This is a genomic window from Micromonospora sp. IBHARD003, from assembly GCF_056106285.1.
In genome coordinates, this window is the sequence record NZ_JBWBBX010000001.1 from 4,530,159 (window position 1) to 4,644,926 (window position 114,768).

Below are 114,768 nucleotides of genomic sequence, written 5' to 3' on the forward strand. Positions count from 1 at the left end.
GCTCCCGACGAAGCGGCGCAGGCCGCCTCTCCCTCCGCGGAGGAGGGGGCGGCCCAGGCCGGGGACGCAGCACAGAACGCCGCGCAGGCGGCACAGCCGGCCGGGGCAGCGGGCGGGACGGCTCAGCTGGACCAGGTCCGTACCGCGCTCAACGAGCGCACCCTGGACCTCCAGCGGCTTCAGGCCGAATACCAGAACTACCGCCGCAGGGTGGAGCGGGACCGGATCACGGTCAAGGAGATCGCCGTCGCGCAGCTCCTGACCGAGCTTCTTCCCGTGCTCGACGACATCGGGCGCGCCCGTGACCACGGCGAGCTGGTCGGCGGCTTCAAGTCGGTGGCCGAATCGCTGGAGACGGTCGCCGCCAAGATGGGGCTGCAGCAGTTCGGCAAGGAGGGCGAGCCCTTCGACCCGACGATCCACGAGGCCCTGATGCACTCGTACGCACCGGACGTCACGGAGACGACCTGTGTGGCGATCCTGCAGCCGGGTTACCGGATCGGGGAGCGGACCATCCGTCCCGCACGGGTCGCGGTGGCCGAGCCCCAGCCGGGTGCGGCGCCCGCGGCGCCGAAGGAGGAGCAGTCGGCCGACGAGGAGAGCGGTGGCCCGGACGAGGGCTGACGTGATCGGTCGCGTACCGGGTTACGCACGGGGATTCGTCCGAGAGGAGGGACGTCGATGAGCACGAAGGACTTCGTGGAGAAGGACTACTACAAGGTTCTCGGCGTCCCCAAGGACGCCACCGAGGCGGAGATCAAGAAGGCGTACCGGAAGCTCGCCCGCGAGTTCCACCCGGACGCCAACAAGGGCGACACCAAGGCCGAGGAGCGCTTCAAGGAGATCTCCGAGGCCAATGACGTGCTCGGCGACGCCAAGCGGCGCAAGGAGTACGACGAGGCGCGCGCCCTCTTCGGCAACGGTGGCTTCCGGGCCGGCGGTCCCGGCGCCGGTGGCAACTTCAACTTCGACCTGGGCGACCTCTTCGGAGGCGCCCAGGGCGGAGGGGGCAACGCCGCGGGCGGTTTCGGCGGCGGTCTCGGCGATGTCTTCGGCGGACTCTTCAACCGCGGCGCGGGGACGGGTACGCGGACGCAGCCGCGCCGCGGCCAGGACATCGAGTCCGAGGTGACGCTCAGCTTCACCGAGGCGGTGGACGGGGCCACGGTCCCGCTGCGAATGTCCAGCCAGCAGCCCTGCAAGGCCTGTTCGGGCACCGGCGACAAGAACGGCACTCCGCGGGTGTGCCCGACCTGCGTCGGTACGGGGCAGGTCTCGCGCGGCGGCAGCGGCTCGTTCTCGCTGACCGACCCCTGCGTGGACTGCAAGGGCCGCGGCCTCATCGCCGAGAACCCGTGCGAGATCTGCCACGGCAGCGGTCGTGCCAAGTCCTCGCGCACCATGCAGGTCCGTATCCCGGCGGGCGTCCTGGACGGGCAGCGGATCCGGCTGCGCGGCAAGGGCGCACCGGGCGAGCGCGGTGGACCGGCCGGTGACCTGTACGTCGTCGTCCATGTCGACTCCCACCCGGTCTTCGGCCGCAAGGGCGACAACCTCACCATCACCGTGCCGGTCACCTTCACCGAGGCGGCGCTCGGCGGCGAGGTGAAGGTGCCGACGCTCGGCGGACCCCCGGTCACGCTGAAACTCCCCGCCGGTACGCCGGGCGGCCGTACGATGCGGGCCCGCGGAAAGGGCGCCGTGCGCAAGGACGGCACCCGCGGCGATCTGCTGGTCACCGTGGAGGTCGCGGTGCCGGCGGAGCTCGGTGACGAGGCCCGTGAGGCACTCGAGGCCTACCGGAAGGCGACTGCGGGTGAGGATCCGCGGGCAGAACTGTTCCAGGCTGCGAAGGGAGCGTGACCTCATGGAGAGGGACGGCCGACGCCGTAATCCATACCAGCTGACGGACGAGACACCGGTGTACGTCATCTCGGTGGCGGCCCAGCTCTCCGGACTGCACCCGCAGACCCTTCGGCAGTACGACCGCCTCGGCCTGGTCTCCCCGGACCGCACGGCGGGCCGGGGCCGGCGCTACTCGGCGCGGGACATCGAACTGCTCCGCCAGGTCCAGTCGCTGTCCCAGGACGAGGGCATCAACCTCGCCGGCATCAAGCGCATCATCGAGCTGGAGAACCAGGTCGCGGCCCTCCAGGCCCGGGTCGCCGAGCTGTCGGCGGCGGTCGAGGGCGCGGCGGCGGCGATGCAGCAGCGCGAGGCGCAGGTGCATGCGTCGTACCGGCGCGACCTGGTGCCGTATCAGGACGTACAGCAGGCGAGCGCGCTGGTGGTGTGGCGGCCCAAGCAGCCGAAGCGGGACACCTGACGGCTGACCGAGCGGCATACGGGAGGGGCCGGGGAGAGCCACAGTGCTCTCCCCGGCCCCTTCGTTCGTTCGGTTACCGCGCCGGTGCGGTGACCGCCCAGTCGCCCGCCGGCAGGGATTCGGTGCCGTCCGCCGCCACGGCGGTCACCCAGTAGTACGACGTGGTGCCGCGCTTCGCGCCGGTGTCGAGGTAGTCCTCGGCAGTGCCCGCGAGTTCGGCGATCTTCTCGTACGCGGCGGTGGCGGGGTTGTCGTCGGGTCGCTCTCGGTCGTGGGGAGCGTGGGGGGAGCGCCAGGGGGCTTGGGGGAGCGCCGCGTGATGATCGCACACCGGTGCGAACGTTGTCAGGTGTGCTCGACCTGCCCGATGCGACTTGCTGCCGCCGTCGTCGTCGCTGTCGTCGGCGGTGTGGCGGGTGCGGTGGGTGTTCTGTGTCCGTTCGGTCCGTTCGGTCCGTTCGGGTCGGGGTGCTCGGTCGGCGCGGTCTGCTCCAGGATCCCCGAGCGGGCGATGAGGAAGCCGAGTTGCGCTCGCGAACCACTGCCGAGGGCGGAGGCGAGCTTGGCGATATGGGCACGGCAGGTGCGGACGTTCATGCCGAGGCGGCGGGCGATGGCTTCGTCGACATGGCCCTCGACGAGGAGTTTGGCGATGGAGCGCTGCACACCGCTGATGCCGTCCAGTTCAGGGGCGTACGAGACGACCTGGTCGTCCCAGGGCACCCCGTGGAGCCAGAACTGGTCGAAGACGCCGACGAGATAGTGCACCAGGCCCTCGTGGCGCAGCTCCAGGGCGACCCGGCGGTCGCTGCGTGCCGGGATGAAGGCGACCTTCCGGTCGACGATGATGAGCCGGTCGATGATCTCCTCGAGGGTGCGGACCTCCGCGCCGTACGGGGCGACCCGCTCGACGTAGGCCATCGTGGAAGGGTTGTGGCGCGCGGTGTGCTGATAGAGCGTCCGCATCCGGACACCCCGGTCGATGAGCGTCTCGACACGCCGCAGCCCGTCCTGCAGAGTGGCGGGCCTTCTTCCGCTGCCGGGCTGCACGGTCAGCAACTCGTCGGTGCACTCGGCGATGACACGGTCCAGCGTGGCGTTGATCACGCCCAGACCCTCGAGCACCGTGATGGCGTGCGTGCCGGACGGATCGTGCGGGCTCAGCGTCATGAATGGCTCGAACGCGTCCGTCAGCGACATCGTGAGTCGTCTTCGCTCCTGGATCTCCCGCTCGATGGGGTGTATCAGCTGGTGCAGGGCAATGGACGGTGGAACCGGACGGAGCCATTCGCCGTCGTCAGGGTCCGGGCGCAGCATGGCCAGTTCGATGAGGCAAGGCGCCTCTGTCACCTCGGATCGGGCTATGCGGCCATTGCGCAGAGCGGACGCATAGAGGTATTTCCCCGCCTCGCACAGCTCGTCGTGACTGTGCTTGTCTCCCGAATCGCCCCTTTTCGCATGCATATGCACCCCCCTCAGGGTCCTGAATTACAGGAACATGATGCCTGCACACGCTGGTGGAAGCGTTCGGAGTGAGCCATCGTCTTAGGCGCGGGGGAGGAGGTTGTGATCAAAAGAGGTGGAGATCGGCGATGACCAGGATGGTTCGTGCACTTTGCGCTATAGCCGTTGCGGCCGCTCTCGGTGGCCTCGCGGTGAGCGGTGAGCCCACGTGGGAGTCCGCCCCCGCGTCGGTGACCGCGGCACCGGGTGAGCCCACCTGGGAGGCGGCACCCGCTTCGGTGCTCGCGATGCCGGGTGAACCCACCTGGGAGATGGCTCCGAAGGGTGAGCCCACATGGGAGTCGGCGCCCGAGTCGGTGACCGCGGACCCGGGTGAACCCACCTGGGAGAGCGCACCGGCGGACGTCCAGGCATGAGTGTTCCTCCGGATGACCGCGTCTTCCGACGTGAGATGGCGACCGCGTACCGATCCGGGTGGCACTTCATCGACCTCGTCACGGCCATTCCCGGCCGTGGGGACTCGGTGATGGTCACGCTCTTCGGTGAGCCGATCGTGGTCGCCCGCGGCGACGACGAGGATGTCCGTGCCTACCGCTGCCTGCGGAGGCCCCGTGGGGCCCCGCAACCCGTTCGCTGTGCCATCCGGTACGGCATGATCTTCGTCAATCTCGATCAGCGCGATCACCAGCTGGTCGAATCGCAGACCACCGCCACCCCCCGCAGTGCCTGAGCGGTTCCCCCGTCGTTCAAGATCGCTCAGGCGCTACCCCCACACAGCGGCGCCATCGTGGACCTGAAACACGATGGCGCCGCTGTGCTTTTCCCTTGAGCGCCTGCGGGCGCGCCCGAGGTGCGGTGGCGGGTGAGCCTCCGTAAGGCTCCCCGGCAGGTCCTGCGACCCTTCCCGGGCTGTCCTGCGGCCCGCCCCCGGCAGTCCTGCGCTCCTCCCCGGCCTCCCCGGCCTTCCCGGCCTTTCCTGGCCGGCACCGCCCCTCCCCCTCCTGGCCCTTCCTGGCCCTCTGGTCCCTCCGGCTCCGTTCCGGCCCTTCCTTCATGCGCACGGCGTCTGGTGCGCCTCCTGTCCGAGCCTCCGGCCCCTGTTCCGACCCCTGTCGCGCCGGGCCGAAGATCTTTCCCGGCTGCCTTGAGCGGAATCGACTCAACTTTGTGTACGTTAGATGAGTCATGGGCTTGGGATGCCGGAAACACCGGAGCCGAGACCGGATCCGAGGAGGAGAACCGCACGTGGACGCCGAGCTGACCAACAGGAGCCGGGATGCGCTCAACGCCGCTTCCAGCCGCGCCGTGTCCGAGGGCCACGCCGATCTGACCGCCGCGCACCTCCTGCTCGCCCTGCTCGCGGGCCAGGACAACGAGAACATCACCGACCTGCTGGCCGCCGTCGACGCCGACCAGGCGGCCGTACGGGCCGGAGCGGAGCGCGTGCTCGCCGATCTGCCGAGCGTGACCGGGTCCACCGTCGCGCCCCCGCAGCCCAACCGCGATCTGCTCGCGGTGATCGCCGACGCCGACCACCGCGCGAAGGAGCTCGGCGACGACTACCTGTCCACCGAGCACCTGCTCATCGGCATCGCGGACAAGGGCGGCCGCAGCGCCGATGTGCTGAAGGAGCAGGGGGCCACGGCGAAGAAGCTGCTGGCCGCGTTCCAGGAGACGCGGGGATCACGGCGTGTGACGACCGCCGACCCCGAGGGTCAGTACAAGGCGCTGGAGAAGTTCGGCACCGACTTCACGGCGGCGGCGCGGGAAGGCAAGCTCGACCCCGTCATCGGCCGTGACCACGAGATCCGCAGGGTCGTGCAGGTGCTCTCGCGCCGTACCAAGAACAATCCGGTGCTGATCGGCGAGCCCGGCGTCGGCAAGACCGCCGTCGTCGAGGGGCTGGCGCAGCGGATCGTGAAGGGCGACGTGCCCGAGTCGCTGCGGAACAAGCGGCTGGTGGCCCTCGACCTGGGCGCGATGGTTGCGGGTGCGAAGTATCGCGGCGAGTTCGAGGAGCGGCTGAAGACCGTACTCTCCGAGATCAAGGAGAGCGACGGCCAGATCATCACGTTCATCGACGAGCTGCACACGGTCGTGGGCGCGGGCGCCGGCGGTGACTCCGCGATGGACGCGGGCAACATGCTCAAGCCGATGCTCGCGCGCGGCGAGCTGCGCATGGTCGGCGCGACGACGCTCGACGAGTACCGCGAGCGGATCGAGAAGGACCCGGCCCTTGAGCGCCGCTTCCAGCAGGTGCTGGTCGCCGAGCCGACGGTCGAGGACACCATCGCGATCCTGCGCGGGCTCAAGGGGCGTTACGAGGCGCACCACAAGGTGCAGATCGCGGACAGCGCCCTGGTCGCCGCCGCGACCCTCTCCGACCGGTACATCACCTCGCGCTTCCTGCCGGACAAGGCCATCGACCTGGTCGACGAGTCCGCCTCCCGGCTGCGGATGGAGATCGACTCCTCGCCGGTCGAGATCGACGAGCTGCAGCGCTCCGTCGACCGGCTGCGGATGGAGGAGCTCGCTCTGAAGAACGAGACCGACGAGGCGAGCAAGCAGCGGCTGGAGAAGCTGCGCCGCGACCTCGCCGACCGCGAGGAGGAGCTGCGCGGCCTCACCGCACGCTGGGAGAAGGAGAAGGAGTCCCTCAACCGCGTCGGCGAGCTGAAGGAGAAGCTCGACGAGCTGCGCGGGCAGGCGGAGCGCGCCCAGCGCGACGGCGACTTCGACACCGCGTCGAAGCTGCTCTACGGGGAGATCCCGGCGCTCGAGCGGGAGCTGGCGGCGGCCACCGAGGCGGAGGCCCAGGTGGAGGCCGCGAAGGACACCATGGTCAAGGAGGAGGTCGGTCCCGACGACATCGCCGACGTGGTCGCCGCCTGGACCGGTATCCCGGCGGGCCGGCTGCTCGAGGGCGAGACCCAGAAGCTGCTGCGTATGGAGGACGAGCTGGGCAGGCGCCTGATCGGCCAGACCGAGGCCGTACGGGCGGTGTCGGACGCGGTGCGCCGCTCCCGGGCGGGCATCTCCGACCCCGACCGCCCCACCGGGTCCTTCCTGTTCCTCGGCCCGACGGGCGTCGGCAAGACCGAGCTGGCGAAGGCCCTGGCGGACTTCCTCTTCGACGACGAGCGGGCCATGGTCCGGATCGACATGTCCGAGTACAGCGAGAAGCACTCCGTCGCGCGGCTGGTCGGTGCGCCTCCCGGCTACGTCGGCTACGAGGAGGGCGGCCAGCTGACCGAGGCGGTGCGCCGGCGGCCGTACAGCGTGGTCCTGCTCGACGAGGTGGAGAAGGCGCACCCCGAGGTCTTCGACATCCTGCTGCAGGTCCTCGACGACGGCCGGCTCACCGACGGCCAGGGCCGCACGGTCGACTTCCGCAACACCATCCTGATCCTGACCTCCAATCTGGGCAGCCAGTTCCTGATGGAGCCGCTGACCACCGAGGAGGAGAAGAAGCAGCAGGTCCTGGAGGTCGTCCGGGCCTCCTTCAAGCCGGAGTTCCTCAACCGTCTGGACGATCTGGTGGTCTTCTCGGCGCTGTCGAAGGACGAGCTGGCCCGTATCGCCGAGCTCCAGATCGACCGCCTGGCCCGGCGTCTCGCCGAGCGCAGGCTGACGCTGGACGTCACCCCGGCCGCGCTGGAGTGGCTCGCGGACGAGGGCAACGACCCCGCGTACGGGGCCCGGCCGCTGCGCCGGCTGGTCCAGACGGCGATCGGCGACCGCCTCGCCAAGGAGATCCTCTCGGGAGAGATCACGGACGGCGACACCGTGCGCGTCGACCGCTTCGAGGACGGTCTGATCGTGGGGCCCGTGCGGTGACGGGCATGACGGCGATCGTGGGGCCCGTACGGTGACGGGCATAACGGGCCGCGGCCGCAGCGGTCGAGTGCCGCGCGGGCCCCGGGAACGGCCCGATCAGGACACGTATGGATCAAGCCCCTGTGGGGGTTGCCAGCCCCCGCCCGGGATGGGGGAGGATGGCCGCATCCGTACGAAGGGAATTACCCCGTGAGCATCGACCCGTCCTCGATTCCGAATTTCGGGGGCCAGCCCCAGCCTCAGGCCGGACCGCCGCCGGGCCCCGTGGTGCCCGACCAGGATCTGGTCAAGCAGCTTCTCGACCAGATGGAACTGAAGTACGTCGTCGACGACGAGGGTGACCTCGCGGCGCCGTGGGAGGAGTTCCGCACCTACTTCATGTTCCGCGGCGAGGAGGAGCAGCAGGTCTTCTCGGTGCGCACGTTCTACGACCGGCCGCACGACATCGGGGACCGGGCGCAGATCCTCGACTTGATCGACGACTGGAACCGCCGCACCCTGTGGCCGAAGGTGTACACGCACTCCCACGAGGAGGAGGGCGAAGAGGCGTCGCTCCGTCTCATCGGTGAGGCGCAGATGCTGATCGGCACCGGCGTCAGCCTGGAGCACTTCGTGTCGTCGACGGTCAGCTGGGTACGGGCCTCGATCGAGTTCGACAAGTGGCTCGCCGAGCAGCTCGGCCTCGAGCCCGCGGCCGGCGAAGAGGACGAGAAGCCGGCCGAGGACTGAGGCCGAGTCACGTGGGCACGCCGGTGACGGCTGCCCCGTCGCTTCACAGCGCCATGGGGGCCAGCGTCAGCAGATAGGCCCCGTAGCCGAAGGACGTCACGGCAAGGGCGGCGATCACCGTGATCGCCGCCCTTGGCCGTGCCCGTGTCAGGGCCATGGCCAGCGGCAGCAGCAAAGGGAACCCGGGCAGCAGGAACCGCGGCTTGGATTCGAAGAACCCCGATCCGCCGACCGTGATCAGCACCAGCACCCCGGTGTAGACGACGAGCGGCAGCGCGGGGCGCTCCAGCAGGAGCAGCACCAGGAGCAGTACGCCCGCGCAGGTGATGACGAGCGCTATCGGGAAGCCGAGGAACGCCGGGGTGGTCACCATCGACCGCACCACCCGCAGGGAGCCGGCTCCCAGATCGAACCGTGAGGTCCACCCGCTCTGCACGGCGAAGTAGCCGCCGAGCGGATCGCCCGTGCGCACCCCGACCCAGAGCAGATAGCCGAACCAGCCGGCCGGTGCCAGTGCGGCCGCGGTCCACAGCCGCCACCGGTCGCCGCCCGCTTCCGCCCCCCTTCTGTGGACGAAGAGCTCGTACGCCGCCACCGCGCACACCGCCGCCGCCACCGCGATGCCGTTGGGCCGGGTGAGTCCTGCCAGGGCCGCCAGCGAGCCCGCCCACAGCCTCCGGCCGGTCACCAGGGCGTACAGGGACCAGGCTGCCAGCGCGGTCAGCAGGGGTTCGGTGTAGGCCATGGACAGCACGATCGAGTGCGGCAGCAGCCCCCACAGCAGGACGACCACGATGGCGGACCGCCGGTCGTGGAGCCGCTCGACGAGGGCGTAGATACCCCAGGCGGCCGCGGCGGCGGCGGCCCAGGACAGCATCAGGCCCGCCGTGCCCCCGGTCACCGGCAGAACGGTGGTCACGCCCCGCACCAGACCGGGATAGAGCGGGAAGAACGCCAGGTCGGACTGGACCACGCCGTCCGGCCAGTGCAGGGTCCGCCCATAGCCGTGGGCGGCGATGCGGGTGTACCAGTCGGAGTCCCACGAGGTGGCGAGCAGTGCCCTCGGGGACTTGCCGATGTGCCACGCCCAGGCGGCCATCAGTCCCATGCCGATCAGCCGGGCCGCCGCGAACAGCCCGAGCGCGGGGGCGGCCCGCTGCAGGGCCGCGCGCCAGCGGGGAGCGGGCCGGGCGCCGACTGACGCCTTGTCGATCGTCTCGGCGGACAGGGGACACCTCCGTGCGCGCGTGATCGGTCGGTCACCCCGACCTTCAGCGGCGTGCGCGGACGGCGCGAGCGCTGCGCGGCCATCCGGGTGGCTGCCGGTGACGGCACTCTTTTTGACGATGTGTCCGGTGGCGGCGGGCCGCGGCCCCCCTGCCGGTGGCTTGGCCGGTTCTGCACAAGCGTCCGCCCACAGCGCCCCGGCATACGCCTAGGGTGGGGTGCCCGGACCTCTGCCGGATGTCGGACGCACACAGGAAAGTGGGACCGCATGGAGACGAGGGGTACACAGCTGCAGGAGCCGGCGGGCCCGGCGCACTGGAGTCCTGCCGCGCGTGTGCAGGGCATGGGGACCTCGGTCTTCACCGAGATGACGGAGCTGGCGAGGCGCACCGGCGCGGTGAACCTGGGGCAGGGCGTCCCGGAGCTCGAGAGCCCGGCCGGCCTGCTCAAGGACGTGGCCGACGCGGTGCTGTCGGGCCGCAACCAGTATCCGCCCGCCGCAGGTTTCCCGGCGCTGCGCGAGGCCGTCGCCGCCCATCAGCGCCGGCGGTACGGCCTCGACTACAGCGCCGACGGCGAGGTCCTGGTGACCACGGGCGCGACGGAGGCACTGGCCGCCGCCCTGCTGGCGCTGTGCGACCCGGGCGACGAGATCATCGCCTTCGACCCCTGCTACGACGCCTATGCGGCCGACGCGCGGCTCGCCGGTGCCCGGCTCGTCGGCGTACCGCTGGCCCTGGACGGGGACGGTTTCGCCCTCGACGCGGACGCCCTGCGCGCCGCCGTGACGGACCGGACGCGGGTGCTGCTGCTGAACAGCCCGCACAATCCGACGGGCAAGGTGTTCACGGACGACGAGCTGGCCGCGATCGCCGAGGTCTGCCGTGAGCGTTCGCTGACCGTCGTCACGGACGAGGTGTACGAGCACCTGGTCTATGCCGACGGCGTCCGGCATCTGCCGATCGCGACGCTGCCCGGGATGCGCGAGCGGACCCTGATCGTCTCCTCGGCGGGAAAGACCTTCAACGTGACCGGGTGGAAGGTGGGCTGGATCTGCGGTCCGGCACCGCTCGTCGCCGCCGTGAACTGCGCCAAGCAGTTCCTGACGTACGCGTCGGGCACCCCCTACCAGGAAGCCATCGCGAAGGCACTCGGCTCGGTGGAGACATGGGCGGCGGGGCTGAGGGAGACCCTCCGCAGACACCGCGATCTGCTCGCCGACGGGCTGACCCGCGCCGGGCTCCGCCCGCTGCGGGCGGAAGCCGGTTACTTCGTGCAGGCGGACGTACGGCCGTGGGGCCATACGGACGGTGTGCGCTTCTGCCGTGAACTCCCCGGGCGTGCCGGCGTGGTGGCCATTCCCACCTCGGCCTTCCTGCTGAGCGCGGACGCCCCGGCCTGGCTGGTGCGCTTCTCGGTCTGCAAGAGCGAGGCGTCGATCCGCGAGGCCGTCGAGCGGTTGGCCGGGGCCGCGGAGGCAGGGCCCGTAGCTGCTGCCGTCCGGCGGTAGGCAGGTCCAGGGCGTTCGTTCCAGCTCCAGGGGCCCGGGTCCTCCCGGGCCCCTTTCCCTGTCGCCGCTCCCGGTCCCCGTCGAGATGCGCACTCCCGGGGGTCCCGACCAGGCGCCGGGCGAGGATGCCGGCCTTGCGCTTCGCAGCATCCGCTGGGAGGAGCCGACCCCGGGGGTCCGCGCAGTACGCGGCTCCCGGCGGCAGTCTCCCGGCCACCTTGCAGGGCACGCTGATGGAGCAGGCCCAGTCCACAGCAGCCTCCCTGACCTTCTTGTCTCGTCACACCCTTACGCCCGGGCGGACGTAGTTGGGCCTTGGGAGAAGTTCAAGCTCAAGCAACGGAGCGACGGCGAGACGGCGGTCCTCTGGAGCGATGCGAACGGGAAGTACGTGTGGGTGGACTACGCCAACGGCTACACCCTGAAAGCTTCTCGCGGACTCGTCGGTACCGACAAGCATGCAGTCTTCGCCATCAGCAATCAGTAAGGGGTAAGTGAGCAGCCAGGGCTGAAGGGCGTGAGGCCGGGAAAGCAATCCCGGCCTCACGTTTCGTTTCCAAGGTCGTGAAGGTTGCGGCGCAGCCGCCGGGGCCTTCAAGGGCGGGTGTACGCCCACCTGATGCCCGGCAGCCGCGAGCCCACCGACGGCCCAGTGAGGTGCGGACGGTCCCTGAACTGCCCTTCTGTGCAGCTCAGGGGCCATTTCGCTGCGCGGACCCTCAGAACTTGCTCAAGTCTGCTTTGGGCCGCGCATACCGGGGGCATCCCCCTCTCACGCACAGCGCAGTGCGGCTGAACGAAAGGCCAGTGCACCAAGAGAGTGCAGATCGTGAACGGGGAGGGTGAGGACGATGGCAGTGTTCGTCATCATCGGCGTGGTCATTCTGCTGGTTGTCGTAGCGCGCGGGGCTTCGTCCTCGGGGTCCCACCGCGGGAGGAAGCGCGGGTCGGGCGGTAGCTCGGGCTCCTGGTGGGCCGGGGGCGGTGGCGGGGGTTCGTCCTGTGGCGGGAGTTCGTCATGCGGCTCGTCGTCGTCGTGCGGCGGAGGCGGAGGCGGCTGCGGCGGGGGAGGGAGCTGACACGGGGCATGACCCCCGGGGTTGGGCCCTGTCCGTTACAGGGCCTCACCCGAGGAGGTCGGGCAGCGCGTCATCCGGTGACGACGCCCGGGTACGGGACGAACTCGGCCCGGGCGTCGTCACGTTGACGCACCGGGCACATATCCGGCGTCTCGCATCCGCCCGGGATGGATTTCTGTTGAACAGTTGAACCGTGAGGCACTCGGGGGGATGGAAACCGCCCCGGGTTGGGTAAAAGGCCTGTGACCGGCGCGCACTTCATGGTTCCCTCGCTGTTGAGAACATCCAGCCCTCGGACCCTCATGTGGAGCCGAGCCTGCGGTCCCCTTCCCCTGTGCTTCCCCCCGGGGCGCCCCGGACCGCCGTCAACCCGTTACACGTGTTTGCGGAGCCGACCCATGCTCACGACCCTGAAAACGTCCTACACCGATACCCGCGCGGCCGATCTGGCCTGGGCGCTGGGTCGGGAGCCGCTGCCCGCACTCGCCGAGCTCGATCTCGAACTGGCGGGCACGAAACTGCAGTTGAGGTTACTGGGCGCGTCTCATCAGGTGCTTCTCGAGGAAGAGCAGGGCGTCTGCTCGGAGACCGTGGCCTGTATCCCGGGCAGCAGCACCCCGCTGCCGCTGGGCGTGGCCGAGCGGATCGGCGCGTGGGAGTACGAGTTCGCGGCCCATGTCGAGACCTTGTCGAAGGGCTCGTTCGCAGGGCGCGCACAGGAGTTGCTCGCGCTGGTCGCGGACCATCCGAACGGGCTCGCGGGTACGTTCCCCGGCTCGCCGCACGCGTTCACGGCGATGGTGGCGCAGTGCTTCGAGGGCCAGGTGCGCTGGCGGACCTGGCACGCGTACCCGCAGGAGGGCCAACTGGTGGTGACCCGCACACGGGTGGGCGCACGTGTGCCCGCGACGCTCTGACTTCACACACCAGCGTGGCATTTTGCGGCAATTGCACCCGTGTGGGTGACGTGATGCGACAGTCATGTGACGTAGCGTTACGGCATGATCGACCCGCCAGCGCCCGCCCCCTCCGAGTGCGGGGCGCGACCGCTCCAGGACGGGGCACGGCTTCCCGCCCGTTCGGGCACGGGCCGGTTCCCCGTCCTCCTCGTGGTCTTCGTCTGCGCCGCCTGCGGGCTGGTATACGAGCTCGAACTCGTCGCGCTCGCCTCGTATGTGAGCGGTGATCCGGTCACCCAGGCGTCGGTGGTCCTCTCCGTCATGGTCTTCGCGATGGGCCTCGGCTCACTGCTCGCCAAGCGGATGCGCTGTCACGCGGCCGTCGGCTTCGGTCTGGTGGAGGCGGCGCTCGCGCTCATCGGGGGCAGCTCGGCGCTGGTGCTGTACGCGGCGTTCGCCTGGCTCGGCGAGGCGCGGCCGGCGGTGGTCGCGTTCTCGCTGGCGATCGGGGTGCTGATCGGAGCGGAGATCCCGCTGCTGATGTCACTGATCCAGCGGGCGTCCCGGCGGTCCGGCCGCGAGCAGGATGCCGCGGGCACCGTCGCGGATCTGTTCGCCGCCGACTACGTGGGCGCGCTGGTGGGCGGGCTCGCCTTTCCGTTTCTGCTGCTGCCCTGGCTCGGGCAGCTCACGGGTGCGCTGCTGACCGGCGCGGTGAACGTCGTGGCGGGCGGGGCGCTGGTGCTGTGGCTGTTCCGGCGGGATCTCACGGCGCGGGCACGGTGGTGGCTGCTCGTGGCCAATGTGACGGTGCTGGTGGTGCTCGCCGTGGCGACGGCTCTGGCAGGGGACTTCGAGGCGGCCGCCCGCCGCGCGTTCTACGGGGAGCCGGTGCGGGTGGCCGTGCGCACGGACGTCCAGGAGGTCGTGCTGACGGGGGCGAGGCAAGGGCCGCTGGAGCTCTTCCTGGACGGGCGTCTGCGGGTGAGCGGCCGGGACGCGGGGCTGTACCGGAGGGCGCTGGTGCAGGGGGCGATGCGCGGACCGCAGGCGCGGGTGCTGGTCCTCGGGGGCGGTGACGGGCTCGCGGCCCGCGAGGTGCTGCGCCGCCCGGGCGTGCGCTCGGTGACGCTCGTCGAGCGGGACCCCGGAATGGTCCGGCTGGCCCGTACGGACCCGGCGCTGACGGCGCTGAACGGACATGTGTACCGGGATCCGCGGCTGCGGGTGGTGTGCGCGGACGCCTTCGACTGGCTCCGGACGGCGCGGGGTGAGTACGACGTGGTGGTCTCGGACCTCCCCGACCCGGTGACGACGCCCGGGCCGAAGCTGTATTCGCAGGAGTTCTACGGCCTTGCGGCGGGTGTGCTCACGAAGGGCGGGCGGCTCGTGGTCGACGCCGGGCCGGTCGCCCCCCGGCCCCGGACGTACTGGACGGTGGAGACGACGATGCGCTCGGCGGGGCTGGTGACGATGCCCTACCGGGTGCCGGGGCTGGCGGACCACGGATTCGTGCTGGCGGCGCGGAACAGCGCGCCGCGGCCCGCGCTCGGCCCGGGGGCGGTGGCCCTGGCCGGCGACCGGCTGGCGGGTCTGCACCCGTCGACGCTGCTGCACCCGCGCTATGCGGGGTGAGCGTGCCGGTACCGCCGTGCGGGGCGCTGAAGTGCGCGGACGTGCCGCTGGGCGGGGTGCTGAAGTGCGCGGCCGTGCCGCTGGGTGCGTGTCCTGAGCATGCCGCCATCGCGCCGGCGGTGGCCCTGGCGCGTGCCGGTTCTGGGCCGGATGCGTCCCCGGAGGGTGCCGGTTCCGTGCAGAAACGGCGACCTGCGGGCCAGGGCTGAGTAGGCTCGGCTTTCATGGAGCATGAGGCGTTCGTTCCGGTGCCGGCAGAGACCCTCCGGCAGATGCTGGCCGACCCCGCGCGCGTCGCGCGCTGCGTCCCCGGTCTGCAACGTGACGCGGATGCTTCGGCGGGCCCCCTCACCGGCCGTCTGAAGGTCCGGGTGGGGAGCCATACGATCACCTACCGCGGCAGTCTGCGGATCACCGCGCAGGACGACGACTTCGCGATCGAGGGGGAGGGCACGGAAGCCCGTGGCCCGGGCGCCGTGAAGCTCACGCTGGCCCTGCGGCTCACCCCCGCGGAAGGCGGCACGACCCTCGCCTTCACCGGTACGTCCCATGCGGAGGGCCGACTGGCCGACCTGCCCGCGGAAGCGACCTCCCACGCGGCCGCCCGTCTCCTGGACCGCTTTGCGTCGTCGCTGGCCGCCGTGGTCGCGGAGCCGTCGGACGGGACGGCCGCCGCACTCGATGCCCACGGGGAAGAGCCGGCCGCGGACACGGACGACGCCGTGAGTACAGACGACGGGGAGGGCACCGAGCAGCCCGCCGCGACAGACGCCGACGCCGAGGCCGCCGACGAAAGCACGGCCGCCGACGAAGGCGCGGACGCCGACGCCGACGCCCAGGGCGTGGCCGGTGCGGACGCCGACGCCGGCGCGGAGGGTGCCGACGGTGTGGACGGCACATCCGTCTTCGACGTCGACGTGCCTCCCTCTGCCCTGGACCCCATGACGGAAGACGACGTCGACACCGGCGACGAACCCCCCGCCGAGGCGGCCCATGCGCGCCGGACCATGATCGGGCGCAGTGCGGAGGAGGTCGACCACGCTCCGCCGCGCGGCCGGTACGCACCCGTGCCCCCGCCCCAGACCGCGGCCGCGGGAGGACCCCTGCGCTGGATCGCGCCCGCAGCCGCGATCGCCATTGCTTCCGCGGTAGTTGTCGGACGTGCCCTGCGGCGCAGGAGGTAGTCCGCCAGTAGGGTCGGGGCGTGAGTAGCGAAGAGCGCGTCCGGCTCACCGCCGGCGATGTCGAGCTGACCGTGGCTCCCACCAACGGCTGCCGGATCAACAGTCTGCGGATCGCGGGGACCGAACTCCTACGGCAGGGTGAGCACTACGGCTGCTTCCCCATGGTCCCCTGGTGCGGCAGGACCGGGGACGGCCGGTTCCTCAACGGCGGCGTGACCCATCAACTGCCCCTCAACGACCCACCGCACGCCATCCACGGCACCGGCCGTGACACGGCTTGGCGTCTCGCCCCCGGCTCGGGCCCCACCGGTGCCGCGTTCACCTACGACCTCGCCGAACCCTGGCCGTACACCGGACGCGTCACCCAGACCTTCGAGCTGACCGAGGACTCACTCACGCTCCAGCTCGGCGTCGAGACCTACGACGTGTCGTTCCCGGCCCAGGCCGGCTGGCACCCCTGGTTCCTGCGCAATCCCTTCCCCGGTGGCAAGGAAGCCCAGCTGGCGTTCACGCCCGACTGGCAGGAGGAGCGGGGAGACGATCACCTTCCCACCGGCCGGCGTATCGGCCCCACGCCCGGCCCCTGGGACGACTGCTTCGGTATGCCCGACGGCGTCGATGTCACCGTCACCTGGCCGGAACAGCTGGAGCTGACGGTGAAGAGCCGGGCCGAGTGGGTCGTGATCTACGACGAGCAGCCCGAGGCCGTCTGTGTCGAGCCCCAGTCCGGGCCGCCGAACGGGCTCAACACCCACCCCCGTCTGGTCACCCCCATCGACCCCCTCGAAATGACCGCGACCTGGAGCTGGCGGAGGCTCGGGTAGGCAGCGGCTTCCGGGTCCCCGACAGGACCTAAGCTCGTGACCATGACTGACGTACGCGCTGAGCTGCTCCAGCAGATCAAGGACAAGGCCGTGGTGCACGGCAAGGTGACCCTCTCCTCGGGTCGTGAGGCCGACTACTACATCGATCTGCGCCGGATCACGCTGGACGGCGAGGCGGCGCCCCTGGTCGGTCAGGTGATGCTCGATCTGACCAAGGAGCTCGACTACGACTGCGTCGGCGGACTGACGCTCGGCGCGGACCCGGTCGCGACCTCGATGCTGCACGCCTCCGCCGCACGCGGTGAGCGTCTGGACGCCTTCGTCGTACGGAAGGCCCAGAAGGCGCACGGGATGCAGCGCCGTATCGAGGGCGCCGACGTCAAGGGCCGTCGCTGCCTGGTCGTCGAGGACACCTCCACGACCGGCGGTTCGCCGCTCACCGCGGTCGAGGCGGTCCGTGAGGCGGGCGGTGAGGTCGTCGCCGTGGCCACCATCGTGGACCGGGGTGCCGCCGGGGCCATCGCCGAGGCCGGTCTGTCCTATCTGACCGGTTACCGGCTCTCCGACCTCGGGCTGGACTGAAGCGGAACCCGCAATTCGACCCGGTCCGCTATTTCTGAGCTGCGGCTTTGTCGATGGGACGGGACGTTTCACGTGAAACGTCCTGTCCCATTGGGCGGGCGCCCCATGGGCGTCTGTAAGGATAGGTGCGACGATGACGTCGCACCCCAGGTCAGGGCCAAGCAACGCACACCGCACATCACAAGGAGCGGACAGATGCCCATCGCAACCCCCGAGGTCTACAACGAGATGCTCGACCGGGCGAAGGCAGGCAAGTTCGCCTACCCGGCCATCAACGTCACCTCGTCCCAGACCCTCCACGCTGCCCTGCGCGGCTTCGCGGAGGCCGAGAGCGACGGCATCGTTCAGATTTCCACCGGCGGTGCGGAGTTCCTGGGCGGTCAGTACACGAAGGACATGGTGACCGGCGCCGTCGCTCTGGCCGAGTTCGCGCACATCGTCGCCGCGAAGTACGACGTCAACATCGCTCTGCACACCGACCACTGCCCCAAGGACAAGCTGGACGGCTATGTCCGTCCGCTGCTCGCCATCTCCGAGGAGCGCGTCGCCGCGGGCAAGAACCCGCTGTTCCAGTCGCACATGTGGGACGGCTCCGCCGAGACCCTCGCCGACAACCTGGCCATCGCCCAGGAGCTGCTGCCCCGCGCCGCCGCCGCCAAGATCATCCTCGAGGTGGAGATCACCCCGACCGGCGGTGAGGAGGACGGTGTCACCCACGAGATCAACGACGAGCTCTACACCACCGTCGACGACGCCATCCGCACCGTCGAGGCGCTCGGCCTGGGCGAGAAGGGCCGCTACCTGCTGGCCGCGTCCTTCGGCAATGTCCACGGTGTCTACAAGCCGGGCAATGTCGTCCTCCGTCCCGAGCTGCTCAAGGACCTGCAGGCCGGCGTCGCGAGCAAGTTCGGCAAGGCCGCCGAGCCGGGCCCGTTCGACTTCGTCTTCCACGGTGGATCCGGCTCCACGGCCGAGGAGATCGCCACCGCGCTGGAGAACGGCGTCGTGAAGATGAACCTCGACACCGACACCCAGTACGCCTTCACCCGCCCCGTCGCGGACCACATGTTCAAGAACTACGACGGTGTGCTGAAGGTCGACGGCGAGGTCGGCTCGAAGAAGACCTACGACCCGCGCACCTGGGGCAAGCTGGCCGAGGCCGGCATGGCCGCGCGTGTCGTGGAGGCCTGTGGCGCGCTGCGTTCCACGGGCACGAAGCTCAAGTAAGCAGCTCGGGTACCTCACGCAGATCACTCGAGACGCGAGGCCCGGCACCGCTCGTACGGTGCCGGGCCTTCGTCTTGTCCGGAGGGAAAAGGTCATGCCGATGACGACGTACGACTTCGACAAGCCCGTCGACCGCCGTGGCACCGCCTGTGTGCAGTGGGACGGTGTCGCCGACCGCTTCGGAGTGGACGGGCTGCTGCCGTTCACCATCTCCGACATGGACTTCCCGTCACCGCCGCCGGTGCTGGACGCATTGCGGGAGCGGCTCGCGCACGGGGTCTTCGGATACACCGACTGGCGTCTGAGCGAGTTCCGCGAGGCGATATGCGGCTGGTACGCGAGCCGCTTCGGCACCGCGATCGATCCGGAGCGCATCGTGTACGGGCCGTCCGTGCTGAACCAGCTGTCCCAGTTGCTGAGGATGTGGACGGAGCCCGGTGACGGGGTGGCCGTGCACACTCCGACGTACGACGGCTTCCGCAAGGCGGTGACCGGGCTGGGCCGGGAGCTGCGCGGGGTGCCGCTGGGGGATGCCGCCGCGCTGGAGCGTGAGCTCGCGCGGCCGGACACGAAGATCCTGATCCTGTGCTCGCCGCACAATCCGACGGGGCGGGTGTGGACGGAGGCCGAGCTCGAGGAGACGGCCCGGCTGGCACAGGCCCATGACGTCGCCGTGATCAGCGACGAGATCCACGCCGACTTCGTCCACGACGGTCACCGGCATCTGCCGTGGACACGGTTCGCCCGGGACGGCGGGCGCTGGGCGCTGATCACCTCCGCGTCGAAGGCGTTCAACTTCCCGGCCCTCAACGGTTCCTACGGGATCATCGGTGATCCCGGGGAGCGTGAGGTGTTCAACCGGAGGATGGAGACGGGTGAGGGGCTGGGCTGCCCGTCGGTGCTCTCGCTCACGGCGCATGTCGCCGCGTACCGGGAGGGCGCGGAATGGCTGGACGCGGCCCGTGGCTACGTCGCCGGGAATCTCGCGATGCTCGCGGACCGGCTCGAGGGTGCGTTCCCCGCGCTGAGCTGGACGCCGCCGCAGGCTGGGTATCTGGCCTGGATCGACCTCCGGGCGCTGGGCGTGGACGGTGAGGCACTGCAGCGTGAGCTCATCGAGCGCGAGCGCGTGGCGATCATGCCGGGCACGGTGTACGGGGTGGAGGGCTTCGTCCGGATGAACGTGGGCTGCCCGCGAAGCAAGGCGGAAGCGGGGACGGAGGCACTGGTCAGGGCGCTGTCCCGGCTGGTCTGACAGATCACGGCGGCCCCTGCCCCCAGCGCTTCCGGAGACGAGGGGGCGGGGCGGGCCCCTGGCGATGCTGGGTCGCGAGGGTCGCCAGGGCGCCCCGGGAGGGCGATGATCCCCCTATGGACATCAGGCTCGCGTCGGCCACCGGGCGCTGGGTGGTGCTGACCACGGTCCTCGGTTCCAGCATGGCCATGCTCGACTCGACCGTGGTGAACGTCGCCCTCCCACGCATCGGCGACGATCTCGACGCCGACCTGGCCGCGCTGCAGTGGACCGTCAACGCCTACATGCTGACGCTCGCCGGACTGATCCTGCTGGGCGGTGCGCTCGGGGACCGCTACGGGCGGCGGAAGGTGTTCGTGATCGGCGTCGCCTGGTTCGCGCTGGCCTCCCTGATCTGCGGCTTCGCGCCCAACGCGACCGTGCTGATCGCCGCCCGGGCGCTCCAGGGCGTCGGTGGGGCGCTGCTCACCCCGGGGTCGCTGGCGCTGATCCAGGCCAGCTTCCACCCCGACGACCGGGCCCGGGCCGTCGGCCTGTGGTCCGGCTTCGGTGGCGTGGGCGCGGCCGTCGGGCCGTTCGTCGGCGGCTGGCTGGTCGACGGTCCCGGCTGGCGATGGGTGTTCCTGCTCAATGTGCCGCTGGCCGCGCTGTGCGTCCCGGTCGCGTTGCGGCACGTTCCGGAATCGAGGGACCCGCAAGCCCGGGGCCGCTTCGATGTGCTCGGCGCGGTGCTCGGCGCGCTGAGCCTCGCGTTCGTCACGTACGCCCTCATCGACATGGCCTGGTGGGCGGGGGTGGCCGGGGTGGCAGCCGGCATCGCCTTCGTGGCCGTCGAGCGGAGCCGGCCCGCGCCCATGCTGCCGCTGTCGATCTTCTCCTCGCGCCTGTTCACCGCCGTCAATGTGGTGACGCTCTGTGTGTACGCCGCTTTCAGCGGGTTCTTCTTCCTCACGTCCCTTCAGCTCCAGGTCGTGTCCGGGTACTCGGCGCTAGCCGCCGGCACCGCCCTCCTGCCCGTCACCCTGCTGATGCTGTTCTTCTCGGCCCGGTCGGGGGAGCTGGGGGAGCGGATCGGTCCCCGCATCCCCCTCACGGTCGGACCGCTCCTGGCCGCCGCCGGGATGCTGCTGATGCTGCGGGTGGGGCCGGACGCCGTGTACGTCACGGACGTGCTGCCCGCGACGCTCGTACTCGGACTCGGCATGGTCACCCTCGTCGCCCCGCTGACCGCGACCGTCCTGGCCTCCGTGGACAGCACGCGCGCCGGGATCGCCAGCGGGATCAACAACGCCGCCGCCCGCGCCGCGGGGCTTCTCGCGGTGGCCGCGCTGCCCCTGCTCGCCGGGATGGGGCCGGAGGCCTATCGCATTCCGACCGAGTTCGCGGCGACCTACCGGCGGGCGATTCCGCTGTGCGCGGGCGCGCTCGTGCTGGGCGCGCTGATCGCCTTCGCGACGGTGCGGCGGCCCGCGAAGACGGGCTGCCGGCCCGAGTGCAGGGTGCAGTGCGGCGTCGGGGCACCGGCCCTCGAGGACCCGGCGACGTCCGGGCGGGAGCCGGGCGAACCTGGTGAGCGTGGCGCGCCCGGTGGGCCGGGCACGGCGTCCGGATGACGGCGCGCCCCGGCTGGGGCCGCCGGCGGGTGAGTCTCCCCCACCCGGCTTCTGTGACACTGAACCCATGGCCATCCACGAAAACCTGCTGGGGGGACCGCCCCCCACCCATCTGCCCGACGACCCGGAGCCCAGGGAGCTGCTCGCGAACGGCACGGCCCCCACCGAGGTCGCCGCCAAGTACCCGACCTCCTCGCTCGCCTGGGCCCAGCTCGCCGACGAGGCGTTCGAGGCCGGCCGTGTCGTCGAGTCGTACGCCTACGCCCGCACCGGCTACCACCGCGGGCTGGACGCACTGCGCCGCAGCGGCTGGAAGGGCCACGGCCCGGTGCCCTGGGAGCACGAGCCGAACCGTGGTTTCCTGCGCGCCCTGCACGCCCTCGCCCGGGCCGCGGGAGCCATCGGCGAGCAGGACGAGTTCGCGCGTTGCAGCACCTTCCTGCGCGATTCCTCCGAGACCGCGGCGCGGACGCTGGGCTGAGCGCCGCCGACCCGGACACCACGGGTGACCAGCGGTAACCACGTGGGGCGGGCATCTTTCCGGGTGCTCGCCCCTCGCGTTGCCCGTGGGGCGCGTGTTTAATGAGGCCCGCAGGGGACCGGAGCTCCGATACCACGAACGGAAGGGGCGGACCGCTACCCGGACACATGTGTCAGGAGACAGCGATGTCGCAGTATCCCGATGCCTCCGGAGCCGGTTCGGTCACCCCGAACCTCGACTTCGCGGGCACCACCCCCTACGAGGACTACGTCCAGGCCGACGTACTCACCCACCTCCAGCACCCTCTCTCCGACGATCCCGGCGAGATGGTCTTCCTGGTCACCACCCAGGTCATGGAGCTGTGGTTCACCGTCATCGTGCACGAGTGGGAGACCGCGTCCCGCGCCCTGCGCCGCGACGACCTGCCCGTCGCGATGGACGCCCTCAAGCGGTCCGTGCGCGAGCTGGACGCGCTGAACGCCTCCTGGCGTCCGCTCGCCCAGCTCACCCCCGTGCAGTTCAACGCCTACCGCAGCGCCCTCGGCGAGGGCTCCGGCTTCCAGTCGGCGATGTACCGGCGCATGGAGTTCCTGCTCGGCGAGAAGTCGGCGTCCATGCTGGTCCCGCACCGCGGCGCCCCCCGCGTCCACGCCGAGCTGGAGAAGGCGCTGCACGAGCCGAGCCTGTACGACGAGGTGCTGCGGCTGCTCGCGCGCCGCGGGCTGCCCGTCCCGCAGACGGCTATCGACCGGGACCTCTCACAGCGCTACGAGCCGTCGCCCGAGGTCGAGCGGGTATGGGCGTCCGTCTACGAGGACACCGACCAGAACGGCGAACTCGTACGCCTCGGTGAGGCGCTGACCGACGTCGGCGAGCTGGTGTGGCGCTGGCGCAACGACCACCTCGTCGCGACCCGCAGAGCCATGGGTGCCAAGGCAGGCACCGGTGGTTCCGCCGGTGTCGCCTGGCTGGAGAAGCGCGCCACGAAGAACGTCTTCCCCGAGCTGTGGACGGCGAGAAGCCATGTCTGACCCGCACGCGGACCTGGTGGAGAAGGCCGCGGCGCTCGACGCCGCGGACGAACTGGTCAAGCGGCGGGAACTGTTCGCGCTCGAGGAGGGGACCGTCTACCTCGACGGGAACTCGCTGGGCGCCCTGCCCCGCCACGTTCCCGGCCGGATGGCCGACGTCATCACCCGCGAATGGGGCGAGCTGCGCATCCGCTCCTGGAGCGAGAGCGGCTGGTGGACCGCGCCCGAGCGGATCGGCGACCGGATCGCCCCCCTCGTCGGAGCGGCGCCCGGACAGATCGTCGTCGGCGACTCCACCAGTGTGAACGTCTTCAAGGCCCTGGTCGCGGCGGTGGGTATGGCGCCCGATGGCCGGGACGAGATCGTCGTCGACGCCACGACCTTCCCCACGGACGGCTATATCGCCGAGTCCGCCGCCCGGATGACCAGCCACCGTCTGGTGCCGGTCGCCGCGGCCGACGTACCCGGCGTGCTCGGGCCCCGTACGGCCGCGGTCCTCGTCAACCACGTCGACTTCCGCACCGGCCGGCTGCACGACCTGCCGGCCCTCACGGCGGCCGTCCACGAGGCGGGTGCCCTCGCCGTCTGGGACCTGTGCCACAGTGCGGGGGCGCTGCCCGTGGGGCTCGACGCGCACGGCGTCGACCTCGCGGTCGGCTGCACCTACAAGTACCTCAACGGCGGCCCCGGCTCGCCCGCGTACCTGTACGTCGCCGAGCGCCACCAGAGCCGCTTCCACTCCCCGCTGCCCGGCTGGAACTCGCACGCCGATCCGTTCGCCATGGACACGGGCTTCACCGCGGCGGACGGTGCGCTGCGCGGCCGGGTCGGCACCCCCGACATCTTGTCGATGCTGGCGCTCGAGGCGGCCCTCGACGTCTGGGACGGCGTCCGGGTGGAGGCGGTGCGCGCCAAGTCGCTGGCCCTGACCGACTTCTTCCTGGAGTGCGTCGAGGCGTATGTGCCCGCGGGGAGGGTCACCTCGCTGACCCCGCGCGCCCACGCCGAACGCGGCAGCCAGGTGGCACTGTCGTGCGCCGAGGCCCCGGCGGTGATGGAGGCCCTGATCGGACGCGGTGTGGTGGGCGATCTGCGCCGCCCCGACGTGCTGCGTTTCGGCTTCACTCCGCTGTACGTCGGCTTCGCGGACACGGAGCGCGCGGCCAGGACCCTCGCGGAGGTCCTCGCCGGGATTCCCGCGGCGCCGCTCCGCTGATCGCGGGGGCCGCGTGCCCTGGTACCGTCCGCGCACCAGGGCACGCGAGCCCGGCAAGGTCCAAACGAAAGACCCCAGGTCAGTTCGGCCCCCTTACCGGAAGGCTGGAGCAGTATGCCGGATCCCGCCGCGGACGACGCCGCAGCCCGTGACGCCGCTCGTGACGCTCGCGAGGAGGTCTCGGCCTTCTCACATCCGCCCGTCGCTCCCGATGCCACCGCCTCCTACGGCGGACACCCGGACCAGAAGGTCGACTTCTACGCCCCGCGGGGCGACCAGAACCAGGTGCCGCTGGTGGTGGTCCTGCACGGCGGGTCGTGGCGGGCACGCTACGACCGGCAGCATGTGACCCCGTTCGCCGACTTCCTCGCCCGCCGCGGTTTCGCCGTCGCCAACGTCGAATACCGCAGGGGCGGCGCACTGGCCGAGCAGCGGGCCTCCGAGCAGGCCGGGGACGCCGAAGCGGTGCCGGTGGCCGGGCGCTGGCCGGAGACGTTCGACGACGTCGCGGCGGCGCTGGACGCCATGCCCGCGCTCGCCGCCGAGGCGCTCCCGCAGGCCGATGCGCGGCGCATGGTGCTCACCGGCCATTCGGCGGGTGGCCATCTCGCGCTGTGGGCCGCCGCCCGGCATGTGCTGCCCGCCGGTGCACCGGCGGGCTGGCGGCTCGCGCGGCCGCCGAGGCTGCGCGGAGTCGTCGCGCTCGCCCCGGTCGCCGACTTGGCGATGGCGGCCGAGGTGGGGATGGGCAGCGGGGCGGTGAACCAACTCCTCGGCACCGGCGAGCAGTTCGAGCAGCGCCTGCCCTGCGCGGACCCCGCGCTGCTGCTGCCCACCGGCATCGCGACCGCCATCGTCCACGGCCGCAGCGACATCGTGGTGCCGCCGGACGTCGTCGAGTCGTTCGTCGACGCGGCGGCGAAAGCGGGCGAGACGGTCGGCTTCACGCTCCTCGAGGACGTCGGTCACTTCCCGCTGATCGATCCGGCGGCGGACGCCTGCGCCGTGGTGGCGGAGGAGATCGCCCAGCTCGCCTGGTGAGCATGCCGGCGTACCGTGCGTAGCCCCAGGCCACGCCCGTGGTGTCCATGTAGTACCTGGGACGGACGCGGAAGGATCCGCATCACAGGTGACGACCGTGCCCGACCCTCCCCGTACCTTGGCTGTCGTGACCGATTCGCAGACCACCCAGCGCATACCGCGCTCCGAGGCCGACGGCCGCAGCCCCGAGTTTCGCCTGGCCATGGGCATGCTCAGGGGGCTGCGCGAGGACCTCGGCCACGATGTCTTCACCTACCGGCCGCTCCCGCCGCTCGGCAAGGACGGCCCCTTCATCCGCCGGCTTCCGGGCCGGCTGCGCGAGTGGGCGGTCTGGACCCGGCACGCGCTCGTGGGCTTCGCCGCGTTCCTCGTGGTGAGCGCCGGCTGGACCGTGGCCACGGGTGTGAACTCCGGCCGCAGCGACGTGCTCGCCCTCGCGGTTCTCGTACCCGCTGCCGCGGTCATGGTGACGCTGGTCAGGCCCGTTGCCGCGTTCTGGCTGTCCCTCGCCTCCACCCCGTTCGTCTCCCTGCTCGTCTCGGGGCGGGAGGAGTGGCCCTGGTCGGTGCCTTCCTTCATCGGCCACCTGGTGGTGCTCACCGTCGTCGCAGCCCGGACCCGGCCCCGCACCGCCGCCTGGATGTGGGTGCTGACCGGTATGTACGGAGCGTTCGCCGACACCGTGCTGCGCAACGACTACTACGGCTCGGACACCGCGCCGATGATGTTCGTTTCCGCGATGTCCCTGCTCGTCGTGACCGTGCTGCACGTCCGCCGCCAGGCGCGGGAGGAGGTCGCCGTCCAGCAGAGCGTCACCGCCGTCGAACGCGACCGGCGCACCCTGCTGGAGGAGCGCACCACCATCGCCCGTGAGCTGCACGACGTGGTGGCGCACCACATGTCGGTCGTCGCCATCCAGGCGGAGGCGGCGCCCTACCGGGTCGAGAACCCGCCGCCGGAGCTGGAGCAGGCCTTCGCCACCATCCGCGAGAACGCGGTGGCGGCGCTCACCGAACTGCGCCGGGTCCTCGGCGTCGTGAGGGCCGAGGACTACCAGGCCCCGGATGCGCCGCAGCCGACGCTCGCGGACCTCGGCGGGCTGCTGGGGAACGTGCGCGACGCGGGCCTCGAGGTGGACCTGGCGATCACCGGAGCGGCGCGCGAGCTGCCGCAGGGCGTGGAGCTCTCCGCGTACCGGATCGTCCAGGAGGCACTGAGCAACGCGCTGCGGCACGCACCCGGCGCCTCCGCGAAGGTCGAGGTCTCGTACGTCCTGGGCGGCCTCGGACTGCGTATCGTGAACGGTCCCGCGCGGGGCCTCACCAAGCCTTCGCCGGGCTCGGGCCACGGCATCACCGGTATGCGGGAGCGTGTGACGATGCTGAGCGGCGAGATGACGGCCGGACCCACCGAGGAGGGCGGCTACGAGGTCGCCGCGTTCCTCCCCGTCGTGAAGGACGAGAACGCATGACCATCCGTGTGCTGATCGTCGACGACCAGGCGATGGTCCGTGAGGGCTTCTCCGTCCTGCTGAACGCGATGCCGGACATCGAGGTGATCGGCGAGGCGGTCAACGGCCGCGAGGCGGTCACCCAGGTCGCCGCCCTGCACCCGGACGTCGTCCTGATGGACATCCGGATGCCTGAGCTCAACGGCATCGAGGCGACCCGCGAGATCGTGGCGGCCGACTCCGACGCGAAGGTGCTGGTCCTCACCACCTTCGACCTCGACGAGTACGTCTACCAGGCGCTGCGCGCCGGGGCGTCGGGCTTTCTGCTCAAGGACGCCTCGGCCCGGCAGCTCGCGGACGGCGTGCGTGTGGTGGCGGCGGGCGAGGCACTGCTTGCCCCGACGGTCACCCGCCGTCTGATCACCGAGTTCTCCCGGATCTCCGCGTCTCCCCGGCCTCCTGCGATGGCCCAGGTCGGCGATCTGACGGAGCGCGAGACGGAGGTGCTGGTGCTGATCGCCCAGGGCCTGTCGAACGCGGAGATCGCCTCGCACCTCGTGGTCGCCGAGTCGACGATCAAGACGCACGTCAGCAGGATCCTGGTGAAGCTGGGGCTGCGCGACCGGACGCAGGCGGCGGTGTTCGCGTACGAGGCGCGGCTGGTCACGCCGGGGTAGACAACGCGATGATCACTCATGCGGGTGATCATCGTGCAAATCCCCCCGATGGCGGAGCGCGCTCGGCATGCTGGCGTGAGCACTGGAAGGAGTGCACCATGACGGTTATGGCAGAGCGCGCGTCCCAGATGACGGTGGAACAGTTCGAGAAGATCGCTGCTTTCGCCGCCAAGGATTCCGACGAGGCCGTCAGGTTGGAGTTCATCAACGGGCGGATCGGGGACAAGGGCGTGCCTGACGGCGATCACGACGAAATCATCAGGTGGCTTCAGAAGCGCTGTATGCAGGCTCGGGGCGATCTGTGGCTGTACGGCGAGCGGGGCTTGAAGCTGGTTGCCTATCGCAAGGGGCGAGCCCGGCCGGACGGTGTGCTTGCCCCCGAGAATGCCTTCGCCGGCCAGGGTGAGTGGGCCAGCCCGGCCGGTGTCCTCATGACCGTCGAGATCACCTCGTACGACAGCGACACCGACAAGCGCGACCGCGAGGAGAAGCCCCTCGCCTACGCCGACGCGGGCATCCCCGTCTTCCTCCTCATCGACCGCGACGACTGCACGGTCACCGTGCACAGCGATCCGGACCCGGACGGCAGGGGGTACCGCGACATCCACAAGGTCGCCTTCGGCACCAGTGTCGATCTTCCCGACCCGGTCGGCTTCCCGCTCGAGACGGATGTCCTGAAGAACTACGTCCGCTGAATCCGCGGGTACGGCATCGGTGGCCGCGGCCGGCTGCGGCTGCGTTCCCTCATCGAACCCCATCGGTCACGGTCGCACCGCCCCCGCTACCCCTGCCGTTCCGCGCGGCGGCCGGGTAGCGTCCGCACATGGACGCAGCCCCGCCGCACCCGGCCCCCGACCTGCCTTTCGCACCGTGGTCGCCCGCCTTCGCGGCGGACCCCTATCCCGCGTACGCGGAGCTGCGCGCCCGGGGACGGGTGCACTGGTTCGAGCCGACCCGGCAGTGGCTGGTGCCGCACTACGCCGATGTGTCGGCCCTGCTGCGTGACCGGCGCCTGGGCCGTACGTATCTGCACCGTTTCACCCACGAGGAGTTCGGGCGTACGCCCCCGCCGGCCGCCCATGAGCCCTTCCACACCCTCAACGACCACGGACTGCTGGACCTCGAAGCCCCCGACCACACCCGGATCCGGCGGCTGGTGACCAAGGCGTTCACCCCGCGGACCGTGCAGGCGCTGGAACCGACGGTACGGAGGCTGGCCGCGGAGCTGGTCGCGGGGCTCGTGGCGAAGGGCGGCGGCGATCTGCTCGCCGAGGTCGCCGAACCGCTTCCGGTCGCCGTCATCGCGGAGATGCTGGGCATCCCGGAGAGCGACCGGGGGCTGCTGCGGCCCTGGTCGGCGGACATCTGCGGGATGTACGAGCTGAACCCGCCGGAGGAGACGGCGGCCCGGGCCGTGCGGGCCTCGCTCGAGTTCTCCGCGTATCTGCGGGCGCTGATCGCCGAGCGGCGCAAGGCTCCGGGCGACGACCTGATCTCGGCGCTGATCGCCGCGTACGACGACGGCGACCGGCTCAGCGAGCAGGAGATGGTCTCCACCTGCGTGCTGCTGCTGAACGCGGGCCACGAGGCGACGGTCAACACCACCGCCAACGGCTGGTGGACCCTCTTCCGCCACCCCGCGCAGCTGGCGGCGCTGCGGGCCGATCACTTCCTGCTGTCCACAGCTGTGGAAGAACTGATGCGCTACGACACCCCGCTCCAGCTCTTCGAGCGCTGGGTGCTCGACGACATCGAGATCGACGGGACCGTGCTGCCCCGCGGCAGTGAGCTGGCGCTTCTTTTCGGTTCCGCCAATCGTGACCCGGCCCGCTTCGAGAGCCCCGGCACACTCGACCTCGCTCGTCCCGACAACCCGCACATCTCCTTCGGCGCCGGTATCCACTACTGCCTGGGCGCCCCGCTCGCCCGCATCGAACTGGCCGCCTCCTTCGGGGAGTTGCTGCGCGAGGCGCCGGCGATGCGGCTCGCGGCGGAGCCCCAGTGGAAGCCGGGGTTCGTGATCAGAGGGCTGCGGGAGCTGCTCGTCGAGCTGTGAGCGGTGCCGCGGCACTCGGCCCGCGTACCGCACGGGAACCGCGGCGGATTGCGTCAGGGGCATTGCCGCAGACGCTGCTGCGTCACTACTGTCCCCCTACCATCACGTGTCCCTCCAGCAAGGAGGACGGAGCGATGCCAGCGCCTTGGTGTTTCGTGCAACGGCCGTGCCGAGGGTTTCGTAGAAGCCCGTGACCCGGCGACGCGAACCCTGCGTGCCTTTCAGCGCGCCATCCGAAAGGTGCTGACCATGAGGCTTCGTGCCACCGCAGCCGTCATGACCGTGATGCTGCTCGCTTTCACCGCCACCGGTTGTGCCCTGCTCGGCTCCGGAAGTGACGGCTCCGGCCGCAACGTCGAACTGCCCACCTACGGTGTGTCCGAGGACGTCGACATCGACTCCCCGGTACTGAGACGTGCCCAGGAGAAGGGCAAGCTCGTCATCGGGGCCAAGGACGACCAGCCGTTCCTCGGCTACCAGGACGCCGACGGCCGACGTTCCGGCTTCGACATCGAGATAGCCAAGATGGTGGGCGCCTACCTCGGGTTCTCGGTCGACCAGATCGAGTTCAAGACGGTCAACTCGGCCGTGCGTGAGAAGGCCATCGTCGCCGGCGACGTGGATCTCTACGTCGGCACGTACACGATCAACGAGAAGCGCAAGAAGCAGGTCGGCTTCGCGGGCCCCTACTTCGTGGCCGGCGCCGACCTGCTGGTCCGGATGGCGGAAGTGCGCATCGGCGGGCCGGAGACCCTCAAGGACAAGAAGGTCTGCTCCATCGCGGGTACGACGTCACTGCAGGAGATGGAGAAGCCCGAGTACGGCGCCGACACGGTCGGCCGTGCCAAGTACTCCGAGTGCGTCAAGCTGCTCCTCGACAACGAGGTCGACGCCGTCACGACCGACGACTCGATCCTGAAGGGCTTCGTCGCCCAGCACCCCACCAAGCTGCGCGTGATCGGCGATCCGTTCACCGAGGAGCCCTACGGCATCGGTATGAACAAGGACGACAAGGCGCTGCGCGACAGGGTCAACGACGCGCTCGAGGTGTTCGGGAAGAACGGTGACATCAGGAAGGCGTACCAGGCGACGCTGGGTCTGTCCGGGTCGCCGTACACCGGCCGGCCGCCTCTCAAGCGCTACTGACGCCCGAGGCCGGTGTCCCGCCCACCCGGGGCGGGACACCGGAGCCCCCGGTCCGTGCCCGGCTCAGGCCGTCAGGTCCCGGCGGCGGAAGCTCGCCAGACCCCCCGCCACCAGCGCCGCCGAGAGCGCGGTCAGCAGCAGCACCGGCGGCCAGTGCATCCCGGGCCCCGGCAGCTTCGGCAGATGCCCGAAGGGGGAGAGGTCCAGAACCGTCTGGGGCAGATCCAGGGCAGGGCCGATCCAGCCGAGCGCCAGGCAGACCCCCGCCACGCCCCAGCCCGCCGGGGCCGCCTTCGGGAACGCCCCGTACAGCAGCAGCGCCACGGCGGCGACGGTCCACACCGCGGGGACCTGGACCAGTGCCGCACCCAGGATCGCGGGCAGCCGCCCGCCGTGGCCGACCGCGAGTCCCGCGCCGGCGAGCACCATGATCAGTGCCGCGCCGCCGAAGGCGATGAGCAGATGGCCGAAGGCCCAGCGGATCCGGCCGACGGCGTTCGCCAGGACCGGCTCCGCGCGCTGGGACGTCTCCTCGCCGTGCATCCGCAGCACGGTGCCGACCGCGAACAGCGCGGCGACCATGCCGAACATCCCGGTCATCGTGGCGAGGAAGGCATCGGTGAGCCCCGACTGCCCGCCCATCCGCCGGAAGATCTCCCTGGCCTGCTCGTTGCCGCCGACGAGGTCGGCCGCACCGCTCGCCATCCGTCCGAAGACGATCCCGCCGAGCAGGAAGCCGGCGCTCCAGCCGAAGAGCGTTCCGCGCTGCAGCCGCCAGGCCAGCCCGTCCGCCGTCGCGAGGGTGCCCTCGCCCGGTCCCGGACGGGTCGGCAGGAAGCTCATGCCGACATCCCGCCGCCCGGCCAGGGCGTAGGCGACGGCACCCTGGATCACGACGGCCGCGGCGATCAGCGGCAGCACCCACCAGCGTTCGTCCGCGAAGGCGCGCACATGCCCGGCCCAGCCGATCGGGGACAGCCAGGTCAGTACGGCCCCTCCGTCGTCCGCCCCCGCATCACCGGCGGCGCGCAGCACGAACGCCAGCCCCAGCACCGACGCCGTCAGCCCCTTCGCGAGCCGCGCGCTCTCGGTGAGCTGGGCGACGATCGCCGCCGCCGTCGCGAAGAGCACCCCCGTCCCGCCGATCGCGAGCCCGAGCGCGAGCGCGCCGCGTGCGCCCTGACCGGCGAGTCCCGCCGTGATCAGCAGGGTGAGCGCCGCGTTGGCGATCACCGCGGTGAGCAGTGCGGCGGTCAGGGGTGCGCGCCGCCCGACCATCGCGGACGACAGCAGCTCCTGACGCCCCGTCTCCTCCTCCTCACGGGTGTGCCGTACGACGACGATCAGACTCATCACCGCGGCGAGCACCGCCGCGAAGGTGCCGAACCGCCAGGCGACGAGCCCGCCGACGGAGTCGTCGAAGACCGGTCCGTACAGGGATCGCATGGAGCTGTTGGCCGTCATCGAGCGGGCCACCTCGGCGCGCTCGCCGGCCGTGCCGTAGAGGGCCCCCAGCGAACCGGCACCGCTGACGACCATGCCCCCGACGGCCAGGACCCACAGAGGCAGCACGATCCGGTCACGGCGCAGGGCCAGCCGCAGCAGCGTGCCGCTGCCGGCGAGCGGACGGCTGCCGCCGGTCCGGGGTGCGAACGGGCCACCCGTCCGGCCCGGCCGACCGGATGTCCCGGTTCGCCCGGTCTGCGTCCCCGCGGTCATCGCGCCATCGCCTCATCCGCGTCTTCTGCCTCATGCCCGCGCAGATCGTCCTGGTAGTGACGCAGGAACAGCTCTTCCAGCGTGGGCGGCGTGCTGGTCAGCGACCGTACGCCCGACGCGGTGAGCGAGCGAAGCACCGCGTCCAGCTTGTCCGTGTCGACCTGGAGCCGCACACGGTTCCCGGTCACCTCGAGGCCGTGCACTCCGGGCAGCCGCGCGAGTCCGTTCGGCGCGCTGGCGAGCTCCGCGCTCACGCTCGTACGCGTCAGATGGCGCAGTTCGGCGAGCGAACCGCTCTCGACGGTGCGGCCCTTGCGGATGATGCTGATCCGGTCGCACAGTGCCTCGACCTCGCTCAGCACATGGCTGGAGAGCAGGACGGTCCTGCCGCGTGCGCGCTCCTCGGTGACGCAGCTCTGGAAGACCTCCTCCATCAGCGGGTCGAGGCCGCTCGTCGGCTCGTCGAGGATCAGCAGGTCGGCATCGGACGCGAAGGCGGCGACCAAGGCGACCTTCTGGCGGTTGCCCTTGGAGTACGTACGGCCCTTCTTGGCCGGGTCCAGTTCGAAGCGCTCGATCAGTTCGGCCCGCCGGGTCTTGTCGAGCCCTCCTCGCAGCCGTCCGTACAGATCGATGACCTCTCCTCCGGAGAGATTGCGCCAGAGGGTCACGTCACCGGGGACGTACGCCACCCTGCGGTGCAGGCCGACGGCGTCCTTCCAGGGGTCGCCGCCGAGCAGCCGGGCGGTGCCGGAGTCGGCCCGCAGTAGCCCGAGCAGGACCCGGATGGTGGTCGACTTCCCCGCGCCGTTGGGGCCGAGGAAGCCATGGACCTCGCCGGTCCCGACGGCGAGGTCGAGACCGTCCAGAGCGTGGGTGCGCCCGAACGACTTGTGCAGTCCGGCCACCTCGACGGCAGAGCGTGCCTTCGTCATGACGTGAACGTACGCTACGTTCACAAATTTGTGAAGTTAAGGAATCGTATAAACTCGGAGGGGGTTGGGCTTGGAAGGGACCGGGTGCGCAGGGGAGGATGATCAGGTGGAGAGCGACCGAACCGAGCAGACCGACCAGACGGGGCGGACCGGGGACGAGCGTGACGAAGTCCGCGAAGTCCGCGATGAGCCCGGTGTGCGCGGGAAGCGTGACAAGCACAAGGAACGCGAAGGGCTCGAGGAGCGCGACGACCAGGCGGTGTCCGACTTCGTCGAGCGGTTCGCCGCGCAGCTGGTCGAGGCGGGCATGACCCGGATGCCGGCGCGCGTCTTCGCCGCGATCCTCTCCAGCGACGCCGGCGTCATGACCTCCGCTGAGCTCGGCGAGCAGCTGAAGGTCAGTCCGGCCGCGGTCTCCGGTGCGATCCGCTATCTCTCCCAGGTCGACATGGTCTCCCGGGAACGCGAACCGGGCTCCCGGCGCGACCGCTACCGCGTCCACAGCAACCAGTGGTACGAGGCACTGGCCAACCGGGACAACGTGCTCAAGCGCTGGGAGGGCACCTTCCGCGAAGGTGTCGTCAAGCTCGGCCCCGGCACCCCGGCGAGCCTCAGACTCGCCGAGACGCTGGAGTTCTTCGAGTTCATGGAGAAGGAGCTGGCGGGGATGATGCGGCGCTGGCGCGAGCACCGCGAGCGCCGCTTCGGACCGGGCTGACCGGCGCTGCTGCTGTTCCCCGGTGCCGCGGGCACCGGCCCGGGGCACCTCAGGGGAGCTGCGCCGTCGGAAGCGTCAGCGACCAGGCCTTCGGGCGCAGCGTCCAGGTCCGCTTACGGACCGGTCCGGTGATCCTGGCGTCCGCGCGATAGCGGAAGTCCGGGCCGGAAACCGTCACCACCTCGGCGAGCGTGCGCAGTGGCTCCTCGCCCGCCCCGCGCACCACGGTCACCTCCGCGGCGCCGTCCCCGGCGCGCACCCGCACGTCCTCGACCGGCTCGTCCAGATCGCTCAGCAGCACCCCGTCGGCTTCGATACGCAGCCGGCCGCCCCGGGGCCCCGCCGGCGCGAGCGGAGCCGGGCGGACCAGGGTGCGCACCAGGGAACGGCAGGTGTCCCACACCGACGTCGTCGGGGCCGCGGCCGAGTGCGACGCCGTGGCAGGGATGCGCACATGCCCCAGCACCACCCCGTCGCTGTCGTCCACCAGCAGGTCCAGCGCACGTGCCGCCCCGTCCAGCACCGTGCGCGCCGCCGCCACCGTGCCGGTCGGCACGCCCAGCGACCGCGCCAGTTCCACCGACGCCCCGTCCCCCACCGGCACCAGCGACAGTGCCTCGTCCGCGAGCCCGCGCGCCCGGTGCAGACCGGACACCGCGCGCAGCAGCGCACGGTCGTCGCCGACGACCACAGGACGCCGCGAACCCCTCCGTACCAGTGCCCGGGAAAATTCCTCGGGCCCGTCCGGCAGGCAGATCTTCGCCGCCGCTCCGGCGCACAACACATCTTTCACGATACGAACGGACTCGCCGTCAAAACGGCGGGCGACCGGGTCGATGACCACCAGGAGCTGGTCGTGAGCCGACACCTCGGTCCTTCCTCGGGTAGCATCTTTGTGCAAGAGCCCCTTGCGCTATTGCGCCAGGGGCTTCGTCTATTCCGGGGCACACCGGTTTGGCGGCTCAGGCCCCCTGACCTTGGACATGCCCCGCCCGGAAGGGGTGTACGCCTGTGCCCGCACTCGTGCTGCTCGGTGCTCAGTGGGGTGACGAAGGCAAGGGAAAGGCCACCGACCTCCTCGGTGGATCCGTGGATTATGTGGTGCGTTACCAGGGTGGTAACAATGCCGGCCACACGGTTGTCGTCGGCGACCAGAAGTATGCGCTCCACCTCCTCCCTTCCGGAATCCTCTCGCCGGGATGTACCCCGGTCATCGGCAACGGGGTCGTGGTCGACCCGGCCGTCCTGCTCTCCGAGCTGAGCGGGCTGAACGAGCGCGGCGTCGACACGTCCAAGCTCCTGATCAGCGGTAACGCCCATCTGATCACCCCGTACAACGTCACCCTCGACAAGGTGACGGAACGGTTCCTCGGGAAGCGCAAGATCGGCACCACCGGTCGTGGAATCGGCCCGACGTACGCCGACAAGATCAACCGCGTCGGCATCCGCGTCCAGGACCTGTACGACGAGTCGATCCTGGCCCAGAAGGTCGAGGCGGCGCTGGAGCAGAAGAACCAGCTGCTCGCCAAGGTCTTCAACCGCCGCGCCATCGAGGCGGAGCGGATCGTCGAGGAGATGCTCCAGTACGCGGAGCAGATCAAGCCGTTCGTCGCCGACACGACGCTGATCCTCAACGACGCCATCGACGAGGGCAAGGTCGTCCTCTTCGAGGGCGGCCAGGGCACCCTCCTGGATGTCGACCACGGCACGTACCCCTTCGTCACCTCGTCGAACCCGACGGCCGGTGGCGCCTGCACCGGCGCGGGCGTCGGCCCGACGAAGATCAGCCGCGTCATCGGCATCCTCAAGGCGTACACCACCCGCGTCGGCGCCGGCCCGTTCCCGACGGAGCTCTTCGACGAGGACGGCGAGGCGCTGCGCCGCATCGGCGGCGAGCGGGGTGTCACCACCGGCCGTGACCGCCGTTGCGGCTGGTTCGACGCGGTCATCGCCCGCTACGCGACCCGGGTCAACGGTCTGACCGACTTCTTCCTCACCAAGCTGGACGTGCTCACCGGCTGGGAGCAGATCCCGGTCTGCGTGGCGTACGAGATCGACGGCCGGCGCGTCGAGGAGCTCCCGTACTCGCAGACGGACTTCCACCACGCGAAGCCGGTCTACGAGTACCTGCCGGGCTGGTCCGAGGACATTACCAAGGCCAAGACCTTCTCGGACCTGCCGAAGAACGCCCAGGCGTACGTCAAGGCGCTGGAGGAGATGTCGGGCGCCCCGATCTCCGCGATCGGCGTCGGCCCGGGCCGTACCGAGACGATCGAGATCAACTCGTTCCTCTAGGCCCTGCGCACGGGCTCCCTCTCCTGGGGGGCCCGTGCGGTGTGGGACCGGTCGGGCGGGCTGGTGGGACGTGGGTCCCGCGGGCCCGCCCGTTTGCCGTTCGTTCGATCGCCGCCCGCCGCCCGCCGCCCGCCGCCCGCCGCCCGCCGCCCACGCACGACGTTGTCGTCGGCGCGGGATCGCAGGGTCGGCGAACGCGCGGCGGACGCGGATGGGGGCGCGGATGGGGGCGCGAGCAGGACGGAGGTGGGGCGGAGGTGGGCGGCAGATCATAGCCCTGTTCCACAAGTCTTCGGCCACTAACCGCAGTTCTCCCCCACGGCGCGCACACAATGCGTAGCTTCCTCGTGACGGAGCGGGCATGCGATGCCCGAGCAAGCGCTGTGATGAGGAGCAGGACCGGTATGGCAAATGTGGAGGTCTCCCTCAAGGAGACGATGACAATGATCGAGGGCAGCCTGGGAGTTGCCCTCGTCGACTACACCAGCGGGATGGCGCTGGGCACCCTGGGCGGTGGCAAGGACCTCGATCTGTCGGTGGCCGCGGCCGGCAACACCGATGTGATCCGCGCCAAGGTCCGCACCATGGAACACCTCGGGCTCAACGACGACATCGAGGACGTACTGATCACCCTCGGCAGCCAGTACCACCTCATCCGGCTGCTCAAGGGTCGTGGCGGCAACGGTCTGTTCCTGTATCTGGTGCTCGACAAGGGCAACTCCAACCTGGCCATGGCGCGCCATCAGCTCCGGCGCATCGAGGCCGAGCTCGAGGTCTAGCGACAGCTCCTTTCTCCCGGGCCTCGCACGCCTTTGACTTGAAGATGTCTTCAAGTCGCCACATCCAGATCAGGGCAAACCCCTGAGCGTGCGGGGCCGGGAGGCTGGAGGATGGTTCGTACGACACCGACCGCGGCGGCCGGGCCGCACCGCCGCACCGGACAGAGGCCGTCGAACGCGGCAGGAGTGATTTCGAGATGCAGGTCCCGCTCTACCAGGCCAAGGCCGAGTTCTTCCGGATGCTCGGGCACCCTGTGCGCATCCGGGTTCTGGAGCTGCTTCAGCACGGCCCCGTACCCGTACGCGACCTGCTGAACGAGATCGAGATCGAACCCTCCAGCCTGTCCCAGCAGTTGGCCGTGCTGCGCCGGTCGGGGATCGTCGTCTCCATCCGGGACGGCGCGACCGTCAGCTACGCCCTCGCGGGAGGGGACGTCGCCGAGCTCCTGCGTGCGGCCCGCAGGATTCTCACCGAACTCCTCGCGGGTCAGACCGAACTCCTGGCGGAGCTCCGCCAGGCCGATGTCGTGGGCCCTGCCCAGCCTGTTCATGCAGCACAGCCCGTTCATGCAGCACAGCCCGTTCACGCAGCACAGCCCGTTCACGCAGCACAGCCCGTTCACGCGGCCCCGCCGGCGCATGCGGCCTCGTCTGCGCATGCTCCTTCACCGGCGCATGCGGGGCCGGTGCCCCTGGCCCGGGAGACGGTTCGCCGGTCTCCGTGAGCTTCGCGATCCCGGTGGCCTGATGACTCGGAGCGCGAGGGACCGTCTTCGGACCGGCGGAAACGCCCATGGATCCATATTGTCCTATTTATATCTTTTTGTGTGATTCGATGGGGCGCACCTTCGCCTCTCCCTGACCAGAGGCGTGACGGCCTGTCACACAGAAAGTGAGCTACGTCGGATGTCTGGATCACCGGGCATGGGCGCGGGTGCTCCGCGCCGTGTGAAGTCGGCGGCCTTGAGTCGTCACTGGAAGGCCGCCGTTCTCACGGCGGCCGGTTTCGCGGCGATGGTCGGTACACCGGTCGTCGCGCTGATTGTGCAGGCGGATGCGGCGGAGGCGCATGCACGTTCGGCCGCCACGGAGGGCAACGAGACCGGGGAAGCCAAGTCGGCCAAGAGTGACAAGGGTGACAAGGGCAATAAGGGTGGCAAGGACGTCGAGGGCGGCAAGGGCAAGGAGAAGCACACTGCCTCGAAGGGTGATGAGGGCGGCCATGACAAGGGTGGGCGCGGCGGCCACGACAGGGGCGGCAAGAAGAGCGGCGACCACGACGGGTACGGCGACGGTCACTACTCCGAAGACGCGATCTTTGTGGAGTGCGACCCGAACGATCTGATCGCCAACCTGGTCGATCTGAACTACGACAGTGGCGGTGAGCTGGTGCTCGCCAAGGACTGCACCTACACCCTCACCGCCAACCAGGACGAGAACGGTCTGCCGCAGATCACGCAGCCGATCACCATCCACGGCAACGGTGCCACCATTGCCCGCGCCGCCAACGGCGACACGTTCCGGATCTTCGATGTCGGCGTCGGCGGCGACCTGAAGCTCAGGCATCTCACCCTCACCCGCGGCACCACCGCCGTGGGCGGCCAGGGTGCCGGGATCAGGGTGAACGCCGCGGGCCGCCTCGACCTCGACCGCGTCACTGTCACCCGCAACAACGCCGACCTCGAGGAATCCGACGGGGGCGGTATCTACAACGCGGGTGTCACCACCATTCGCAACAGTGCCATCAGAAAGAACACCGGCGAGGACGGCGCTGCCGTCTACAACGACGAGGGCAAGGTGGAGATCACCGGCTCCGAGGTCTCCGGCAATATCGGCGACAACAGCGACGGTTTCGCCGCCATCTACAACGACGGTGGCTCACTCACCGTCAAGAAGAGCCTGATCCGCTACAACTACGCCTATGCCGGCGGCGGCATCTACAACTCCACCGGTACCGCAGAGGTCGAAGACAGCAAGCTCGAGTACAACTACGGATCCTACGGCGCCGGCATCTACAACGATGACGCGCTCTATGTGCGCAACAGCGCCATCGCCTACAACGTGGCGTCCGACCCCGTACTCGATGGCGCCGGCCTCTACCTCACCGGTCCCGCGGTGATCGAGGGCAGCAAGATCTACGGCAATGTCGCCACCAACGGTGACGGCGGCGGCATCCTCATGTTCCTCAGCGAGGACGAATCCGTTGCGATCCGGGACACCAAGATCTACGACAACCAGACTCCTGGTGACGACCGCGTCGGTGCCGGCATCGCCATCGTCAGCGGCACGCTCGACCTCACCGACGTCAAGGTGACCGGCAACATCTCCGACGCGGAAGCCGGCGGTATCGACAACAACGGCACCGTGAACACCCACGGCAAGGTCCGGATCGTCGACAACGTCCCGACCAACTGCGAAGACAGCGGCAACCCCGTCCCCAGCTGCTTCGGCTGACGCACCGCCCGTTCCCGGTCGCTATCCCAGTCGCCCGCCCCCGGCATCCAGCCGGGGGCGGGCGAGCGCGCGGCGTCGGCGGCACGCTCCCGTATCGCCGGTCGACACTCCCACAGGTGGGGGAATTGTCTGATTTTAGGCTCTCCGGATGTTTCGATGTGGCCCACTTCGTCCCCTTGTGCTGTCAAGGGGTGTGACGGCCTGTCATAGAGAAAGAGAGCACGTCGGATGTCTGGATATCGGGGCAGGGGCGCGGGTCTCCCGCGTCGTGTGAAGTCGGCGGCGTTGAGCCGTCACTGGAGGGCCGCCGTTGTGGCGGCGGCCGGTTTCGCCACGGTGGTCGGCACGTCGACCTTCGTGGCCGTCGCGCAGGCTGGTGCCGCTGAGGCGCATGCCCGCTCTGCGGTCTCGGAAGACGGCGAGTCGGGCCCGGCCTCGTCGGCCGGGACTCCGGAGCGCGCCGGCGAGGCTCGGGATGCCGAGGGCGCAACGGCGGAGGAGCACGACGCCGAGTACTGGGCCGAGCATGCCGGCAACCCCGGCTCGAACGACGATGAGGGCCAGGCCGAGGAGGGTGACCTCGCCGGGCCTCCCGCTGCGGAGCCCAAGGAGGGCAAGGCGCACGAATCCGCGCCGAAGGCGGGCGAGGTCAAGGGCGCACAGGAGTCCAAGGGGGCCACGGGGGCCAAGGAGTCCAAGGCGGCCAAGGCCGACCAGGGCAAGGAGAAGAGCGCTCCGTCGAAGGGGGACCAGGGCAAGGAGAAGCCCGCCGCTTCGAAGGGCGACGAAGGCAAGGAGAAGCCCGCCGCTTCGAAGGGGGATGAAGGCAAGGAAGAAGGCTACGGCGACAAGGGAGACGACGACGAGGGCTACGGCTCCAAGGGGGACAAGGACGAGGACTACGGCTCCAAGGGAGACGACGACGAAGGCTACGGCTCCAAGGGGGACAAGGGGGACGACGAAGGCTACGGCGACAAGGGAGACAAGGACGAGGACTACGGCTCCAAGGGGACTGAGGGGAAGGAGGACGGTTACAGCTCGAAGGGTGACGAAGGCAAGGAGGGCAAGGGGGACGAGGGTGACCACGGCAAGGGCGGCAAGGGTGACCATGACAAGGGGGGCAAGGGTGACAAGGGGGACAAGGGTTATGGCGATCACGACAAGGGTGACAAGAAGCGTCATGGTCGGCATGGTGAGCGGAAGGTGGACTGTGACCCGAACGATCTGATCGCGGCGCTTGTCGATCTGAACGAGAAGCATGGTGGTTCGCTGCGTCTGGCGGAGCACTGCACGTACACCCTGACGGCGAACCAGGACGGCAATGGTCTGCCGAAGATCATTCAGCCGATCAGTATCCACGGTAACGGTGCGACCATTGAGCGGGCCGCCAACGCCGACTTCTTCCGGTTCTTCGAGGTCGGGGCCGGTGGTGACTTGAAGCTCAGTCACCTCATCCTCACCCGCGGCAAGGCTGAGTTCGAGCAGAGCGGCGGTGCCATCCTGGTCGACGCCGCGGGTCGCCTCCACACGGAGATGGTCGCCTTCGACACGAACACCGTCGAGAACACCGATGAAGATGACGGTGGTGCCGTCTTCACCGAGGGCATCACCGAGGTCAAGAAGAGCACCTTCAAGGCCAACTCCGCCGACGAGGGCGGCGCCATCTACAACGACGACGGCAAGCTCGAGGTCGAATCGGCCAAGGTCTACAGGAACATCGGCGATGACGGTCCGATCGACAACGACGGGGGGACGTCGACCATCCGGGACAGCGTGATCCGTGACAACATCGGTGGCGGTGTCGAGCACGACGGCGGACTGACGGAGATCGAGAAGACCGCCATCCTCTACAACACCGATCCCGATGGCACCGGCGGTGGTATCGACCACGAAGACGACGCACTCTACGTCCGCAAGAGCATCATCCGCGACAACACCGCGCGCGACGATGGCGGTGCCATGCAGCTCGACGACAACACCGTGATCGAGGACACCGAGATCAAGGACAACGTCAGCATTGAGGAAAGCGGCGGAGGCATCGACGTCAACCTCGGCGATGACGACGAAGAAGTCGCCATCCGCGATTCGAAGATCGTCGGCAACCAGGCGCCGGGCAACGGTGAGCAGGGCGGCGGCATCTTCGTCGACGAGGACAGCACGCTCACCCTCACCGACACCAAGGTGACGAGGAACATCTCCGACGAGCCCGCCGGCGGTGTCCACAACGAGGGCACGGTCAACGCCAACGGCAAGGTCCGGATCATCGACAACGTCCCGACCAACTGCGAGGGCAGCCCCAACCCCGTTCCGAGCTGCTTCGGCTGACGCACCGTCTGTTCTGGTCAGCCTCATCTGCCCCGCCCCCGGCATCCCATGCCGGGGGCGAGGCTGTATGAGCCGCCCTGTTCGACCCTGTTGCCTGGTTGTGTCCAGTCGACACGCCCATGCAGCTAAATTGTCCTATTTATCACTTTTTCCATGGTTCGATATGAGGCATCTTCGCCCCTCTCCACTGGGGCGTGACGGCCGGTCACAGAGAAAGTGAGCTACGTCGAATGTCTGTATCGCAGGGCATGGGTGGCGCGGGTGTCCCGCGTCGTGTGAAGTCGGCGGCGTTGAGCCGTCACTGGAAGGCTGCCGTTGTCGCCGCGGCCGGGCTCGCGACGATGGTCGGCACCACGACCATCGTCGGCATCTCGGACGCCGGAGCGGCCCAGGTGAAGCCAGCGGCGAACAACGCCAAGGTCAAGGCGGCGCCCGTCGCCGCCCCGGCCGACGGCATGCCGAACGACGGCGGCGACGGCGACTACCGGGCCGAGCACGCGGGCAACCCCGGCTCGGACAAGGGAGACAAGGGAGACGACTACTCCGGCTCCTGGGACAAGGGAGACAAGGGAGACAAGGAGGATAAGGGTAAGGGCGACGGAGGCAAGGGGGACTACGACGACAAGGAGGGCAAGGACAACGGCGGCAAGGGCGACGAAGGCAAGGGGGACTACGACGACCAGGACAAGGGGGACGAGGGCTACGGGGACAAGGGCTATGGAGACAAGGGGGACGAGGGTGACCACGGCAAGGGTGGCAAGGGTGACCATGACAAGGGGGGCAAGGGTGACAAGGGGGACAAGGGTTATGGCGATCACGACAAGGGTGACAAGAAGCGTCATGGTCGGCATGGTGAGCGGAAGGTGGACTGTGACCCGAACGATCTGATCGCGGCGCTTGTCGATCTGAATGAGAAGCGTGGCGGGTCGCTGCGTCTGGCGGAGCACTGCACGTACACCCTGACGGCGAACCAGGACGGCAATGGTCTGCCGAAGATCATTCAGCCGATCAGTATCCACGGTAACGGTGCGACCATTGAGCGGGCCGCCAACGCCGACTTCTTCCGGTTCTTCGAGGTCGGGGCCGGTGGTGACTTGAAGCTCAGGCACCTCATCCTCACCCGCGGCAAGTCCGCCGAAGGGGAGAACGGCGGTGCCATCAAGGTCGACCCCGCGGGTCGCGTCCATCTGGAAATGGTCGCCCTCGACAGGAACACCGTAGAGAACACCGATGAGTACGACGGTGGTGCCGTCTTCACCGAGGGCATCACCGAGGTCAAGAAGAGTACCTTCGAGGCCAACTCCGCCGACGAGGGCGGCGCCATCTACAACGACGACGGCAAGCTCGAGGTCGAATCGGCCAAGGTCTACAGGAACATCAGCAGCGACGGTCCCATCGAGAACAGCGGTGGGACCTCGACCATCCGGGACAGCGTGATCCGTGACAACATCGGCGGCGGCGTCGAGCAAGACGGTGGACTGATGGAGATCGAGAAGACCTCCATCACCAACAACACCGAGCCCGATGGCACCGGCGGTGGTATCGACCACGAAGACGACGCACTCTACGTCCGCAAGAGCATCATCCGCGACAACACCGCGACCGAAGACGGCGGTGCCATGCAGCTCGACGACAACGCCGTGATCGAGGACACCGAGATCAAGGACAACGTCATCGTCTGGGACGGCGACGGCGACGGCAACGGAGGAGGCGTCGACGTCAACCTCGACGGCGACGAGGACGAAGTCGCCATCCGCGATTCGAAGATCGTCGGCAACCAGGCACCGAGCAACGGCAGAAGGGGCGGCGGCATCTTCGTCGACTCGGACAGCACGCTCACCCTCACCGACACCAAGGTGACGAGGAACATCTCCGACGAGCCCGCCGGCGGTGTCCACAACGAGGGCACGGTCAACGCCAACGGCAAGGTTCGGATCATCGACAACGTCCCGACCAACTGTGAAGGCAGCCCCAACCCCGTTCCGAGCTGCTTCGGCTGACAAGCCGTTTGGTTGACGAAACGGCGCAACGCACTCGCCCGCCCCTGGCTTAAGGCCGGGGGCGGGCCCATTCCCTCCACCCTCGACACTCCCACGAAGTAATTGTCTGATTTTAGGCATTTCTTATGGTTCGATGTGGGGCGTATTCGCCCCTCCTGGGCAAGGAGGCGTGACGGGCAGTCACAGAGAAAGTGAGCTATGCCGGATGACTGGATCTCGGTTCGGGAGTGGTGCGGGTGTGCCACGTCGTGAGGTGTCGGCGGCGTTGAGCCGTCGTTGGAGGGCCGCCGTTGCTGCTGCGGCCGGTCTTGCCACGGTGGTCGGTACGACGACCCTCGCGGTCATGGCGCAGGCGGGTGCGGCTGAGGCGCATGCGCCGTCGGCTGTCTCTGAGGACGGGCAAGCCGGGCCTGCCTCCCCGGCCCGGACGAAAGACTCCCCGTCGAAGGCCAAGGAGCCCAAGGAGCCCAAGGAGGCGAAGGCGGCCAAGGGCGACGAGGGCAAGGAGAAGAATGCCCCGTCGAAGGGTGACGCCGAGAAAGAGGATCACGGGGGCAAGCGCGATCGCGGGGACGGTGGCTACGGTCACAAGAAGCGTGGCGGGTACGAGGATGACGACAAGCGGTATGTGGAGTGTGATCCGAACGAGTTGGTCGAGGCGCTTGTCGAGCTGAACGAGAAGCGTGGTGGGAAGCTCGTCCTGGCGAAGGGCTGCACGTACACGCTGACGGCGAATCAGGACGGCAACGGTCTGCCGAAGATTATTCAGCCGATTTCGATCTTCGGTAACGGTGCGACGATCGCGCGTGCGGCGAATGCGGACGAGTTCCGCTTCTTCGAGGTCGGTGCGGGTGGTGACCTCCAGCTGCGGAGGCTGACCCTCACCCGCGGCAAGGCCACCGGGGACCCGGGTGGCGGTGCCATCAAGGTGAACCCCGCGGGTCGGCTCGAACTCAACGACGTCCACGTCACGCGCAACACCGTCGACGACAACGGCGGCGGTCTCTTCAACGAGGGCATCGCCCGCATCCGTGACAGCGTCTTCAGTAAGAATTCGGCCGATGACGGTTCCGCGATCAGTAACGAGGAAGGCGAGCTCGAGGTCATCGACTCCAAGATCACCGGCAATATCGCTGATCCCGAGGACGGCCTCGGTGCCATCTTCAACGACGGGACCATGGAGGTCCACAAGAGTCTGTTCAGCCACAACACCGCCAATGAAGGCGGCGCGGTGCACAGCCACGGCCTGGCGGACTTCCAGGAAAGCGCCTTCCTCCACAACTTCGCGACGGTGGAGGGCGGGGCAGCTGGTGCCGACAGCGCCGGCGCGCTCTATCTGCGCGACAGCATCGTCAAGGGCAACGTCGCCGGAGAGCAGGCAGGTGGTCTCGAACTCGACGAGCCCGCGACGATCGAGAACACCAAGATCGTTGACAATGCCGTCACCGACAGCAATGCCGAGGGCGGTGGTCTCTACGTGGACGCCGAAGTCGCGGTCCGCGACTCGCAGATCACTGGCAACCAGGCTCCGGGCGACGGTTCGCGCGGCGGTGGCATCTTCGTCGACGAAGACGGTGACCTCAGGCTCACCGATGTGAAGGTGACGAAGAACATCTCCGACGAGCCTGCGGGCGGTGTTCACAACGAGGGCGCGGTCGAGACGTACGGCAAGGTTCGGATCGTCGACAACGTCCCGACCAACTGTGAGGGCAGCCCGAACCCCGTTCCTAGCTGCTTCGGCTGACACGTCGGTCGCTTTACGATGCGGCGCGCCGCACTCGCCCGCCCCTGGCTTCCTGCCGGGGGCGGGTCTCGTGTGCGCGGGGAGGCATCCGGGTGTCGTTCGTGACACCCACGACACGTAACGAGGCGATTGTCTGATTTTAGGCATTTCTTATGATTTGATGTAGGGCATCTCGCTCCTTTCGGTAAGGGGTGTGACGGCCTGTCATGGAGAAAGCGAGCTATATCGGATGTCTGGATCTTTGGGCATGGATGGCGCGGGTGTTCCGCGTCGTGCCAGGTCGGCGGCGCTGAGCCGTCGCTGGAGAGTCGCCGTTGTGGCGGCGGCCGGTTTCGTCACGATCGTCGGGACCTCGACCGTCGCGTCCGCCGCGGAAGCGGGGACGGCTGAGGCGCTCGCACCGTCGTCTCTCGCCGAAGAAGGCGCGAGCGGGTCGACCCCCTCGGGCAATGGCGCCGAAGGCAAGGAGAAGAGTGCCGCTCCGAAAGCCAAGGAAGCCAAGGAGTCCAAGGCGGCCAAGGGCAACGAGGGCAAGGAGAAGGGTGCCCCGTCGAAGGGCGATGAGGGCAAGGAGAAGCCGGCCGCGTCGAAGGGGGACGAGGGCAAGGCGGATCACGGGGACAAGGGCGATCACGAGGACAAAGGTGATCACGGGGACGGTGGCTACGGTCACAAGAAGCGTGGCGGGTACGAGGATGACGACAAGCGGTATGTGGAGTGTGATCCGAACGAGTTGGTCGAGGCGCTTGTCGAGCTGAACGAGAAGCGTGGTGGGAAGCTCGTCCTGGCGAAGGGCTGCACGTACACGCTGACGGCGAATCAGGACGGCAACGGTCTGCCGAAGATTATTCAGCCGATTTCGATCTTCGGTAACGGTGCGACGATCGCGCGTGCGGCGAATGCGGACGAGTTCCGCTTCTTCGAGGTCGGTGCGGGTGGTGACCTCCAGCTGCGGAGGCTGACCCTCACCCGCGGCAAGGCCGCGTTCGAGGAAGACGGTGGCGCCATCAAGGTGAGCCCCGCAGGGCGGCTCGAACTCAACGATGTCCACGTCACCTACAACACCGTCGACGACCTCGATGAGGGCGACGCCGGAGGCGTCTACAGCGAGGGTATCGCCACCATCCGCAAGAGCGAGTTCAGTAGGAACTCAGGCCAGGACGGCTCCGCCCTCTATAACGACGAGGGCAAGGTGGAGATCACCGACACCAAGGTCACGAGCAACACCGCTGACCCCGACGACGGATTTGCTGCCGTCTACAACGACGGGGTCATGGAGATCCGCAAGAGCCTCCTCAGCCACAACACCGCCCAAGACGGTGGCGGTGTGCACAACGACGGCCTACTGGAAGCCGAGGAGAGTGCCTTCCTCCACAACTTCGCCTCGGAGGAGGGCGGTGGCATCACGAGCGACTCCGGGCCGCTCTACCTGCGCGACAGCCTCGTCGCAGGCAACGTCGCCGGGGAGAACGGAGGCGGTGTCGACCTCACTGAGCCGGCGTCGATCGAGGGCACCAAGATCGTCGACAATGCCGTCACCGAGAGCGAAGCCACTGGTGGCGGTGTCAACGTCGTCCTGGAAGTGGATGAAGAGGTCTCGATCCGCGACTCGAAGATCATCGGTAACCAGGCTCCCGGCAATGGCGCCAGGGGCGGTGGCATCTTCAATGAGGGCTCCGACTTCAATGGTACCGGCGTCCTGAGGCTGACCGATGTGAAGGTGGCGAAGAACCTGTCCGACGAGCCTGCCGGTGGCGTGCACAACAACGGCACCGTCGAGACGTACGGCAAGGTCCGGATCATCGACAACGTCCCGACCAACTGTGAGGGCAGCGCCAACCCCGTCCCCAGCTGCTTCGGCTGACACCCAACGACCGGGGCGGCTCACCAGCCGCCCCGGCACCCCCCCCATGCGCCCGCCCCCGGCTTCCCCCGCCGGGGTGCGGGCGCGCGCCCGCACACCCAGGGGAGGGACATAGGGTCCGGGCTACATTTCCCCGACACGCTTAGGCGTATTGTCCCATTTAAGTCTTTTCTTGTGATTCTATGTGGCTCCTTCGCTCCTTCGCATAGGGGCATGACGGCTCGTCACGCACAGAAAGAGAGCTACGTCGGATGTCTGAATCACAGGGCACAGGCGCGGGTGCCGGCGAGCCGCGCTTTCCGAAGGCGGCGTTGCTGAGCCGTCACTGGAGGATGACCGTTCTTGCCGCGGCCGGGTTTGCCACCGTGGCGGCCACCACGACCATCGTCGCCGTCAGGGACTCCGAGAAGTCCGGGTCGCAGCAGGTCGGCGCGGCGGTCATGGGCGACGGCAAGGGCAAGGCCGCGCCGCCCGCCGCGGCTCCCACCGCCGAGGATCTGGAGGACGCCGAGGACGCGGCCTTCCTGGGCGAGGCGGTCGGCAACCCCGGTCCGGAGGCCGGTAACTCCGGCCCGGAAGCGGGCGACTCCGGCCCGGAAGCGGGCGACGTCAACGGCGACAAGGGAGACGACCACTCCGGCTCCAAGGCCAAAGGCGAGAAGACCGGCAAGGGTGACAAGCAGAAGCCCGCCGCATCCAAGGGCGACGAGGGCAAGCAGAAGCCGGCTGCGTCGAAGGGCGACGAGGGCAAGGAGCAGGACTACGGCTCCAAGGGTGACGAAGGCAAGGAAGACCACGGGGACAAGGGCTACGGCGACGAACACGACAAGGGCTACGGCGACCACGACAAGAGCCACAAGAAGTACGGCCACTTCGAGAAGACGTACGTGGAGTGCGACCCGAACGACCTGATCGCGGAGCTCGTCGACCTGAACGAGAACCGCGGCGGGGTGCTCGTCCTGGCGAAGGACTGCACCTACACGCTGACCGCCAACCAGGACGGCAACGGTCTGCCGAAGATCATCCAGCCCATCGTCATCCGCGGTAGCGGCGCCACGATCCAGCGGGCCGCCAACGCGGACGAATTCCGCTTCTTCGAGGTCGGGTCCGGCGGTGCCCTGAAGCTCCGCAACCTCACCCTCACCCGTGGCAAGTCTCTGGCGGGCGAGAACGGCGGCGCCATCAAAGTCCATTCTGCGGGGCGGCTGGAGGTCGACCGCGTCACCATCACGCGTAACACCGTCAGTTTCCAGCTCGACGACGGGGCGGGTATCTACAACGAGGGCATCGCGATCATTCGCAACAGCACCTTCAGCTACAACACGTTCGGCGACGGTCCCGCCGTCTACAACAGCGACGGCAAGGTGGAGATCACCGGTTCGAAGATCACCGGCAATGTGGCGGATCCCGAGGACGGTAACGCCGCGATCACCAACGACGGCGGCACCACAAAGATCAGCAAGAGCCTGATCAGCGACAACCGCGCCCTCTTCGGTGGCGGCGTCCGCAACGAGGGAGGCGTCACGGAGATCGAGCGAAGCGCCGTCATCAACAACGTCGCCCTCGAGCGTGGGGGAGGGATCCTCCATGACGAGGGCTCGCTGTTCGTGCAGCACAGTACCGTCAAGGGCAACGTCGCGGACGGAGGCGGCGGCCTCCGGCTCCATGACTCCGCGGTGATCGAGGACAGCAAGATCACCGACAACGCCGCCGTCGACGGGGACGGTGGCGGCATCCAGACCGTGCTGGAGGACGACGAAGAGGTGTCGATCCGCGGCACGAAGATCTCCGGGAACCAGGCGCCGGGCAACGGCGGGAGGGGTGGTGGCATCTTCGTCGACGAGGACGACGAGGTCAGCCTCACCGACGTGAAGGTGACCGGCAACATCTCCGACGAGCCCGCGGGCGGCGTGTACAACGGGGGCACGGTCAACGCCCACGGCAAGGTCCGGATCATCGACAACGTCCCGACCAACTGCGAGGGCAGCCCCAACCCCGTCCCCAGCTGCTTCGGCTGACAACCGTCCGGTTCCGGTACGCGCCCCCCTCGCCCCGCCCCCGGCTCCCCTCACCGGGGGCGGGCGCACGTCACCGGCCGGTTGCATGGATCACGCACAAAGCGATTTCCGCGTGATCCATCACCGTGTTCATGGACCCACTCTCACCGTGCGGGCACTACGTACGCGTCGGTGGTCATCACCTGGATAGGCGGGCTTCGCCGACGCGAGACCGGTGCTCTCGCGACGAAGCTGAGTGCCATGACGAACACCGACACGAACCTCGCCACCGCAACTGCCACCGCCACCGCGATCAACACCGAAACCGCCGTCTTCGAGGCGGTCACCGGCGCGGAGGCGCTTCACGACAAGGACTCGAAGAAGAACAAGGGCACGAAGAAGAACAAGGCCAAGCGGCGCACCGCCAAGGCACTGGCGTACTTCGCCCTGATCTTCACCGGGCTCATGGTCCTGGCAGAGCCGTGGCTGCTGATCCCGGTCGCCGCCACGGTCCTGGCCCTCTCCCTCTGGGACTGACCCGTGGTGATCGCTCTGGCTCCGCTCGGGGGGCTGCCCCCAGGACTGACTGGCGCATCGGCTGTCCCTTGCGGGATTCGTCGGCCGTCCGGGCGGAGCCATGGCGCATGTGGCGGCACTGCGCTGGGATCACTTACCCGTGCTCACGCCCCGGCAGCCAGGCTCCCTGCAGGAACGCCTCATATGAGTCGCGGGCGTCTTCGTCCACTTCCGGCAGGGCCCGGCTGTACCGACTGTCGGACTGGTCGCGTTTGGGACCAGAGACCCAGAACTCCTCCTCCGTTTCCACGTCGTAGAAGTTGGCGTCGAACATGCCTGGCCAACGACGTAGCGTCCGACCGTGGAAGTAAGCCGTCTTCCAGGTCTTGGAGAATCGGACCCAGGCGATCCACGATGGGCCGCGGTCGGTGCCATATCCCGTCTTCAGCTGCACGTACATGATTCGCTGAGGCATGAGCCAAGGCTAACTGCGCAGCCATGCCTCGGACTTGCAATAAAAGCCCAGTCTGAAAGACGTCGTAGGCCGATGCCCCAGGGCTGCCCCGTAACTCCTTGCCGGCATGAAGACGTCCATGCGCGCATGCCCGTGCGCGGTGGCCAGGGCGGCCACCCGCCGCCCTTCGACCGCGAGGTCTACAAGCGCCGCAACGCCGGTGCGGTCCGGGCGCCGCACCCGGACCGCACCGCTCCTGTCGCATGAGGAAGCCGGGCGGCAGCTCAGCTGTCCAGCACGGTCAGATCGATCCGCGCCAGCCGCTCCGGATCCGCGAGGATGTCGAGCCGGACGATCTTGCCGTGCGAGACGGTGAACGCCATGACCGACATGGCCTCGCTCTCCGGCGCCGTGACGGTGCCCACCGCGCCGTTGATGAGCGCGAGGCGGGCGAACGGCGCGAAGCGCCGGTACATCCAAGCCTGGCTCGCCACCTCCCGTGCCCCGCGCACCAGCTTCGACAGGGCCGGGGCCAACTCCCCGCCGTCCACCCGCAGCACGATGTCCGGGTCGAGCAGGGAGACGAGGGCCTCGAAGTCGCCCCCGCGCGACGCCGCGGCGAACGCCTCGACGACCTTCCGCTGCCGGGCGACATCGGTCTCCGGCTCCGGCACGGCGCCCTGGACCCGCCGCCGCGCCCGGCTCGCGAGTTGCCGCGTCGCCGCCGCGTTGCGCCCGACGATGTCCGCGATGTCGTCGAACGGCACCGCGAACATGTCGTGCAGCACGAACGCCAGCCGCTCCGCGGGCGGCAGCGTGTCCAGCACCACGAGCATCGCGAGCCCGACCGAGTCGGTGATCATCGCCTCCTGCTCGGGATCGGTGCCGCTGATGCTGCTGACGATCGGATCGGGCAGATAGACGTCCAGCGGGTCCTCACGCCGTGACGTCCGCGACCGGAGCATGTCGAGGCAGATCCGGCCCACGACCGTCGTCAGCCAGCCGCCCAGGTTCTCCACGTCGCTCGTGTCCGAGCGGCTGAGGCGCAGCCATGCTTCCTGTACGGCGTCGTCGGCCTCCGCAAGCGAGCCGAGCATCCGGTAGGCCACGGAGCGCAGATGGGGGCGATGGGTCTCGAAGTGCTTGGCGAGCAACTCGTTGGCGTCCATGCGTCACATTCTCCCGTCGCGGGTACGGGCCGGGCTGGGATTCAGCCCCGGCCGAAGACGACGCCGGGGTCTCGGCAGACCAGAAGCCGAGGGAGCTCCGGTACGCCACGGAGCGCAGATGCGTCCGGTGCGCCTCGAAGCGCTCGCCGGAGATTCTTTTCGTCCACCGGTCACATTCTCCCGTCGCGATCCGTCAGTGCAGTGACGATCCAAACCGAAGAGCTGAGACTCGATCTCGAGGAGAGAACCATGGAAGCACGCATGAAGCACCCCGCCTTCGTCGTCCCGTCCGCCATGCAGGCGCTGCTGGCGCTGAGCAAGTCGACCAAGTCGACGGGGCTTTCGGACGAGCTGCTGGAGCTGGTCAACCTGCGGGCGAGCCAGATCAACGGCTGCGGGGTCTGCGTCCATATGCACGCCCGCGACCTGCGCAAGGCCGGTACGAGCGACGAGCGCATCGACACCGTGGCGGGCTGGCGCGACACCCCGTTCTTCACGGACGCCGAGCGTGCGGCCCTGGCCCTCACCGAGGCCGTCACCCGCATCGCCGACTCCTCCGACCCGGTGCCGGACGAGATCTGGAACGAGGCGGCCGCGCACTACGACGAGGCGCAGCTCAGCGCGCTGCTGATCGCGATCGCCACGATCAACGTCTGGAACCGGCTCAACGCTTCGACCCGGGCGGTCGCGGGCTCACTGGGGGCCTGACATGCCCCGTGCGGTACGGGCCCGGCTCATGGCCGGGCCCGTCCGACGGGTCATTCCGCCCAGCCGATGAAGGCCGTCCAGGTGTCCGGGGCGACGGCGAAGGCGGGGCCGTCGGTGACCTTGGAGTCACGGACATGGACGGTGTGGGGGCAGGCGGCGACCTCGACGCAGTCGCCGCCGCTGGAGCTGCTGTAGGACGACTTGTGCCAGTCGAAGGCCACTTCGATGCACTCGCCGCCGCTGTCGCTGCTGTAGCTGGACTTGAACCAGCGCAGGCTGTCCGTCATCTCTGCTCTCCCGCCAACTGCTCGATGAGGCCCAGCGATTCACGGGGGGCCAGGGCCTGTGCCCGGATCTTCGCATACCGCTGGGCGTACGTACTCACCTTTCCCGGGTCCTTGATCAGCAGACTCTCGTCCTGGGGCTCCAGGTAGACCAGGTGGTCGTGCTCTGGCGTCTCCACCAGGGTCATGCTGCCTCGTGCTCCCGCGTAGTCGCTGCTCAGCCCCGCCTCCAGCGGCAGCACTTGCAACGTCACATGGTGCTCCGGCAGCGGCGGATAGCCTCCGCCGATCAGCGCCCGTGCGTACGCCTCCGTCTGGAACAGCCCGTGCACGACCAGCGTCGCGTACAGATGCAGCCCGATCGCCTTCTGCTCCAGCCCCGCGTAGTCCTTGAACTGCGCCGGATACTTGTCCAGCCGTACGTACTCCCGCGCCTGCTCGAAGATGCCCATCCCGTCCCCGAGGACCTGCTCCAGCTTGACGAGCATCGCGTCGCTCGCCGGCTGTGAGCACGTCTCCATCGCGCTCACGGCAGCCGCCGTATAGCCCAGCTCCCTGCCGAGCTGCTCCTGCGTCAAGCCTTTCCGCGCACGCATCTTGCGCGCGATATCGGCGACCAGCCGTGTCGCCGGACCCGCCGTTTCCTTGTTCTCCGCTCGCGCCATCGTGATCACCATTCGACTCGACCGGACTCAACCGGTCACTACCAGTCCCCGCCGAACTCGACCCGGATCAAGGCATGTTTGCGCAGGTCAACCGGCCTGCGACACCTCGGCCGCGTCAGGTAAAACGCTAACGGGAATCCAGCAAAGTGGAGTTGTGAAGGCAGAAACTCGTCACGTGAGCATCGACTGGATTCCCGAGAGCGGATTCCAGCTCCGGAAAGCAGGTGTCCATTTCGACGCGGTGCGCGTCGACGGGGACGACGGGCGCCGTCTCGCCGACCTCCTCGGGCAGTTGACGGGCGGCGACCCGGGCCCGGTCGTCACCGAGGCCAACGGCCGTCAGGGCGTCTACTTCCTGCTGCCGACCGGCAGTACGGCCCACCGTTCCTGGCCGCGCGGGGTGACCCGCTTCAACTCTTCTCCCGGCTACGTCAGTTATGTGCCCGTCCCCGCACTGCAGGGTCGTACATGGCCGCTGGCCTGGCGCTTTCCCCCGGAGGACGGTCATCGGTTCGTCCATCCGCTGCTGCTGCGATCTGCGGCGTCCGAGCTGCTCGGCCGTGGGTCGGAACGGGAGGGGACGGCCGGGCCCCGGGCGTGAGCCCGTAGGCCCACCGGGCACACGGCTCCGCACGTCCGGCCGTGCCCGGCGCGCGGTGGGAGAATCGGGGGCATGGGCCAGGGGCTCGTCACGCTGTTCCTGAGCGGCGACGTCATGCCGGGCCGGGGCGTCGACCAGATCCTGCCGCACCCCGGTGACCCCACGCTGCGGGAGGGTTACATCCGGGACGCCCGCGACTACGTGGCCCTCGCCGAAGCGGTCAGCGGAAAGATTCCCCAGCCTGTGGATTTCTCCTGGCCGTGGGGGGACGCCCTGGACGTGCTCGACGCGATGAGCCCCGACGTACGCGTCATCGATCTGGAGAGCAGCGTCACCACCAGCGACGACTTCGCGCCGGGCAAGGCCGTCGCGTACCGCATGCACCCGGACAACATGCCCTTCCTCGCGGCCGCACGGCCGGACGTCTGCGCGCTGGCGAACAACCACGTGCTCGACTTCGGACACCGGGGCCTGGAGGAGACCGTGGACGTGCTCGGACGGGCCGGTCTCGGCCCGGCAGGGGCGGGACGGGACGTGCGGGAAGCACGGCGGCCGGTCGCCGTGGACCTGGCGGACGGGGGCGGGAGGGTGCTCGTGCTGTCGTGCGCGATGGCGTCGGCGGGAGTCCCCTCGCGCTGGGCGGCGGAGGAGGGACGGCCCGGTGTGGACTACATACCCGACCTCTCCGCCCGCAGTGCCGACGCGCTCGTACGCCGGATCGCGGCGGTCCGCAGACAGGGCGACCTGGCGGTGGTGTCGATCCACTGGGGATCGAACTGGGGCTACGGCGTCTCGCAGAGCCAGACCGCCTTCGCGCACCGGCTGATCGACGGCGGCGTGGACATCGTCCACGGCCACTCGTCGCACCATCCGCGGCCCATCCAGGTCTACCGCGAGAAGCTGATCCTCTACGGCTGCGGCGACCTGATCGACGACTACGAGGGCATCACCGGCTATGAGCGGTACCGCGACGACCTGCGGCTGATGTACTTCCCGTCGCTCGACCCGGGAACGGGCGAGCTGGCGGAACTGCTGATCGCGCCGATGCATGCCCGGCGGATGCGGCTGGAGCACGCGTCGGAGGCGGATTCCGGCTGGCTGAGCGAGGTGCTGAGCAGGGCCGGGCGGACGTTCGGTACGCAGGTGGAGCCGGACCTGAACGGCAAGGGGTATCTGACACTGCGCTGGTCGCGGCGCTGACGTGGGGCGCTGACACGGGTGTCGCCGGGGGCTCACATCGTCGCGGTCACCACGACGGTCGCCGTGATCGCCACCATCGCCGCCTGCATAGTGCGGATGGCCTCGCGCAGGCTCTCGCCCGCCCACTGACCGGAGGCGATCTCCGCCATCCGCGGCTCGACCTTCTTCTTCGGCAGATCGGGGAAGGCGAGCCCGTGCAGTCCCGCTCCCTGCAGCAGCGCGACCAAGCCCGAGGTGCGGGTGTCGGGCGCGGCCCCTTGGAGGACGACGTCGTCCAGCCGTGCGCGCAGTGCTCGCTCGACCGAGCCGTCGGCCTCCGGGTAGCGGCGTACGGGGAAGATACCGAGCGCCTTGCGCCGCTCCTCGACGACCAGGCCGCGGGCGCAGAGGCTCTCGATCGTCGCGGGCACGGCCTTCGTGTGGTCCTTGGTCAGCCAGTCGGTCACCCGGCGCTTGCCGGGGCGGCTCGCCCAGGTGGCCAGCTGCTCCAGCCGGCCGTCGAGCAGCGGGACCCCGGTCGGCGACGGGTCGCTCACCCTCAGGCGTCCGTCGGTGACCGCGATGCGTTCCGCCATCACCAGCTCCAGCAGGAGCCCGCCCGCGACGGCCCATCCGGCGGACGCACGGTCCTTCGCCGCTCCGGAGGTGTCGTCCAGCGACAGCAGCGCGATCTCCTCGGCCAATGTGACGGTCGTGACGTCCATGCGACGGCTCCCCTCGGTATGCGTTCCGCAGTGAGGACAGAAGCCGGCCTCTATGCCGCTTACTGTCGGTCTCGTTGCGTTCCCCTGAGTGAGGAGACAGCCAGACCGTCCAGCCGGTTCCCGGGAGTACGGCGGACGGGGGTCAGCCGAAGCAGCCGGGGACGGGGAAGGTGCCGCCCTGGCAGTTGGTGGGGATGTTGTCGACGATGCGGACCTTGCCGTGGGTGATGACGATGCCGTCGTTGTCGACGCCGCCGGCGGGTGCGTCGGAGATGTTGCCGGTCACCTTGACGTCGGTGAGGTCGAGGCGGTCGATCCCGAGGACGAGGATGCCGCCGCCCCGGGAGCCGTCGCGGAGTGCCTGGTTTCCGGTGACCTCGCTGTCGCGGATCGCCACGTCACTGGCGACGAAGACGCCACCGCCGCCGGTCACGCCGCCCGCGGAGTTGTTCGCGATCTTGCTGCCCTCGATCACTCCGGACCCGAGGACGAAGACGCCGCCCGGTCCCGCGGCTCCGGTGTTGTCGCTGATGGTGCTCTCGCGTACGTAGAGAGGACCGACGGTCTGTAGTCCGCCCGTGTTGCCGGTCGCGGTGTTGTGGATGACCGAGGTCTGCTCGATCTCCAGCAGGTCGTCCGAGTTGACGGCGCCGCCGTCGAGGGCGTGGTTGCTGCTGATCAGGCTCTTGGAGACCTTCACGGTCCCCGACTGGTTGTCGATGGCGCCACCGCTGCCGCGGGCGAGGTTGCGCACGAACGAGGACGTACTGATCTCCAGGCTGCCGCCGTCGTTGACGACCGCGCCGCCCGCCTCGGCGGAGTTTCCGCTGAACGTGCTACTGCGGATCGTGGTGACACCTCGGTTGGCGAGGGCCCCGCCGAATCTGTCGGTGATGCTGTTGTCGACGGTGTTGTTCTCGAGGGTGACGCAGTAGAGGTCGAGGCGTCCGCCGGGGTTCACGTCGATGGCGCCGCCGTCCTCGGCGGGGGCGGTCTTGCCCCGGGTGAGGCTGACGTGGCGGAGTTTCAGATCGCCTCCGGAGCCGACTTCGAAGAAGCGGAAGAGCTCGGCGTTGGCGGCGCGCCGGATGGTGGCGCCGTTGCCGTGGATGGTGATCGGCTGGACGATCCTGGGCAGTCCGTTGCCGTCCAGGCCGGCCGTCAGGGTGTACGTGCAGCCCTTGGCCAGCGCGAGGGTGCCGCCGCGGTTCTCGTTGAGGCCGACGAGTGCGGCGATCAGGTCGTTGGGGTCGCACTCCACGTACCGCTCGTCGTGGTCGCCGTACTTCTCGTGGCTCTGGTCGGCCTTGTCGGGGTCGCGGTGGTGCTTGTCGCCCACCTTGCCCTCGTCGCCTGCGGACCGGTCGCCTGTGGACCGGTTGCCTGTGGACCAGTCGTCGTCGGGCATCCCGTCGCGGGCCGGGGTGGTGCGCGTCGGCTCGGTCCTGGGGGTGGCGACGGCGGTGACCGTCGTGGTGGCCGCCATGGTGGCGAAGCCGGCCGCGGCGAGGACCGCCAGTTTCCCGTGACGGCTGAACGCGGCCGTCTTCAGACGGTGCGGGGCGCCCGTGGATCTGCCCCCGCTCGCACTCGGGTTCTGTGATTCGGTCATCGGAAGGGCTCGCTTTCTGTGCGCCCGCCCCCGGTGCAGGACACCGGGGGCGGACGACGGTCTGCCGTGTCTGACCGGACGGACTGTCAGCCGAAGCAGCTGGGGACCGGGTTGGGGCTGCCCTCGCAGTTGGTCGGGACGTTGTCGATGATGCGGACCTTGCCGTAGGTGTTGACCTCGCCGCCGTTGTTGTGGACGCCTCCGGCTTCCTCGTCGGAGATGTTCTTCGTCACCTTCACGTCGGTCAGGTTGATGACGCCCGAGGTGATGAAGACGCCGCCGCCCCGCTTGCCGTTGCCGGGTGCCTGGTTGCCGTAGATCTTGGTGTTGCGGATCGCGATGTCCGTGTCTCCGGCCGCCGTGTAGACGCCGCCGCCGTCGCTGTTGACGGCGGCGTTGTCGTAGATCTTGCTGTCCTCGATCACCGTGGCGCTTGTGAGGTGGAGGCCGCCGCCGCCGAAGTCGACCGCGGTGTTGTAGGCGATGGTGCTCTTGCGCACGAAGAGCGAGTCCGTGTTGTAGATGCCTCCGCCGTAGTACCCGTGGTTGTACACGACGGCGCTCCGGTCGACCTCGATCGTGCCAACGTCGTTGTAGAGGCCTCCGCCGTAGTAGGCGTAGTTGTAGCCGACCAGGCTCTTGGAGACGGTCGTGGTGCCGCCGCTGTTGAAGATCGCGGCGTAACCGTCGTCGGGGTCGGAGATGTTTCCGGTGATCTTGGAGCTGATGATCTCCAGCTTGCCGTCGTCGTTGTACACGGCGGAGCCGTCCTCGCCGGAGTTTCGGCTGAGGGTGCTGTTGCGGATGGTGGTGACGCCCTGGTTGTAGATGCCGCCTGCGGCGTTTTCCTCGAGGTCGTCGACGGTGTTGCGGGTGAGCGTGACGTGGTCGAGGTCGAGTCGGCCCGCCGCCCTCACGATGATGGCGCCGCCTTCCTGGCCTACGGCGGTCTCGCCGCGGGTGAGGGTGAGGTCGCGGAGTCTGAGGTCGCCTCCGGAGCCGACTTCGAAGAAGCGGAACTGGTCGGTGTTGGCGGCGCGTTGGATGGTGGCGCCGTTGCCGTGGATGGTGATCGGCTGGATGATCTTGGGGAGGCCGTTGCCGTCCTGGTTGGCGGTGAGGGTGTAGGTGCAGTTCTCGGCGAGGACGAGGGTGCCGCCTCTGTCCTCGTTGAGGTCGACGAGCTCCGCGATCAGGTCGTTCGGGTCGCACTCGACGTACGTCTTGTCGTGGTCGTCGTACTTGTCGTGGTGCCCGTACTTCTCATGGCCCTGGTCGGCCTTGTCGTGGTCGCCGTAGCCCTTGTCGCCATGACCCTTGTCGCCGTGGTCTTCCTTGCCCTCGTCGCCCTTGCCTTCACCGCCCTTGGACGCGGAGCCCTTCTCCTTGCCCTCGCCCCCCTTGGGCTTCTCCCCGCCGGGCATCCCTTCGCGGCCGGGGGAGGACTGGGGTGTGGCTTCGGACTTGGCGCCTGCGAGCGCCGTGACCGTCGTGGTGGTGCCGACGATGGTGGCGAAGCCGGCCGCGGCGAGGACGGCCAGCTTCCAGTGACGGCTCAGCAGCGCCGTCTTCGGGCGGTGCGGGGTGCTCGTGGTCCCGTGGCCGCCCGCACCCGTGTCGTGTGATTCAGACATCCGACGTGGCTCGCTTTCTGTGTGACTGGCCGTCACGCCCCTTGTCCGGAAGGGGCGAAGTGCCTTACATGGAATCACATGAAAAGCCGTAAATCAGACAATTGGTGCGGGTGGGAGTGTCGAGGTGGGCAGGAATGGGCCCGCCCCCGGCGGGTGCCGGGGGCGGGCTGAGGGGTGGATCACGGGTGGCCGCTGGGGTCACCCGGTGTGGTTGTCGTCCGTCAGCCGAAGCAGCTGGGGACCGGGTTGCCGCTGTCCTCGCAGTTGGTCGGGACGTTGTCGATGATGCGGATCTTGCCGTGGGTTTCGACGGTGCCGTTGTTCTGGATGCCGCCGGCTTCCTCGTCGGAGATGTTCTTCTTCACCTTCACGTCGGTGAGGATGAGCTTGCTGCCCTCGTTGACGAAGATGCCGCCGCCCTGGGCGCCGTTGCCGGGTGCCTGGTTGCCGACGACCTTCGTGTCGCGGAGGTGGACTTCGTCGTCCTCGCTGAAGAGGAAGACGTCCACGCCGCCACCGCCCGAGCTGTCTCCGCTGCTGGTGGTGACGTTGTCGACGATCTCGCTGTCCTCGAAGATGGCTTCGTCCGAAACCTGGACGCCGCCGCCCTCTCCGGTCGCCGTGTTGTCGCGGATGCTGGTCTCGCGGACGTGGAGGCCGCCGCTCTCGTGGTCGATGCCGCCGCCGTTCCCGTCGTCCTCGGTGTTGTAGGAGATGAGGGACTTGTTGAGCTCCGTCAGGCCGCCGTCCGACTCGACGCCGCCGCCGATGTTGTGGCGGATCAGGGACTTGTCGATCGTCGAGCTGCCGCCCTCGGTCTCGATCGGGCCGTCCTCGCCGATGTTCCTGAAGAACTTGGCCGATTCGACCTCGAGCTTGCCGTCGTCGTTGAAGATGGCGGAGCCCTCGTCGGCGGAGTTCCCCTCGAAGGTGCACTTGACGATCTTGGTGATGCCCTCGTTGAAGATGGCGCCGCCGTCGTAGTCCTCGATGTTGTCGACGGTGTTCCTGTCGAAGGCGACCATCTCCGCGTGGAGGCGTCCCGCGGCGTCGACCAGGATGGCGCCGCCGTTCTGCTCGAACTCGGACTTGCCGCGGGTGAGGACGAGGTGGCTGAGCTTGAGGTCGCCGCCTGCCCCGACCTGGAAGAAGCGGAACTGGTCGGCGTTGGCGGCCCGCTGGATGGTGGAGCCGTTGCCGTGGATGGTGATCGGCTGGATGATCTTCGGCAGGCCGTTGCCGTCCTGGTTGGCAGTCAGGGTGTAGGTGCAGTTCTTCGCCAGACGGAGCGAACCGCCGCTGTTCTCGTTCAGGTCGACGAGTGCCGCGACCAGGTCGTTCGGGTCGCACTCCACATAGTGGTCGCGCTTCCCATGCTTCTTCTTCTCGTGCTTCTTGTCGCCCTTGTCGTGGTCGCCGTAGCCCTTGTCGCCCTTGTCGCCGTAGTCCTTGTCTCCCTTGCCCCCCTTCTCCTTGCCCTCGTCTCCCTTGGAGCCGCCCTTCTCCTTGCCCTCATTGCCCTTGGACTGGCCCCCCTTCTCCTTGCCCTCGTCGCCCTTCTCCTTGCCCTTGTCTCCGTAGTCGCCCTTGTCCCCCTTGTCCCAGGAGCCGGAGTGGTCGTCTCCCTTGTCTCCGTTGCCCTTGTCGCCCTTGTCTCCCTTGTCGTGGTCTCCCTTGTCTCCGTAGTCGTCCTTGCCTTCGTCCCCCTTGCCTTCGTTGCCCTTGTCGCCGTAGTCCTTGTCCCCCTTGTCCCAGGAGCCGGAGTAGTCGTCTCCCTTGTCTCCGTTGCCCTTGTCGCCCTTGTCTCCCTTGTCGTGGTCTCCCTTGTCTCCGTAGTCGCCCTTGCCCTCGTCGCCCTTGCCTTCGTCGCCCTTGCCCCCCTTGTCGCCGTAGTCCTTGTCGCTCTTGTCGCCCTTGTCGTGGTCCCCCCAACCACCCTTGTCTCCCTTGTCCCCGTAGTCGGAGTAGTCGTCTCCCTTGTCTCCCTTGTCCGAGCCGGGGTTGCCCGCGTGCTCGGCCCAGTAGTCGCCGTCGCCGCCGTCGTTCGGCATGCCGTCGGCCGGGGCGGCGACGGGCGCCGCCTTGGCCTTGGCGTTGTTCGCGGCCGGCTTCGCCTGGGCGGCTCCGGCGTCCGAGATGCCGACGATGGTCGTGGTGGCCGCCATGGTGGCGAAGCCGGCCGCGGCGAGAACGGCAACCTTCCAGTGACGGCTCAGCACCGCCGTCTTCGGACGGCGCGTGGTGTCCTTGGCGGCACCCGCGCCTCTGCCCTGTGATTCAGACATCCGACGTAGCTCTCCTTCTGTGTGACGGGCCGTCACGCCCCTTGTCCGGAAGGGGCGGAAGTGCATCCCATCGAATCACAAGAAAAGCCATAAATAGGACAATAGGAGCGTGCTCGGAGTGTCGAGCGTCAGAAGCCGCCCCGGCGGCCCTTGTCGCCGCGGGTCATGGGGCGTCAAGGTTCTCCGTGTCCGGCGTGTCGTCACATCGGAGGTCGGCGACCGCCCGTCTTACTGCCGCGTGCTCTGAAGCTCCAGCGCGTCCATCGCCGCACTCAGTCGCGCCAGTACGCGCACCGTCTCCGCGAAACCCTCTTCGCCGAGCTCCGACGCGAGGCGGGCGGCGAGGTCCGCGTGGCCCGGGCCGATCCGGTCGACCGCCGCCCTGCCCTCCTCGGTGGGGCGGAGGAGCTTGGCGCGACGGTGGGCCGGGTTCGGGACGTACTCGGCGAGCCCTCGGGTGACGAGGAGGTCCGCGATCCGCTGCACGCTCTGGCGGGTGATGCCCATGACGCGGGCGACTCCGGCTACGGGCAGGGGCTCGGTCAGTACCGCGCCGAGTACCTGCCACCAGGCGGCTGTCAGTCCGGCCGGGCGGGCCAGCTCCTCGGCGACGGAGAGGAACTGGCCGTTCAGCCGGAAGACGCTCAGTGCCGTGGAGCTGAGCATGTCCTGCTGCTCGTGTGCGCCGCTCATGCGTTGAGCTCTTCGAAAGCGGCGGGGTCGGAGTGGTGGAACAGCCGGTACCAGGCGTCCAGCTTGCCGGTGTCGAAGGCGCCCAGCTTTCCGAGGACCTCCCGCGCGAAGGCGACCGGCTCGGTCGGTCCCGCGGTGATCAGATCGCCGTCGGTGACGGCGTCCGCCTCGACGTAGTGCCTGCCGCCCCGGTAGCCGGTGGCCGCGAGATAGAACGACACCGCGCTCGTGTGCCTGCGCTCGTCGAGCACCCCTTCGCGTGCGAGGCCGGCCGTCGCCCCGCAGATCGCGGCGACGGGTACCCCGGCGTCGAGGAACTCCTTCGCCTTGTGCGCGAAGGGCGCGAGCTCGTCCCCGGCGTCCCACAGGTCGGCTCCGGCCAGGATCAGCATCGCGCTGTCCTCGGCCCTCAGGTCCGCGAGTGCCGTGTCGGGCTGGATCCGGAGGCCCCCGATGCTGGTGACGGTCCTGCCGGTGTCCGCTCCGACGGTGCGCACCGTGAAGCCGGTACGGGCGAGCCAGGCGGTGGAGTGGCCGGTCTCCCAGTCGGCGAAGGTGTCGTACACGGCGAGGTGCACGGTCTTGGCGTTGGTAGGGCTGGTGGCGGACATGGTGGCCTCCCTGGCTTACGGCTGCGGCGCCGGCGTGTATCCCCGATGTATGACAGAAGGCTGTCATGTTGACAGCTTGCTGTCAATAACTGAGGGTCTACCGCCGGGTAGGGCTTCCGGCCGCGACACCATGCCGATGAAAGTGGCCGAGGCCATACAAGGTGGCCATGTCCGACGACCCGGGCAGGTCCATACGCTGACCGCCATGACCCCTCATGCCGATCCGCAGGCAGGCGCGGCCGTGAAGGCCGCCGACCGTGCCCACGTGTTCCACTCCTGGTCCGCACAGGGCCTGATCGACCCGCTCGCCGTCGCCGGTGCCGAGGGTTCGTACTTCTGGGACTACGACGGGAACCGCTACCTCGACTTCACCAGCGGCCTCGTCTACACCAACATCGGGTACCAGCACCCGACGGTCATCGCGGCCATCCAGGAGCAGGCCGGGAAGCTGGCGACCTTCGCGCCCGCCTTCGCCGTCGACGTACGCTCCGAGGCCGCGCGTCTGATCGCCGAGCGGACCCCCGGTGACCTGGACAAGATCTTCTTCACCAACGGCGGCGCCGAGGCGGTCGAGAACGCCGTCCGTATGGCCCGGCTGCACACGGGCCGCGCGAAGGTGCTCTCCGCCTACCGCTCGTACCACGGCGCCACCTCCACCGCGATCAACCTGACCGGTGACCCGCGCCGCTGGGCCTCCGACACGGCATCCGCCGGTGTCGTCCACTTCTGGGCGCCCTTCCTCTACCGCTCGCCCTTCTACGCCGCCACGGAGGCGGAGGAGTGCGCGAGGGCGCTGGCGCATCTCGAGGACACCATCGCGTTCGAGGGGCCCGGGACGATCGCCGCGATCATCCTGGAGACCGTGCCCGGCACCGCCGGGATCATGACCCCGCCGCCCGGCTACCTCCAGGGCGTGCGGGAGATCTGCGACCGGTACGGCATCGTCTTCGTGCTCGACGAGGTCATGGCGGGCTTCGGGCGTACCGGCAAGTGGTTCGCCGCCGAGCACTTCGACGTCGTACCCGACCTGATGACCTTCGCGAAGGGCGTGAACTCGGGGTACGTGCCGCTCGGCGGGGTCGCGATCTCCGCCGAGATCGCCGCGACCTTCGACAAGCGCCCCTACCCGGGCGGCCTCACCTACTCCGGCCACCCGCTCGCCTGCGCGGCGGCCGTCGCCACCATCAAGGTGATGGAGGACGAGAAGGTCGTCGAGCAGGCGGCGCTGCTGGGCGAGAACGTGCTCGGACCCGGTCTGCGCGAGCTGGCCGAGCGCCATCCGTCGGTCGGCGAGGTGCGCGGCATGGGTGCCTTCTGGGCCCTGGATCTCGTACGCAACCGGGAGACGCGCGAGCCGCTCGTCCCGTACAACGCGTCGGGCGAGGCGAACGCGCCGATGGCGGCCTTCGGCGCCGCCTGCAAGAAGAACGGCCTGTGGCCCTTCATCAACATGAACCGCACCCACGCCGTCCCCGCCTGCAACATCAGCGAGGCCGAGGCGAAGGAAGGGCTCGCGGCCCTCGACACGGCGCTGGCGGTCGCGGACGAGCACGTCGTGGCGTAGGTCCTGACCAAGCCCTACCGGTCACGCCGGACCGGCAGGGCACGGCAGCCGCGGATCGCTCGCGGCGCGCCATGAGCACGGCACACCCAGGGTGGCGCGCCGCACGCGTGGACGGAATCGTCCCGCGTGCGGCGCGCCGACTTGTCTGCCGGGCCGGAGTACTCCCTCCGACGTGGCGAACCACACCAGAAAGGTCTCCTCCGGCTGGCTTAAGGTGTCGTGAACCTAACCGGAGGGGACCCAGAACATGCCCGCGAGCGCCGCTGTGACGCGCAGCACCCTGCGCCAGCAGATCGCGGACGCACTCCGCGAAGAGGTGCTGGCAGGGCGGTTGCAGCCGGGGCAGGAGCTCACGGTCAAGGAGATAGCCGCCACCTACGGGGTGTCCGCAACGCCCGTCAGGGAAGCGCTCGTCGACCTCACCGCACAGGGGCTGCTCGACTCCAACCAGCACCGCGGTTTCCAGGTGCACCGGTACTCGGTCGAGGACTTCCGGGGCATGGTCGAGGCACGGGCGCTCATCGTGGACGGCATATTCCGCCAGGACGGCGCCCCCCGGGCCGAAATGGCATCCGGCTCGGCCCTGCTGTCCGTGCGCCGCCGGGCCGAGGAGGCCTCGCGGGCGGCGCGTGCCGGTGACGTGGACATCCTCATCGGCTACGACCTGCGCTTCTGGCGGGAACTGGGCGCCATGGTCACCAACTCCTACATCGCCGACTTCCTGCACCGGCTCCGTGTGCAGGCCTGGGTGTTCGCGGTGCCCCATCTGCGCGGTGAGACCGACCCGAAGACCTGGCTGTGGAGCGGTCACGCGGACCTCGTGAACGCCATCACCCTCGGCGACGCCCGGATGGCCCGCGACCTGATCATCGACCACAACATCCACGCCCTGGCATGGGCGGACCGCCTGGAGCGGCGGGCCCAGTGCCCCCTGGATCCGCAGTGACCCGAGCCGCGGTGACGCGAGCCGCGGTGACGCGAACCGCCGTGACCGCTCAAGCGGCGTCCGGTCGGCGTGGCGGCCGGGCCGGGGTGTGCGCTGACTGTCCGGCGCGGCCCGGTAGCACTACGCTGTCCCGACCATCGCACAAACCCGCACAACCCGATGGAGAGCGAGCTCGTCTTGGCCTGTGACCTCTGGCTGGTCCCCCTCGTCGATGTGCTGTGCCACAGCCCGGACAACCCCTTCGCCGAAGAGATCGCGTCGTACGACAAGGCCCTCACCGAAGCGGGCCTGCCCACGATTCCCGTCTTCGCCTACATGCCGGGCCTCTCGGGAGACGTCGCACCCATCGCCGGCTTCGACTACGACGCCCTGCACTTCCTGCGCCGGGCGTATCTCCTCCAGCTCTGCGGTCTCGCGGTGACGCCCGTCGACGAACTGGGCGGCGACTACGAGCAGCTCCTGGAGATGTTCGAGGCGACGGCCCAGCAGTCCCACCTGGTCTGGCACTACGACCACGCGGGTGCGTACGTCCCCGTCGACTTCGAGGTCCCCCTGTCCAACGAGGAACTCCTCGCCGCCGGCGGTCCGCTGGGCTCCTCGCAGGGGCTGCTGCGGGAGCTCGAACTGGTGGCGCCCGCGATCGGCATCGACCCCGCCAACCCTCCCGCCGCCCCGGCCCCGCCGACCCGCCCCACCTCCCTCGAGGAGCCCGCGGGCCCGATCCCTTACGACGAAAGCCCCTTCGCACGCGAGCGCCACGTCTGGCTAGGCCTGCACGCGGCGGCCACCCGTAGCCTCGGCCAGGGCTCCATGATCATCTTCAGCTGACCGGCCGTGCGGGGCAGCGGACGACCGGTCCCGTGTGCGGCAGGCCGCGGCTCGCCGCCGCTCCTCCGGCCCGTCTGAGGCACCGTCACGCTACCGCGGCTCCGGTGGGCGCTGGCGCGGCATGTTCGGGCGGGCCGGAGGGGCGAGGGGGAAGCGGCCCGGGAAATGACCCGTGTCCTGGCGGGACGGTGACGAGGCGAGCGACTGTATGGCCAGCGGGGCGGGGCCGGAGCGGAATTCGACCATCCAGTCCGCCGTCTCGGCCCGTACCAGCTCGTTGACGTCCTCCGAGAAACGGCGCAGCACACCGAGGCACCGTTCCGCCGCCTCACTGGCCGTGCCCTCGGTCGGGCCCAGCACCTCGCGGACGCTCTCCGACGCCCAGTCGAACTGGAGGGCCAGCAGACGGCGCTGCACCGCGTGGGCGGTGGCCACGGACCTCATCCAGCCGGAGGTCAGACCGTAGTAGCGGTCGCAGGCCAGACAGGCCGCGGCCAGAAGCAGCGAGAGACAGCCCCACACGGCCGCCCCTGCCAGCACGTCCGTCAGATCCAGCAGGGGGAGTGCGGTGCCCGCGACCGCGCCCACTGCGGTGCCGGCGCGCAGCGCACGGGCCCAGCGCCGCTTGCGGGCGCGGTCGCGGAGATACCAGTCGGCGGTGCGCAGCGCGTTCGTCTCCACCCAGCGGTACAGCTCGTCGAGGCGCTGCGCGGGCTCTCCCCAGTCCCCGAGCGGGAAGGACCGTGCCGTCAGATCGCCGTGCCCGTCCTGCTCCGGGACGCCTCCGTCCCGAGCGACCCCGCTCTCCTCCCGGGCCGACCCCCCAGGCTGCATCTCCGGCTGGCTCACCGGGGCACTCCTCTGCGCTCTGCGTGACTGCACCGCCGCTGCGCGCTGTACGGCAGCACGGCGCGGCAGCTCTGCGTGACTAAGGACATAACCCTGCTAACCCTGCGTGACGTCCGGGGTGCCGTGGGGCGTGGTGCGCACGGCCTTCCTACCGCCCATCGGTGGGCCGTGGGGACGGGATCCCGGTATTTCCGCCCACACGAGCGGCACTGTCCGGTGCAGCAAGGGCGGGCGCTCTCACTCGAAAGAGTTGGTGCCGACCCCCTACGGAGCCGATGCCGACTGGGTGGGGCAAGCCGACCCATGACCACGTAGGCTCGGTTTACCGAACAATCGTCGTCGAAAAGCCAGGAGTGACCCGTGATTCCCGGTGGTGGTCAGCCCAATATGCAGCAGCTGCTCCAGCAGGCCCAGAAGATGCAGCAGGACCTTGCCCGGGCCCAGGAGGAGCTGGCGGCGACCGAGGTCGACGGCCAGGCGGGCGGCGGCCTCGTCAAGGCCACCGTGACCGGCTCGGGAGAGCTGCGTGCCCTCGTCATCGACCCCAAGGCGGTCGACCCGGAGGACACCGAGACCCTCGCCGATCTGGTCGTCGCCGCCGTCCAGGCCGCGAACGAGAACGCACAGCTGCTGCAGCAGCAGAAGCTCGGTCCGCTCACTCAGGGGCTGGGCGGCGGAGGCGGGATCCCCGGGCTGCCTTTCTAGGCTTTCCCCCGCCGTTACTTCCTCAGCCGCGCGCGGACCAACTACCGTAACCGGCACCGACTACCGTAGCCGTCGAAGCATTCCCGGAGAGGCGTTCCGTTGTACGAAGGCGTGGTTCAGGACCTCATCGACGAACTGGGCAGGCTGCCCGGCGTCGGTCCCAAGAGCGCGCAGCGGATCGCCTTCCACATCCTGCAGGCGGAGCCGACCGACGTCCGCCGTCTCGCCAACGCCCTCCTCGAGGTGAAGGACAAGGTCCGCTTCTGCGCCGTGTGCGGCAATGTCGCTCAGCAGGAGCAGTGCGCCATCTGCCGGGACGCCCGTCGCGACCTGGCCGTCATCTGTGTGGTCGAGGAGCCCAAGGACGTCGTGGCGATCGAGCGGACGCGTGAGTTCCGCGGTCGCTACCACGTACTGGGCGGTGCGATCAGTCCGATCGAAGGCGTCGGCCCGGACGATCTGCGCATCCGGGAGCTGCTCGCGCGGCTCGCGGACGGCACGGTCACCGAGCTGATCCTGGCGACCGACCCCAATCTCGAGGGGGAGGCGACCGCCACCTACCTGGCGCGCATGATCAAGCCCATGGGGCTGAAGGTGACGCGTCTCGCCAGCGGACTTCCCGTTGGCGGCGATCTGGAATACGCCGACGAGGTCACGCTCGGACGTGCCTTCGAGGGGAGACGACTTCTCGATGTCTGACGCAACGCTCCACTCCGCCACGCAGGACCCGGACGACTTCGCCGTCCAGATCGCCGACTCGATCGAGAGCTTCATCGTGGCCACCACGGAAGTGGCGAAGGGCGACGAGCCGGACAGCGCCGTGCCCTTCCTGCTGCTGGAGATCTCGCAACTGCTCCTGGCCGGGGGCAGGCTCGGCGCGCACGAGGACATCGTCCCGGAGGAGCGCTACGAGGTGGACACGGGCCCGGATCTGGAGGTCGACGAGCTGCGCGAGCGGTTCGCCGTACTGCTCGACCCGATCGACGTCTTCTCCGAGGTCTTCGACCCGTACGAGCCGCGCAAGGCGCCGGTGCCGTGCCGGATCTCCGACAACCTGGCGGACATCATCACGGACCTCGGACACGGACTGGCCCACTACCGCGGGGGCAGGACCACCGAGGCGCTGTGGTGGTGGCAGTTCTCGTACTTCTCCAACTGGGGCCCGACCGCTTCGGCGACGCTGCGCGCGCTCCAGTCCCTGGTCTCCCATGTCCGTCTCGACCAGCCGCTGCAGGAGCTGGACGGGCTGGACACGGACGAGGACCTGGCGGAGGACGACCTCGCCGAAGAGGCGGGGCGTGTCATGGCGCAGGAGATCGCGAAGCCGCTGGGGCTTCGCACGGCACGCTGAAGCGGCCCCCTCGGGGGACCTGCGAGACCTCATGCCCGGCCGGATCACGGCCGGGCATCGTCGTACCCGCGACCGGATTGCCGGGGACGCCGGAGTGAGGGATGCCACATTCCGGCGTGCCCGTACCCGCACCGGGAAGGAACGGTCTGGAGTGGCCAGGAGCGCCCCGCCCGCGAGAGCGTGGGACACACGCGGGTTATCGCTTCGTGAGCGGGACATCTCACGATGCGATACGCAGGGGGCGTTCCCGGCTTGCTCGTTAGACTGAGCCGACCGCAGTGATGACTGCGGCAGAGACCGAGCGAGGAGCGCACGTGGGCCTTGTCGTGCAGAAGTACGGAGGCTCCTCCGTTGCCGATGCCGAAGGCATCAAGCGCGTCGCCAAGCGGATCGTCGATGCCAAGAAGAACGGCCACCAGGTGGTCGTCGTGGTCTCGGCGATGGGCGACACGACGGACGAGTTGATCGATCTCGCCGAGCAGGTTTCCCCGATTCCTGCCGGGCGTGAATTCGACATGCTGCTGACCGCCGGAGAGCGGATCTCCATGGCCCTGCTGGCGATGGCGATCAAAAACCTGGGCCACGAGGCCCAGTCGTTCACGGGCAGCCAGGCCGGCGTCATCACCGACTCGGTCCACAACAAGGCGCGCATCATCGATGTCACGCCGGGCCGTATCCGCACGGCTCTCGACGAGGGCAACATCGCCATCGTCGCGGGCTTCCAGGGTGTGTCCCAGGACAAGAAGGACATCACCACCCTCGGTCGCGGCGGGTCCGACACGACCGCCGTCGCGCTGGCCGCGGCGCTGGACGCCGAGGTCTGTGAGATCTACACCGATGTCGACGGCGTCTTCACCGCCGACCCGCGGGTCGTGAAGAAGGCCCGCAAGATCGACTGGATCTCCTTCGAGGACATGCTGGAGCTCGCCAGCTCCGGCTCCAAGGTGCTGCTGCACCGCTGCGTCGAGTACGCACGCCGCTACAACATCCCGATCCACGTCCGCTCGTCCTTCTCGGGGCTGCAGGGCACCTGGGTCAGCAACGAACCGCACTCCGAGCAAGGAGCCCGCAAGGTGGAGCAGGCCATCATCTCCGGTGTCGCCCACGACACCTCCGAGGCGAAGATCACCGTCGTCGGCGTGCCGGACAAGCCGGGCGAGGCCGCCGCGATCTTCCGTGCCATCGCGGACAACGAGATCAACATCGACATGGTGGTCCAGAACGTCTCCGCCGCGTCCACCGGCCTTACCGACATCTCCTTCACCCTCCCCAAGACCGAGGGCCGCAAGGCGATCGACGCACTGGAGAAGACGAAGAGCGCCATCGGTTTTGAATCGCTGCGCTACGACGACCAGATCGCCAAGATCTCGCTGGTCGGCGCCGGGATGAAGACCAACCCCGGTGTCACCGCGTCGTTCTTCGAGGCCCTCTCGGACGCCGGTGTGAACATCGAGCTGATCTCGACCTCCGAGATCCGCATCTCGGTGGTCACGCGCGCGGACGACGTCAACGAGGCGGTACGCGCCGTCCACACCGCCTTCGGTCTCGACAGCGACTCCGACGAAGCGGTCGTCTACGGAGGCACCGGGCGGTGAGCCGCAAGCCGTCGCTGGCGGTCGTCGGTGCGACCGGGGCCGTCGGCGCGGTGATGCTCCAGATCCTGTCGCAGCACGCGGACGTCTGGGGCGAGATACGCCTGGTCGCGTCGTCGCGTTCGGTCGGCCGCAAGCTGGCCGTGCGCGGCGAGGAGACCGAGGTCGTCGCGCTCTGCGAGGAAGCGCTGACGGGCATCGACGTGGCGCTGTTCCTGGTGCCGTCCGACGTGGCCGCCCGATGGGCGCCCATCGCCGTCGCCAAGGGCGCGGTGGTGGTGGACAATTCGGCCGCGTTCCGGATGGACCCGGACGTTCCCCTCGTCGTCCCCGAGATCAATCCGCATGCGCTGCGCGTGCGTCCGCGCGGCATCGTGGCGAGCCCCGGCTGCACCACCCTGGCGATGATCGTCACGGTCGGCGCGCTCCACGCCGAGTTCGGTGTGGACGAACTGGTCGTCACGGCCTTCCAGGCGGTCAGCGGCGCGGGGCAGGGCGGGGTCGACGCGCTGCGCACCCAGCTCGCGCTGGTCGCGGGCACGGAGCTGGGCACCAGTCCCGGTGATGTGCGCCGGGCCGTCGGCGACGGCACCGGCCCCTTCCCCGGGCCCATGGCGCTCAATGTGGTGCCGTGGGCGGGGGAGCTCGCCGAGTACGGCTGGTCGTCGGAGGAACAGGCGATCCGGGCCGAGACCCGCAAGATCCTCGGTCTGCCCGAACTCAGGGTCTCCGCGACCTGTGTACGGGTGCCGGTCGTCACCGCGCACTCCGTCTCCCTGCACGTCCGCTTCGAGCGCGAGGTGGGCGTCGACCGGGCTCACGAGATCCTGGCGACCGCGCCCGGGGTGGTGCTCTTCGACGACCCCGCGGCGGGCGAGTTCCCCACGCCCGCCGATGTCGTGGGTACCGATCCGACCTGGGTGGGGCGGGTCCGGCGGGCCATGGACGACGACCGTGCGCTCGAACTCTTCGTATGCGGGGACAATCTCCGCAAAGGTGCCGCACTGAACACCGCTCAGATCGCCGAGGCCATCGCCCGCACCCTCGCCGGAACGGACGCGGGGCGCGAGGCCGCACCGGCTGCCGGCGACCGTCCCGGGCTTGCCGAAGGGTTCGAAGGGGCCGTCGTGGGGGAGTGCTGAACCACCCCGCCCTCAGGCCTTTGTAGGATCTGTGAACGCCCTGTGGTCAAGTCGGGCAGCAAGTTGCTTGCATGTGCCACTTGAACTGGGGTCCTGGCATGTTCGACGATGCTTTCCTGCCAGTCCGGAACCGGGGGTCGGTCGGGGAACGTCTTTGCGGTCGCCCTTTCACGGTGCCGCGTTGTATGGGGCATTGGGGAAGAGCGAGTACGCATGAGGGCATACGGTGCATCGTCGGGTGCGGTGCGGTGCGCGTACAACCCTGACGGGGGGAAGCGTGTCCAACAGGCGTGGCAGAGGTACTCGACATCACAGCGGTGGTCCCGGTCCGCGGCGGCACGGCCTTGTTCCCGTCCGCCCGCGCCGTCGGCATGGCACCGGCTCCCGGAGCAACCGTGCAACCGCTCCGGCGGCCCCGTGCCGTCGGCGGCATGCCGGTGATCGCCCCGATGCCTGCCGCGCGTCCCACCCGCATGCCGTCCCAGCGCGAGGACGCTGACGAGACGATGGCTGCGGGCACCACCGTCGATCACCTCACCGAGACCTACCGCGCCCACTACCGCTCTCTGCTGGGCCTCGCGGCGCTGCTGCTCGACGACACCGCGTCGTGCGAGGACGTGGTCCAGGAGGCCTTCATCCGCGTCCACTCGGCGCGCAACCGGGTCCGGGACCCGCAGAAGACCCTGGCGTATCTCCGGCAGACCGTGGTGAATCTGTCCCGCTCCGCGCTGCGCCGCCGGATCCTCGGGCTGAAGCTGCTCACCAAGCCGATGCCGGACATGGCGAGCGCCGAGGAGGGGGCGTACGACCAGCTGGAGCGCGACGCGTTGATCAAGGCGATGCGCGGGCTGCAGCGGCGCCAGCGGGAGGTCCTCGTCCTGCGGTACTTCGCGGACATGACCGAGGCCCAGGTCGCCGAGACGCTGGGCATATCCCTGGGATCGGTGAAGGCGTACGGCTCGCGCGGCATCGCCGCGCTGCGAGTCGCCATGGGAGCCTCGGCATGAACGGGCGCCGGCACGAGAGGGAACACGGGCGGGAACACGAGCCCGGACACGATCGTGAGCGGGAAACTGAGCAGTACGGGCCGGACGGGCCGTTGAACGACCGGACTGGGAACGACATTGTGAACCACGGGCCACAGCACCATCTGCACCACGGGCCTGACGACGACACACCCGCGGACGGGCCCGGCTCTCATGCCCGGACCCCTTCGGGCGGCGGCACGCTCGGCAGCGGCGCCTCCCGCGGTGAACGACCCGGTGGTGACGGATCCGACGACGACGACGTGTTCGGCCTCGACGAACCGGCGCTGCGGCAGCTGCTGCAGAGCGCGGTGGGGGACCTCGCGCCCTCGGACGGGGCGCTGGACCGTCTGCGCCAGGCGGTGCCCGCACGACGCGCCCGCAAGCGCCAGGCGGTCGTCGGCGTGGCGGCATCGGTGGTCCTCCTGGGCGCCGCGGTACCCGCCTTCGTCCATGTCGCCGAATCCGGCGGCCTGTCCCCGGCCAAGCCCGTCAACGCGGGGCACGGCGAGCAGGCCCAGGGCGGCACCGGTTCCGCACACGGTGAGAACGGCGGCGAGTCCGGACCCGACGGCTCGGGCCACGGACGCAAGCAGGATGTCCCGGGCACGCCCGACGGAAGCCGTGCGGCGGACGAGGCCGGCGGCGCGCCGGCCGTGCCGGCCCCGGGCGCCAAGGTCATTCCCCGGGAGAGCATCCCGCCCGCGACGCCCACCTGCGAGTCCTCGCAGCTCGGTGTGAACCGGACGGAGGTCGGCGCACCCGACGCCGAGGGCAAGGTGTACGGCCTGGTGCGCGTCGCCAATGTCTCGGGCACCGGATGTGCGATCACCGCTGACGGCACGGTCGCCTTCCAGGCGTCGGGCGCCGCGGATGCCTCGAAGATCAGTGTGATGGCGCACAAGGCGGGCGACCCGGCGACCGGACTGCCCGATCCGGGTGCCGAACCCGTCGCCCTGCTGCTGGAGCCGACGGCGTCGTACGAGGTGAAGTTCGCCTTCGTGCCTTCGAGTACCTGCTCCACATCGGGTGCCTCGCCCGATCCGACGCCCACGGAGGGTGGCGCTTCGGGGACGACGGACAGCTCGGGAGCGGGCGCCCAGCCGCAGCTCTCGTCCGCCGACGGCCCGGTGGACGGCAGCATCACGGTCTCGCACGTCCCCGCCGCGGGTGGCCCCTCGGCCGAGGCCGCGATCCCGAACGCCTGCGCCGGCACGATTTACCACACGGGCGTCATCACCGCCCCGTAGCGCAGGTCGCAGACACAGCGCCGGGCCGGATGACGCAGGGCCGGCGGGTCAGGCCGCCGGGCCGGGCCGGGAGCTCAGGGGGTGAGGCGCGCCCGGGCCTCACGGTGTGGGGTCGAGCCCCAGGGCCGCGTCCTTCGCCGCCTCCGCCTCGCGCCGGACGAAGCGGAACCACATGAACACCACGAAGCCGGCGAAGGCGAACCACTCCAGGGTGTAGCCGAGGTTCTGGAACGCCTTCAGGTCGAGCTCGCTGCCCTGCGGCGCGGCCGCGGGCACGGGCTTCAGACCGTCCGGCGCGGCGGTGAGGGTGATCCAGGCGTCATAGACCTGGTCCGGCACCAGATTGACCAGCGCCGCGGCACTGATCATGCCCACCTGGCCGGGCGGCAGGCCGCCCGCGGTGTTCACCCCGTCCGTGCCCGGTGTCTCCGACGCCTGGAGCGCACCGACGACCGTCACCTCACCGGAGGGCACGGCGGGCGCCTTCGCCCCGGTGGGCAGCCATCCCCGGACGACCGGCACCGCCTTGCCACTTCCGGTGCGCAGAAGGGTCAGCACATACGCGCCGCGCTTCCCGTCCAGTTCCCGGTCCGGGACGAGGAACTGCGCCCCGTACCGCCCCGTCGCCGTCGCCGCACGGCCCGAGGTCTCCGTGTCGACGGGCAGAAGCTCGGCGAGCGGTACGGGCTTGCGCGTGCCCGGGTCAGGCCGCTGCTGTGCGGCCTGATGGGTGTTGACGCGGTCCTCGAACCGGCCGAGCTGCCAGGTCCCCATGAAGATGCAGAAGGGGATGCTCAGCAGCACGAAGACATTGATCCCCAACCAGCGGGGCGACAGCAGGAACCGGTACACCCCTCCACGGTACGGAACGCCCCGCTTTCCTCCTTCCCCGGGGCCCGCTGCCGGCGACTTCGCCGGCCTGGTGCCGGCAGCCCTCGACGGGACCGGCCCCGGGGAGGCAGCCGCGCCGAACCGATCCGCCGGACCGATCCGCCGGACCATCCGCCGTGCGGCCCGCCGCGCGCCCCGCCGCCCCCCGTCTCAGTGGCCTTGTGCGTGTTCCTCACGGCCCTCGGCTGCACCGGGCATCCCCAGATGCCTGGCCGCGAAGTCCAGCTCGAGCCGCACCTGCTTGATCCGCTCCTCCACCACCAGCGATCCGTGCCCCGCGTCGTACCGGTACACCTCGTGGACCGCGCCTCTGGCCGCCAGCCTGTCCACGAAGTTCTCGACCTGGCGTATGGGGCAGCGGGGGTCGTTGACCCCGGCGGAGATATAGACCGGCGCCCTGACCGCGTCCACGTACGTCAGCGGCGAAGAGGCCTCGTACCGCTCGGGGACCTCCTCCGGCGTCCCGCCCATCAGCGTGCGGTCCATCGCCTTCAGGGCCTCCATCTCGTCCTTGTAGGCCGTGACGTAGTCCGCGACCGGCACCGCGGCGAGCCCCAGTGCCCAGGCGTCCGGCTGCGTCCCCAGGCCCAGCAGTGTGAGGTAGCCGCCCCACGATCCGCCCGCGAGCACCAGCCTCGCCGGATCGGCCAGTCCCGACTCCACGGCCCACTCGCGGACCGCGGCGATGTCCTCGAGCTCGATCAGACCGACCCGGTGCCTGAGCGCGTCCGTCCACTCGCGCCCGTATCCGGTCGAGCCCCGGTAGTTCACCCGGATCACCGCATAACCGTGGTCGACCCAGGCCGCGGGTCCGGCCGCGAAGGCGTCGCTGTCGTGCCAGGTCGGACCGCCGTGGATCTCGAAGACCGTCGGGAAGGGCCCTGTGCCGGACGGTCGCTGCACCAGCGCGTGGACCCGCCCGCCCGGACCGTCCACCCAGACGTCCTCGACCTTCACCGAACCGGGGGCCTTCATCCCCGGAGGGTCCAGCACCTCACGGCCCGCCGTGGAGCGCAGCCCCGGCGGATGCGCGGCGGAGGACCACATGTACTCCACCGACCCGTCGGGCCTGGCCGTCGCACCCGAGACCGTCCCCGGCGGCGTCTCCACCCGGCTCAGCTCATGGGTGACCGGGTCGAAGCGCCACAGCTCGCTGCGCGCCTCGAAGCTGTGCCCGATCAGCAGGGCCGATCCGTCCGGATACCACTCGGCGCTCACATCGCCGGGCAGCTCGATCGCCAGGTCCGTCTCCTCGCCCGACACGACGTCCCACAGCATCGGCTCCCAGCGTCCGCGCCGCTGATGGCAGACGAGCAGCCGGGTGTCCCCGTCCACCGGTGAGAAACCGAGCACTTCGAGGCCGAGCTCCACCGAGCCGTTCTCCGTGTCGTCGAGCTCCGCCACCGTCGTGCAGCCCGCACCGCCTTCGGCGTGGGAACTGCCCCCGATCCGGACCACGCGCAGCGACGGGTGCATGGCGTCACCGTGCTCCGTGTGCTCTATCGCGAGCAGCGTCCCGTCCCGCGAGAGATCGCCGACCCCCGCCGACTCACGGTGCCGGTAGATCTCGACGGGCTCAGCCCCGGGCCGTACGAGATGGACCGTGGTCCCGTCCTCGTCCGTCGAGCGGCCCACCACCGCCGTGCCGTCCCTGCCGAGCGCCAGCCCGGCCGAGTAGGAGGCCGCGAGCCCGGGCGCGGCCGGCTCGTCGGCGCCGCCGCGGAAGGGCTGCCGCATCCACACCCCGAACTCGTCACCGTCCCGGTCCGAGAACCACCAGATCCACTCGCCGTCCGGCGTGAGCACACCGTCCGTCGTCCCGTTCGGCCGGTCGGTGACCTGGCGCCGCTCTCCGCTCGTCCGGTCCCACGCGTACAGCTCGTAGGTCCCCGTGGCGTTCGACACGAAGAGCGAGCGGGCCGGGGCGTCCTCCGCCCAGTCGGGCAGGGAGACGCGCGGTGCGCGAAAGCGCTGCTCCCAGGTGGGTATGGCCGGTTCGGACAACGGATCGGCCGCCCGGCCGACGGGCTGCCCGGAAGGCAGCGCGGACTCGGTGATCTCAGTCATGCCCCCCATTCTGCGCCGGACCGCCCACATTCCGGCGAGGCCGTCCGCAGCCTGTGGAAAACCTGCGCTCCGGACGCCTCCGCAGCAGGTGGGCGCGGTGCCGCGCCCATCCGGCCACTCGCGATCACCACGGGGTTCACCGCGGCGGCTCTGGGCACGTGCCCCTTCGGACGTGGACGGTCCGCGACCACTGGAAGGTTGGAGACGGCATGACCCTGCTGCTCGGCGCGCGGGAACTGGACGGGCTGCTCGGCGTGGAGCCGTCTCTCAGGACCCTTCGCGACGGGTTCCTCGGCGGCGCGGGCGCGGGCGGCGAGGCCCGGCGCGTGCGCCAGGAACTGCCGGCACCCGGCACGGCCATGGTGCTGCTCCCGGGTCTTCTGCCCGGAGTCCCCGCGTACACGGTCAAGGTGAACGCGAAGTACCCCGGTGCGCAGCCGGCGATCTCCGGCATCATCTGTCTGCAGGATCTGCACGACGGACGGCTGCTGGGCGTCCTCGACTCCTCGTGGGTGACCGCATGGCGGACGGGCCTCTCCGCCGCCCTCGGGATCCACCACCTCGCTCGCAGTCCGCTGCGCACCCTGGGTGTCATCGGTGCCGGCGTCCAGGCGAGGACGACCGTGCGCGGCCTGAGGGCACTGCGCGACGTCCCCCAGGCCGTCATCCACGACAGCGTCGCCGAGCGTGCCCACCGGCTCGCCGCGGCATGGCAACGCGCCGGAATCCACTGCCAGGTGGCCGACAGCCCGCGGGACGTCGCCGCGCTCAGCGACGCGTTGCTGATCGCCACCTGGGCACGCGAGCCCCTGCTGTACCTCGACGACATCCGGCCCGGTGTGCACATCACCTCGCTCGGCGCGGACGAACCGGGCAAGCAGGAGCTCGATCCCGAACTGCTGCGCCACGCACGGCTCTTCGTGGACGACGTGCACCTGTCCCTGTCGTCGGGGGTGCTCGGCAGCGCCGGTCTCGAAGCCGGCGGTGTCGCGGGCACGCTGGCCGATGTCCTCGCCGACCGGGTCACCGGGTGCGTCGCGCAGGACGCGGACGTGACCGTCTACAGCCCCGTCGGTCTGCCCTGGCAGGATCTGGCCGTCTGCTGGGACGCGTACCGCAGCGCCCGTGACCGGCGGGACACCCCGCGGTTCCGGTTCCAGGGCCCGCCCGCCGAGACGTTCGCCGGCGCCAGGACACAGGCCCCGTGACCGCCGCCGGCCCGACGGCGGTCGGCCCGGTCGTGCCCGACCGCTGCCCGTGGTGGCCTGCCGTCGGCCGCAGGCCCCGGAAAACCTGTGGAAGGACGAGAAGCCCGGTTCGATACGATGCCAGAGGCCGGCGGCGCACCAGTTCGTCACCCTGTGTGATGCGTCCGGGCGACCCGAATGATCGTGTCGGCCGCAGCTTCCCCGCCTGGCCCGCCGTGGCCACCCGCCACCGGCGCCGTACGTACGGAATGGAGCATCCGAGGATGGCTCGACACCTGGTAACCAGCGCGCTTCCCTACATCAACGGGATCAAGCACCTGGGCAACATGGTCGGGTCGATGCTCCCGGCGGACGTGTACGCCCGGTACCTCCGCCAGCGCGGTCACGACGTCCTCTACATCTGCGCCACCGACGAGCACGGCACTCCGGCCGAGCTGGCCGCCAAGGAAGCCGGGCTTTCCGTCGCCGAGTTCTGCGCGCAGGCGCATGACGCGCAGAAGGCCGTGTACGACGGCTTCGAGCTGTCCTTCGACTACTTCGGGCGCAGTTCCTCGCGGCAGAACGTGGAGATCACCCAGCACTTCGCGCGCAAGCTCGCCGAGAACGGCTTCATCGAGGAGCGCGCCGTCCGCCAGGTGTACTCACCGGTCGACGGCCGTTTCCTCCCGGACCGTTATGTGGAGGGCACCTGTCCGCACTGCGGATACGACAAGGCCCGCGGTGACCAGTGCGAGAACTGCACCCGGGTGCTCGACCCGACCGACCTGATCGGTCCGCGCTCCGCGATCAGCGGCTCCACGGAGCTCGAGGTCCGCGAGACCAAGCATCTCTTCCTGCTGCAGTCCAAGCTGCAGCACGAGGTCGAGGCGTGGATCGACGCGGTCGGTGGCGAGTGGCCGCAGCTGTCCTCGTCCATCGCGCGCAAGTGGCTGACCGAGGGACTGCACGACCGCGCGATCACCCGCGATCTGGACTGGGGTGTTCCGGTCCCGGCCGACACCTGGCCGGACCTCGCCGCCGAGGGCAAGGTCTTCTACGTCTGGTTCGACGCCCCGATCGAGTACATCGGTGCGACGAAGGAGTGGGCGGACGCGGCCGCGGACGGCGACAGGCGCGACTGGAAGTCGTGGTGGTACGAGGCCGACGACACCGTCCGCTACACCCAGTTCATGGCCAAGGACAACGTCCCCTTCCACACCGTGATGTTCCCGGCCACCGAGCTCGGTGTGCGTGAGCCGTGGAAGAAGGTCGACCTCGTCAAGGGCTTCAACTGGCTGACGTACTACGGCGGCAAGTTCTCCACGTCCCAGAAGCGCGGTGTGTTCACGGACGCGGCCCTGGAGATCCTGCCCGCCGACTACTGGCGCTACTTCCTGATCGCCAACGCCCCCGAGTCCGACGACTCCTCGTTCACCTGGGAGCACTTCACCGCCACGGTCAACAAGGACCTGGCCGACACCCTCGGCAACTTCGTCAACCGTGTGCTGTCCTTCTCCCGCAAGAGGTTCGGCGACGAGGTCCCCGCGGGACACACGGCCGGTGAGGCCGAATCCAGGCTGGGCGAGGAGGTCGCACGGCTGCTCGCCGACTACGAGGAGCAGATGGAGGCCCTGCAGTTCCGCAAGGCCGCCGCGGCGCTGCGGGCCCTGTGGTCCGCGGGCAACTCCTACCTGGAGGAGAAGGCCCCCTGGCTGGAGATCAAGACCGACCCGGACGGCGCCGCGCTCACCCTGCGCACCGCGATGAACCTGATCCATCTCTACGCGGTCGTCTCCGAGCCGTTCATCCCGGCGACGGCGGCCGCGATGCGGGGAGCCTTCGCCCTCGCGGACGACACCGCGAGCTGGGTGACCGCCGGGCAGGCAGCGGCCCTGGACGCCGTTCCGGCCGGGACCGCGTTCACCGTCCCGCCGGTCCTCTTCGCGAAGATCACGGAGGAGGACCTCGAGTCCTACCGCGACCGGTTCGGCGGCGCCGAGCCCGTCTGACCGCGCTGCCGCCCGGCTCCCACCGGGCAGCACACGGCGGGAACGGCCGACCGGTTACGGGTTCCGGCGGCCGCCCACGGCCCGGGACTACATCCAGCCCGCCCGTCGTGCGGCGAGGACGGCGTCCGCCTCGGCGGCATCGGCCTTGGCGTTCAACTCCTCGTTCTTGCCCATGCCTTGGTGCCCGGCAGCGTCCGCGGCCGCCCGGGACGCCATGAGGGCGGCCTGAAGTGCGGTACGGGAGAGTTCGTCGTCACCGCCGCGGGACTGGGCCAGCTGTGCGGCGAGCGCCCCGGCGGCAGCGGCGTTCCTCGCGCACCGTGCGTCGCCGGCAGGGTCGCGGGGACTCCCGGCGAGCGCGGCGACACCCTGAGCCGAAAGGCGTACCGCGCTGGCGACCTTCGCGGCGGGACTCCTCGGCACGGGCTCGGCCTCGAACTCCCCGATGCCGGCGGAGCGGCAGATGGCCGTGGCCCGGTCGACGGCACTTTGGGCACGGGCAGCGTGTGCCTGCCTGAGGTCCCTCTCGCCGGTGCCGCCGGCCGCATCCTGGAGCAGGATCGACCGGGGCAGCGAGGTGCTCCGCTGCTCGGCGCTGTCGGGCTGACTCATGGCCATCTCCTCGTCGTCCAGGGTGTCGGACGCCGGGCAGGGTGACACGCCGGGCGTCAACAAGCCAGAGTCACCACCGACTTGCTGCGAGGACGGGTTCCCCGGAGATCAACCGGCGTTGTTGCCGTCCCGGCGGGCAGGAGGTAACAGGAGATCACGCTCGGGATGGAGTTCGCCGGTGACGCTGCCGTCGACTCCGAGGTCTTTGCGGGCCTGTTCATGGAACTGGTTGATCGCGCGGAACACGGCCCGGTTCCTGTTCCGCCAGTCGGGCAGCGTCCCGTCGACCTTGCCCTGGGCCTGCCAGTCGACCTCGAGGGCGATGGCGTTGAGCTCGTGCGCGGCCTCGACCACGTCATCGCCGCCGAGCAGCATGATCCGCTCGAAGGCGCGCCCCCGCACCCGTCCGGCTTCGGACATCTCCGCGAGCATCTCGGCCTCGCTCTTCTGGCTGGGCCGAAGGCCCTCCCGGTCCTCGTAGAGCTGCACGGCCAGAAAGATGCAGGTGCGCACGCTGTCGACGTAACCCTCGTAGGCCTCGAGCTTCTTCGAGTCCCAGCGGGTCACCAACTCGTGCTTCTTGCGCTGCCGTTCCATCGTGAAGTTGGTGAGATGCGTCGACAACGCGCCCAGCAACACGGCTGCGACCGTCACCAACTGCTCGGTGGCTCCCACGTCGTCCCCCCGACACGGCTCGCTTCATCCGGATGTCTTGATGATCTTAAGAAGGGGCCGTGGCGTGACATACCTGGGAGGGAAGAACGGCTGAAACATGCGGCTGTCCTGGGCTGTTTGCCCTGTTCAAGACCGAAGAAGGAGCCGGCGACGGGCGTGGCGACCCATCAGTTTCGGCCGTGCGGTCACAGGAACAGGCCCAGGCCGTGATCGAGGGACCAGGTCTGCCAGCTCATGGCGAACAGGCCGACGGCCGAGATCAGCGCCATCATCAGGTTCTGCCCCTGCTCGCCCCAGTCGTGGATCATGAGCACGAGATAGACCAGGTTGAGCAGGAGTCCCCCCACGAGGGCTATCGGCGTCAGCAGGCCGAGTACGAGCCCCAGGCCGAGGGCCAGCTCGGCGTACGCGACGACATACGCCATGAGCCGCGGCCTCGGCTGGACCACGGTGGCGAAGCCCTTGCCGACGAAGCTCCAGCGGTGCTTCTGTGCGATCCCGGCGGCCCAGGTGATGCCGCCACCGGCGAACCAGTCCTTCTTGTCCTTGTGGCGCCAGCTCTCCAGCCACCACAGGCCCAGGCCGATCCGGAGGACCGCGGCCCATTCCGCTCCAGTGAGCCAGATCGTCTGCATCAAGCGCCCCTTTCTCGCACACCAGATCTGATGGTTCGTCAGTTCAGCCCAGCGCCGCCGTTCCCGCAAGGGGTACGGCGCACGTCGCCCTTGCGACGGACGGAGGGCGGCCATAATCTGAATCTGATGGATCGTCAGATTCAGGACCGAAGACATCGAAGACACAGGACGGCAGGGGGCAGGCGACGTGACCACCGATGAGAGCGCCACCATGGACGTGCCCAGGGTCATCAGCGTGGATGACCACGTCATCGAGCCCGCGCACCTCTTCGAGACCTGGCTTCCGGGCAAGTACCGCGACAGGGGGCCCAAGCCGTTCACCGCCGGTATCGGCGACCTGCAGTACATCGGCGGGAAGTACCGGTTCACCACGGACCCGGACGGACAGCTCACGGACTGGTGGGAGTACGAGGGGGAGATCTTCCCGTACAAGCGGATCATCGCCGCCGTCGGCTTCTCGCGCGACGAGATGACGCTCGACGGCATCACACGCGAGCAGATGCGCCGCGGCTGCTGGGACCCGAAGGCCCGCGTCGAGGACATGGAGCTCAACCATGTGGAGGCCTCGCTCTGCTTCCCCACCTTCCCGCGGTTCTGCGGGCAGACCTTCGCCGAGGCCAAGGACAAGGAGGTCGGGCTCGCCTGCGTCCGGGCCTACAACGACTGGATGGTGGAGGAGTGGTGCGGGGACAGCGGCGGCAGGCTGATCCCGCTCTGCCTGATCCCCCTGTGGGACATCGATCTCGCGGTCGCGGAGATCAGGCGGAACGCCGCCCGAGGAGTGCGCGCGGTCACGTTCAGCGAGATCCCGACCTATCTGGGGCTGCCGTCGATCCACTCCGGCTACTGGGACCCGTTCTTCGCGGCGTGCGAGGAGACCGGCACGGTCGTGAACATGCACATCGGCTCGTCCTCGCAGATGCCGGCGGCGTCACCGGACGCGCCCCCGGCCGTACAGGCCTCGCTGAGCTTCAACAACGCGATGGCGTCGATGATGGACTTCCTCTTCTCCGGTGTGCTGGTGAAGTTCCCGCACCTGAAACTGGCGTACAGCGAGGGGCAGATGGGCTGGATCCCGTACGCCCTGGAGCGCGCCGACGACGTCTGGGAGGAGCACCGGGCGTGGGGCGGGGTCAAGGACCTGATCCCGGAGCCGCCGTCGACCTACTACTACCGCCAGATCTTCTGCTGCTTCTTCCGTGACAAGCACGGGATCGAGGCGATCGAGACCGTGGGCGTGAACAACGCCACCTTCGAGACCGACTACCCCCACGTCGACTCGACGTGGCCCCACACCAGGCAGGTGGCGGCGGAGCATGTGGCCGGGCTCCCCGAGGACGTCACGTACAAGATCCTGCGCGGCAACGCCATCCGGATGCTGGACCTCCCGTTCGACGGCGACCGGGCGCACACGACATAGGGGGTTTCTGATGGTTCTCCGTGGAGGAAGGAGCGGCGTCCGGTGCGTGCTCTCGGGGTGCCGGCCGGGAGCCCTCGTACTGGATGTACTTGGGCTTTCGGCCGGTGCGGCGAGTGGGGGTACCTCCCACGCCGTAAGGCCGTGGGGGCGTGCTGGGCGTCGCGACGCCGCGGAGATCCGTCAGAAGCCCCCTAGACCGGGCGCGGACGACTCGGGCCTGGCGCATACGACGTGGGCCTGGCGGCGGCCACCGGCAGCGACGGGTCTACGTTGACCCCAGCACCATCGTGCGTCGCAAGCCGAGTGGAGAGGCGATCCGATGATCCCCGCAGGCCGCCAGGAGGCCTTGACCAGCGTCGGCCGCTGGTACGTCCGTCATGCTCCGGGGACGCTCGGCAAGGCCCCACTGGCGGCGAGGCTGAACCCGCTGCTCCGCGATCGTCCCCGCAGGCTCACGGCACGTACCCGCTTCGGTGCCGCGTTCTCGGTCGATACGCAGGACATCATCCAGCGCTATCTGTATCTGTTCGGGGTGTGGGAGCCCCATATGACGACCTGGCTGCGGCGCAGGCTGCGTCCAGGGGACACGTTCGTCGACGTCGGAGCCAACATCGGGTACTTCAGCGTTCTGGCTTCGCGGCTCGTGGGCGCCGGCGGGCGGGTCGTCGCCGTCGAGGCGTCGCCCGCGTTCCACCGCACCCTGGTGCGGCATGCCGGCGCGAACGGCTGCGACAACATCCGTGCGCTGAACACAGCGGTCTCCGACGGCCACACGACGCTCACGTTCGTCCAGGCCAGCTCCAAGAACCTCGGCGCCACCAGCATCGTCCCGTACGACGGTCCGGCCGAGGCCACGTTCACCGTCGAAGCCCAGCCCCTACCGGAGGTGCTGACGCCCGAGGAGATCGCCGCGGCCCGGGTGATCAAAATCGATGTCGAGGGCGCCGAAGGTGCCGTCGTCCGCGGGCTCGCACCCCTGCTCGGCACGCTCCGGCCGGACGCGGAGATCACCGTCGAAGTCACCCCCGACCGCATGGAGCAGATCGGGGACTCGGCGGACGAGCTCCTGGAGACGATGAGGGCCCATGGGTTCCACGCGTACCGGCTCGTCAACGACTATGCGCCCGACAGCTATCCGGGCGCGGTCCGGTCGCCCCGCGCACCCGTCCGTTGGCGGGGGAAGATCACCGGCGAGAGCGATGTGATCTTCTCCCGGACCGACGCCGAGACACTGCCCTGACAGGGGCCGCCGCGGCGGGCTTCCCGGATCGGCTCGAGGTTCTGTCCGGGCGATCTTTGAGGACCAGCCCGCGGCGTCAGATGCGGTGCATCGCAAGGCGATGGGGGTACCCCCGGCCGGAGGCTGGGGGAGATCGTCCCCGTACTGGGCGTACTCGGACGACTCCGACAACGCAGCGAGGCGCCGCAGCTGTCGTCGCGGGCCCGAGAAGGTTGCCCGGACAGGACCTAGGCGGTCGGCGAGGCCGCCGCCCGCCCGCTCTCCGGGAGGCCCTGCACCACGTTCCGTCAGCCGGCGACCGGGTAGCGCCAGTCGAGGTTCGCCAGCTGCCGTGCCCTGGCTTCCACGACCGCCATACGAGCGGCGCGGTCAGCGGTGTCGGTGTGTGCTGCCTGCCCCGTCGCCTGCCCGGGCCACTTCCGGTAGAGGAGGCCCACCTCGGGTGAGAACCACCCGCGGCTGGTCGCGTTGAGTGCGAGCAGGAGGCCGGTGTCCTCCGAGGCCGGAAGAGCCATCCAGCCGCCGAGGGCGACGAGCAGTTCACGTCGGACGAAGAGGGTGGCCGGATGGACCTGCGCCCGGTAGTCGTTCGCCTTCCAGTAGTCGAGCACGGCACCGCGCTCGATCGGCCCCGGTTCGGGGTCGCCGGGGAAGCCCTTGGTCGAACCGTCCGGCAGCAGATCGAGTACGCGTGACGTCGTCCAGCCGATCGTCGGGTCCCCTTCGAGCGCCGCCAGGTCACGCGCGAGCGCACCGGGCGGCAGCTGGTCGTCGGCGTCCAGGACCTTGATGTACGCGCCGTCCGCGTGCGCCAGGGCGATGGTCCGGGCGACCCCGGGCCCTCCGGACCTGCCCTGGTGGAAGGTCACCCGCGGGTCGTCCGGGATATGCGGAGCGACGTCGTCGCCCTTGCCGTCCTCCTGGATGAGCCAGTGCCAGTCCCAGTCGTCGGGGAGCTCCTGTTCGCAGAGCGACTTGTAGGCGTCCGTGAGGAACTGGGCGGAGGGGGCATGTACCGCGGTGACGATGATGATGCGCCGGCGCACGGCGGTCACCACCTTTCCAGGGGAGTGGTGAAGTGCATTTCCGTGCGGTCGCCCGGCAGTGTGACGTCGGAGATCTCCACCGGGCGGTCGTCCAGGTCGTACGACGTCTTGCGGAGGATCAGAACCGCCGTTCCGGGCGGCAGTTCGAGTTCCTCCGCCTCTTCCGGTGTCGGCGGCCGGGCGGTGACCACTTCCTCGATACGGTCCAGCTCGATGCCGACGGTGCTGAGCTGGTTCTGCGTACCACCGGGCCAGGGCTCGTTGCTCTCGTCCAGGAGGTCGGGGTTGCCTGCCACCACGTCACGGACGAGATAGGACGTCACCAGGGCGAAGGGGGCGCTTTCGGCGGAATACCGGGTGCGGTAGACGCGCTCGACGAGGGCCGTTCCCTCGGGCACACCGAAGGCCTCCGCGATGTCCCTGTCGGCCTTGACCTCGTGGTACGAGGCGTGGAAGACGAGGTCGCCGACATCCAGGCCGGTGTCGTGCTCGGTCGCTCCGGTCTGCAGCCGCAGGTCCTCGGGTTCCCGCGCCCGGTTCTTCTCCCACTGGTGCCGGACATTGGAGCGCAGGACCTTGGTCCGTGGGGTGCGGACGAAGTTCCCACGACCGTGCTGCTTGTCGATCAGGCCCTCGTCCCGCAGCACCCGCAGTGCCTCGCGTACGGTCGGCAGGCTCTTGCGGTACTGCTCGGCCAGTTTGTCCTCCGGGGTGAGGCGCTGGCCCGGCTTCAGCCGCCCGCTGCGGATGGATTGACGGATGTCGTCCGCGATCCGCTCGTACGCCTTGGCCACGCGTGCTCACCGTCCCGATCTACGCCGCGCTCAGCATACGACTCCTCATGAGGTCATGACGACTGAAGGAGGTCTGCGTCGTGTCCGGAGAGGGGTCGCCGGCCGGAGACTTCCGGGCTGTGTCCGACGGGATGCCCGAGCGGCGGACATGCCGGGGCCGTTGGCAAATGGCGGTGATTCATTGGCGAGAGGGGAAAGGGGCCGGCAATTCCGGTGCCCGTACCGAGTGAGTTCGCTGCGGCGACCCGGCGCCCATGATGTCCGGGCAGGACGTGGAAGTGCCCGGTCGCTGGCGACGGGGGATGCGCCAGCGACCGGGCTACGACCAAGCCTAACAAAGGCTGATTGTGGAATGGGAGCCAACTCCGCTGTTGTGACGTGGAGTTGTGATCGGACTCACTTGACGTCGGCCACAGGAGTGAAAACACACCGCAGCGTGTCGCGCCTGTGCCCGTTCCCGGGCCCGCGCTCCGCCACCTGCCTTTACCGGCCGCACTGAGGCTCGTACGAGAGGCGGGGCAGATACTCGCGCCATTTCTCCGGCGTCAGAACGCCCCGAGTGGTCGAGCAAATACGCCGGACGGCCTCGTCGGCGTCCAGGTTCCACAGCCGGACGGTATCGGTGCCGCTGGATACCCCGAGCATATGGTTTCGGGGGCTGAACGACAGGAAGTTGCCCGTCTTGGCGTTGGGGCTCATCGACTGCCCGATGGGATCGGCGCCGGACGGGTCGGTGACGTTCCAGAGCCGCACCGTGTTGTCGTTGCCGCCGCTCGCCAGGGTGCGGCCGTCCTCGCTGAACGTCAGAGACACCAACGCTTCGGTGTGGCCGGTGAGGGGGGAGCCCAGCCGGGACCCATCGGAAGGGTCGGCGACGTTCCACAGCCGGACCGTGTTGTCGTCGCTGCCGCTCGCCAGCGTGCGTCCGTCGGGACTGTAGGCGAGGGCGTTGACGGGACCGAGGTGCCCCGTGAGCGTGACGCCGGGCCGTGCGGCACGGCGCGGGTCGCCGACGTCCCACAGCCGGACGGTGTCGTCCGCGCCGCCACTGGCGAGGGTACGGGCATCGGGGCTGAAGACCAGCGCGTTGACATAGCCCTTGTGCCCGGCGAGCGGCGCACCCAGCGGGAGGAGGTGGGCCGGGTCGCGGACGTCCCACAACTGAATGGTGCGGTCGTCATGGGCGGTTGCCAGCTTGTGCCCGTCCGGACTGAACGCGAGCGCGCCCGGGCCCGCGAAGCGCGTCCGCAGCGCGATGGGCGGTCCGTAGGGCAGGGGCCGCATGGGGTCGGCGACGTTCCACAGCTGCACCGCGCGGCTTCCCGTCAGAACCGCGAGGGTGCGGCCGTCGGGCGAGAACACCAGCGCACGCACGTCACCCTGCCCGGGCCTGAACGGTCTGCCCAGCAGAGCGGGCCGCTCGGGCTTCTCCACGTCCCACAGCCGGACCTCATCGTCGCGCGCGGCGGTGGCCAGCACCCACCCGTCCGGACGGAACGCCCCTATCCGGCCGATCATGTCCGACGTCGGGATCGACCACAGGCGGACCTTGTTGTCGCCGCTCCCGGTGGCGAGGGTGCGTCCGTCGGGACTGAAGCCCAGGGCGTACATCTCGCCGCTGCTCCCGGCGAGAGGCTCGCCGACCTGCGACGGGTACGCGGGATCGCGGACGTTCCACAGGCTTGCCGTGCTGTCCGCGCTGGCGGCGGCGAGCATGGTTCCGTCGGGGCTGAAGGCCACCGACCAGATGGGACCGGTGTGTCCGGCGAGCGGTACGCCGAGCGGTGCCGGGTGCCGTGGGTCGGTCACGTTCCAGAGCCTGACGGTGTCATCCGTGCTGCCGCTCGCGAGAGTGCGCCCGTCGGGGCTGAAGGCCACCGAGTGCACCGTGTCCGTATGGCCGGTCAGCATGCCGGCCGGTACCGGACGACGAGGGTCTGCCACGTCCCACAGCCTGACGGTGTCGTCGTCGCCACCGGTCGCCAGGGTTTGTTCGCCGGGGCTGAACGCCACCGAGCGCACCGCGTCGGTGTGTCCGGTCAGCGTGGCGGTCGTGCGTGGCCGGCGGGGGTCGGCCAGGTCCCACAGGCGCACCGTGCGGTCTTCACCGGCGGAGGCGAGCGTGCGGCCGTCCGGGCTGAAGGCGAGCAGATAGACGATGCCGTGATGGCTGGTCAGGGGTGGGCCGACCGGCTGCGGACGACGGGGGTCCCGCACGTTCCACAGCCGGATCGTGCCGTCGTCACCGGCGCTGGCGACGGTGCGGCCGTCCGGACTGAAGACCGCGCTGCTCACCCAGCTGGTGTGTCCGGTGAGCGGTCCGCCGAGTGGTGTGGGGCGGCTCGTGTCCGCGACGTCCCACAGGCGGACGGTCCGGTCGTAGCCGGCCGTGGCCAGAAGCCGTCCGTCCGGGCTGAACGAGGTGAGGTAGACGGCTCCGGTGTGGCCGAGGAGCGGCGTGGCCAGGGGTGCGTTCACGATCGAGATCAGCCGGTTGTTCGCACCTTCGTCGTCCGGTCGCAAGCGGTGGGCCACCATGGCGAGTTGGGCGGACAGGGACGGGTCCGTGCTCATGACGCGGTCGGCCTCCGCGAGCACCTGCTCGAACACGGCGTCGTCCCGCTGCTGCCAGGCGACCACCGCCGAACCGGTGGCCACCAACACCAGGGCGATGAGAGCCGCCACCGCGCTGCGACTGATCCAGACCGTGCGCCGGCGCAGCCTGACCGAAGCGGCCAGGAACTCCATCGCGCTCCGGGTCAGAAAGACGTCGCCGGCGGACTTCGCCCAGGTGTGGGCCTGTTCCAGACGGGAACCCCGGTAGAGCAGTGACGGGTCGCGGTGCGAGTCCTGCCAGGCCCTGCCGTCCTCCTCCAGGCGCTGGCGCAGCAGATGGTCGTTTCTGCCCTCGTCGATCCAGTCGCGCAGCCGCGGCCAGGCGTGGAGCAGCGCCTCATGGGTGATCTCCACCGTCTCCGCGTCGAGCGTCACCAACCGGGCGCGAACCAGCGCTTCGAGCGATTCCTCCGTCTTGCGGGAGTCCGCCGACTCCTCCGCGAGCTGGCGCCGCGTGCCCCGTCTGCGGGTGGCCTGGGTGTCCTCACCGAGCCGGACCAGCCGGAGGAGGAGCAGCCTCGCCGCCTTGCGCGCCGCCGGGTCGAGGCTGGACCAGGCCTGCTCGGCGGTCGCCGCCACGGCACCCTGGATTCCGCCCGCCGCGCGGTAGCCGGCCAGGGTGAGCCGCCCGGCCTTCCGTCGCTGCCAGGTGGCCAGCAGGGCGTGGGAGAGAAGCGGCAGCACCCCCGCGTCGTGCGCCCCGCGGGGACCGTCGGCACTGACTTCCCGGACGATCAACTCCGCGAGCCCCGGCTCGAGTTCGAGGCCCACGGCCTTCGCCGGGCCGGTCACCGCTTCGCGCAACTCCGCCGTGGTGAGCGGCCCGAGCACCATGTGCCGGTGCTGCAGCGCGTCGGCCAGCTCGGGATATCTCAGGCACTGCTCGTAGAAGTCGGCGCGTATGCCGAGGACGACGAGCACGGGAGCCGGGCCCCCCTGGCCGGCCGGTGTGCATGCCGCGTGGAGGATCTGGATGAACGCGCGTCTGCTCGCCTCGCCGGAGCAGAGGGTGAAGGTCTCTTCGAACTGGTCCACGATGACGACGGGACGGCCGGAGCCGGAGGACGGCCCGCGCTGTGCCCATGCCGTCACGGCCTCCCGCACCCTGTGCACGAACCGGGGGCTGCCGGGCTCCTCGGCGGACCGCTCCTCCGCGGCGGAGACGGCGGACACGAGCCCGGGGATCCGGTCGGTCAGCGCCGCGAGAGGATCGGCTCCCGGCACCAGTTGGAGCACCTCCCTTTCCCGGCGGTCCTCGTCGCCCCGTGCCCCGCTCCGCAGGGCGGGCACCAGACCGGCGTTCAGCAGAGAGGACTTTCCCGACCCGGAGGCGCCCACGAGCATGACCAGGCCGCCCGTCGTCTCCGTCGCGAGAAGCTGGGCGACGAGGGCGTCCGTGCTCCGCTGCCGGCCGAAGAACCACCGGGCGTCCTTCGGACGGTACGAAGCCAGCCCCCGGTACGGGCAGACACCACCGGGGACGGCTCCCGCCTCGACCGGGGCGTGTTCCTCTTCCTGCGTGGATGCCGCGGCCCGGTCGCCGGCAGGGTCGGCCACCGCACGCTCCCACAGGCGCTGCCACTGGGCCAGGTCGTACAGGCCCGTGGACACCGGTGTGGGCCGCGACCGCCGTGCTTCGGGGATCAGGATGTGCAGCACCGCCGCGAGGGCCGCGAACTGGGCGGGCACGTTCCTGGCCCGCCGCCAGTCGCTGATCCGCTGCGCGGACACACGCACGGGGCGCCCTCGTTCGTCGACCCGCTGGAGCCGGACGACGGATTCGGACACGCGCTTGAGGGGCGGATTGCCGGCCTCCTTGTACAGCAGCGCGAGACGCTCCGCGAAGGCCGTGCGTGTCCCTGAGTCGGAACTCAAGGGCTCCACTCCCCCCAACTCCCCCCACTTCCGTCGCACTCGACGTCCGGACCGGAAAACTCACTCTATATGGCTGACCTGCGGCTACGTCGCCGGCCCGGCGCCGGAACCTCCCCCGTTGCGCATACCGCTGGCAGGATCGCGACGCACGTGCGAATCAGTCGCCAGTGCGGTGACCGGGTGGGTTCGCCGAGCCGGTGAACCCACCCGGTCACAGCACCAGCGCGCATCGGCCATCAGTTCAGCGCTCGGAGAGACCACGCGTCCACCACGCGTCCACCACGGGTCCGGCCCTCCCCGGTCCCCGTGGGCGCGGCGCGATCGCCGGTGCACCCGCTGTCCGGCACCGGTCTCCACGAGGGGAGGGACCGGTGCCGGACGTGACGGGTACGAGGGGCGTGCGCAGGACGCGGCCGGACGACGTCAGAAGCTTCCCGGGGAGCCGCGGGAGCCGTCGGACCGGCGCAATGGCAGAAGGGCGGCCCGCCCTCCGCGGAGGCGAGCCGCCCTTCTCCCGGACCGGGCCGGCGGCTACTTCGCGAGGAACACCTCGGCCTCGCACTTGTCAGCCCACTCGGTCTTGTGCTCGAGATTGCTCCCGTCGTCGAAAGAGAGCAGGCCGTCTTCTCCGACCGTCGCCACGACGTCGTGCTTCCGAAGGCACGCCACCCAGCGATCGGCCTTGTCCCGGAACTGCGGGTCTTCCCTGGCGGAACGCATCGTCAGGAGTTCGGGCTCCTTGTGCGCGCAAGCCTTCTGGGCCGCTGGGTACTTGGGGTCCCCTGTGACGAAGGCTCCCTTCCAGCTGCCGTCGTCGTTCTTGAGCATCTTGGCCCCCTGCTTCGCCAGGCAGTCCTTCCACACCTGGTCGAGTCTGTGCTCCTCCTCGTCGGAGGTGTCGGGCCTGATGAGGGGCCGCTCGGCCTTCGCCGGGGACGCACCCGTGGCGCCCTTCGCGCCCTTCTGGGAGTCCGGCACGCTTGCGACGCCCATGTCCTTGACCTCGGACTCCTCCGCGCACGCACCGAGCAGCAGCGTCGCGACGAGCGCGCCGGTCGTGGCGAACATCCGCCTCGCGCCTGGCGAACGGGATGTATCGGCAACTCGCATGGTGTGAACCTTTCAGGAGTGGGTGCGGGTGGTACGTGTCGGGGGAGGGGCCGGCCGCCGAGGGCTACCGCTCATGCCGAGGCCAGCGCCGCAGTCGGGGACAGCCGGGAGGCGCGGACGGCCGGATACACACCGGCGACGACGCCGACGAGCACCGCGCCGCAGAGCCCACTGGTCACCGCGGGAAGCGGGATGACCGGAGGCCAGCCCTTGTACGCCGCGTAACCGATTGTGCCGAGGACACCGAGGATGATCCCGGCGAAGCCGCCGAGACCTGACAGTGCGATCGATTCGGTGAGGAACTGGCCCCGGATCTGCCCCCGGTTGGCGCCCAGTGCACGGCGCAGACCGATCTCGCGGCGGCGTTCCAGAACGGAGATCACCATTGTGTTGGCGACACCGATACCGCCGACCAGCAGGGCGACACCGGCCAGGCCGATGAACAGGCCCGAGAACGTGGCCTCGGTGGACCGTTTCGCCGCCAGGGCGTCCGAGGGACGGGTGACCCGCACCTCGCTCGGCGACTGCGGGCTGACCGTGGCGGGGAGCACGGCGTGCACATCCTCGATCGCCGCCTCGTCCGCCCGCAGGAACAGCTGAGTCGGGCGGCGGTCGAAGCCGAGCTGGTCGTGGGCGGCCTCCCAGCCGACCAGGACGGAACGGTCGACGTCCGGGGCCAGGGGGATGGAGCGCAGGATCCCGATGACGCCGAACCACCGGTCGTTGATCAGCACGAGCGGCGGCGGGTCACCGGGGCGCAGATCGGGGAAGCCGAGACGGGCCGCCGCGACCGAGCCGAGAACGACGGTGGGAAACCGCCCGGTAGCCGTGGTCAGGTAACTGCCCGAGCGGACCTTCGCGTTGATCACGTCGAGCAGATTCGGCTGGGCCGCCAGCACCGTGATTCCGGATATGTCGAGCCGTCCCTGCCGGTCGGAACGCCGTACCTCGGCATGGGTGTTGGCCACCGCGGTCACGGCCTTCACGGGCCCGATGCGCTTGACCATCGCGACCGACTCGGTGGGGAAGGAGGCCGGCTTGTCACCCGTGGTCTTGTTCGCGACCGCTTGCAGCCGGTCGGTGCCCAGCGCGGTCAGCTCCGCGTCCAGGGCCTTCTGGCTGGAGGCCGGAATCCCGGTGACCACGATCATCGTGGCGATGCCGATGGAGATGCCGAGCGCGGACAGCGCCGCCCGCATCCGCCGGGTGCGGATTCCGACCAGTCCGAGGCGCAGCAGATCGGCGGGGGACAGCCGGACGGGCCGGTGCCGTGATTCCGTCGAACCGCGGCGCATGGACCGGCGTCGCCGCGAGCCCGTCGGCTGGATGCGCGGCGCGGAGCGGCGCAACGAGAGCCCCTTCACCGCGCGATCCCGGTGCGGGAAAACCCGTCCCTGGTGAGGGAGGGGCCGTCGGCGGTGTCGCGGCCGATCGCGGTGTCGCGGCCGAGCCCGGTGTCGGTGACGAGCCCGGTGTCGGTGACGATGCGGCCGTCCTGGATCTCCACCCGTCGCGGCAGTCGTGCGGCGATGTCCCGGTCGTGGGTGATGAGCGCGATGGTGGTGCCCTCCTGGTTGAGCTGGGTGAGCAGGTCCAGCACGGCACGTCCGTTCGCGGTGTCCAGCGCGCCCGTCGGCTCGTCCGCGAGCACGAGATTGGGCTTGTGGACGAGGGCGCGCGCGATGGCCACCCGCTGTCGTTCACCGCCGGAGAGCTGGTGGGGCCGGTGATCGGCCCGGTGGGCCAGACCGACCCGCTCCAGCGCGGCGACCGCGAGCGGCCGGCGCCGCTTCCTCGACACCCCGGCGTAGAGAAGACCGGTGGCGACGTTCTCGGTGGCGGTCAGCCCCTCCGACAGATGGAACTGCTGGAAGACGAAGCCGAGCCAGCGACCGCGCAGCGCGGACAACTGCCGGTCCGGCATGGTGGTGACGTCCTCGCCGGCGATCACGACCCTGCCGCCGGTCGGCTTGTCGAGGGTGCCCATGATGTTCAGCAGCGTGGACTTGCCCGAGCCGGACGGACCGACGATGGCCAGGAGTTCGCCGTCGCGTATCTCCAGGGAGACCCCGTCCAGTGCCCTGACCCCGCCGGGATACTCGACCACGGCATCGCGGACCGACAGCACCGGGGCTGGTGCGGCCGTCACGACGACGTCACCACCTGGGTGCCCTCGGCGATCCCGTCCCCGGTGATCTCGACCATTCCCTTGGTCATCAGACCGGTCTTCACCGCGACCACCTGACCCCCGGCGAACCGCAGCCCGTATCCGCCCTCGCGGAGTGCGAGCAGTGCGGTGACCGGCACCACGAGCACGTTCTCCCGGGTCTCGGAGACGAAGTCCACCTGGACCGGCCCCGAATCGAGCTTCTTCACCTTGTCCGGGTGCGTGAACGCGACCGTGACGATCACCTGCGGCGGTTGTCCGGCTCCGCCCTCCTTCTCGGCGGCGGCGGTGCCGACGCCGGAGACCTTGCCCTCCGCCGCGGCACCGTCCGGCAGGCGCACGCTCACCGTATCGCCGCTTTTGATGGAGCCCGCGTCGGAGGCGGGCACCTGCACGGTCACGGCCTTGGCGGTCGACGTCACCTTCAGCAGCGGTGCGGCGGCGGCGTCGCCCACCTGGACACTGGCGCTGTCCACCCGGACCGCGCCGCTGAGCACCGCCACGTCACCGGGTGCGAGCACCCCGGTGGACGGTGCCCCGATGCGGGTCTGCCAGCGTTTGATCGCCCTCACCAGCGCATCGGTGAGAACGCCGTCACCCTTCTTGACCTTCACCCGCGTGACCGATTCGGAGCCTCGGGCGGTTCCCCCGCCCTGCGTTTTCGCCGGGCCGGCCGAGGGGGAGTCACCGGTCGCGGACTTCTGGGGCGCCGGGCTACCGCCCCCGGCCTTTCCCTTGTCGGGGGAGGCCGAGGGCCCGGTCGAGTCGGCGGGCTTGTCCGGCGCCGAGTCCTGCTCCCCGCCCGCCGGAGCCGTCACATCGACGACCTGGCCCTGCGCGGGCTGGGACCCGATTTCGTACCCCAGGGCCTGCAGGTTGTCGACGATCACCCTGACGTCCCGACCGACCGTGTTGTGGCCTTCGAGGCGCCGGTAGAGCGGCACGGTGCCGTAGAAGACCGGCACCGGGCGGTCGTCGACGCGGTAGAGCTCCTTGCCCCGGGACACCGTGGTGCCGGCGGCGGCGAGCCACGTCACCACACCCTCGCCGGCCCCTTTGACGGTCTGCGGCTGGGCATAGCCGAGCGTGCCGGGGAGGGACCGGCTCTCGGACAGATCCGTCCGCGCGATCTTGACCGTACCCGCCGACGGCTCCGCCTGGGACGTCTTCGTGCTGCCGCCCTTCCCCCACGGCACCGCCACCGCGACCGCGGCCCCGGCCAGCCCCAGCACGAGCACGGTGGCGGCGATCCGGATACGGCGCCGCTTCCTCGACACACTGCCGGCGGTGTCGTGGGGCTCCTCGTCCGTCCCGGTGGCGGGCCCGGCTCCCGAACGGGTCACCGCGAGAAGGACGGTGGGATTGTCGTCCGCCCCGGCGACGGGCCCTTCCTCCGACCCGGTCACCGCGCCAACTCCGCGGTGGACGGACGGACCACTGCTGCCGCGCCGCCGGAAGGGCGGCAGTCGTCGCCGACGCGTGTACGGCCCCGTACGGGGCTCTCCACAGTCGGCACGGTGGTTGGAGCGATGTGTTGGGTCATACGGACGTCTCCTGGAGTTGCGCGGAGGTTGCCGCGGTGAGCGCGGACGCGTCACGCGGTTCACAGGTACCGGATACGAGCGCGGGCCCTGCCTTCGATCCTGCTGCGGCTGCATCGCCGACGATGCCGCACCGGATTCAGAGCGCCTTCAGGAAGATGTATTCAGATTGTCAGGATGGCGTTTATTTGAGGCGACGATGTTTATAGTCGCCGCCATGAGCGCACGGATCCTGGTCGCGGAAGACGACGTCAGGCAGGCACAGGTACTGCGGATGTACCTGGAGTCGGAGGGTCACAGCGCGGTGGTCGTGCACGACGGGCGTTCGGCGATCGACGCCGCCCGGCGGATGCGGCCCGACCTGCTCGTCCTCGACGTGATGATGCCGAAGGTCGACGGACTCGACGTATGCCGGATCCTGCGCCGGGAGTCGTCCGTGCCGGTTCTGATGCTGACCGCCAGCTCGAGCGAGGACGACCTGCTGCTCGGTCTCGACCTCGGTGCCGACGACTACATGACCAAGCCTTACAGCCCGCGCGAGTTGATGGCCAGGGTCCGTACTCTGCTGCGGCGGGTGGAGCGCACCGCGGTACCGGGCGACGGTGTGCTGAAGGTGGGGGCGATCACCGTGGATGCGCGCAAGCACGAGGTACGGGGGGCGTCCGGAGAGATCGTCTCCTGCACCCGCGGGGAGTTCACGGTCCTGTCGGCCATGGCGGCCGAGCCCGGCCGGGTGTTCACCCGCAAACAGCTCCTGGAGCGCACCCGGGGCTGGGACGTCTCCCCGACCGAACGCACCGTCGACATGTACATACTGAACCTGCGGAAGAAGCTGGAACTCAACCCGCGCCGCCCCACCCATCTCGTCACCGTCTACGGGGTCGGCTACAAGCTGACCGCCGGGCCCGGCCCCACCGAGGACTGAGGTGGTGCGCCGCTTCGGGGTCTCGCTGCGCACCAGCCTCTTCACCCGCCTGCTCGCCGCCTCCCTGCTGGTCGCGGTGTGCGCGGTCGCCGCGACCACCTGGCTCGCCGTCACCACCACGACACGGGCGATCAACACGGAACAGGGCCGTTCGTCCGAGGCCGACTCCCGCATCTACGACGCGCTGATCAACTACGCGGCCACGCACACCGACTGGGGTGGCGTACAGGCGCTGGTGGGCGAACTCGCGGCAGGGACCGGGAGGGCGATCACTCTCACCACCCCGTCCGTCCGTACCGTCATCGCCAGTTCGGAATCGAAGGTGCGCCTCCCGGGCAAGCCGTCCGCCTCGATCGATCCGCTGCGCCTCGACCCGGTCCTGTCCAACGCCAGTGCGGTCGGGCCGATCGACCCTCGTGCGGTGGGCCCCTTCCTCCTCCAAGGCGAGGAACGGGACCTGCAGAAGACGCTCGTACGCAAGGTCACGGACTGCCTCGCGAACACCGGGGTCGCCGCCGAGGCCCGCCCCCTGCCCAGTGGCCGATTCGCGATCGAGTTCAAGGGGCCGGAAGACGACGTCCGGTGGAAAATCGTGCAGGCGTGCAACCTCGACGTCCTCAAGCGACCCATGCCGCTGGAGGAACTGCCGCTCGCCCAGATCGCCGAGCTGGCATCGGCGTGCCTCAAACAGCAGGCCAGACCGCCTGTCGAGGTGTTCGCCGACTTCTCCTGGCACTTCACCGGCGGCCCACCGGAGAACTCGGACCGCGCCGCACAGGAGTGCGTGAACGAAGGCCGCCGCCAGCAGCTGCGGCCCTATGTCTCGCCACCCGTCCTGCTGTTCGTCTCCGATCGCGGAAATCCGGGCACCACGTCCATCGAGCTCTCGGCGGCCAACACCCTGCGGATCACCGGCGCGGCGGGCATCGTCCTCGCCGTCACCTGCGCCGTGACCATCCTGCTGGGCGTCCGGCTGGTCCGCCCGCTGCGTGCCCTGATCACGGCGGCCCAGCGCCCGGCCGACCAGGAGGTACGGGTCCCGGTGATGACCAAGGACGAGATCGGCCGCGTCGCCGTGGCTTTCAACGACCTCGCCGAGCGCAGGGAGATCCTGGAGCGGCAGCGCAGGGCCATGGTCAGCGATGTGGCGCACGAACTGCGCAGTCCGCTGACCAACATCCGCAGCTGGCTGGAGGCGGCCCAGGACGGTCTGACCCCGGCCGACCAGCATCTGCTCGCCCTGCTGCGGGACGAGGCGATGCAGCTCCAGCACATCATCGACGACCTGCGCGACCTCGCCGCGGCCGAAGCGGGCAGCCTCGTCCTGCACCGTGAACCGCTGCCCGCCCGCCATGTACTGGAGCAGGTGGCGGCGGCGCACCTGGGCGCCGCCGGTCCCGCCGGCGTCGACCTGTTCATCGAGGCCCACGAGGAACTGGAGGTGCACGCCGACCCGGTGCGACTGCGGCAGGTCGTCAACAACCTCGTTTCCAACGCGATCAGGCACACACCGAACGGAGGTCGCGTCGTCCTGCGAGCCCGCGAGGACGGCGACGAACTCGTTGTGGAGGTCGCCGACTCCGGGAGCGGTATCGATCCGGCGGATCTGCCCCAGGTCTTCGACCGGTTCTGGCGGGCGGACAAGTCCCGCAACCGGCAGACCGGGGGCAGCGGCCTCGGCCTGGCCATCACCCGCAAACTGACCGAGGCGCACGGCGGGACGGTCTCGGTGGACAGCACGCTCGGCGTCGGCTCCGTGTTCACCGTCCGACTGCCGGGGAGTCAGTCCGCCCTTGACCTCTCGGGGTGATTCTCAGTGCGCCGGGCCGTGGTACGGAGTGGTGACGTCGTCGTAGGCGAGGTGCATGATCATGCCGCTCTCGGCGTGCTCGAAGTTGTGGCAGTGGTCCATCCACACACCGGGGTTGTCGGCACTGAAGTCGATCTCGTAGCTCTCACCGGGGGCGACGTTGAGGGTGTCGGCCCACCAGGTGCTGCCGGTGACCGCCTCGCCGTTGCGTGAGATCACCCGGATCCGGTGGCCGTGCAGATGCATGGGGTGGTCGATGATCCCCCGGGCGGTGATACGCATCCGCACCCGGTCGCCCTCGTGGACCATCAGGGTCGGCACGGCAGGGGAGAGGCGGCCGTTGATCGTGTCCGTGAATTCGAACGAGCCTCCGGTGAAGCCGAAGCCGTTGTCCAGCACGAGGTCGAAGTCGCGGTCGTACGGGCCGCCTTCGGGCTCCGGACCGGTCGGCTTGCCGTACGACAGACGGTCGAAGAGATCGCCGGCCGCCAGGTCGGCGGGTTCGGCGCGCCCGTCGGGGCTGAAGGCGAGGCCCGCCTCGTTGGGGATCTCGGAGGTGTCCAGCCGTAGCGTCACCACATCGTCCGGCATGGTGAAGGCCACGTCATAGCGGCCGCCTGCGGCCAGGAACAGGTCCGTTCCGGGCTTCAGTTCTCCCGGTTCGCCGATCGGGTTGCCGTCGTGGGCGGTGACCCGGAACGGGGTGCCCCCGAGCAGGACCCGGTGCGGCTCCTTGGAGCTGTTGATCAGCCGCAGCACCACCGGGCGCCCGGCCGGGATCGCGCGGCGTACGGCACTGTCGGCTGTGCCGAACGCGCCGATCGGGTCGTCTCCACCCGGCCACAGATGGGTGAACACGGTCTGCTGCACGCCCTGTTGGCCGTCCTCCACGATCACCGCGCCGAACAGGCCGCGCTCCACGGAGCGTTCGGAGTCCCGGTGCGTGTGGTACCAGTACGTGCCGGTGCGGTCGGGTACGAAGCGGTAGACGTGCCGCTCGCCGGGGCGCACCGGGTTCTGGGTGACGCCCGGCACCCCGTCCTCCGCGTTGGGCACGTCGACGCCGTGCCAGTGCAGGGTGACGCCCTCGGTCACATCCTTGTTGACCAGGGTGATCTCGACCAACTTGCCTTTCTTGACCCGCAGTTCGGGGCCGGGGCTGGCGCCGTTGAAGGTGAGCGCGTCGACCTTCTTGCCCGAGGACAGCCGCACGGTGCCGTGCGCGGCGGTCAGGGTGAAGCGGGCGTCGGGGGTGCCGCCGCGCGGGCCGCGCAGGTCGTCCACGGAGCGCATGGCCGGGGCCCCGGCGCCGTGCTCATGGCCCATGGCGTGCATGGTGTGCCCGGCGCGCTCAGGGCCGCCGCCCCAGTCCGTCGTCTCGGCTGCGCTGACCAGGAACAGGCTGCTCAGCGCGGCCGCGGTGACCATGGCGGCGACCCCGGAGAGCCAGGGCAGGCGGGCCAGGCGGCCGCCTCGGGAGCGCCGGTCGCCGAGCAGGAGGGAGGCCCCGATCGTCGTGGCCAGCACGAGCGCCGATGCCCCGGCCGCGAGCGGCAGATCCTGCGGACCGGGCGGAACGTACAGGAAGTAGAACGACAGCCAGGCACCCATCGCCGTGGTGTGCGCGGCAACGGCACTGCGCCGCACCAGCGCCCACACCAGCGGCAGCAGCACGACGGGCAGGCCGAGCAGGAAGCGGTGGGTGACCAGCTGCCATCCGCTGGTCGCCAGCAGCAGTACCGCGACCGCCAACCGGGCGGCGACGACCGCGGCGGTGACATACAGGACGAGCGGTCCGCGCTGTGCCTCGCCCTGCTGTGGAGCGGGCTGTGCCTGGCGGCGGCCGGCCCGGCGGCCCAGCAGGCCGCCGGTGATCGCCAGCACCAAGGCCAGTATCAGATCGGTGAGGAAGAGGGGCTCGGCCATTACTCCGCTGCCTTCTTCAGGGCTTTGAGCCAGTCGCTGAGCGAGTCGTTCAGTGCGGCAGCGAGGTTGTCCCGGTCGGCGTCGACCGGCGCACCCGCCCAGGACTCCCGGGTGCGGACCACGACGCCGTCGCCGTCCTCGGTGAAGGTCCACTCGTGCAGGCCGGTGATGCCGTGCGCGGGTCCGCCCCACAGGATGCGGCGCCGGGCGTCGACGGCGTAGATGGTGGAGTCGATGGACAGGCCCGCGGTCACCCAGTGGAAGGTGGTGCCGGGGGCGATGGGGCCGTCGAGCCGGGCCTCGGTGATGTCGGACTGCCAGTCGGTCCAGAAGCCGATCTCGGTGTGCAGCTGCCAGACCCGCTCGAGGGGAGCGGCGATCCGGATGGTGTGGTCGGCGATGACGGGGGCGTTCTCGTCGATGGTCGTGGGGTACGTCATGGCAGTTCCTCGGTATCGGTGTGCGGTGTCACAGCACTGGTAGGGGGCCCGGGCCGCCGTCTCGGGGGTTTCGACGGCGGCCCGGGCGGCTTGGGGGGATTGGGAGCTTCTGGCGGATCTCCGCGGCGTCCACGGAGATCCGTCAGAAGCCCCTGGGGCGGGTCAGGCGGGCAGTTCGGAGTCGGGGATCCAGTCGCCGTGGATGCCGGCGGGCACCCTGCGGGGGAGTTCGACGGCGGCCACGGTGCTCAGGTCGCCCGCGTCCAGGACGAGCAACTCCGATGCGTCGGACTCGAGATCGCTGACGATGGTGAGCAGATAGCCGTCGTCCTCGGCGGTCCCGCCCTCGGCCGGCACGAAGACGGCCTCGCCGGGCATCCGGCCCTCACCGTGCGCGAGCAGCTTCTCCTGGCCGGTCCGCGAGTCCAGCTTGACGGTGTGGTAGCCCGACAGGCCCGCGCCTGGGAAGGCGATGGCGTAGCTGTAGCGGTAGTCCGAACCGGTGTGGGCCTCGTTGATCGACGGGAACTCGGTGGCCAGGTCGTTCAGGGACTCGGTGGTGACCTTGCCGGTGGCCGGGTCGATGACCCACCGGTAGAAGGTCGAGCCGGCGTCGGGGCTGGTGCCGTAACCGGGGGCGCCGACCCACCACTTCCAGGAGTTCTCCCAGGCGGAGCGGTCGAAGCGCGGAGCTTCGAGGATGATCCGGCCCCGTGCGTCGGTGTAGGCGTTGGCGACGTGCAGCAGCGCTGCCTGGTCGGGCACATCGAACCAGGTGGTCTTGCCCCCGGCGCGAGGCACCACGCCGAGGCGCAGCGGGACGTCGTCGTGCCAGCGGTAAGGGATGCCGGAGTGCTCGGCGTGGTCGAAGACCACCGGCGAGTCGATGAAGACGACGTGCTCGCGGGTGATGGCGAAGTCGTGCATGAGCGACGGGCCGGCGCCCTCGACGATCTCCGACTTGACGATGGCGCCGGAGGCGTCGGCCACGTAGTAGGTCAGGTACGGCGGGAAGGGGCTGTAGCTGAAGAAGTGCAGCTCGCCGGTCTCCGGGTCCTCCTTGGGGTGGGCGGTCATCGAGCTGGTGAGCTTGCCGCCGAAGTCGTAGACGCCGATCGTGTCGAGGTCGGCGCTGACCTCCCAGGGCAGGTTGGCCTCCTGCAGGGCCAGGTAGCGGCCCCCGTGGAAGATGATGTTGGTGGCGGCGGCGCTGACCTCGAGCTCGGTTCCGGTGAACGGCACGCCGTCGAGGAAGGGGGTGCGCACCCAGCGGTTGCGGTACCACTCGGCCCGGCCGTTCTGGAGGCGGACGCCGTGGAGCATGCCCTCGCCGCGGAACCAGTGGGTGGGGGTGATGCCCGGCTTGGGGTTGTGACCGTTGCGGAAGTATCGGCCGTTCAGCTCGGGCGGGAGGGTGCCGCGCACCGTCAGCTCGCGGCCGGTGATCTCGTCGGTGACGGGGGTGAAGTGACCGCTGATGTAGGGCTTGTTCAGGGACATGGTCATGCCTTTCGCGTCGGGAGAGTCGAGAGTGCGGAGATGAGCAACGTCAGGGCGGCGCAGGCGAGGAAGGCCGCGCCGGAGGAGGGGAGCACGGTCAGGAAGGACAGGCCGACGGCTCCGCCGATCTGCCGGGTGGCGTTGACCAGCCCGCCGGCCAGGCCGTTGTCGGCGGCCGGGATGCCCGTGGAGGACATCGCGGTGAGCCGGACGAAGGCCACCCCCAGCCCGATGCCGATGAGGAGCGTCGGGCCGAGCAGGTCCACGGGGAAGGTGCCGTCCGCCGGGGTCCGGGACAGCCAGGCCAGTCCGGCCGCGAGGACCAGCAGGCCCACGGGGAGCACATGGCGGCCGGAGACCTTGCCGGTGACCCACGACGAGAGGGTGATCATGAGCGCGAGGGGAAGCTGGGTCAGCCCGGCCTCCAGGGGCGAGTAGCCGAGGGCGCGCTGCTGGTACAGGGGCAGGAAGTAGAACAGACCGAGCCAGACCGCGCCCAGCAGGGCCATCAGCACGTTGGGCACCGCCACCACGCTCATACGCGCCGGCAGCAGCGGGTCGGCGGCCCGGCGCTGGAGCACCACGAACAGGCCGAGCAGCGCCAGACCGATCACGGCGAGCGGCCATGGGCCCGACAGGCCGTAGGTGAGCGCGACCAGCCCCGCCGTCACCGTCACCGTGCCCGGCACGTCCAGGCTTCCGCCGCGCGGCCGGTCGGCCCCGACCAGCAGCCAGGTGGCCACCAGGGCGGCCAGGGCTACGGGCACCATCACAACGAACACCGCACGCCAGCCGTACAGGCTGGTGAGCAGCCCGCTCAACAGCACGCCCGCCGCACCGCCGGCACCGGAGACCGCGCCCCACACACCGAGCGCGGTGCCGCGCCGGTCCTTGCCGGGATAGAGCGTCAGCACGAGGGCCAGCGCCGTGGGCGCCAGCAGTGCGGCGCCGATTCCCTGCACGGCCCTGAAGGCGATCAGCACGGTCGCCGTGGGTGCGAGTGCCGCGCCCAGGGAGGAGGCGGTGAACAGCCCGATGCCGAGCAGGAACACACGGCGGAGGCCGTATACGTCACCTGCGCGCCCGCCGGGCAGCAGCAGCGCGCCGAAGACGAGTACGTAGGCGTTGACGGTCCACGCCTGGCCCGTGTCCGACAGGTCGAGCCCGGCGCGGATCTGGGGCAGAGCGACGTTCACGATCGAGCTGCTCAGCACGACCAGGAACTGGGCCGTGGCCAGAACGGCCAGCGGTATCCAGCCGGTGGTGGTCCGTTGCGTTGCGGTGCGGGTCATGGCTAGACCCTCGCAGTGGGCGTCAACCGCTCGCGTCGGTAGTCATTGCCTATACGGCTTCGTAGGCAACGGGAGTCCCAGGATTCCCTTGCGGCGCAACAACACGTAGGTTTTCGGACATGCCCGAGACATATACGGATGTGCTGATCGGTCGTCAGGACGAGATACGGCAGCTTGACGCCCTGCTCCAAGCCGCGCGTGAGGGCCGGGGCGGTGCTCTGGTCCTGCGCGGTGAGCCGGGTGTGGGGAAGAGCGCGCTGCTGCGGTATCTGGACAAGGCCGCGACCGGATTCCTCGTCCTGCACGCGTCGGGCGCTGAGTTCGAGACGGAGCTGCCGTTCGCCGCGTTGCACCAGTTGCTCGGACCCGTCACCGGCCGGCTGACATCGTTGCCCGCGCCGCACCGCAAGGCGCTGGAGATCGCCTTCGGCCTCGACACCGGCACACCCGATCCGTTCCTGGTCGGCGTCGCGTCGCTGGGCCTCCTGGTGGAGACCGAACGGGAACGCCCGCTTCTGTGTGTCGTCGACGACGCACAGTGGCTGGACCAGGCCTCGGCCAAGGCGCTGACCTTCCTGGCCCGCCGGGTCTCGGCCGAGCCGATCGCCCTCGTGTTCGCGGTGCGCGAGCCGAGCAGCCTGCCCGAGCTGGACGAGTTGCCCAGCCGTACCCTTCAGGGTCTTGGCGAAGCGGACGCCCGCGCGCTGCTGGCCGCGGTGATCCGGGCCCCGCTGGACGAGCCGGTGCGCAACCGCATCCTGGCCGAGGCGCGTGGCAACCCCCTCGCCCTGGTGGAGCTTCCCAGGACCGCCGGGCTCGCCGGGATGGCGGGCGGATTCGCCGAGCCCGACTCGGTACCCGGCGTGGTCGAGCAGAGCTTCCGGTCCCGGCTGGAGCTCCTGCCGCCGGCGGCCCGGCTGCTGGTGACCGTCGCCGCCGCCGACCCGATCGGCGACCCCGGCCTGCTGTGGCGTGCGGCCGAACTCCTGGACATCGACGCGGCTGCCGCCGCGCAGTCCGTCCCGCTGGTCGAGTTCGGCACCCGGATCCGGTTCAGCCACCCCCTCGCCCGCTCGGCCGCCTACCGCGCCGCTGCGCCGGAGGAGCGGCGCAGGGCGCACGAGGCGCTGGCCGCCGTGACCGACCCGGTCGCCGACCCCGACCGGCGGGCCTGGCACCGCGCCCAGGCCAGTGCCGGACCGGACGAGCAGGTCGCCGCCGAGCTCGAAGCGTCCGCCATCCGCGCCGAGGAACGTGGCGGTGTCGCGGCGGCGGCGGCCTTCCTCGAACGCTCGGCCGCTCTCACGATCAGCCCGGTCCAACGCGCCGAGCGGATCCTCGCCGCGGTGCAAGCCAAGCTCTCGGTGGGCGACTTCGACACGGCGGCCGAACTGCTCACCACCCTGCGGACCGACGATCCGAGCCAGGCCGCCAGGGCCGACCAGCTCCGGGGCAGGCTGTCGTTCGTCCGCCGCCGTGGGGACGAAGGTCCCACGGAGTACCTCCTGCGAGCCGCCGCCCGGCTGGCGGCCACCGACCCCGCGTGGTCACGGGAGTGCTATCTGGACGCCGTCGAGATGGGCCTTCTGCTGGGTGGCCTCGACCATGTGGTGGAGGCCGTCAGGAAGGCCCCGCCCGCGGGCGACGCCGCCTCCGGCGCTGCGGCGGTCCTGGCCGGCCTGATCAGCCTGGTCGGCGACGGGCACGCGGCGGCGGGGGAGATCCTCAGGCCGGTCGTCGGCGACGCGGCCGACGAGGTGTGGGCGAGGCGGCCGTCACTGGGCTTCATGGTGGCCACCGAGCTGTGGAACTTCGACGCCATGCACGGCATCGCCACGCGTGCCGTCGCGGCGGGCCGCGAGTCGGGCTCCTTCCACGCGCTGCCCATCGGACTGGCCATGCAGGCCACCGTGTCCGCACACACGGGCGACTTCGGTACCGCGATGGAGCTGATCTCCGAGGAGGAGGCGATCGCCGACGCCACCGGCGCGGCACCGCTGGTCTACCCGCGCCTCCATCTGGTCGCGCTGCGCGGAAGGCGCCAGGACGCCGTCGACCTGTTCGCGTCGGTGCAGCAGCGGATGAGCCTCAGTGTGCAGTGGGCGACGGCCGTGCTCAGCAACGGCCTGGCCGACTACCCGGCCGCGCTGAAGGCGGCGAAGCAGGCGGTCGAGTACGGCGCCGTCGCCACGGCGGGCCTCGCCCTGCCCGAGCTGGTCGAGGCGGCCGTACGGTGCGGCGAGACCGAGGTGGCCGCCGGGGCCCTCGCGTCCCTCCAGGAGCGCACGCAAGCGGGCCGGCAGGCGTGGGGCCTCGGTGTCGAGGCCTATGCGCGGGCCCTGGTGACCGAGGACGAGTCCGCCTACCAGGAGGCGATCGCCCTGCTCGACGACAGCGCACTGGTCGTCTACCGTGCCCGGGCACATCTGCTGTACGGGGAGTGGCTGCGTCGCGAGGGCCGGCGGCGTGACGCCCGGTCCGCGCTGCGGCTGGCGCACGAGTCGCTGTCCGAGCTCGGTGTGGAGGCGTTCGCCGAGCGCGCCGCCGGCGAGCTGCGCGCCACGGGCGAACAGGCCCGCAGCCGCACGTCGAAGGCATCGGACCAGCTGACGATGCAGGAGGTGCACATCGCCCGCCTGGTCGCCGACGGCGCCACCTCCAAAGAGGTGGCAGCGAAGCTGTTCCTCAGCCCGCGGACCGTCGACGCGCATCTGCGCAACATCTTCCGCAAGCTCGGGCTCACCTCACGCAGGCAGCTGCGAGACCTGCCCGACATTCGTTAGCCGCATGGTGGTGGCCGCGGCCTCGTGCCCGTTCATCGACTGCACGGGGCCGGGCCAACTCAGGCCGTACTTGTCCCAGTAGGCGTCGGAGACGCGCTGGACGAGCTCGGCGTCGTCCACCGGCTGGAGGGCGGCGGACAGCCGGACCCCGGCCACCTCCACCTCCGTGTCCGCGTGCCGCAGGACCCTGCGGTACCAGGCACTGCGCTGCCCGAAGGCCGAGCGGACGTACGCCTCCCCGTCGACCACCACCGTCCAGACCGTCCTGGCCGACCACTTGCCGTTCGTATGCCGTACCCACAAAACGATCTCTGCGTGATCCATCACTGTGTTCATGGCCCAACCTTCGCCGTGCGGGCACTGCCTACGCGTCGGTGGTCATCACCTAGATAGGCGGGCTTCGCCGACGCGAGACCGGTGCTCTCGCGACGAAGCTGAGTGCCATGACGAACACCGACACGAACCTCGCCACCGCAACTGCCACCGCCACCGCGATCAACACCGAAACCGCCGTCTTCGGGGCGGTCACCGGCGCCGAGGCGCTTCACGACAAGGACTCGAAGAAGAACAAGGGCACGAAGGAGAACAAGGCCAAGCGGCGTACCGCCAAGGCGCTGGCGTACTTCGCCCTGATCTTCACCGGGCTCATGGTCCTGGCCGAGCCGTGGCTGCTGATCCCGGTCGCCGCCACGGTCCTGGCGCTCTCCCTCTGGGACTGACCCGTCAGGTCACACGCAGCCTGAGACGTACAGAGGGCATTCACACTCAATGCCAACCGCACGTGCTGTCACCGGACTTGACTGAACAGAACATCGTCGGCTTTGTGCTGTCACGCACCGTCGGCCTGCCGGACGGCTACTACGAACCCGGCTGGGAGCCGCCGTACGGCGCCCTGTCCCTGATTGTCGAGGGCCTCTTCGTCGTCGCTTTTCTTGCCTGGCTGGGCAGGCGGGCGCCGATGGCCGACGCCGCCTTCGGGTCGCCCTACCGTACGGGCCGGGAGCGGACCGCCTCCAGACACGGCGCCCGGGAACGCTGAGCCGGATGCGGCTGAGGAGTGTCTCTGCCGTGACCAGGGCGTTCGTATCCGGGCAGCCAGCGTGTCGGTACGTCCCTTGACGAGGAGTCAGGCGCCGCGTCCTACGCGGCTCGGATCAGCTTGCTCTGCTGGTTGGGGTTGGCGGAGGGTCTGTCCGATCTTGCTGACGGCGAGCGTGCTTCGCTGCGGTCCGGCCGTGCCTTCGGATTCGTAGCCGTGGTCCTGAACGGCGCACGTGGAGCCTTGGCACTAGCCTCTAGAGGCCGCGTAGCGCCTCGCGCAGGTCGCAGTAGGCCGTCCAACAGTCGATGCTGCCGTCGTCGTACAGGCTGCCCATGTACCAGTCGTCGTCATCGACAGACTTCACGAGGCACAGGCTGTGAAATCCGAGAACGATCTCTGGGCGTGGCATTTCTTGAGCCTCGTCGAAGCCGACCCACTTCACAGACCGATCGGGGTCCAGGGCGACAGCCTCTGGGTCCCCCGATGCAACGCGGATCTGCTGAAGAGTCCATCCCTGGGGCAGTCGCGCGTCGGCCATCCACGGATGGTCTCACTCGCCCCGTGTGGATCACCGCTTTAGCAGCGAGGTGGGGCGGGTTGGTGCTTGACCTGCGGCATGCTGATCTAGGCAGACATGGCTCCGGCTGCTGTCAGCGGCCCCAGTTCCCCGTGGCTTCCCGCCTCATCTGGCGCGGTTGTGGCACGGGAACCTCTGATCAGACATGCTCTTGTTCCGCATCTCCCAAAACCCTGCTTGTCTGGCGTTGGTGTACTTCCATCGGGATACTCACCTTATGGGGGACGGCACTTGGTGGGTCGGCGTACTCACTGCGGTTACGGCGCTCGGCGCCAGTTGGGTCACCAGTCGCGGCAACGCCCATTCAGCGCGGGTCGAGGCCGAAGTCAGCGCCCATGCCGGACATGTTGCGGAGGCACGTGACAGGAGGCGCGAGGCATACAGGACGCTGAGTGCGAGTGCCCATGCGTTGGCAGAGCTCTTCTGGCGGATGGAAGAAGTCGACCGGTCTACGGACGCTTCGCTGAAGAGGGCGATCGTTGCCGAGATGCAAGCAGCATCCAGCCAAGCGCTGAGCGACGTAACCAAGGCGAGCACGGATGTGCTCCTTCAAGGCCCTGCATCAGTCGCTGAAGAGGCGGGTGTGCTCCGTCACGTCGCTGTGGTGGCGTTTTGGAAGCTCGCGGGGCTCGATGATGGGTCCGGCGAGCAGAGAGAGCCCTACAACCTAGCCTATCGGGAGTTTCGGGATCAGCATCATCGATTCATCGAGGTGGCCCGCGACGCGTTAGAAGTGAAGTGATCGATGGTCCGCGCGGGCAGTTTTCCGAGCGAGCGGCACTGATCTACCAGCACTCCAACCTGGAGCGGCAGAGGGAAGTAGCCGGCGGTATCGACGCCCGCGTTCGTGCCGAGCGGGAGAAGGTCGCTGACGTGCCCGACGAGCAGCCATCGGGCACGGAACGGGCACGAGACGCCTAAGCCGGTCTGGACAACAACACCGCGCTTCGGTGTCGTGATGTGCCCTTGAGCAGGCGCAACGGGTGCCGGAGCCAGGCCCGAAAGTCTGGCACAGCACCCGCTGTTGACCGTGGTTCCCCCGCCTCGTCGGGCACGGCTCGGGCATGACCGCCTGCTGATCCGTAGCTCTATCCGGATCGGTCAGCAGCGGCCATTCCGACTGCTATGAGACCTCGGAAGGACGGCAGCGGCCGGGGCCGGTTGCTGGGGACGCGGTATGGCGCTGCTGTATGGCACGCAGAAGCCGTCAGCCGCGCAGCGCCGTGAGCAATGCGGCAAGGGCCGCAATCACGCCCGCAAAAGCCGTCACGATTCGATCCGACCCGTGATCCAGACCGGCGCCGTGGTCATGGACGGCATCTTCAAGCGGGATCCGGAGCGCTAGTCACGCAGATAGTCACGCAGCAACGACAGAGGGCCCTTACCGATCCGGTAAGGGCCCTCTGACCTGGTACTTCTCTGTCGGGGTGGCGGGATTTGAACCCACGACCTCTTCGTCCCGAACGAAGCGCGCTGCCAAGCTGCGCTACACCCCGATGTCACTCGCTCTCGCGGCGACGTCGATTACTTTAGCCCACCAGCGGCCGGAGACGAAATCCGGTTTTCCGGGCCATCGGGGGCCCTGGCGCCGCCGGTCCGGGCGTCGCCGGGGCCCGGACGTCACGAGGGCGTGCCCGGTCTCCTCGGCTCCGTCGGTCGTGGACCAAGCATCGGGCGTGAACCAGGCACCGGTCGTGGACCAGGCACCGGTCGTGACCAGGCACCGGTCGTGGACCGGGCATGGGCCCGGCCCCCACCGGCTGGCCCCGCGTGCCGACGACGCCCTGACCAGCGGCGCCCCGGTCCGCCCCGGGCACCGGCTACGGCTGCCTAGTAGTCCCGCGCCGTCAGCGTCAGCAGGGTCGCCTCCGGTGGGCAGGCGAACCGTACCGGTGTGTAGCGGTTGGTGCCGCAGCCTGCCGAGACGTGGAGGTGGGAGGTCCGCCCGGCCGCCTCGTGGGTCGACAGGCCCTTGACCCGGCCCGTGTCGAGGTCGCAGTTGGTGACCAGGGCCCCGTAGAAGGGGATGCACAGCTGCCCGCCGTGCGTGTGGCCCGCGAGGATCAGGGGGTAGCCGTCCGCCGTGAACGCGTCGAGGGCGCGGAGATAGGGGGCGTGGACGACGGCCAGGGAGAAGTCGGCGTCCCGGGCGGGGCCGCCGGCCACTTGCTCGTACCGGTCGCGCTTGATGTGGGGGTCGTCCAGGCCGGTGAAGGCCAGCTCGATGCCGCCCTCCAGCTTCAGCCGCCCACGGGCGTTGCTCAGGCCCACCCAGCCCGCCGTGTCGAAGGCCTCCCGCAGGTCCTCCCACGGGTTGTGGACGACGCCGACCGCGGGGGCGTTGCCGTTGAGACCGTGGCGGCCCTGTGCCTTCTCGAGCAGATAGAGGGCGGGGTTGCGAAGCCTCGGCCCGTAGTAGTCGTTCGAGCCGAAGACGTACACGCCGGGGAAGTCGAAAAGCGGTCCCAGCGCGTCCAGGACCTCGGGTACGCCCTCCGTGTCCGAGAGGTTGTCGCCCGTGTTGACGACGAGATCGGGCCGCAGGCCCGCCAGCGACTGCAGCCAGGCCCGCTTCTTGCGCTGGCCGCACACCATGTGGATATCGGAGACCTGGAGTACGCGCAGGGGCCGCATTCCGCGTGGCAGTACCGGGACCGTCACACGCCGGAGCCGGAAGGAGCGGGCTTCGAATCCGGCTGCGTAGGCGAGCCCCGCGGCGCCGACGGCGGCGACTGAGGCCGTGATTTTGAGGGGTAGACCGAAGCTTGCGCGCATGCGCCCATCGTCGCAGACGGGTCAGTGTGGTCATTCGACCCGTCCCCGACCCGGGCACCGCGGAAGGGAAGCAGCGCCAGCAGACAGAGTGAGATCCACACGTACGCGTTGCTGCCGATGAATCCGGGGGCGCCCCCGGAGTTCCACCGCCACAACCAGACGACGCTGCTGCACAGCAGCACATAGCTCGCCGCGGCCGCGAACAGCAGCCGCCGGCGCCGTTCCCCGCCCGGTGCCGAGCGCAGCCCCGCGTCCGCGAGCACCGCGACGGCGGGGATCAGCCATACGAGGTGGTGCACCCAGGTGACGGGACTGACCAGACAGGCGGTGATGCCGGTCAGCGCGAAGCCCGCGAGCTCGTCGCCGGCGGCCACCGCGCGCCGGGAGCGCCACACCCACAGCCACAGCAGCAGCAGGACCCCGGCGGCCCAGACGGCCCGGCTGGGCTCGGCGAAGGGCTCGGTGAGCCGGGCCAGCATGCCCTGCCAGGACTGGTTGGAGACATACGCGAGCGAACCGACGCGGTCGGTGTTCCACATCGCCTCGGTCCAGTATGTCCGCGACGCCTCCCGGTCCGCCCAGGCGGCGATGGCGGTCGCGCCGCCCGCGACCGCGATGGCCACCCCCGCCGGCCGCAGCCGCCGGGTGACCAGCAGATAGACGATGAAGATCGCCGGGGTGAGCTTGATCGCCGCGGCGAGGCCGATGCCGAGGCCCGCCAGCCGGTTCAGCCGACGCGCCCGCGCGGTGTCCGACGTCAGCAGCCAGGCGTCGGCGAGGACCAGAGCCAGCAGGAGCAGATTCACCTGGCCGAAGCTCGCGGTGTCACGCACGGGCTCCAGCCAGGCGAAGAGGCAGGCCAGCACGGCGTAGGTGTACCACCGCGTCCAGCCTTCACGTCTGATCGTCGCGTCGGCGCAGATGTAGAGGATCACCGCCGCCGCCGTGACGTTGAGCAGCTGGCTGATCGCTATCGCGCTGTACCACCCGACGAGCGCCATCGGCAGCATCACGAATGCAGCGAAAGGCGGGTAGGTGAAGCCGTAGTGGGTGCCCGGCTTGAGGTAGTCGTAGATCCGGCCGCCGTCCGTCCAGTAGCCGATGGTGCCGTAGTAGACCTTCAGGTCGAACCAGTGGCGGTGCAGCGGCACGAAGATCAGGAAGGCCGTCACGGCGATGCCGAGGGCAAGCGTCGTGGAGACCCTGCCGAGGGTCGTGGTCGGCGGTCTCATGCAGGGCTCCCCAACAGTTCGGTACGACCCGGTCCCGAGGAACCCCGGGCGGCGAGCCGGTAGGCACACCAGAGGACGAGCACCGCCGCCGTGCCGCCGCCGATGGCGAGCAGCAGCTGTGCACGGTCCGGTGCGAATCCGCTCGGCAGTACGGCGAGGGCGAGCACTCCGCTCGCGGCGGCCGCGGCCCGGCGCAGCCGTACCGAACCGTTGGGTGCGGCGGCGGCGATCAGGAACAGGCCCCAGAGAACATACCAAGGACGAATCGCCGGTCCCAGAAGGGCGACCGCACTCAGGCTCAGCCCGAGCGCGTAGACCGGGCGGCGTAGGTGGTGGCGCCGCCAGAAGGCGGTCACGACGAGCACCGTGGCGGCGATGCCGGCCGCGTGCGAGACAGGCACCGCGAACTCCGCGAGACCGCTGCCGGCGCTCTCCAGCGCGGCACCCGTCATACGGCCGAGTGACGAGGTCAGGGACCAGTTCTGCGGTGACACGGGGGTGCGGAGCGCGGCTATCCAGCCGTAGCCGGTGCCGGTGAGCGCCGTGGTCGTGGCCGTGGTGACGGCGGCGATCGCGGCCACGGCGAGCGACGCCCGTAGCCGCGGAAGCCGCCCCCGCAACCTCCCGCCCCACAGCAGGGCGACGGCGAGCAGCCCCAGCGCGGCGGGCGCCTTGACCAGTGCGGCGAGTGTGACGAGTACGGCGCCTGCGACCGGCCGGCGGCCCGCGGCCGCGACGAGTCCGGCGCCGAGCAGACCGAGCATGACGGCGTCGTTGTGGGCACCGGCGACGAGGTGCAGCAGCAGAAGGGGGTTCAGCGCGCCGAGCCAGAGTGCGGTACGCGGTTCGGCGCCGCAGCGCCGGGCCAGCCTGGGCAGACAGAACACCATCAGGGCGACCCCGAGCAGGGCCACCAGCCGCATGCCGAGTATGCCGGTGGACAGCTCCGCGTGCGCCAGTGCGGCGATGGCCGAGGCGCAGGCCAGGAAGACGGGGCCGTACGGCGCCGGGGTGTGCTGCCAGACCGGTGCGACCTCCAGGGGCAGCGGGCCGCCGAGCCGGGATGGGCCGTGTGCGTACACGTCCATCCGGGCGTCGACCATCGCACCCTGCGCGAGATAGCTGTACACATCCCTGCTGAACAGCGGTGGTGCGAGCAGCAACGGGGCCGCCCACAGCGCGAGCGTCAGCAGCAGGGTGCGCTGGGTCGGCGGCGTCGGTCCGCGCACCGCCCTGCCGAGCAGGGCCCAGGCGGCGATCAGCAGGACGAGTCCGAAATACGTGCCGGCCAGCCCGAGCGCGGCCGCTCCCGAGCGCGGTGCGAGGACGTCGCGTACGGGCACCGCTCCCACGGCCGCCCCGCAGACGGCGAGTACCGCAGAGCCGATCAGCCCCAGCAGCTGGGCGTGGCGCGTGTCTTGGGGGATGCGGGGGATGACCGGCATGCGGGCAGGCTGTCAACGGCCGGTGGCCGGGAGCCGACATGTGGCCCACTCCGGAACGGCCGCGATGTGTCCGGCACCTTACGCGGGGACGGACCGGCCGACGGGACGAACCGGCGCGGGGCGCCCTGATGGGGAGGCAGGGCGCGCACCGGGAGAAATGCGCGGGCGGCGCACGGCGCGTACCTGCCACAATCGAGCCATGACCACGCTCAAGTCCAAGCTGCAGGAAGACCTCACCGAGGCGATCAGGGCGCGTGACGAGCTGCGCTCTTCGACGCTCCGGCTGACCCTCGCCGCGATCACCAAGGAGGAGGTCGCGGGCAAGGAGGCGCGCGAGCTCTCCGACGACGATGTGCAGAAGGTGATCGCCAAGGAGGCGAAGAAGCGCCGCGAGGCCGCGGAGGCCTTCGCCCAGGGCGGTCGTGACGAGCAGGCGCAGCGGGAGCGGCAGGAGGGCGAGATCCTCGACGCGTACCTGCCGCAGCAGCTGTCGGACGACGAGCTGAACGCCGTCGTCGCCCAGGCCGTCGAAGAGGCGCGGGCGGCGGGCGCCGAGGGCCCTCGTGCGATGGGTGCCGTCATGAAGATCGTGAACCCGAAGGTGGCGGGCCGGGCCGAGGGCGGCCGGGTCGCGGCCGCGGTCAAGAAGCTGCTGGCGGGCTGAGCCGCCGCCGATGCGCTGATCGCGTCGGCCGGTCGGGCTTCGGCCCTATGCGATCGACCCCGCCGGGACTACCGGGATTTCCCGGACCGGTTCCGGCGGGGTCGATCGGGGCTGAGGTCAGTACCAGGGAGTGCACTGCGGTGTGCCCGACTTGTACTCCACGCAGGCCCGCATCATGTGCGTCGACGGGTTGTGGTACATCGGCGTGCGTGTGTAGTAGTAGTTCGTGCCCGAGGGGACCTTCGAGGTCCAGCCCGCGGCGTTCCCCTTCTTCAGGCCGAGCCGCCAGTAGCACGTCGACTGGTTCTTGGTGCAGCGCTGGACGTACACGGACCAGTCCTGCGGGTCGGAGCCGCTGATGAACCACAGGCGTCCCCAGCTGTACTGGTCGCCGTCGGTCTTTCCCCACCTCAGTTCGTAGAGGAACGAGTTGCCCAGGTCGTAGGGGCCGTGCGGGCTCACGGGGCCGCTCTGCCAGGTCTGGATGTTGGGGTCGTGCCCGTCACAGCCGAAACCGGAACAGGCCAGCGGACCCGCCTGGGCCGAACTGGGCACCGCGATGGCGATCATGGCTGAGCTGAGCAGGGCGCCGATGACGACGCCGATTCTCGATCGGAGCTTCATGATGTCCCCCTGAGGGTTCGTCGGCCTACGGTCGGTTGGACGTGTGCCAGGGCGCGCTCGGGCTGGGGCTGTCCCGGTGGGTGCTTCCGACTGCCGATGCGGACGTGGTTCCCGCGAGTCCTGTCAGGGCCGCCGCGGGCA

General features: G+C 69.8%; 98 protein-coding genes, 1 tRNA gene and 1 pseudogene (1 of these 100 cut by a window edge). 61 read left to right on the forward strand and 39 right to left on the reverse strand.

The genetic code is table 11. The annotated features are described in order from the left end of the window. The 3 genes in view from grpE to ACTWOL_RS20235 are tightly spaced (at most 57 nt apart) and all read left to right on the forward strand, a layout consistent with a single transcriptional unit that may run on beyond the window. Positions 1-624, forward strand: the 3' portion of a protein-coding gene (grpE, locus tag ACTWOL_RS20225; RefSeq protein ID WP_474298165.1) for a nucleotide exchange factor GrpE. It extends 54 nt beyond the left edge of the window; only the last 624 of its 678 coding nucleotides appear in the window; the start codon falls outside the window, past its left edge; the stop codon is at positions 622-624. A 57-nt stretch (positions 625-681) separates the two neighbouring features. Next, positions 682-1,863, forward strand: a complete 1,182-nt coding sequence (gene dnaJ, locus ACTWOL_RS20230; RefSeq protein ID WP_474298166.1) for a molecular chaperone DnaJ — start codon at positions 682-684, stop codon at positions 1,861-1,863. A 4-nt stretch (positions 1,864-1,867) separates the two neighbouring features. Then, positions 1,868-2,326 (forward strand): heat shock protein transcriptional repressor HspR, encoded by a 459-nt coding sequence (locus tag ACTWOL_RS20235; RefSeq protein ID WP_474298167.1) that lies wholly within the window; start codon positions 1,868-1,870, stop codon positions 2,324-2,326. A gap of 73 nt (positions 2,327-2,399) precedes the next feature. Here ACTWOL_RS20235 and ACTWOL_RS20240 read toward each other — a convergent pair whose 3' ends face one another. Together ACTWOL_RS20240 and ACTWOL_RS20245 are read right to left on the reverse strand one after the other, a co-directional pair. Further along, on the reverse strand, positions 2,400-2,657 hold the full coding sequence (locus ACTWOL_RS20240) for a hypothetical protein (protein ID WP_474298168.1): 258 nt from the start codon (positions 2,655-2,657) through the stop codon (positions 2,400-2,402). Positions 2,658-2,671: 14 nt separating this feature from the next. Further along, on the reverse strand, positions 2,672-3,790 hold the full coding sequence (locus ACTWOL_RS20245; RefSeq protein ID WP_474298169.1) for a hypothetical protein: 1,119 nt from the start codon (positions 3,788-3,790) through the stop codon (positions 2,672-2,674). Between the two features lie 191 nt (positions 3,791-3,981). Here ACTWOL_RS20245 and ACTWOL_RS20250 point away from each other — a divergent pair, with 191 nt between their 5' ends. The 4 genes from ACTWOL_RS20250 to ACTWOL_RS20265 all read left to right on the forward strand — a co-directional run bounded on the left by ACTWOL_RS20250 (position 3,982) and on the right by ACTWOL_RS20265 (position 8,356). Then, positions 3,982-4,206 (forward strand): hypothetical protein, encoded by a 225-nt coding sequence (locus tag ACTWOL_RS20250; protein ID WP_474298170.1) that lies wholly within the window; start codon positions 3,982-3,984, stop codon positions 4,204-4,206. After that, complete coding sequence (locus ACTWOL_RS20255) at positions 4,203-4,520, forward strand: hypothetical protein (protein WP_474298171.1); 318 nt, start codon at positions 4,203-4,205, stop codon at positions 4,518-4,520. Before ACTWOL_RS20250 ends, ACTWOL_RS20255 begins: the two co-directional genes overlap by 4 nt. Before the next feature lie 515 nt (positions 4,521-5,035). After that, complete coding sequence (gene clpB, locus ACTWOL_RS20260) at positions 5,036-7,627, forward strand: ATP-dependent chaperone ClpB (RefSeq protein WP_474298172.1); 2,592 nt, start codon at positions 5,036-5,038, stop codon at positions 7,625-7,627. A 189-nt stretch (positions 7,628-7,816) separates the two neighbouring features. Continuing rightward, positions 7,817-8,356 carry a YbjN domain-containing protein gene (locus ACTWOL_RS20265; RefSeq protein ID WP_474298173.1) on the forward strand — a complete coding sequence of 180 codons (540 nt, stop codon included), beginning with the start codon at positions 7,817-7,819 and terminating at the stop codon, positions 8,354-8,356. Between the two features lie 43 nt (positions 8,357-8,399). Here ACTWOL_RS20265 and ACTWOL_RS20270 read toward each other — a convergent pair whose 3' ends face one another. Next, entirely contained in the window at positions 8,400-9,464 is a 1,065-nt protein-coding gene (locus ACTWOL_RS20270; RefSeq protein ID WP_474298174.1) for a mannosyltransferase family protein, read from the reverse strand. A 387-nt stretch (positions 9,465-9,851) separates the two neighbouring features. Here ACTWOL_RS20270 and ACTWOL_RS20275 point away from each other — a divergent pair, with 387 nt between their 5' ends. The 18 genes from ACTWOL_RS20275 to ACTWOL_RS20360 all read left to right on the forward strand — a co-directional run bounded on the left by ACTWOL_RS20275 (position 9,852) and on the right by ACTWOL_RS20360 (position 30,489). Continuing rightward, positions 9,852-11,093, forward strand: coding sequence for an aminotransferase class I/II-fold pyridoxal phosphate-dependent enzyme (locus ACTWOL_RS20275; RefSeq protein ID WP_474298175.1), 1,242 nt, complete (start codon positions 9,852-9,854; stop codon positions 11,091-11,093). Positions 11,094-12,570: 1,477 nt separating this feature from the next. Next, a complete protein-coding gene (locus ACTWOL_RS20280) occupies positions 12,571-13,089 on the forward strand; it encodes a DUF2617 family protein (protein ID WP_474298176.1) in 519 nt (172 codons plus the stop codon). An 84-nt stretch (positions 13,090-13,173) separates the two neighbouring features. Next, positions 13,174-14,706 carry a polyamine aminopropyltransferase gene (locus tag ACTWOL_RS20285; RefSeq protein ID WP_474298177.1) on the forward strand — a complete coding sequence of 511 codons (1,533 nt, stop codon included), beginning with the start codon at positions 13,174-13,176 and terminating at the stop codon, positions 14,704-14,706. Positions 14,707-14,930: 224 nt separating this feature from the next. Then, positions 14,931-15,890: an SRPBCC domain-containing protein gene (locus tag ACTWOL_RS20290; protein ID WP_474298178.1), complete on the forward strand. Its 960-nt coding sequence runs from the start codon at positions 14,931-14,933 to the stop codon at positions 15,888-15,890. A 20-nt stretch (positions 15,891-15,910) separates the two neighbouring features. Then, positions 15,911-16,714: an aldose epimerase family protein gene (locus ACTWOL_RS20295; RefSeq protein ID WP_474298179.1), complete on the forward strand. Its 804-nt coding sequence runs from the start codon at positions 15,911-15,913 to the stop codon at positions 16,712-16,714. Between the two features lie 42 nt (positions 16,715-16,756). After that, positions 16,757-17,296, forward strand: a complete 540-nt coding sequence (gene pyrE, locus ACTWOL_RS20300; protein ID WP_474298180.1) for an orotate phosphoribosyltransferase — start codon at positions 16,757-16,759, stop codon at positions 17,294-17,296. A gap of 195 nt (positions 17,297-17,491) precedes the next feature. Continuing rightward, positions 17,492-18,523, forward strand: coding sequence for a class II fructose-bisphosphate aldolase (gene fbaA, locus ACTWOL_RS20305; protein WP_474298181.1), 1,032 nt, complete (start codon positions 17,492-17,494; stop codon positions 18,521-18,523). Between the two features lie 94 nt (positions 18,524-18,617). After that, a complete protein-coding gene (locus ACTWOL_RS20310) occupies positions 18,618-19,778 on the forward strand; it encodes a MalY/PatB family protein (protein WP_474298182.1) in 1,161 nt (386 codons plus the stop codon). A 116-nt stretch (positions 19,779-19,894) separates the two neighbouring features. Continuing rightward, positions 19,895-21,391, forward strand: a complete 1,497-nt coding sequence (locus ACTWOL_RS20315; RefSeq protein WP_474298183.1) for an MFS transporter — start codon at positions 19,895-19,897, stop codon at positions 21,389-21,391. A gap of 67 nt (positions 21,392-21,458) precedes the next feature. Then, positions 21,459-21,872: a DUF3151 domain-containing protein gene (locus tag ACTWOL_RS20320; RefSeq protein ID WP_474298184.1), complete on the forward strand. Its 414-nt coding sequence runs from the start codon at positions 21,459-21,461 to the stop codon at positions 21,870-21,872. Positions 21,873-22,057: 185 nt separating this feature from the next. Continuing rightward, positions 22,058-22,903, forward strand: coding sequence for a tryptophan 2,3-dioxygenase (gene kynA, locus ACTWOL_RS20325; protein ID WP_474298185.1), 846 nt, complete (start codon positions 22,058-22,060; stop codon positions 22,901-22,903). After that, positions 22,896-24,119, forward strand: a complete 1,224-nt coding sequence (kynU, locus tag ACTWOL_RS20330; RefSeq protein ID WP_474298186.1) for a kynureninase — start codon at positions 22,896-22,898, stop codon at positions 24,117-24,119. Before kynA ends, kynU begins: the two co-directional genes overlap by 8 nt. Positions 24,120-24,233: 114 nt before the next feature. Beyond that, positions 24,234-25,160, forward strand: coding sequence for an alpha/beta hydrolase family protein (locus tag ACTWOL_RS20335; protein ID WP_474298187.1), 927 nt, complete (start codon positions 24,234-24,236; stop codon positions 25,158-25,160). Between the two features lie 127 nt (positions 25,161-25,287). Then, positions 25,288-26,631 carry a sensor histidine kinase gene (locus tag ACTWOL_RS20340; RefSeq protein WP_474298188.1) on the forward strand — a complete coding sequence of 448 codons (1,344 nt, stop codon included), beginning with the start codon at positions 25,288-25,290 and terminating at the stop codon, positions 26,629-26,631. Continuing rightward, positions 26,628-27,287, forward strand: a complete 660-nt coding sequence (locus ACTWOL_RS20345; RefSeq protein WP_474298189.1) for a response regulator — start codon at positions 26,628-26,630, stop codon at positions 27,285-27,287. Before ACTWOL_RS20340 ends, ACTWOL_RS20345 begins: the two co-directional genes overlap by 4 nt. 98 nt (positions 27,288-27,385) lie before the next feature. Further along, positions 27,386-27,982 carry a Uma2 family endonuclease gene (locus tag ACTWOL_RS20350; RefSeq protein WP_474298190.1) on the forward strand — a complete coding sequence of 199 codons (597 nt, stop codon included), beginning with the start codon at positions 27,386-27,388 and terminating at the stop codon, positions 27,980-27,982. 128 nt (positions 27,983-28,110) lie between these two features. Continuing rightward, complete coding sequence (locus ACTWOL_RS20355) at positions 28,111-29,343, forward strand: cytochrome P450 (protein WP_474298191.1); 1,233 nt, start codon at positions 28,111-28,113, stop codon at positions 29,341-29,343. Positions 29,344-29,592: 249 nt separating this feature from the next. After that, complete coding sequence (locus ACTWOL_RS20360; protein ID WP_474298192.1) at positions 29,593-30,489, forward strand: glutamate ABC transporter substrate-binding protein; 897 nt, start codon at positions 29,593-29,595, stop codon at positions 30,487-30,489. 63 nt (positions 30,490-30,552) lie between these two features. Here the strand turns inward: ACTWOL_RS20360 and ACTWOL_RS20365 are convergent, their stop codons facing one another. Both ACTWOL_RS20365 and ACTWOL_RS20370 read right to left on the reverse strand, forming a co-directional pair. Next, positions 30,553-32,208 (reverse strand): ABC transporter permease, encoded by a 1,656-nt coding sequence (locus tag ACTWOL_RS20365; RefSeq protein ID WP_474298193.1) that lies wholly within the window; start codon positions 32,206-32,208, stop codon positions 30,553-30,555. Next, positions 32,205-33,143, reverse strand: a complete 939-nt coding sequence (locus tag ACTWOL_RS20370) for an ABC transporter ATP-binding protein (protein ID WP_474298194.1) — start codon at positions 33,141-33,143, stop codon at positions 32,205-32,207. Before ACTWOL_RS20370 ends, ACTWOL_RS20365 begins: the two co-directional genes overlap by 4 nt. A 106-nt stretch (positions 33,144-33,249) precedes the next feature. On the opposite strand from ACTWOL_RS20370, the gene ACTWOL_RS20375 reads away from it, so the two are divergent. After that, positions 33,250-33,861 (forward strand): GbsR/MarR family transcriptional regulator, encoded by a 612-nt coding sequence (locus tag ACTWOL_RS20375; RefSeq protein WP_474298195.1) that lies wholly within the window; start codon positions 33,250-33,252, stop codon positions 33,859-33,861. Between the two features lie 49 nt (positions 33,862-33,910). On the opposite strand, the gene ACTWOL_RS20380 is transcribed toward ACTWOL_RS20375, so the two are convergent. Continuing rightward, positions 33,911-34,729: a diacylglycerol kinase family protein gene (locus ACTWOL_RS20380; RefSeq protein WP_474298196.1), complete on the reverse strand. Its 819-nt coding sequence runs from the start codon at positions 34,727-34,729 to the stop codon at positions 33,911-33,913. Positions 34,730-34,872: 143 nt separating this feature from the next. Here ACTWOL_RS20380 and ACTWOL_RS20385 point away from each other — a divergent pair, with 143 nt between their 5' ends. The 10 genes and pseudogenes from ACTWOL_RS20385 (at position 34,873) to ACTWOL_RS20430 (ending at position 49,856) form a co-directional block, all read left to right on the forward strand. Further along, a complete protein-coding gene (locus ACTWOL_RS20385) occupies positions 34,873-36,156 on the forward strand; it encodes an adenylosuccinate synthase (RefSeq protein ID WP_474298197.1) in 1,284 nt (427 codons plus the stop codon). Positions 36,157-36,560: 404 nt separating this feature from the next. Continuing rightward, a complete protein-coding gene (locus tag ACTWOL_RS20390; RefSeq protein ID WP_474298198.1) occupies positions 36,561-36,935 on the forward strand; it encodes a hypothetical protein in 375 nt (124 codons plus the stop codon). A gap of 197 nt (positions 36,936-37,132) precedes the next feature. Then, positions 37,133-37,450, forward strand: a pseudogene (locus ACTWOL_RS20395) (ArsR/SmtB family transcription factor); the annotation flags it as partial. A 391-nt stretch (positions 37,451-37,841) separates the two neighbouring features. Further along, the gene (locus ACTWOL_RS20400) at positions 37,842-39,389 is read left to right on the forward strand and encodes a right-handed parallel beta-helix repeat-containing protein (protein ID WP_474298199.1); all 1,548 of its coding nucleotides are present in this window, start codon (positions 37,842-37,844) and stop codon (positions 39,387-39,389) included. A gap of 228 nt (positions 39,390-39,617) precedes the next feature. After that, positions 39,618-41,714 carry a right-handed parallel beta-helix repeat-containing protein gene (locus tag ACTWOL_RS20405; protein WP_474298200.1) on the forward strand — a complete coding sequence of 699 codons (2,097 nt, stop codon included), beginning with the start codon at positions 39,618-39,620 and terminating at the stop codon, positions 41,712-41,714. 230 nt (positions 41,715-41,944) lie between these two features. Next, positions 41,945-43,714, forward strand: a complete 1,770-nt coding sequence (locus ACTWOL_RS20410) for a right-handed parallel beta-helix repeat-containing protein (protein WP_474298201.1) — start codon at positions 41,945-41,947, stop codon at positions 43,712-43,714. A 265-nt stretch (positions 43,715-43,979) separates the two neighbouring features. Continuing rightward, complete coding sequence (locus tag ACTWOL_RS20415; RefSeq protein WP_474298202.1) at positions 43,980-45,458, forward strand: hypothetical protein; 1,479 nt, start codon at positions 43,980-43,982, stop codon at positions 45,456-45,458. A gap of 316 nt (positions 45,459-45,774) precedes the next feature. After that, positions 45,775-47,322, forward strand: a complete 1,548-nt coding sequence (locus tag ACTWOL_RS20420; protein WP_474298203.1) for a right-handed parallel beta-helix repeat-containing protein — start codon at positions 45,775-45,777, stop codon at positions 47,320-47,322. 251 nt (positions 47,323-47,573) lie between these two features. Beyond that, entirely contained in the window at positions 47,574-49,340 is a 1,767-nt protein-coding gene (locus ACTWOL_RS20425) for a right-handed parallel beta-helix repeat-containing protein (protein WP_474298204.1), read from the forward strand. Between the two features lie 240 nt (positions 49,341-49,580). Beyond that, entirely contained in the window at positions 49,581-49,856 is a 276-nt protein-coding gene (locus ACTWOL_RS20430) for a hypothetical protein (RefSeq protein ID WP_474298205.1), read from the forward strand. 133 nt (positions 49,857-49,989) lie between these two features. Here ACTWOL_RS20430 and ACTWOL_RS20435 read toward each other — a convergent pair whose 3' ends face one another. Further along, positions 49,990-50,310, reverse strand: a complete 321-nt coding sequence (locus tag ACTWOL_RS20435; RefSeq protein ID WP_474298206.1) for a hypothetical protein — start codon at positions 50,308-50,310, stop codon at positions 49,990-49,992. 263 nt (positions 50,311-50,573) lie between these two features. Next, the gene (gene sigJ, locus ACTWOL_RS20440) at positions 50,574-51,458 is read right to left on the reverse strand and encodes an RNA polymerase sigma factor SigJ (RefSeq protein WP_474298207.1); all 885 of its coding nucleotides are present in this window, start codon (positions 51,456-51,458) and stop codon (positions 50,574-50,576) included. A gap of 249 nt (positions 51,459-51,707) precedes the next feature. Between sigJ and ACTWOL_RS20445 the strand changes: the two genes are divergently transcribed. After that, positions 51,708-52,166, forward strand: a complete 459-nt coding sequence (locus ACTWOL_RS20445) for a carboxymuconolactone decarboxylase family protein (protein WP_474298208.1) — start codon at positions 51,708-51,710, stop codon at positions 52,164-52,166. Positions 52,167-52,216: 50 nt separating this feature from the next. Here the strand turns inward: ACTWOL_RS20445 and ACTWOL_RS20450 are convergent, their stop codons facing one another. Further along, a complete protein-coding gene (locus ACTWOL_RS20450) occupies positions 52,217-52,453 on the reverse strand; it encodes a DUF397 domain-containing protein (protein ID WP_474298209.1) in 237 nt (78 codons plus the stop codon). Beyond that, the gene (locus ACTWOL_RS20455; protein ID WP_474298211.1) at positions 52,450-53,115 is read right to left on the reverse strand and encodes a helix-turn-helix domain-containing protein; all 666 of its coding nucleotides are present in this window, start codon (positions 53,113-53,115) and stop codon (positions 52,450-52,452) included. The genes ACTWOL_RS20450 and ACTWOL_RS20455 overlap by 4 nt, the downstream gene beginning before the upstream one ends. 175 nt (positions 53,116-53,290) lie before the next feature. Here ACTWOL_RS20455 and ACTWOL_RS20460 point away from each other — a divergent pair, with 175 nt between their 5' ends. Next, positions 53,291-53,716, forward strand: a complete 426-nt coding sequence (locus ACTWOL_RS20460) for a hypothetical protein (RefSeq protein ID WP_474298212.1) — start codon at positions 53,291-53,293, stop codon at positions 53,714-53,716. 72 nt (positions 53,717-53,788) lie between these two features. Then, on the forward strand, positions 53,789-54,916 hold the full coding sequence (locus tag ACTWOL_RS20465; RefSeq protein WP_474298213.1) for a CapA family protein: 1,128 nt from the start codon (positions 53,789-53,791) through the stop codon (positions 54,914-54,916). 32 nt (positions 54,917-54,948) lie between these two features. Here ACTWOL_RS20465 and ACTWOL_RS20470 read toward each other — a convergent pair whose 3' ends face one another. The 6 genes from ACTWOL_RS20470 to ACTWOL_RS20495 all read right to left on the reverse strand — a co-directional run bounded on the left by ACTWOL_RS20470 (position 54,949) and on the right by ACTWOL_RS20495 (position 62,455). Further along, on the reverse strand, positions 54,949-55,620 hold the full coding sequence (locus ACTWOL_RS20470; protein WP_474298214.1) for a GOLPH3/VPS74 family protein: 672 nt from the start codon (positions 55,618-55,620) through the stop codon (positions 54,949-54,951). Positions 55,621-55,762: 142 nt separating this feature from the next. Then, positions 55,763-57,232, reverse strand: coding sequence for a right-handed parallel beta-helix repeat-containing protein (locus ACTWOL_RS20475; protein WP_474298215.1), 1,470 nt, complete (start codon positions 57,230-57,232; stop codon positions 55,763-55,765). An 86-nt stretch (positions 57,233-57,318) separates the two neighbouring features. Continuing rightward, on the reverse strand, positions 57,319-58,866 hold the full coding sequence (locus ACTWOL_RS20480; protein ID WP_474298216.1) for a right-handed parallel beta-helix repeat-containing protein: 1,548 nt from the start codon (positions 58,864-58,866) through the stop codon (positions 57,319-57,321). Positions 58,867-59,087: 221 nt separating this feature from the next. Further along, a complete protein-coding gene (locus tag ACTWOL_RS20485) occupies positions 59,088-61,151 on the reverse strand; it encodes a right-handed parallel beta-helix repeat-containing protein (protein WP_474298217.1) in 2,064 nt (687 codons plus the stop codon). 228 nt (positions 61,152-61,379) lie between these two features. Continuing rightward, positions 61,380-61,844 (reverse strand): MarR family winged helix-turn-helix transcriptional regulator, encoded by a 465-nt coding sequence (locus ACTWOL_RS20490; RefSeq protein ID WP_474298218.1) that lies wholly within the window; start codon positions 61,842-61,844, stop codon positions 61,380-61,382. After that, positions 61,841-62,455: a DJ-1/PfpI family protein gene (locus ACTWOL_RS20495; RefSeq protein ID WP_474298219.1), complete on the reverse strand. Its 615-nt coding sequence runs from the start codon at positions 62,453-62,455 to the stop codon at positions 61,841-61,843. Before ACTWOL_RS20495 ends, ACTWOL_RS20490 begins: the two co-directional genes overlap by 4 nt. A 205-nt stretch (positions 62,456-62,660) precedes the next feature. Here ACTWOL_RS20495 and ACTWOL_RS20500 point away from each other — a divergent pair, with 205 nt between their 5' ends. The 3 genes from ACTWOL_RS20500 to ACTWOL_RS20510 all read left to right on the forward strand — a co-directional run bounded on the left by ACTWOL_RS20500 (position 62,661) and on the right by ACTWOL_RS20510 (position 65,793). Further along, positions 62,661-64,019, forward strand: coding sequence for an aminotransferase class III-fold pyridoxal phosphate-dependent enzyme (locus ACTWOL_RS20500; protein WP_474298220.1), 1,359 nt, complete (start codon positions 62,661-62,663; stop codon positions 64,017-64,019). Positions 64,020-64,266: 247 nt separating this feature from the next. After that, positions 64,267-64,965, forward strand: coding sequence for a GntR family transcriptional regulator (locus ACTWOL_RS20505; protein ID WP_474298221.1), 699 nt, complete (start codon positions 64,267-64,269; stop codon positions 64,963-64,965). 159 nt (positions 64,966-65,124) lie between these two features. Then, positions 65,125-65,793, forward strand: coding sequence for a hypothetical protein (locus ACTWOL_RS20510; RefSeq protein WP_474298222.1), 669 nt, complete (start codon positions 65,125-65,127; stop codon positions 65,791-65,793). A gap of 90 nt (positions 65,794-65,883) precedes the next feature. On the opposite strand, the gene ACTWOL_RS20515 is transcribed toward ACTWOL_RS20510, so the two are convergent. Then, positions 65,884-66,642, reverse strand: coding sequence for an SLATT domain-containing protein (locus ACTWOL_RS20515; protein WP_474298223.1), 759 nt, complete (start codon positions 66,640-66,642; stop codon positions 65,884-65,886). 387 nt (positions 66,643-67,029) lie between these two features. Here ACTWOL_RS20515 and ACTWOL_RS20520 point away from each other — a divergent pair, with 387 nt between their 5' ends. From ACTWOL_RS20520 to ACTWOL_RS20550, 7 genes are all read left to right on the forward strand, one after another. Then, positions 67,030-67,347 (forward strand): YbaB/EbfC family nucleoid-associated protein, encoded by a 318-nt coding sequence (locus ACTWOL_RS20520; protein ID WP_474301208.1) that lies wholly within the window; start codon positions 67,030-67,032, stop codon positions 67,345-67,347. 99 nt (positions 67,348-67,446) lie between these two features. Next, positions 67,447-68,046 (forward strand): recombination mediator RecR, encoded by a 600-nt coding sequence (gene recR, locus ACTWOL_RS20525; protein WP_474298224.1) that lies wholly within the window; start codon positions 67,447-67,449, stop codon positions 68,044-68,046. Further along, entirely contained in the window at positions 68,039-68,698 is a 660-nt protein-coding gene (locus ACTWOL_RS20530) for a DUF5063 domain-containing protein (protein ID WP_474298225.1), read from the forward strand. Before recR ends, ACTWOL_RS20530 begins: the two co-directional genes overlap by 8 nt. Before the next feature lie 314 nt (positions 68,699-69,012). Further along, positions 69,013-70,293 carry an aspartate kinase gene (locus ACTWOL_RS20535; protein ID WP_474298226.1) on the forward strand — a complete coding sequence of 427 codons (1,281 nt, stop codon included), beginning with the start codon at positions 69,013-69,015 and terminating at the stop codon, positions 70,291-70,293. After that, positions 70,290-71,432, forward strand: a complete 1,143-nt coding sequence (locus ACTWOL_RS20540) for an aspartate-semialdehyde dehydrogenase (protein ID WP_474298227.1) — start codon at positions 70,290-70,292, stop codon at positions 71,430-71,432. Before ACTWOL_RS20535 ends, ACTWOL_RS20540 begins: the two co-directional genes overlap by 4 nt. Before the next feature lie 290 nt (positions 71,433-71,722). After that, complete coding sequence (locus ACTWOL_RS20545) at positions 71,723-72,439, forward strand: SigE family RNA polymerase sigma factor (RefSeq protein WP_474298228.1); 717 nt, start codon at positions 71,723-71,725, stop codon at positions 72,437-72,439. A 119-nt stretch (positions 72,440-72,558) separates the two neighbouring features. Continuing rightward, on the forward strand, positions 72,559-73,707 hold the full coding sequence (locus ACTWOL_RS20550; protein ID WP_474298229.1) for a hypothetical protein: 1,149 nt from the start codon (positions 72,559-72,561) through the stop codon (positions 73,705-73,707). A 99-nt stretch (positions 73,708-73,806) separates the two neighbouring features. Here ACTWOL_RS20550 and ACTWOL_RS20555 read toward each other — a convergent pair whose 3' ends face one another. Together ACTWOL_RS20555 and ACTWOL_RS20560 are read right to left on the reverse strand one after the other, a co-directional pair. Beyond that, positions 73,807-74,559, reverse strand: coding sequence for an SURF1 family protein (locus ACTWOL_RS20555; RefSeq protein WP_474298230.1), 753 nt, complete (start codon positions 74,557-74,559; stop codon positions 73,807-73,809). 189 nt (positions 74,560-74,748) lie between these two features. Beyond that, the gene (locus ACTWOL_RS20560; protein ID WP_474298231.1) at positions 74,749-76,665 is read right to left on the reverse strand and encodes a S9 family peptidase; all 1,917 of its coding nucleotides are present in this window, start codon (positions 76,663-76,665) and stop codon (positions 74,749-74,751) included. A gap of 209 nt (positions 76,666-76,874) precedes the next feature. Between ACTWOL_RS20560 and ACTWOL_RS20565 the strand changes: the two genes are divergently transcribed. Together ACTWOL_RS20565 and metG are read left to right on the forward strand one after the other, a co-directional pair. After that, positions 76,875-77,873: an ornithine cyclodeaminase family protein gene (locus ACTWOL_RS20565; protein ID WP_474298232.1), complete on the forward strand. Its 999-nt coding sequence runs from the start codon at positions 76,875-76,877 to the stop codon at positions 77,871-77,873. Between the two features lie 263 nt (positions 77,874-78,136). Next, positions 78,137-79,861 carry a methionine--tRNA ligase gene (metG, locus tag ACTWOL_RS20570; RefSeq protein WP_474298233.1) on the forward strand — a complete coding sequence of 575 codons (1,725 nt, stop codon included), beginning with the start codon at positions 78,137-78,139 and terminating at the stop codon, positions 79,859-79,861. A gap of 87 nt (positions 79,862-79,948) precedes the next feature. Here the strand turns inward: metG and ACTWOL_RS20575 are convergent, their stop codons facing one another. From ACTWOL_RS20575 to ACTWOL_RS20585, 3 genes are all read right to left on the reverse strand, one after another. Further along, positions 79,949-80,473: a hypothetical protein gene (locus ACTWOL_RS20575; RefSeq protein ID WP_474298234.1), complete on the reverse strand. Its 525-nt coding sequence runs from the start codon at positions 80,471-80,473 to the stop codon at positions 79,949-79,951. Positions 80,474-80,581: 108 nt separating this feature from the next. Further along, complete coding sequence (locus ACTWOL_RS20580) at positions 80,582-81,148, reverse strand: hypothetical protein (RefSeq protein WP_474298235.1); 567 nt, start codon at positions 81,146-81,148, stop codon at positions 80,582-80,584. 185 nt (positions 81,149-81,333) lie between these two features. Beyond that, positions 81,334-81,783 carry a DoxX family membrane protein gene (locus tag ACTWOL_RS20585; protein ID WP_474298236.1) on the reverse strand — a complete coding sequence of 150 codons (450 nt, stop codon included), beginning with the start codon at positions 81,781-81,783 and terminating at the stop codon, positions 81,334-81,336. Positions 81,784-81,970: 187 nt separating this feature from the next. On the opposite strand from ACTWOL_RS20585, the gene ACTWOL_RS20590 reads away from it, so the two are divergent. Together ACTWOL_RS20590 and ACTWOL_RS20595 are read left to right on the forward strand one after the other, a co-directional pair. Further along, positions 81,971-83,203, forward strand: a complete 1,233-nt coding sequence (locus ACTWOL_RS20590) for an amidohydrolase family protein (RefSeq protein ID WP_474298237.1) — start codon at positions 81,971-81,973, stop codon at positions 83,201-83,203. 319 nt (positions 83,204-83,522) lie between these two features. Next, positions 83,523-84,443 carry an FkbM family methyltransferase gene (locus tag ACTWOL_RS20595; RefSeq protein WP_474298238.1) on the forward strand — a complete coding sequence of 307 codons (921 nt, stop codon included), beginning with the start codon at positions 83,523-83,525 and terminating at the stop codon, positions 84,441-84,443. Between the two features lie 287 nt (positions 84,444-84,730). Here the strand turns inward: ACTWOL_RS20595 and ACTWOL_RS20600 are convergent, their stop codons facing one another. The 7 genes from ACTWOL_RS20600 to ACTWOL_RS20630 form a co-directional block, all read right to left on the reverse strand. Beyond that, positions 84,731-85,489: a glycosyltransferase family 2 protein gene (locus ACTWOL_RS20600; protein WP_474298239.1), complete on the reverse strand. Its 759-nt coding sequence runs from the start codon at positions 85,487-85,489 to the stop codon at positions 84,731-84,733. A 5-nt stretch (positions 85,490-85,494) separates the two neighbouring features. After that, a complete protein-coding gene (locus tag ACTWOL_RS20605; protein WP_474298240.1) occupies positions 85,495-86,283 on the reverse strand; it encodes a GntR family transcriptional regulator in 789 nt (262 codons plus the stop codon). 483 nt (positions 86,284-86,766) lie between these two features. Continuing rightward, entirely contained in the window at positions 86,767-90,774 is a 4,008-nt protein-coding gene (locus ACTWOL_RS20610) for an nSTAND1 domain-containing NTPase (RefSeq protein WP_474298241.1), read from the reverse strand. 531 nt (positions 90,775-91,305) lie between these two features. Next, positions 91,306-91,842, reverse strand: a complete 537-nt coding sequence (locus ACTWOL_RS20615) for a hypothetical protein (protein WP_474298242.1) — start codon at positions 91,840-91,842, stop codon at positions 91,306-91,308. Positions 91,843-91,955: 113 nt separating this feature from the next. Then, positions 91,956-93,179 carry an ABC transporter permease gene (locus tag ACTWOL_RS20620; protein ID WP_474301209.1) on the reverse strand — a complete coding sequence of 408 codons (1,224 nt, stop codon included), beginning with the start codon at positions 93,177-93,179 and terminating at the stop codon, positions 91,956-91,958. A 65-nt stretch (positions 93,180-93,244) separates the two neighbouring features. Next, on the reverse strand, positions 93,245-94,012 hold the full coding sequence (locus tag ACTWOL_RS20625; RefSeq protein WP_474301210.1) for an ABC transporter ATP-binding protein: 768 nt from the start codon (positions 94,010-94,012) through the stop codon (positions 93,245-93,247). A 17-nt stretch (positions 94,013-94,029) separates the two neighbouring features. Next, entirely contained in the window at positions 94,030-95,457 is a 1,428-nt protein-coding gene (locus ACTWOL_RS20630) for an efflux RND transporter periplasmic adaptor subunit (RefSeq protein WP_474298243.1), read from the reverse strand. Positions 95,458-95,809: 352 nt separating this feature from the next. On the opposite strand from ACTWOL_RS20630, the gene ACTWOL_RS20635 reads away from it, so the two are divergent. Together ACTWOL_RS20635 and ACTWOL_RS20640 are read left to right on the forward strand one after the other, a co-directional pair. Further along, positions 95,810-96,517, forward strand: coding sequence for a response regulator transcription factor (locus tag ACTWOL_RS20635; protein ID WP_474298244.1), 708 nt, complete (start codon positions 95,810-95,812; stop codon positions 96,515-96,517). A gap of 4 nt (positions 96,518-96,521) precedes the next feature. Further along, positions 96,522-98,327 carry an ATP-binding protein gene (locus ACTWOL_RS20640; protein WP_474298245.1) on the forward strand — a complete coding sequence of 602 codons (1,806 nt, stop codon included), beginning with the start codon at positions 96,522-96,524 and terminating at the stop codon, positions 98,325-98,327. Between the two features lie 3 nt (positions 98,328-98,330). On the opposite strand, the gene ACTWOL_RS20645 is transcribed toward ACTWOL_RS20640, so the two are convergent. The 4 genes from ACTWOL_RS20645 to ACTWOL_RS20660 form a co-directional block, all read right to left on the reverse strand. Continuing rightward, on the reverse strand, positions 98,331-100,253 hold the full coding sequence (locus tag ACTWOL_RS20645) for a multicopper oxidase family protein (RefSeq protein WP_474298246.1): 1,923 nt from the start codon (positions 100,251-100,253) through the stop codon (positions 98,331-98,333). Beyond that, positions 100,253-100,693: an SRPBCC family protein gene (locus tag ACTWOL_RS20650; protein ID WP_474298247.1), complete on the reverse strand. Its 441-nt coding sequence runs from the start codon at positions 100,691-100,693 to the stop codon at positions 100,253-100,255. The genes ACTWOL_RS20645 and ACTWOL_RS20650 overlap by 1 nt, the downstream gene beginning before the upstream one ends. A gap of 162 nt (positions 100,694-100,855) precedes the next feature. Continuing rightward, positions 100,856-102,199 (reverse strand): carotenoid oxygenase family protein, encoded by a 1,344-nt coding sequence (locus tag ACTWOL_RS20655; protein ID WP_474298248.1) that lies wholly within the window; start codon positions 102,197-102,199, stop codon positions 100,856-100,858. After that, complete coding sequence (locus tag ACTWOL_RS20660) at positions 102,196-103,485, reverse strand: MFS transporter (RefSeq protein ID WP_474298249.1); 1,290 nt, start codon at positions 103,483-103,485, stop codon at positions 102,196-102,198. The genes ACTWOL_RS20655 and ACTWOL_RS20660 overlap by 4 nt, the downstream gene beginning before the upstream one ends. Before the next feature lie 119 nt (positions 103,486-103,604). Here ACTWOL_RS20660 and ACTWOL_RS20665 point away from each other — a divergent pair, with 119 nt between their 5' ends. Then, positions 103,605-106,268 carry an ATP-binding protein gene (locus tag ACTWOL_RS20665; RefSeq protein ID WP_474298250.1) on the forward strand — a complete coding sequence of 888 codons (2,664 nt, stop codon included), beginning with the start codon at positions 103,605-103,607 and terminating at the stop codon, positions 106,266-106,268. Here the strand turns inward: ACTWOL_RS20665 and ACTWOL_RS20670 are convergent. Continuing rightward, positions 106,230-106,604 carry a DUF2255 family protein gene (locus ACTWOL_RS20670; RefSeq protein ID WP_474298251.1) on the reverse strand — a complete coding sequence of 125 codons (375 nt, stop codon included), beginning with the start codon at positions 106,602-106,604 and terminating at the stop codon, positions 106,230-106,232. The genes ACTWOL_RS20665 and ACTWOL_RS20670 overlap by 39 nt on opposite strands. 107 nt (positions 106,605-106,711) lie before the next feature. Here ACTWOL_RS20670 and ACTWOL_RS20675 point away from each other — a divergent pair, with 107 nt between their 5' ends. From ACTWOL_RS20675 to ACTWOL_RS20690, 4 genes are all read left to right on the forward strand, one after another. Beyond that, positions 106,712-106,987 carry a hypothetical protein gene (locus tag ACTWOL_RS20675; protein WP_474298252.1) on the forward strand — a complete coding sequence of 92 codons (276 nt, stop codon included), beginning with the start codon at positions 106,712-106,714 and terminating at the stop codon, positions 106,985-106,987. 77 nt (positions 106,988-107,064) lie between these two features. Then, positions 107,065-107,307 carry a hypothetical protein gene (locus ACTWOL_RS20680; RefSeq protein ID WP_474298253.1) on the forward strand — a complete coding sequence of 81 codons (243 nt, stop codon included), beginning with the start codon at positions 107,065-107,067 and terminating at the stop codon, positions 107,305-107,307. Between the two features lie 797 nt (positions 107,308-108,104). Next, entirely contained in the window at positions 108,105-108,629 is a 525-nt protein-coding gene (locus tag ACTWOL_RS20685) for a hypothetical protein (protein ID WP_474298254.1), read from the forward strand. A 435-nt stretch (positions 108,630-109,064) separates the two neighbouring features. After that, positions 109,065-109,232, forward strand: coding sequence for a hypothetical protein (locus ACTWOL_RS20690; RefSeq protein WP_474298255.1), 168 nt, complete (start codon positions 109,065-109,067; stop codon positions 109,230-109,232). Between the two features lie 77 nt (positions 109,233-109,309). Here the strand turns inward: ACTWOL_RS20690 and ACTWOL_RS20695 are convergent. The 4 genes from ACTWOL_RS20695 to mptB all read right to left on the reverse strand — a co-directional run bounded on the left by ACTWOL_RS20695 (position 109,310) and on the right by mptB (position 113,339). Next, positions 109,310-109,383 (reverse strand) — tRNA-Pro (locus ACTWOL_RS20695). A 334-nt stretch (positions 109,384-109,717) separates the two neighbouring features. Next, positions 109,718-110,662 (reverse strand): metallophosphoesterase, encoded by a 945-nt coding sequence (locus ACTWOL_RS20700; protein WP_474298256.1) that lies wholly within the window; start codon positions 110,660-110,662, stop codon positions 109,718-109,720. Further along, positions 110,545-111,894, reverse strand: coding sequence for a glycosyltransferase 87 family protein (locus ACTWOL_RS20705; RefSeq protein WP_474298257.1), 1,350 nt, complete (start codon positions 111,892-111,894; stop codon positions 110,545-110,547). The genes ACTWOL_RS20700 and ACTWOL_RS20705 overlap by 118 nt, the downstream gene beginning before the upstream one ends. Beyond that, complete coding sequence (gene mptB / locus ACTWOL_RS20710; RefSeq protein ID WP_474298258.1) at positions 111,891-113,339, reverse strand: polyprenol phosphomannose-dependent alpha 1,6 mannosyltransferase MptB; 1,449 nt, start codon at positions 113,337-113,339, stop codon at positions 111,891-111,893. The genes ACTWOL_RS20705 and mptB overlap by 4 nt, the downstream gene beginning before the upstream one ends. Before the next feature lie 199 nt (positions 113,340-113,538). Here mptB and ACTWOL_RS20715 point away from each other — a divergent pair, with 199 nt between their 5' ends. Next, a complete protein-coding gene (locus ACTWOL_RS20715; RefSeq protein WP_474298259.1) occupies positions 113,539-114,003 on the forward strand; it encodes a GatB/YqeY domain-containing protein in 465 nt (154 codons plus the stop codon). 117 nt (positions 114,004-114,120) lie between these two features. On the opposite strand, the gene ACTWOL_RS20720 is transcribed toward ACTWOL_RS20715, so the two are convergent. Further along, positions 114,121-114,627, reverse strand: coding sequence for a hypothetical protein (locus tag ACTWOL_RS20720; RefSeq protein WP_474298260.1), 507 nt, complete (start codon positions 114,625-114,627; stop codon positions 114,121-114,123). Positions 114,628-114,768 lie beyond the last annotated feature (141 nt).

What these genes read in the sequence shown, in the direction of transcription:
- dnaJ (WP_474298166.1), top strand. Translation starts at nt 682, where the DNA reads ATGAGCACGAAGGACTTCGTGGAGAAGGACTACTACAAGGTTCTCGGC.
- ACTWOL_RS20235 (WP_474298167.1), top strand. Translation starts at nt 1,868, where the DNA reads ATGGAGAGGGACGGCCGACGCCGTAATCCATACCAGCTGACGGACGAG.
- ACTWOL_RS20245 (WP_474298169.1), bottom strand. Translation starts at nt 3,790, where the DNA reads ATGCATGCGAAAAGGGGCGATTCGGGAGACAAGCACAGTCACGACGAG.
- ACTWOL_RS20255 (WP_474298171.1), top strand. Translation starts at nt 4,203, where the DNA reads ATGAGTGTTCCTCCGGATGACCGCGTCTTCCGACGTGAGATGGCGACC.
- ACTWOL_RS20270 (WP_474298174.1), bottom strand. Translation starts at nt 9,464, where the DNA reads ATGGGACTGATGGCCGCCTGGGCGTGGCACATCGGCAAGTCCCCGAGG.
- ACTWOL_RS20275 (WP_474298175.1), top strand. Translation starts at nt 9,852, where the DNA reads ATGGAGACGAGGGGTACACAGCTGCAGGAGCCGGCGGGCCCGGCGCAC.
- ACTWOL_RS20280 (WP_474298176.1), top strand. Translation starts at nt 12,571, where the DNA reads ATGCTCACGACCCTGAAAACGTCCTACACCGATACCCGCGCGGCCGAT.
- ACTWOL_RS20285 (WP_474298177.1), top strand. Translation starts at nt 13,174, where the DNA reads ATGATCGACCCGCCAGCGCCCGCCCCCTCCGAGTGCGGGGCGCGACCG.
- ACTWOL_RS20290 (WP_474298178.1), top strand. Translation starts at nt 14,931, where the DNA reads ATGGAGCATGAGGCGTTCGTTCCGGTGCCGGCAGAGACCCTCCGGCAG.
- pyrE (WP_474298180.1), top strand. Translation starts at nt 16,757, where the DNA reads ATGACTGACGTACGCGCTGAGCTGCTCCAGCAGATCAAGGACAAGGCC.
- fbaA (WP_474298181.1), top strand. Translation starts at nt 17,492, where the DNA reads ATGCCCATCGCAACCCCCGAGGTCTACAACGAGATGCTCGACCGGGCG.
- ACTWOL_RS20310 (WP_474298182.1), top strand. Translation starts at nt 18,618, where the DNA reads ATGCCGATGACGACGTACGACTTCGACAAGCCCGTCGACCGCCGTGGC.
- ACTWOL_RS20315 (WP_474298183.1), top strand. Translation starts at nt 19,895, where the DNA reads ATGGACATCAGGCTCGCGTCGGCCACCGGGCGCTGGGTGGTGCTGACC.
- ACTWOL_RS20320 (WP_474298184.1), top strand. Translation starts at nt 21,459, where the DNA reads ATGGCCATCCACGAAAACCTGCTGGGGGGACCGCCCCCCACCCATCTG.
- kynA (WP_474298185.1), top strand. Translation starts at nt 22,058, where the DNA reads ATGTCGCAGTATCCCGATGCCTCCGGAGCCGGTTCGGTCACCCCGAAC.
- kynU (WP_474298186.1), top strand. Translation starts at nt 22,896, where the DNA reads ATGTCTGACCCGCACGCGGACCTGGTGGAGAAGGCCGCGGCGCTCGAC.
- ACTWOL_RS20335 (WP_474298187.1), top strand. Translation starts at nt 24,234, where the DNA reads ATGCCGGATCCCGCCGCGGACGACGCCGCAGCCCGTGACGCCGCTCGT.
- ACTWOL_RS20345 (WP_474298189.1), top strand. Translation starts at nt 26,628, where the DNA reads ATGACCATCCGTGTGCTGATCGTCGACGACCAGGCGATGGTCCGTGAG.
- ACTWOL_RS20350 (WP_474298190.1), top strand. Translation starts at nt 27,386, where the DNA reads ATGACGGTTATGGCAGAGCGCGCGTCCCAGATGACGGTGGAACAGTTC.
- ACTWOL_RS20355 (WP_474298191.1), top strand. Translation starts at nt 28,111, where the DNA reads ATGGACGCAGCCCCGCCGCACCCGGCCCCCGACCTGCCTTTCGCACCG.
- ACTWOL_RS20360 (WP_474298192.1), top strand. Translation starts at nt 29,593, where the DNA reads ATGAGGCTTCGTGCCACCGCAGCCGTCATGACCGTGATGCTGCTCGCT.
- ACTWOL_RS20365 (WP_474298193.1), bottom strand. Translation starts at nt 32,208, where the DNA reads ATGACCGCGGGGACGCAGACCGGGCGAACCGGGACATCCGGTCGGCCG.
- ACTWOL_RS20370 (WP_474298194.1), bottom strand. Translation starts at nt 33,143, where the DNA reads ATGACGAAGGCACGCTCTGCCGTCGAGGTGGCCGGACTGCACAAGTCG.
- ACTWOL_RS20390 (WP_474298198.1), top strand. Translation starts at nt 36,561, where the DNA reads ATGGCAAATGTGGAGGTCTCCCTCAAGGAGACGATGACAATGATCGAG.
- ACTWOL_RS20400 (WP_474298199.1), top strand. Translation starts at nt 37,842, where the DNA reads ATGTCTGGATCACCGGGCATGGGCGCGGGTGCTCCGCGCCGTGTGAAG.
- ACTWOL_RS20405 (WP_474298200.1), top strand. Translation starts at nt 39,618, where the DNA reads ATGTCTGGATATCGGGGCAGGGGCGCGGGTCTCCCGCGTCGTGTGAAG.
- ACTWOL_RS20410 (WP_474298201.1), top strand. Translation starts at nt 41,945, where the DNA reads ATGTCTGTATCGCAGGGCATGGGTGGCGCGGGTGTCCCGCGTCGTGTG.
- ACTWOL_RS20425 (WP_474298204.1), top strand. Translation starts at nt 47,574, where the DNA reads ATGTCTGAATCACAGGGCACAGGCGCGGGTGCCGGCGAGCCGCGCTTT.
- ACTWOL_RS20430 (WP_474298205.1), top strand. Translation starts at nt 49,581, where the DNA reads ATGACGAACACCGACACGAACCTCGCCACCGCAACTGCCACCGCCACC.
- ACTWOL_RS20435 (WP_474298206.1), bottom strand. Translation starts at nt 50,310, where the DNA reads ATGCCTCAGCGAATCATGTACGTGCAGCTGAAGACGGGATATGGCACC.
- sigJ (WP_474298207.1), bottom strand. Translation starts at nt 51,458, where the DNA reads ATGGACGCCAACGAGTTGCTCGCCAAGCACTTCGAGACCCATCGCCCC.
- ACTWOL_RS20445 (WP_474298208.1), top strand. Translation starts at nt 51,708, where the DNA reads ATGGAAGCACGCATGAAGCACCCCGCCTTCGTCGTCCCGTCCGCCATG.
- ACTWOL_RS20450 (WP_474298209.1), bottom strand. Translation starts at nt 52,453, where the DNA reads ATGACGGACAGCCTGCGCTGGTTCAAGTCCAGCTACAGCAGCGACAGC.
- ACTWOL_RS20455 (WP_474298211.1), bottom strand. Translation starts at nt 53,115, where the DNA reads ATGGCGCGAGCGGAGAACAAGGAAACGGCGGGTCCGGCGACACGGCTG.
- ACTWOL_RS20465 (WP_474298213.1), top strand. Translation starts at nt 53,789, where the DNA reads ATGGGCCAGGGGCTCGTCACGCTGTTCCTGAGCGGCGACGTCATGCCG.
- ACTWOL_RS20470 (WP_474298214.1), bottom strand. Translation starts at nt 55,620, where the DNA reads ATGGACGTCACGACCGTCACATTGGCCGAGGAGATCGCGCTGCTGTCG.
- ACTWOL_RS20475 (WP_474298215.1), bottom strand. Translation starts at nt 57,232, where the DNA reads ATGACCGAATCACAGAACCCGAGTGCGAGCGGGGGCAGATCCACGGGC.
- ACTWOL_RS20480 (WP_474298216.1), bottom strand. Translation starts at nt 58,866, where the DNA reads ATGTCTGAATCACACGACACGGGTGCGGGCGGCCACGGGACCACGAGC.
- ACTWOL_RS20485 (WP_474298217.1), bottom strand. Translation starts at nt 61,151, where the DNA reads ATGTCTGAATCACAGGGCAGAGGCGCGGGTGCCGCCAAGGACACCACG.
- ACTWOL_RS20490 (WP_474298218.1), bottom strand. Translation starts at nt 61,844, where the DNA reads ATGAGCGGCGCACACGAGCAGCAGGACATGCTCAGCTCCACGGCACTG.
- ACTWOL_RS20495 (WP_474298219.1), bottom strand. Translation starts at nt 62,455, where the DNA reads ATGTCCGCCACCAGCCCTACCAACGCCAAGACCGTGCACCTCGCCGTG.
- ACTWOL_RS20500 (WP_474298220.1), top strand. Translation starts at nt 62,661, where the DNA reads ATGACCCCTCATGCCGATCCGCAGGCAGGCGCGGCCGTGAAGGCCGCC.
- ACTWOL_RS20505 (WP_474298221.1), top strand. Translation starts at nt 64,267, where the DNA reads ATGCCCGCGAGCGCCGCTGTGACGCGCAGCACCCTGCGCCAGCAGATC.
- ACTWOL_RS20510 (WP_474298222.1), top strand. Translation starts at nt 65,125, where the DNA reads ATGGAGAGCGAGCTCGTCTTGGCCTGTGACCTCTGGCTGGTCCCCCTC.
- ACTWOL_RS20520 (WP_474301208.1), top strand. Translation starts at nt 67,030, where the DNA reads ATGCAGCAGCTGCTCCAGCAGGCCCAGAAGATGCAGCAGGACCTTGCC.
- ACTWOL_RS20530 (WP_474298225.1), top strand. Translation starts at nt 68,039, where the DNA reads ATGTCTGACGCAACGCTCCACTCCGCCACGCAGGACCCGGACGACTTC.
- ACTWOL_RS20560 (WP_474298231.1), bottom strand. Translation starts at nt 76,665, where the DNA reads ATGACTGAGATCACCGAGTCCGCGCTGCCTTCCGGGCAGCCCGTCGGC.
- ACTWOL_RS20565 (WP_474298232.1), top strand. Translation starts at nt 76,875, where the DNA reads ATGACCCTGCTGCTCGGCGCGCGGGAACTGGACGGGCTGCTCGGCGTG.
- metG (WP_474298233.1), top strand. Translation starts at nt 78,137, where the DNA reads ATGGCTCGACACCTGGTAACCAGCGCGCTTCCCTACATCAACGGGATC.
- ACTWOL_RS20575 (WP_474298234.1), bottom strand. Translation starts at nt 80,473, where the DNA reads ATGAGTCAGCCCGACAGCGCCGAGCAGCGGAGCACCTCGCTGCCCCGG.
- ACTWOL_RS20585 (WP_474298236.1), bottom strand. Translation starts at nt 81,783, where the DNA reads ATGCAGACGATCTGGCTCACTGGAGCGGAATGGGCCGCGGTCCTCCGG.
- ACTWOL_RS20595 (WP_474298238.1), top strand. Translation starts at nt 83,523, where the DNA reads ATGATCCCCGCAGGCCGCCAGGAGGCCTTGACCAGCGTCGGCCGCTGG.
- ACTWOL_RS20615 (WP_474298242.1), bottom strand. Translation starts at nt 91,842, where the DNA reads ATGTTCGCCACGACCGGCGCGCTCGTCGCGACGCTGCTGCTCGGTGCG.
- ACTWOL_RS20620 (WP_474301209.1), bottom strand. Translation starts at nt 93,179, where the DNA reads ATGCGCCGCGGTTCGACGGAATCACGGCACCGGCCCGTCCGGCTGTCC.
- ACTWOL_RS20635 (WP_474298244.1), top strand. Translation starts at nt 95,810, where the DNA reads ATGAGCGCACGGATCCTGGTCGCGGAAGACGACGTCAGGCAGGCACAG.
- ACTWOL_RS20645 (WP_474298246.1), bottom strand. Translation starts at nt 100,253, where the DNA reads ATGGCCGAGCCCCTCTTCCTCACCGATCTGATACTGGCCTTGGTGCTG.
- ACTWOL_RS20650 (WP_474298247.1), bottom strand. Translation starts at nt 100,693, where the DNA reads ATGACGTACCCCACGACCATCGACGAGAACGCCCCCGTCATCGCCGAC.
- ACTWOL_RS20655 (WP_474298248.1), bottom strand. Translation starts at nt 102,199, where the DNA reads ATGACCATGTCCCTGAACAAGCCCTACATCAGCGGTCACTTCACCCCC.
- ACTWOL_RS20660 (WP_474298249.1), bottom strand. Translation starts at nt 103,485, where the DNA reads ATGACCCGCACCGCAACGCAACGGACCACCACCGGCTGGATACCGCTG.
- ACTWOL_RS20665 (WP_474298250.1), top strand. Translation starts at nt 103,605, where the DNA reads ATGCCCGAGACATATACGGATGTGCTGATCGGTCGTCAGGACGAGATA.
- ACTWOL_RS20670 (WP_474298251.1), bottom strand. Translation starts at nt 106,604, where the DNA reads ATGAACACAGTGATGGATCACGCAGAGATCGTTTTGTGGGTACGGCAT.
- ACTWOL_RS20675 (WP_474298252.1), top strand. Translation starts at nt 106,712, where the DNA reads ATGACGAACACCGACACGAACCTCGCCACCGCAACTGCCACCGCCACC.
- ACTWOL_RS20685 (WP_474298254.1), top strand. Translation starts at nt 108,105, where the DNA reads ATGGGGGACGGCACTTGGTGGGTCGGCGTACTCACTGCGGTTACGGCG.
- ACTWOL_RS20690 (WP_474298255.1), top strand. Translation starts at nt 109,065, where the DNA reads ATGGCGCTGCTGTATGGCACGCAGAAGCCGTCAGCCGCGCAGCGCCGT.
- ACTWOL_RS20700 (WP_474298256.1), bottom strand. Translation starts at nt 110,662, where the DNA reads ATGCGCGCAAGCTTCGGTCTACCCCTCAAAATCACGGCCTCAGTCGCC.
- ACTWOL_RS20705 (WP_474298257.1), bottom strand. Translation starts at nt 111,894, where the DNA reads ATGAGACCGCCGACCACGACCCTCGGCAGGGTCTCCACGACGCTTGCC.
- mptB (WP_474298258.1), bottom strand. Translation starts at nt 113,339, where the DNA reads ATGCCGGTCATCCCCCGCATCCCCCAAGACACGCGCCACGCCCAGCTG.
- ACTWOL_RS20715 (WP_474298259.1), top strand. Translation starts at nt 113,539, where the DNA reads ATGACCACGCTCAAGTCCAAGCTGCAGGAAGACCTCACCGAGGCGATC.
- ACTWOL_RS20720 (WP_474298260.1), bottom strand. Translation starts at nt 114,627, where the DNA reads ATGAAGCTCCGATCGAGAATCGGCGTCGTCATCGGCGCCCTGCTCAGC.